This is a genomic window from Pseudoduganella sp. GW821-FHT12E03 (assembly GCF_058807115.1).
Window position 1 is genome coordinate 1 of the sequence record NZ_JBXAQJ010000015.1, and the last position, 113577, is coordinate 113577.

Below are 113577 nucleotides of genomic sequence, written 5' to 3' on the forward strand. Positions count from 1 at the left end.
TGGCGGAGTGGACGGGGCTCGAACCCGCGACCCCCGGCGTGACAGGCCGGTATTCTAACCAACTGAACTACCACTCCTTGCTTGCGCATCTTGTCTTCATTTCCGTGTTAGGCGGTGGTGGGCGCTGAGAGGGTCGAACTCCCGACCTAATGCTTGTAAGGCATCCGCTCTACCAACTGAGCTAAGCGCCCCGCTTCTAACACTCCAACGTTTGTCATCACGTCTGAAGGAGGCCGAATTATAGACGGCCTTTTTTGAGTGTGCAAGTTTTTTTCTATCGCGTTGAAATTTGCGTCAATCGTTGCTGGCTGGAAGGTGGCGCGCGCAGCCGATACGCGCAGTGGGTACGATTACCCGCCACGTAATCGCCAGCGGCGGCACAATCCGTACAATGGATTCCGCCGCCACCTGTTGAGGAGTGCACCTTGAGCGCCGCCCCCGAGCAATATTTCAGCGACTTTTCCGCCGCCCTGCGCTATTGGCGCGGCAAGCGCGGCTACAGCCAGCTGCGGTTGTCGACCGACAGCGGCATTTCACAGCGCCACATCAGTTTCCTGGAAAGCGGCCGTTCGCAACCGAGCCGCGACTTGATTTTGAAACTGGGCGTGGTGCTCGATATCCCGCTGCGCGAGCGCAATGTCATGTTGCTGGCGGCCGGATTTGCGCCCGCCTACCAGGAGCGCAAGATGGATGACCCGGAATTACGCGCCGTGAAACAGGCGCTGGACTTCATGCTGGCGCAGCAGGCGCCTTATCCGGCGCTGGTGGTGGACCGGCTGTGGAACCTGGTGATGCACAATGAACCGGCCGCCGGCTTCATGAAATGGCTGCTCGACATGCCGGCCGAGGCGGCGATCCCGCGCGATGGCAGCGTCAATGTGCTCAAGCTGATGATGGCGCCCGGCGGCCTGCGCCAATACGTGCGCAACGAACACGATGTCGGCGCGGATTTGCTGCACTGGATACAGCGCGAAGCCATGAGCGATGGCCCGGGCAGCGAAGCGACCGCCTTGCTGGGCGAATTGACGGCGCTGGCGGGCCTGGGCGGCATGCCGCCGCCTAACCTGGACCGCCGCGCCTTGCCGTTTTTACCGCTGCAGATCAGCAAGGATGGGGTGGAATTGAATTTGTTCACCACCATCACGACCCTGGGCACGCCGCACGACGTGACGGTGCATGAATTGCGGCTCGAAGCGTTCTTCCCCGCCGATGAGGCGTCGGCCGCGTGGTTCCGTGCGCGGGGCTACCTGGCGGGCAACGAGCTGGCCGCGTAGGGGCGGGCATGGCGGCACAGTTCATCGCAGCGCCAGCGAGCGCCCCGATGCCGACTGATGGCCATGCATCTTGAACACCGCCACCGCCTCGGCCAGTTGCACCGCCTGCTGCTGCATGCTGGAGGCGGCGGCTGCCGCCTGTTCCACCAGCGCGGCATTTTGCTGAGTGGCGGCGTCCATGTCGGTGATGGCGAGATTGACCTGTTCGATGCCGGAACTCTGTTCCGCGCTGGCGCCCGCGATCTCGCTCATGATGTCGGCCACCTGTTTCACGGACGATACGATTTGCTGCATGGTGGCGCCGGCTTCATCGACCAGCTTGCCACCGGTATCGACCTTGGCCACGGAATCATTGATCAATTCCTTGATTTCCTTGGCCGCCGCCGCAGAGCGCTGCGCCAGGGTGCGCACTTCCGACGCGACCACGGCAAAGCCGCGGCCCTGTTCGCCCGCCCGCGCCGCTTCCACCGCCGCATTGAGCGCCAGGATATTGGTCTGGAACGCAATGCCGTCGATGGTGCCGATGATGTCGGCGATCTTGCCCGAGCTTTCCTTGATCGAGCCCATGGTATCGACCACCTGGCTCACCACATTGCCACCCTTGTTGGCGAAGTCCGCCGCAAACACCACCAGCTGGTTGGCCTGGCGCGCATTGTCGGCGTTTTGCTTGACAGTGGACGTCAATTCTTCCATCGATGACGCGGTTTCTTCCAGGCTGGCGGCCTGCTGTTCGGTGCGGGCCGATAGATCGTTGTTGCCGGCGGCGATTTCCGCCGAGGCGGTGGTGATGGTGTCAGTGCCCGCCCGCACGGCGCCGACGGTGCGCGTCAGGCTGGCCACCATGTCTTTCAGCGCATTGAGCAGGCGGCCTGTCTCGTCGCGCCGGTCGGTCTGGATGGCGACCGTCAGGTCGCCCTGCGCCACGGTTTCCGCCAGGTGCACGGCTTCGTTGATCGGTGTGGTGACGGAACGCGTGATGGCATAGCCTCCGCCCAGCGACAGCAAGGTCGCCAGGGCCAGCAGCGACAGCATCAGCGTGGTGGCGAAACTGGCCGCGGCATCGGCTTCCTTGCCATCTTTTTCCATTTGCTCGGTCTGGTATTTCAGCATCGCGTCCAGCTTGCCGAAGTAAGCGTTCTGCACCGGGATCACGTCCTTGAACAGCGCCTGCACGGCGGCTTCGCGGTCGTCTCCGGCCATGGTGCTGAGCGCCGCCGCGCGCGTGGCGGCATAGGCCTTGAAGGCTTCGCCCGACTCGTTGAACATCTGGCGCTCGTCGTCTTTCAGCATGGTTGCGAACTTGGCGGCGCGTTCATCGCCGGCGCGGTCGGCGTCGGCCATTTGCGCCAGGAAGGTTTGCGCCTGCGCCGCGTTGGGCGCCAGCATCGCATTGCGCAGCGCTTGCGCGCCACGGTTGGCGAAGCTGCGGAATTCATTGGTCAGTGCGACCTTGGCATAACGCTGGTGCACGATCTGGTCGGTCAGTGAGGCAGTGTGGCGGATGCGGTTGATGCCGACCAGCGACATGATCAGCATGATGACAATGGTCAGGCCGAAACCCAGTCCGAGGCGTGCACCGATGCGCAAGTTGGACAAGCTCACTGTGATTCCTTTCACGGTGGTTGGTGAGAGACGAAGATGAGAGACGAAACGCGGATAGCGATCCCAGCTTGCCCGTATTTCATCCTTTGCTCAAGTATGTGCTGGACAGCAACCGCCTATAATGCTGTATATAATCCCAGTTATCCGATTGTTTTTTGTTATTGCGCCACACATGCCTGCCGTCCGCCGCATCGCCCATCTCGACATGGATGCGTTTTACGCGTCCGTCGAATTGCTGCGCTATCCGGAATTGCGCGGGCAGCCGGTGGTGATCGGCGGCCGCACGGCGCACCAGCCGGCCATCCTGCCCGATGGCAGCCGGCGCTACTACCGCCTGAAGGAATATGTGGGACGGGGCGTGGTCACCACTTCGACGTATGAAGCGCGGGCGCTGGGCGTGTTTTCCGCGATGGGCATGATGAAGGCCGCCGCGCTGGCGCCGGAAGCGATTTTGCTGCCGACGGACTTTGACTCGTACCGCCGCTATTCGCGCCTGTTCAAGGCGGCGGTGGCGGCCATCGCGCCGCAAATCGAAGACCGGGGCATCGATGAAATTTATATCGACCTGACCGAAGTGGAAGGGGAAACGCGCGAGCTGGCGCAGCGCCTGAAGGACGCGGTCAGGGAGGCGACGGGGCTGACCTGTTCGATCGGTATCGCGCCCAACAAATTGCTGGCGAAAGTGTGCTCCGACCTGGAAAAGCCGAATGGCTTGACGGTGGTGGCGATGGATGACGTGCCGACCCGGATCTGGCCGCTGCCGGTGCGGAAAATTAACGGGATCGGTCCCAAGGCCAATGACAAACTGGCCACGCTGGGCATCTTTACCGTGGGGGAGCTGGCGGCGGCCGAACCCAAGCTGCTGCAGGAATATTTTGGCTTGAATTATGCGCAGTGGCTGGCGCGCGTGTCGCATGGCCAGGACGAACGGTCGATATCGACCAGTTCGGAACCGAAGACCGTGAGCCGCGAAACCACGTTCGAGCGCGATTTACATGCGAAGCATGACAAGGACGTGCTGTCGGAGATTTTCACGCGGCTGTGCCTGCGCCTGGGGGAAGACCTGGTGCGCAAGCGCTGCGTGGGGCGCACGGTGGGCATCAAGCTGCGCTATGCGGATTTTCACACCGTCACGCGCGACGTCACGCTGCCGGCGCCGACCTGCGATGGCGCGGTGATCCGCCGCGCGGCGGGCGAGTGCCTGCGGCGGGTGCCGCTGGACCAGCGCTTGCGGTTATTGGGTGTGCGCGTCAGTGCCCTGTCGGGCATCGATGAACTGGCGCTGCATGATGTTGCAACACAAGGGGAACTTTTTTCCGACCTTTAAGAAGTGGGTGGCGCGGCGTGTAAAATGTCGTTCCCCCGGAATTAGCTGAACAAGGCAAACAAACCGTATGTGGTTCAAAAATCTACAAATTTACCGTCTGCCCGCACCCTGGGCATTTACTCCTGAGCAACTCGAGGCGGCGCTGGCATCGAACGCGTTTTCGCCGGCCAGCAGCAATGAATTGCTGCGCCAGGGCTGGGACAAACCGCGTCCAAACGGCGGCCTGGTGCACGTGGTGAACAAGCAGATGCTGATTCTGCTGGGCACCGAGAAAAAACTGTTGCCAGCCACCGTCATCAACCAGGTGGCCAAGGCCCGTGCCGCGGAAATGGAAGAAGCGCAAGGCTTCGCGCCCGGCAAAAAAGCCATGAAAGAATTGAAAGAACGCGTGGCGGACGAACTGTTGCCGCGCGCCTTCTCGATCCGCGGCAACGTGTGGACCTGGATCGACCCGGTCAACGGCTGGCTGGTGGTCGATGCGGCCAGCCCGGCCAAGGCCGATGAAGTGATCAAGCTGTTGTTGAAAGCCGTCGACCGCATGCCGCTGGAAAGCCTGCGCGTCAACCGCTCGCCGGTGGGCGTGATGACCGAATGGCTGCAGGCCGACGATGCGCCGGCCGGGTTCACGGTCGACATGGACACCGAATTGCGCGCCACCGGCGAAAGCAAGGCGGCCGTGCGCTATGTGCGCCACACGCTGGAAGCCGACGAAGTGCGCCGCCACATCGCCTCCGGCAAGCAGTGCACGCGCCTGGCAATGACGTGGGACAGCAAGATTTCGTTCACCCTGACGGAATCGTTGGCGCTGAAAGGCGTCAAGCCGCTGGACGTGCTGAAGGAAACGGAAAACAGCACGCGCAACGACGACGAACGCTTCGATGGCGACTTCATGCTGATGACGGGTGAATTGTCGAAGCTGATGGCCGACGTGGTGGAAGCCCTGGGCGGCGAAGCCAAGGCATAAAAAAATATGGGGCCTGCGGGCCCCATATTTTTTTACAAGTTCTGGAACACGCCGGCGGCGCGGTTCTTTTGCACGTCATCCCACGGGAACACCTTGCCGTTCATGGCGACGTACACGCCCGGCGTGAGGATTTGCGCGACGCCGCATGCGAAGCCCAGGTTGAACAGGGCGTCCGAATTGGCGATTTCATACGGAATCATCGCGCCGGTCAGCACGATGGTCTGCTCCAGGTTGGCGGCGCCCAGCACGGCGGCGGTCTCTCTCATGGTGTCGGTGCCATGGATGATGACGATGGCATGCTCTTTGGCGGCCTGGCATGACGCCAGGATGCGCTGGCGGTCTTCATCTTGCATATCGAGCGAATCCATCAGCGGCAGCAATTCCAGCGCCGGATTGATGGTCATGCGGGAGCGGGCGATCGCTTGTGGCAGGTGGCTGTCGGCGAAACCCAGGCTGCCGTTCAATTCATTGTAATGTTTATCGAACGTGCCGCCGGATGCGAGGATACGCAGGGTCATGATGTCATTCCATGGGTGAGCAAGGACAGAATGATAACGCGAAGCGCAGCCATATGAAACATTCCGCATTTGCGTGCATGATGGGCTGGAAAGTCCGGTAAGCTATGACTACACTGGACTCTTTGTGTAGCAGGCACCTCGCACGACCATGAAAGCACTTGCCCCCGGCACTGTCATCTTCCACCGATTCCGCGGCTATGGCGTGATCACGGCGGTCAACCTGTTGACCGGCTGGATTTCTGCCCGCTTCGGTGGCGAGTCGCGCACCCTGGATTTGAATTTGTCGACCGATGAAGTGCAGTATGCCGATGGCGAAGCGATTTTGTTCCGGCGCGCCCCGCCGGACCGCATGCCGCACGCGCGCCTGATGGCGATGGTGCGCGCCCTGCACCAGGCGGGTTACCAGAAGCTGTACCTGCATTCGTGGCCGAAGCCGTCCGGCCTGCACTGGCGCTGGCATTTGTTCACTGGCCCGCGCGACTGGATGCAGCGCGCCTGGCGTGAAGGCTGGTATGGCTCGGGCGCCGATTACAACGTGAATCCGGTGATGGGCTGGGGCGATAATCCCGGCGCCGATACCGATGAATTGATCCACGCGCTGGCGAAATTCGATCCGCAGGGACTGGCGCAGGCGCTGGGCCGCGATGAAGACCATACCGCGTGGTTTGCCATGGTGTGCGACGCGCTGCTGCCTGGCTACATGTACAGCCTCGATATGCAGCGCCCTGACGGTGGCCCGCTGACCGACATGCCGGCGGTGCCGGTGGTCCCGGTGCGCGCCGGCTTGCCCGCCTACAGCGGCCCGGATTTACCGTGGCCGCCCGGCTGGGCCGGTTTGTGGAGCCGCGTGCATGTGATGCCGTTGCCGAAGCCGAATTTCTCCGGTATCCCAGAAACCCCATAAAGATGTCACACCCTGGGGTCAGACCCCGAATGTGACAAAAATGGACATCCGGTGCTTCTGAAATGTCCACTTTTGTCATAAATGGGGTCAGACCCCAGGGTGTGACATGGCGTAGTAGGCAAGGAACATGTCGGCGGTGGTTGTTACCAGCGCCTGCTGGCTGGCCGTATCGAGCAACGCCTGGCCCATCGTCACCTGCGGCCAGAACGCGAACGCCTTCAATTGCCCCTGCAGCAAATGTGCGGCAAACACGGGATCGAGCGGCTTGAGCTTGCCGTCGGCCGACGCCGCGCGCAGCCACGCGGTCATGCCGCCTTCCTTGTCGGATAACTTTGCCACCATTTCCCGCGCCCGCTCGGGCCGCAAAATGCCTTCCGCAATGGCCACACGCGCCAGGTCCAGGAAGTACTGGTCTTGCAATAACGCCATTTTCTGACCCAGCAATGTGATCAGCTGCGTGCGCACGTCCACGTCCGGCTGGTAGCGGCATGCCTGTAGCGCCGCGCTGCTGTCCCACAGTTCTTGCAGGATGTGATCGAACAAATCGTCTTTGCTGGGGAAATGGTTGTACACCGTGCGTTTTGACACGCCGGCCGCCAGGGCGATCTTGTCCATGCTGGTGGCGTCGAAGCCGTGGGCGCGGAATTCCGCCAGGGCGGCGTCGACAATGGCTTGCCGCTTGCGGTCGGTCAGGCGTTGGGGGGCGATGGGTTCCATGCAAAGTATTTTACACCGGGTAGTTTACTTTCTCAAAAAACGAAACTACACTGTGCAGTATACTTTTTGAGGCCATCCCCATGAAACGCGCCTTTCTGACCTTGCTCACCGGAGTGTTATTGACCATGACTTATTGCACCTTGTCCGCGAAAGATATTGAGTACGTCTCACCGCAACAGCAGGAGGGGCGTTTCAAAAATCCCCAGCCGATGCACCGCCTGGGCCTGATGGGCACCTTGCGCGTGATGTGGCAAATGGCGTTCCAAAAGCCGGCCGGCACGGTGCCGGACCGTGCGCTGCCGGTACAGGCGCTGACGGCCGCCCAGCTGGAGGCCGCGCCTGACCACAGCGTGTTCCGGCTCGGCCATTCGACCATGCTGCTGAAGCTCGATGGCGGCCTGTGGCTGACCGACCCGGTCTTTTCCGAGCGTGCTTCGCCGGTGCAATGGCTGGGCCCGCAACGCTTCCACGCGCCGCCGATTACGATTGACGACTTGCCGAAGATGAAAGGCGTGATCCTGTCGCACGACCACTATGACCACCTCGACCATGACGCCGTGCTGGCGCTGGCGCCGAAAGTCGAGTGGTTTATCACGCCGCTGGGCGTGGGCGACACCTTGATCCGATGGGGCGTGCCGGCCGCGAAAGTCAAACAGCTGGACTGGTGGCAATCGGCGGTGGTGGAAGGCGTGCGCCTGACCGCGACCCCGGCCCAACACTTTTCCGGCCGCGGCCTGCTCGATGGGAATAAAACACTGTGGGCGTCGTGGGTGATCCAGTCCGCCGGCCAGCGCGTGTTCTTTTCCGGCGATACCGGGTATTTCGACGGTTTTAAAGCCATCGGCGACAAGTTCGGTCCGTTCGACCTGACCATGATTGAAACCGGCGCCTACGATCCGCAATGGCCGGACGTGCACATGCTGCCGGAACAAACCATGCAAGCGCATATCGATTTACGGGGCAAAGTGCTGTTACCGATCCATAACGGCACGTTCGACCTGGCGCTGCACAGCTGGACCGACCCGTTTGAGCGGATCACGGCGCTGGCGGCCGAGCGCGGCCAGGTCGTGGTCACGCCGGAAATCGGTGCACAACTCAATGTGAAACAACCGGGCGCAACGGCCCAGTGGTGGAAGCTGGCTAAACAGTAATATTGATCACGCGCCCCACGGTTTGCCCCTGCGCATTGAGCTGGGGCGCGCGGGGCAGCACATCGTCCGGCACGTCTTTGCTGATGGCGCGGTCCAGCCGCACCGGCGCGGCGGTGGGGGCGGCGGCGCTCTCGGCCTGCCGTTCGGCTTTCTGGTTACTGGACAGTTGCTCTTTGTCGCGGACCAGCTGGCTGCGGCTGTCATCGAGGCGGCGCGCGTCCTGGTCCACGCGTGTCTGGTCCTGCTGTACTTTACGTTCAGCAAGAGCTACCGCGTTGCGCAGCGATTCGACGGACGAGACGGAAACCACGTGGGCACCCCTTGACGGCTGGCGGAAGGTCGGCGAATTCTGGACGTGGCGACACGGAATCACCGGCAGTGTTCACCAGTAAGGGTAGGCCAAAACGACAATTTGTGCCAGTGGGGGCAAGAAAAAAGGGTAAAGCCGGAGGGGGGCTCGGCTTTACCCTAAAGCACTACAGGGAAGTGAAAATCGTAGGGCGGTTTGGTTTCATCAAGCCGCCGTTGCCGGCACGCACGGCGGCTTGAAAAGCCAAGCCGCCCTACAGCACGCCAAGACTGCCTCAGAAGCGGTACAGCAGCGATGCTTCAATGGCGCGGCCGAACAGGGGACGGGCGTTGATCGGGCCGGAGTTGGCGCCGGTCAGGCGTGAATTGCCTTCCGTCAGGCCCAGGGCATTGTTCAAGTTGGTGCCGGCCAGGCGCACTTCGACTTTTTCACCCAGCTGCAGCAGCACACCCAGGTCCAGCGTGTGGTACGACGGCAGGTATTGCGTGTTGGCCTGGTCGGCCCAGCGCGAACCGATCGAGGTGTAGGTGCCATACAGCTTCAGGCTGTTGTCGTCGCCCAGCGGGATGCGGTAGGTCGGCGTGAAGCGGAATTGCAGCTTCGGCTGGCGCTGCACCATCTTGCCGGCCGTGGCCGGGTTGTCCTTGTAGGTCGATTTTTGATAATCGCCGGTCAGCGACAGGGTCAGGTTCTGGATGGGACGCACCGCCACTTCGAATTCCACGCCGGTGCCCTTGGAGCCGCTGACGGAATTCAAGATCGTCCCGTTCGACAGGATTTGCTGGAAGGCGATACCGTCGAATTGCGTGTGGAAGGCATTGATGTACGCGCTGTACAGCTTGTCCACGGTCTTGAACCCCACCTCGAACTGTTTGACGGTCGGCGTCGGGTTCTGGTTGCGGTCATCGACATTGGCTTGCGTGCCCGCGTTGCGCAGGGTGTCGAAGGCAATGAAAGTATGGCCGGAATTGGCGCGCGCAAAGACGCTGGAATCCTTGGTCAGCTTGTAATTGCCGCCAATCGTGAACGAGGTGGCGGTATCCTTGCGGCCCAGCGCGGTGTAGGCGCCGCTTGGCATCGACGTGCCATTGTTGTACACGGTCAGCAAGTTGCTGTCGGTGTCGCCGGACATCAAATTCGACACGGTGCCGCTGATGCTTTGGCGTTCGCGGCGGATGCCGGCATCCGCCTTGATGCGGTCGTTGACCTGCCATTCGTTCGACACATAGAACGCGGTATTGCTGCCGTCATACGAGGCGTTCGGCGCAAAAAACACCGGCCCCTCTTTGCCATTGTTGGACACCACCACGCCATTATTCAGTTTCACGTTGATCAGGCGGGCGTTCGGCGTGGCCGTCATCAAATGGCTGCTGCCCAGGTACCAGGTATCTGCCGCCGTATAGTTGGCGAAGTAAGCGCCCACCGTCACGGTATTGTTCGGCAGCCATTCGCGGCTGATGCGTAATTCATCGGTGAACGATTTGAGTTTTTTCTCGACCGCCCACAGGCCGGCCTGCACCACTTGCGTGCTGTCCGCCACTGGCGCGCCGCCGTTGACGAAGGTCGCGGTGGCCGCCGTGGCGGCGCCGCCCGCCGCCGCCAGCACGCCGGCATTGCCATTGGCGGAGGCCATGGCCTGGGTTTTATAGGCGCCCATCGTCAACGGGTTATTCCCCGTGAACATGGCGATGGTGTTCATGTCGCCATCGAAGCGGTTGAACTTGTTGGAGACATTCCAGCCGGCGAATTTCTGGTCGAATTCCGCGCCGAAGACCGTGGCTTTCAAGCCGCGGCCGTCGCCCAGGTCGTACGTCAGGGTCTTGCCCGGCGCGGCTTCCACCGTGAAGCGGCGCATTTCATTGCTCATCAGGGTGCCCTTGAGCGGATCGAAGCCGGGGAATGGCGAGATGGAGCGGCCTTCGTTGGCGGAGATCAGCGGCACGCCGGTGTAAAACGCATTCTTGTCATTGGTGCTGCGCGCATACAGGGTCAGTTCGCCCTGGTCGAGTTTCTTGGTCAGGGTGCCGGTGATCTGGTGGCCATCGTCGGCCGGGAAGCCGGAATCGCGCACGCCGTGCGTGGTGCGGTAAAAGCCGCCCACGCTGGCATACCAGCCATCGCTGATTTTGCCGCCATAAAACATGTCGACGCGGCGCAATTCGCCGGTGCCAGTGGTGAAACGCACCGAGCCTTCCGGCGTATCACTGCCTTTTTTCAGGATGAAGTTCATGGTGGCGCCAGGCTGGCCATCCGAGAAGATGGTGCTGGGGCCGCCGCGCAACACTTCCACCCGTTCCACCGTGTCGTCGAGGCGGAATGCCGAGGAGCCTTCGAAGAACGACAGGGTCGGCACCGGATAAATCGGGTTGCCGTTCATTTGCACCGAGACGAACGGCGAATCGGAGCCGGACGGGAAGCCGCGCACTTCGATGTTGGCGCCGGACTGGCCTCCGGTGGCTTCCGCATACACGCCCGGCACCAGTTTCAGCACATCGGCCGTGCTGCTGGGCGAGGCGGCTTTCAACTGTTCTTCGGTGGCGGTGGTGATGGAAAACGCGGAATCGAGTTTGCGTACGCCACGCGACCCGGCCACGCCTGTCACCACCACGGTTTGCAGCTCGGCGGCCACGGCGTCTTTTTTGGCGGGCGCCGCAGCGGGCGTGCCGGCCGCCGGCGCGGTGGCCTGGTCAGGGGTGGTTGCGGCGGGGGCGTCGGCGGCTTGCGCCTGGCTAACCAGCGTCAGTACAGCCAGCGTGACTGACGATAACAGGAACTTATTCGGGCTCATTTTATTTGCTTTCTTGTCGGTATGGGTCGTGTCGTCTCCTGGACATTGCGCCACCCCGGGAGAGTTTGCAAGGCGGCTGTCCACACGCTTCCGCTTGTGTCATTTGCGAAAGTTAGGCCATTAAAAACCCAAATGATATCGATGTCAATGAAAATGATATCGATGTCATTTTTCTTGTGCATTCCAAAAAACCTGTCATAATGCGCCGCAAGGACAAGTGAAAATCGATTAAAAAGAACAGCAAATGGCGGCGAACAAGAGTGGTATCCGCAACAGTGACGCGGGCCTGACCATGGAAGACCTGGCCCGCATGGCCGGTGTGTCCAAGATCACGGTATCCCGCGCCTTGCGTGACAGCCCGCTGGTCACACCGGAAACGCGGGAAAAAGTGCGGCAACTGGCCGCCGAGCAGGGCTACCGCCTGAATGTGAGCGCGCGCAATTTGCGCATGCGCCGCAGTTATTCGGTGGCGGTGGTGGTGGAAATGACCCCCGTGAAGGGCCGTCCGATGTCCGACCCGTACCCGCTGGAACTGTTGGGCGGCATCACGCAGGAATTGACCACCGCCGGCTATAGCGTGGTGCTGACGTCGAAGCATTTGCTCGATACCGCGCCGGTGCAGGGCGCGGATGGCATGATCCTGCTGGGACAGGGGTCGCACAGCGAGGCGGCGCATGCGCTGCAAAGCACCACCTTGCCGCTGGTGGTGTGGGGGGCGCCGGAACCGGGCGGGCGCTACATCGTGGTGGGCAGCGACAACCGCGCCGGCGGCGCCAGCGCCGCGCAACGCTTCCTCGAGCAGGGGCGGCGCAAGCTGGTGTTCCTGGGCGACGTGGACCATGCGGAAGTCCAGGAGCGCTGCGCCGGTTTTATCGACGCGATCGGCGGCCAGGGTTCCGTGCATATCCTGCGCCCGAAAGCGTTCACGTTTGAAGCGGGCTTTGAATGCATGTCCGCGCTGTTGAAGAAAAAGGGCACCGTGGTGGACGGCGTGTTTGCCGCCAGCGATACCCTGGCCATGGGCGCGATCCGCGCGCTGGCCGAGAAAGAAATACGGGTGCCGGAAGCGGTCTCCGTGATTGGTTATGACGATACGCCGAGCGCGGCCAGTTTCGTGCCGCCGCTGACCAGCGTGCACCAGTATTTGCGCGACGGCGGCGTGCTGCTGGCGAAGAAAATGCTGGCGCTGATCGAAGGCCAGCAAGTGCATTCGGAAATGCTGCCGACCACGCTGATGGTGCGCCAGACGTAAAACAGATGTAGGGCGGCTTTTACAAAGCCGCCGTGCCGGCAAACCGTCGGCACATCATTTCCACCCCGTTTTTGTAGCAACACCCCACAGCCCGGCTTTTGATCTGAAATCCAAACCGGTTTGAATACCTGCAAAGGACCGCATCGTGCCATCTGACGCCTTCCCTCAACACACCTACCCGCTGGACCCGTGGTGCATCCGCGAAACCGCCTTCGATACGGCTTCGCATTTTCTCGACGAAACCCTGTTCGCGCTGGGCAATGGCTATATCGGCCTGCGCGGCACGCACGAGGAGGGGTATACGGGGCCGAAGGGGACGTCGCTGGACGGCACGTATCTGAACGGTTTTTACGAATCGGAATCGATCCACTATCCGGAAAACGCCCACGGTCTGGCGCGCACCAACCAGTTCATGCTCAATGTGCCGAACGCCAAAGGCATTGCACTGTGGCTGGAAGAGGAACGCTTCGATCCGCTGCAGGGCACCCTGGACAGTTATGAACGGGTGCTTGATTTCCGCACCGGCCAGTTGCGCCGCACGCTGGAATGGACCTCGCCGCAGGGCCGCAAGGTTGCCATCAGCAGCCGGCGCCTGGTGAGTTTCACGGAAAAGCATTTGTTTGCGATCGAGTATGACGTGACGCCGCTGAATTTTTCCGGCGCGATCACCCTGGTGTCCACCATCAATGGCGCGGTGAAAAACCTGGAAGCAGGCGACGATCCGCGCGTGGGCTCGGCGATTTCCGGGCGCTCGCTGGTGCTGGCCGATATTGAACAGGCGCCGCATTTTTCCGCGCTGGCGCAGCGCACCGCCAACAGCGGCTTCCTGCTGGTGACGGCCGCGCACACCGATGTGCGCGGTGTGGCCGAAGTGGCGCTGGCGCGCAACGGCGAATACCTGGAGCAGAGCTACCGCGTGGCGGCGCTGCAAAATGAAACCGTGCGCCTGACGAAATATGGCTGCTACTTCACATCGCGCGATTATCCGGATAATGAATTGATGGCGCGCGCCAAGGCCACCCTGGCGATTGCCGCCGCCGCCGGCTTCCGTGCGCTGGCCAGTGAACAGGAACGCTACCTGGCCGACTTCTGGCGCCACGCCGACGTGGAAATCGCCGGCGACGATGCGCTGCAGCAGGGCATGCACTTCAACCAGTACCACTTGCTGCAATCGGTGGGCCGCGATGGCAAGACCAACATTTCCGCGAAAGGCGTGACGGGCGAGGGCTATGAAGGCCACTATTTCTGGGACACGGAAATTTACATCTTCCCGTTCTTCCTGTATTCGAAACCGGACATCGCGCGCAAGCTGCTGGAATACCGCTACGCCGGCCTGCAGCTGGCGCGGGAACGCGCGCGCCAGATGTCGCACGCCAAAGGCGCCTTATACCCGTGGCGCACCATTGCCGGTGTCGAATGCTCGGCCTACTATCCGGCCGGCACCGCGCAATACCACATCAATGCCGACATCGCGTATTCCATCAAGCTGTATATCGAAGCCACCAATGACGAGGACTACCTGCTGAACTGTGGCGCGGAAATCGTCATGGAAACCGCACGGATCTGGATGGGGCTGGGACACTTCGACCGCCAGGGCCGCTATTGCATCAATGAAGTGACGGGCCCCGATGAATACACGGCGCTGGTGAACAACAATTACTACACCAACGCCATGGCGAAGATGCATCTGGAATTCGCCGCATCGATCGCCGAACGCCTGCAGCGCGAATGGCCGGAACACTTCAAGCGCATCGCCAAAGCCGTGGCGCTGGAAGAGGGCGAGTCCGCGCTGTGGCGCCGCGCCGCCGGCTGCATGCACTTGCCATATGACGAAGCGCTGCGCATCCATCCGCAGGATGACAGTTTCCTCGACAAGAAAGTGTGGGATTTCGCCAACACGCCGAAGGAAAACTACCCGCTGCTGCTGAACTACCATCCGCTGGTGATCTACCGCCACCAGGTGTGCAAGCAGGCCGACGTGGTGCTGGCGCTGCTGCTGCTGTCCGACCAGTTCGCGCTGGATGACAAGCGGCGCGACTTTGATTACTACGAAGCGGTGACCACGCACGATTCGTCGCTGTCGTCCTGCATCTTTTCCATCATTGCTTCCGAAGTGGGTTACCACGACAAGGCATATGCCTACTTCATGGGGACGGCGCGCCTGGATCTCGACAACACGCATGGCAATACCCACTACGGCGTGCACACGGCGGCCATGGCCGGCACCTGGATGGGCGTGGCGTATGGCTTTGCCGGCATGCGCGTGGTCGATGGCGATGTGCGCTTTGCACCGGTGTTACCAAAGCAATGGACGCATTACCAGTTCAATGTGCACTTGCGTGACTGCCTGTTGCAGGTGCGCGTGGAGCAAGGCTGTACCACTTACCGGTTGCTGCAGGGGGCGGCGCTGGCGTTTTCCCACCAGGGCCAGCGCGTGGCGCTGACCGTCAACTCTCCCGTGAAGGAATGCCCATGAACACCCCACACAACCCGGCCAATAAATACGATGCCGTCATTTTCGATCTCGACGGCGTGATCACCGATACGGCGCGCTACCATTACCTGGCCTGGATGCGGCTGGCGGGCACTCAGGGCGTGCACTTTGATGAAGAATTCAATGAACAGTTGAAAGGCATCGACCGGATGGGATCGCTGGAGCGCATTTTGATGGCGGCCACGCGCCAGTATTCGCTGGCGGAAAAGCTGGCGCTGGCCGAAGAAAAAAATGCGCAATATGTGGCGCTGATCGCCAACATGACGCCGGACGACTTGCTGCCGGGCGCGGTGCGGGCGCTTGACAGCTGCCGCGCCGCCGGCATGAAGGTCGGCCTGGCGTCGGTCAGCAAGAACGCGTTCACGGTGCTCGACAAACTTGGCATCACCGCCAAATTCGATTACGTGGTCGATGCCGCCAAACTTGCGCGTGGCAAACCGGATCCGGAAATTTTCCTGAAGGCGGCCAGCGCGCTCGATGTGCCGCCATCGCGCTGCCTCGGCGTGGAAGACGCGGTGGCCGGCGTGGCCTCGATCAAGTCGGCCGGCATGACGGCGGTCGGCATCGGCGACGCCGCCGTGCTGGCGCAGGCCGATTTCGTGATACCGGGCCTGGCCTGCTTTGATTTGAATAACTATTAAAAAACCACCCGAAACCGGGGGAGACACCATGAACAAGCAGCGCATCCTGTTTGCGTTATTCCTGATTTACTTTGTGTTCGCGATCCTGCTCAACAGCGTAGGCACCGTGATCCTGCAGGTGATTAACAACTATGGCGTCAGCAAATCCGCCGCCAGCGTGCTGGAGGGATTCAAGGATTTGCCGATTGCCGTGGTGTCGTTCATGGTGGCGTCGTTTCTGCCCCGTATCGGCTACAAGAAAGCCATGCTGGCGGCGCTGGCGCTGGTCAGTGTGGCGTGCGCACTGATGCCGCTGCTGCCAGCGTTTGCCACCGCCAAGCTGCTGTTCTTTTGCACCGGCGTCGCTTTCGCGCTGGTGAAGGTGTCGGTGTATTCCACCATCGGCCTGGTGGCGCAAGACCGCCGCCAGCATGCCGGCATGATGAATATGCTGGAAGGGTTTTTCATGGTGGGGGTGCTGTCCGCTTACTGGCTGTTCGGGCACTTCATCGATTCGTCCAATCCGGCATCGACCAGCTGGCTGCAGGTGTACTGGGTGCTGTCCGTCCTGTGCGCACTGACCTTCGTGCTGGTGCTGGCCACGCCGTTCGATGAACATGCGGCGGCGCCGCCGCGTGGCAGCACGCTGGCGCAGGATTTCGCCGCCATGCTGAAACTGTTCTTCAAGCCGCTGGTGTGTGTGTTCGTGCTGACGGCGTTCCTGTACGTGCTGATCGAGCAGGCCGTGGGCACCTGGCTGCCGACGTTTAACAATGAAATCCTGATGCTGCCGGCCGCCATGAGTGTGCAGGTGACCAGCATCTTTGCCGGGTGCCTGGCGGTGGGGCGCTTGTCGGCTGGGGTGCTGATGCGCCGCCTGCACTGGTATCCGGTCATGAATGCATGCGTACTGGGCATGGGTGCCATGGTCTTGCTGGCGCTGCCGCTGACCCATGGTGTTGTACAAAACCAACAGGTGACGTGGGCCACCGCGCCCATCGCGGCGTTCCTGTTTCCGCTGATCGGCCTGTTCATGGCGCCGATTTATCCGGGTATCAATTCGGTCATGCTGAGCTCCCTGCCAAAGCATCAACATTCAGCAATGACGGGCTTGCTGGTGATTTTTTCCGCATTGGGCGGCACCACCGGGTCGCTGATCACGGGCTATGTTTTCGGCACCTTTGATGGCCGCTTTGCGTTTTACCTGACCCTGGCCCCGATCTCTATCATCTTGATTATGTTGCATTTTTTCAAGAAATCCGTGGACGCGGGAAGCGGCGATGTTGGCAGCTCGGCTATAATGCCCGGTCAGACCTGAGCAATGCAATGAACCTGAAGAGCCTCGCCAACCTGCTTGGCATGTCCAAAACGACGGTCAGCCGTGCCCTCAACGGCTATCCCGAAGTCAACGCGATGACGCGTGAACGCGTGCTGAAAGCAGCGCGCGAAGCGGGCTATGAAGCCAACCCGATGGCGCGCAGCCTGGCGGTTGGCCGTACCAATGTGTACGGCATTATTTATCCCTTGCTGCCGTCCGACCTGGGCGATCCGATGTTCCTTGACACGGTCGGGGGCATGACGGAAACGCTGGAAGCGCGCAAGATGAATTTCATCATCGGCCCCGTGTCCGCCGGCAATGAGCTGGCCGCCTACGAGCAGATCGTGCGCGGCCGCCGTGTCGATGGCCTGGTGGTGAGCCGCACCCAGCTGCACGACGAGCGCATTGCCTATTTGCTGAAAGTGCGTTTCCCGTTCGTCGCCCATGGCCGCACGAAACTCGACGCGCCTTATGCGTGGTTCGACTATGACAACGAGGCCGGTATCCGTCTCGCGATGCGGCACTTGCTGGCGCACGGCCACCAGCGCATTGCGCTGCTGTCGGCGCCGCTGGCCATGAACTTCGCCTGCCAGCGCAAGGAAGGCTTTATGGCCTGCATGATGGAAGCCGGCCTGACGCCCGATCCGCGCCACATGATCCCAGACACCCTGGACCGCCGCAGCGGTTACCAGGGCATGCAGCAATTGCTGGAATGCTCGCCGCGCCCGACCGCCGTGATTGTCGACAACCACTTGTCCGGCGTGGGCGCCATGCGCGCGCTGCTCGATGCGGGCGTGGAAGTGGGCAAGGATATTTCCATCATCGTGTGGGGCGCCATGGCCGACACGCTGGCCGGCATCAACGTCACCACGGTGGACCAGCCGGACCCGCGCGCGGCGGGCGCCCAAATGATCGACATGCTGCTGGCGCTGGCCGGCGGCGCGGCGCCGGAAACGTTACAGGTGCTGTGGCAGCCGGTGTTGGTGCCGGGGGCGACGGTGGGGCGGCCGGGCTGAGCGGGTTTCGCCAGTCATTTAGAGAATTTTCTGAAAAATCGCCAGGATACTGGCGAAAATTGCGTGCCATGATGCATGGGCACACTTCGCGCAGCGACATCGTGCCCGTCCGTCTACAATGTTTGATCTTGTGGAGGCATGCATGTTTGCAGACTTCGAGCGTGGCTCGGCCGATATCGGCGGAATCCCCATCCATTACGTGAAAGGCGGCAACGGCCCGCCGCTGTTGCTATTGCACGGCCATCCGCAAACCCACGCCATCTGGCACAAGGTGGCGCCAGAACTGGCACGCCACTTCACGGTGATTGCCGCCGACTTGCGCGGCTATGGCGACAGCGGCAAGCCGCCAGGGCTGCCGGACCACGGCAATTACGCCAAGCGCGTGATGGCGCTCGATCAACTGGGCTTGATGCGCCATTTCGGCCATGAACGGTTTGCCGTGTTGGCGCATGACCGGGGCGCCCGTGTCGCGTACCGCATGGCGCTTGACCATCCCGATGTGGTGACGCGGCTGGTGCTGCTTGATATCGCCCCCACGCTGGCGATGTATGAACAGACCACGATGGCCTTCGCCACAGCGTACTTTCACTGGTTTTTTCTGATCCGCCCCGCACCGTTCCCGGAACTGGCCATCAGCGCGAATCCGGATGCCTACCTGAAAGCCACGATGGGCAGCCGCAGCGCGGGCCTCGCGCCGTTCGCGCCGGAGGCGTATGCGGAGTACCTGCGCTGCCTGCAAGACCCGGCCACGGCGCATGGCATTTGCGAAGATTACCGCGCGTCCGCCACCATCGACCTGGATCATGAGCGGGCCGACCTGGCGGCGGGCCGCAGGATCGCGTGTCCCATGCTGGTGCTGTGGGGGGCGCAAGGCACGGTGGCGCAATGCTTCGATCCGCTGGCCGAGTGGCAGCCGCTGGCCGCCGACGTGCGCGGGATGGCGCTGCCTTGCGGCCATTACATCCCGGAAGAAGCGCCGGAACTGTTGCTGGAACAGGCGCTGCCGTTCTTGTCGGCCTGATTACTCGCGTGGCGGCGCCTGGAAGCGCAGGCGGTTGCCGAATGGATCGGTGACCGACACCTGGCGCGCCCATGGCAACTCTTCGATGCCGGGCCGCGCATAGCCATAGCGCTTGCCGATCAGTTCGGCTTGCAGCGCATCGATATCATCCACCGGGATAATCAGCGCGGCGCCCGGCGACGCATCGCCGTGGTGTTCGCTCAGGTGCAGCACCAGGCCGCCCCGTTTGATTTCCATGTACAGCGGCAGGTCGGGCTCGAAGCGGTGTTCCCACTCCACGGTGAAGCCGAGGAATTCCACATAGAACTCGCGGGCCTTGGCTTCGGAAAAACTGCGCAGGATGGGAATGGGGGCGGAAAGAAGCATGAGTGCTTGCCTGTCTGTTAGTGATCCGTCCACATTACCACATGGGGTCAGGCGTGCATTCGTGCATTCTTCCGGTGGGGTCAGGCGTGCATTGATGCATATCCCGCGCTGACACCGCTGGTTTACAGGACCTTCTGGTTGGCACCTGGTTGAGATTGGCTTGTCGTCCCGTTACGATTGGCATGCGCGAACTCTGGAATCGGTCAGAAAGCCCGTAACCACGGGGCTAGTCTGGGACGGCAATGCACGAATGCACGCCTGACCCCACAGGAATTGCGCATGAATGCACGCCTGGCCCCATTGGGGGGCAAAAAAACGGCTTGCAGGGTTGCCCCGGCAAGCCGCTTCAGCAGACCTTGCGGTCAGGGATTACATATTGCGGCGGTACTGCCCGCCCACCTCGAACAGCGCCGCCGTCACCTGGCCCAGCGAGCATACGCGCACGGCGTCCATCAGCTTGGCGAACACGTTTTCATTGTCGATCGCGGCCTTCTGCAAGGCTGCCAGCGCGGCCGGCGCCTTGTCCGCGTTGCGGGCGTGGAAGTCGGCCAGGCGCGTCAGTTGCGACTGCTTTTCATCGTCGGTCGAACGCGCCAGTTCGATTGGCGCCGGCACGTCGGAAGCCTTCGGATTACGGAAGGTGTTGACGCCGATGATTGGCAGGGTGCCGTCGTGCTTCTGGTGTTCGTACAGCAGCGATTCTTCCTGGATCTTGCCGCGCTGGTAGCCGGTTTCCATCGCGCCCAGCACGCCGCCGCGTTCGGCGATGCGTTCGAATTCCTGCAATACCGCTTCTTCCACCAGGTCGGTCAGCTCGTCGATGATGAACGCACCCTGGTTCGGGTTTTCATTTTTCGCCAGGCCCCACTCGCGGTTGATGATCAGCTGGATCGCCAGTGCGCGGCGTACCGATTCGTCGGTCGGCGTGGTGATCGCTTCATCGTACGCGTTGGTGTGCAGCGAGTTGCAGTTGTCGTAGATCGCGATCAGTGCCTGCAAGGTGGTGCGGATATCGTTGAAGTCGATTTCCTGCGCGTGCAGTGAACGGCCCGACGTTTGCACGTGGTACTTGAGCTTTTGCGAACGGTCGTTGGCGCCGTATTTGTCGCGCATCGATACCGCCCAGATGCGGCGCGCCACGCGGCCCAGCACCGTGTATTCCGGGTCCATGCCGTTCGAGAAGAAGAACGACAGGTTGGGCGCGAAATCGTCGATGTGCATGCCGCGCGCCAGGTAGGCTTCGACAAAAGTGAAACCGTTCGACAGCGTGAAGGCCAGTTGCGAAATCGGGTTCGCGCCGGCTTCGGCGATGTGGTAGCCCGAGATCGACACCGAGTAGAAATTGCGCACCTGGTGGTGAACGAAGTATTCCTGGATGTCGCCCATCACCTTCAGCGAGAACTCGGTCGAGAAGATGCACGTGTTCTGGCCCTGGTCTTCCTTCAGGATGTCGGCCTGCACCGTGCCGCGCACGTTTTGCAAGACCCAGTCCTTGATCTTGGCCGCTTCATCGTCGGTCGGCTGGCGCTTGTTTTCTTCCACGAATTTGTCGACTTGCTGGTCGATCGCGGTGTTCATGAACATCGCCAAAATTGTCGGCGCCGGGCCGTTGATGGTCATCGACACCGAGGTGCTCGGGCTGCACAGGTTAAAGCCGTCGTACAGCACTTTCATGTCGTCCAGGGTGGCGATCGACACGCCCGAGTTGCCGATCTTGCCGTAGATGTCAGGACGGATCGCCGGATCCGCGCCGTACAGGGTCACGGAGTCGAACGCGGTCGACAAGCGTTTCGCATCCATGCCGGTCGAGACCAGTTTAAAGCGGCGGTTGGTGCGGAACGCGTCACCTTCACCGGCAAACATGCGGGTCGGGTCTTCGCCTTCGCGCTTGAAGGCAAACACGCCGGCCGCGAACGGGAACGAACCCGGCACGTTTTCCGACATCAGGAAGCGCAGGATTTCGCCGTGGTCCTGGTACTTCGGCAGCGACACCTTGCGGATGCGCGTGCCGGACAGCGTATGCTGCACCAGGCGGGTACGGATTTCCTTGTCGCGGATTTTCACCACGTAATCGTCGCCCGCGTAGGCGGCCTGCATGTCAGGCCACATCGCCAGCAGCTTTTTCGCGCCGCCATCCATCGCGCTGTCGCGTTCCGTGATCAGGCCATCGAGCGTGTTCAGGTCCGCATCCTTGCCGGCGGCGGCCAGCATGCGCTTGGTTTCCTGCAGTTGCTGGCGTTCGCGCGCCAGTTGCACCTGCTTGTTCGTGTTCTTGTGGTAGCCGCGCACCGTGTCGGCAATCTCCGCCAAATAGCGGGTGCGGGCCGGTGGCACGATGACGTGCTTGCCGCTCGAGAAGCGCACGTCGGAGGCATCGAGGATGCCGGGACGGGTCTTCATGCCGAATTGCGCCAGTTCCGGCAGCAAGGCCTGGTACAGCGCCGTGACGCCGTCGTCATTGAAGCGCGACGCCTGGGTGCCGAACACCGGCATTTCTTCCGGACGCTTGGACCACAGTTCGCGGTTGCGCTGGTACTGTTTTGCCACGTCGCGCAGCGCATCCTGTGCGCCTTTGCGGTCGAACTTGTTGATCGCGATGAAGTCCGCGAAGTCCAGCATGTCGATTTTTTCCAGCTGCGAGGCGGCGCCGAATTCCGGCGTCATCACATACATCGACACATCGACGTGCGGCACAATGGCGGCGTCGCCCTGGCCGATGCCGGAGGTTTCCACGATCACCAGGTCAAAGCCCGCGACCTTGCACGCGGCGATCACGTCAGGCAGCGCCTGCGAAATTTCCGAGCCGGCTTCGCGGGTCGCCAGCGAACGCATGAAGATGCGGGTCTGGCCAGCCCACGGGCCGATCGCGTTCATGCGGATACGGTCGCCCAGCAGCGCGCCACCGGATTTGCGGCGCGACGGGTCGATGGAAATCACGGCGATGTTCAACGCATCGCCCTGGTCCAGGCGGATGCGGCGGATCAGTTCATCGGTCAGCGACGATTTACCGGCGCCGCCAGTGCCCGTGATGCCCAGGGTCGGTGCTGGCAGGTTTTCCGCGGCGCCTTGCAGTTCGGCGCGCAGTTCCGGTGTGACCTTGTCGTTTTCCAGCGCGGTAATCAGTTGCGCCAGCGGGCGGTGGCGTTCCGCCATGTCACCCGTTTGCAGCGGCGCCAGCGAGGTTGGCGCATATTGCGACAGGTCGCTGTCGCACTGCTGCACCATCCATTGAATCATGCCCACCAGGCCCATGCGCTGGCCATCTTCCGGGCTGAAAATACGGGTCACGCCATACGCGTGCAAGTCGGCGATTTCTTCCGGCACGATCACGCCGCCGCCGCCACCGAATACCTTGATGTGGGAGCCGCCGCGCTGGCGCAGCAAGTCCAGCATGTACTTGAAGTATTCGACGTGGCCGCCCTGGTAGCTGGAAATGGCGATGCCCTGCACGTCTTCCGTCAGCGCCGCCGTCACCACTTCATCGACCGAACGGTTGTGGCCCAGGTGGATCACTTCCACGCCGTTCGATTGCAGGATGCGGCGCATGATGTTGATCGAAGCGTCATGGCCGTCAAACAGCGAGGCGGCGGTGACAAAACGTACCTTGTTGGCCGGCTTCGCTTCAGCGGCAGCGGCGAGTTTTGGTGCGGAGAGGTCGTTCATGGAAATCCTTTGATCTTGGACTGTTCAGGACGTGGTGTCTGAAATTATATGACGTTTACGTTAACGTCAAGTCAAGCAATTCTTTGGCGTTCGTGGCCAGCATGGCGGCAATGTCATTACCGCCCTACGGAACGTGGTTTGCATAGGCGGAAACCACGGCAATTCGTAGGGCGGCTTTTACAAAGCCGCCAATGCTTGCCATTACGCGGCGTTTTTATGGCCGCTGTTGAAAATGGCCAACAGCCGCTCTTTTTCAGCGCGGAATTCCGCCACGGCCTTTTCCTTCACATGGCCAAAGCCGCGGATTTTTTCCGGCAACTGCGCCAGCGCCACGGCGGTGTCATAGTTGTTGGCATCGACTTTGCTCAACAGCAGGGTCACCAGGTCACGGTACTCGGCAATCAGTGCACGCTCCATCTTGCGCTCTTCAGTGTAGCCAAAGATATCCAGTGCGCCACCACGCAAGCCTTTCATTTTTGCCAGCAGTTTAAAGGCGCTCCACATCCACGAACCGAATTCCGCCTTGACCAGGTGGCCCTTGGCATCCTTTTTCGCAAACAGCGGCGGCGCCAGGTTGAATTTCAGCGAGAAGTTGCCTTCGAACTGCGATTGCAGCTGCTCGACGAAACGGCCGTCCGTGTACAGGCGCGCCACTTCATATTCATCCTTGTACGCCATCAGTTTCGACAGCGATTTCGCGGCCGCCATGGCCAGCTTGTTACCGAGGTTCAGGTTGACATCTTTCGCGCGCACCTGCTGCACCAGTGCTTCGTACTGGCCGGCGTAAGCAGCATTTTGATAGCCGGTCAGGAATTCCACGCGCTTCTTGATGACGGTGTCCAGGCTTTGCGGCATTTGCACGATCACCGCTTGCGCCGGCATCGCGGTTTTTTCCACGCGCTTCAAATCCACGGCGGCGCGGCGGCCCCACAGGAAGCTCTTCTTGTTGGCTTCCACACCGACACCATTCAATTCAATCGCGCGCAGCAGCGAAGCTTCGTTCAACGGGATGCGGCCGCGTTGCCATGCATAACCGAGCATGAACAGGTTGGCGGCGATCGAGTCGCCCATCAGGGCCGTCGCCAGCTTGGTCGCGTCGATGAAGTCGGCGGCGGCGGTGTTGCTGTTGTCCTGCGGCGCGCCGACGGATTCGCGGATCAGCGCCTTGACTTCCTGCACCGGGTATTCCCAGTCGCGTTGCTGGGCAAACGTGCCCGGCGGCTGTTCGTGCAGGTTGACCACGGCCAGGGTGCGGCCCGGGCGCATTTTCGACACGGCGTCCGAAGCGCCGGACGTCAGCATGTCGCAACCCAGGATCAGGTCCGCTTCGCCGGTGGCGATGCGCTGGGCGCGCAGGTGCGCCGGCGAACGGGCGATCTTCACGTGCGACGTGACGGAGCCATTCTTTTGCGACATGCCCGTCATGTCCAGCACGGAAGCGCCTTTGCCTTCCAGGTGCGCGGCCATGCCCATCAGCGCGCCGACGGTGATGACGCCGGTGCCGCCGATGCCGTTGATCAGGATGTTGTACGGATGTTCGCAGTCCGGCAGCACAGGCTGCGGCAGCGCCGCCCAGCCGTCGTCAGTCTTGCTGACACCGGTCTTGGACTTTTTGAGGTTGCCGCCTTCGACCGAGACGAACGACGGGCAGAAGCCCTTCACGCACGAATAATCCTTGTTGCACGACGACTGGTCGATGGTGCGCTTGCGGCCGAAATCGGTTTCCTTCGGCAGGATCGAGACGCAGTTCGACTGGATGCCGCAATCGCCGCAACCTTCGCACACGGCTTCATTGATGACCATGCGCTTGTTCGGGTCGGGGAATTCGCCTTTCTTGCGGCGGCGGCGTTTTTCGGCGGCGCAGGTCTGGTCGTAGATCAGCACCGAGGCGCCCGGCAGTTCACGCAATTCGCGCTGCACCGCATCCATTTCCTTGCGGTCGTGCAGCGACACGATCGAGGGCAGCGCGGAGCGGTCGGTATAGCGCGACAAGTCTTCCGTCACCAGCGCAATGCGCTTGACGCCTTCGGCCGCCATTTGCTGCGCAATCATCGGCACCGACACGATGCCGTCCACTGGCTGGCCGCCGGTCATCGCGACCGCGTCGTTGTACAGGATTTTATACGTGATGTTGACCTTGGCCGCGACCGCGGCGCGGATCGCCAGGTAGCCGGAGTGGAAGTAGGTGCCATCGCCCAGGTTCTGGAACACGTGCGGCACTTTCGAGAACGCCGCCTGGCCGATCCAGGGCGCGCCTTCGCCACCCATGTGCGTGGTCAGCTTGTTGTATTCCGGGTAGATCGACGTGGCCATCACGTGGCAGCCGATGCCGGCCAGCGCGAACGAACCGTCCGGCACCTTGGTCGACGTGTTGTGCGGGCAGCCGGAGCAATAGAACGCGGGACGGAATGGCGTGTCGATGGCCTTTTTCAGCACCGCGTCTTTGGCGTCGAGGAAGGTCAGGCGCGCCTTGATCTCATCCTGGATGTGGGTGTCGGTGATGTACTGCTTCACGCGCGAGGCAATCACGCGCGCCACTTGCGATACCGAGAAGTCCGCCTTCGGCGGCAGCAGCCATTCGCCGCGCGGCGCCACCCATTCGCCCTTGTCGTCGAACTTGCCGATCACGCGTGGACGCACATCGTCGCGCCAGTTGTACAGCTGTTCCTTCAACTGGTATTCAACGAACTGGCGCTTTTCTTCGACCACCAGGATTTCATCGAGGCCTTGCGCGAATTCACGCACGGAATCCGGTTCCAGTGGCCATGGCATGGCGACCTTGAACAGGCGCAGGCCGACCTTGGCGGCCATTTCTTCGTCGATGCCCAGTTCTTCCAGCGCTTCCAGCACGTCCAGGTACGATTTGCCGGAGGCGATGATGCCGAGTTTCGCGTCCTTGGAATCGATGGTGGTGTGGTTCAGCTTGTTTTCACGGGCATAGGCCAGCGCGGCATAGATCTTGTAGTCCTGCATCAGCGCTTCCTGGTTGCGCGCCTGCTGGCCCAGCGGGATCGCGGACAGGCGGGCATTCAGGCCGCCTTCCGGCATATGGAAGTCTTTCGGCAGTTTCACGTCCACGCGGAACGGGTTGGCATCGACCGAGGCCGACGATTCCACCGTGTCGGCCAGCGCCTTGAACGCCACCGCGCAGCCGGAGAAGCGCGACATGGCCCAGCCATGCACGCCCAGGTCCAGGTATTCCTGCACATTGCACGGGTACAGCACCGGGATCATGCAGGCCGAGAAAATGTGGTCGGACTGGTGCGGCAGGGTCGACGAATACGCGCCGTGGTCGTCGCCGGCCACCAGCAGCACGCCGCCGTGCTTGGACGTGCCGGCATGGTTCATGTGCTTGAAGACATCGCCGCAGCGGTCCACGCCGGGACCCTTGCCGTACCACATGGCAAACACGCCATCGTATTTGGCCGGGCCGATCAGATCCACCTGCTGCGAACCCCATACCGCCGTGGCCGCCAGGTCTTCGTTCACGCCCGGCACGAATTGCACATGGTGCGATTCCAGGTGCTTTTTGGCTTTCCACAGCGTTTCATCCAGGCCTCCCAGCGGCGAACCACGGTAGCCGGAAATAAAGCCGCCCGTGTTCAGGCCGGCGGCGTGGTCGCGCACCTGTTGCATCATCGGCAAGCGCACCAGCGCCTGGATGCCGGACAGGAAAATATTGCCGGACGTGGCCGTGTATTTGTCGTCGAGGGTGACGGAAGTCAGGCGGTCGCTGTTCGCGGGCGCCACTGGTGCCGTGGTTTCGGCCATGGTGATGTCTCCAAAAGGGTATTCGGGATCGCCGCCGGTCGTCGCGGTGCGCAGGGTAAGCGCGGGCGGGACAGGCGTAGTGCCGCAGGTGTGCGGCGTACAACTGCTTACGGACAGTTTAGGTCTAAAAAATCCGCTTAGCGTGTCAGCTAACTTGCCATATTAATTGGCAAGTTGACGTATACGGAAATACCGATTCTGGATGGGGGTATAAGAAAAAATTATGGCCCGTGGTTTTGGCTGATTGTCTCAGCGCCGGGCTTGCGCATGGACCTGCGGGGCCGGCTGAAACACCTGGTCGGCAACCAGTTCCGCCCCTTTCAGCGATAAATGGTTGTCATCCATGTAATAAGCGATGCCGTTCCTGGCCGCATAACAATTTTCCGCATCGCAGAAAATCCGGGCCGGATCGACCAGACGCACGCCAGGCGGGATCTCGCCCAGCCGCGCCTTGACCCACGCGCTGCGCGCGTCCCACCATGCCCGGCGCACCGAAACCACGTCGCTGCGGGGATCCTTGGCGCGGAACAGCAATTTATCCATCGGGCGCGCCAGTTCCGGCACCTGCAATACCAGCACCACATTTTTTCCATTGGCAATGAAATACCGGAGCGAGGCAAGCAGGGCGTTCCAGCGCTGCTCCTGCTGTGCCGGACTGAATTCGTGCGGCAAATGCGGATAGGTGAGTTGATGTACGCCGGACAGTTGGGCAACCAGGCGATGGGATACCACCACGTTCCGGATGTCTGGGTGGTGGGCAATATAGTTCACCGTTTCCTGGGTCCATTTGGAACATTGCGGCATTTCCGCCAGGGTGGTGCCGAACGAGGGCGCGCAACCGCTGAACGAGAAATGCTTGAGTTTGATTCCCTGCGCCTGCAGCTTTTCCGCCATCGCATAGGCCAGCGTGATCGTGTGGCTGTCGCCAAACGCTGCCCATTCCAGCTTGCCGTTGAAGTATTCGCACGATGCTTCCGGTTTCAGGTAGTGCGCGCCGCTGGTATGGCACGCATCGCGTTTGGGACTGGGCTGGGCCGTCTGCAATACGGCCACCTGTTCCGGCGTGCTGCGCTGGGTAAGGAAGCCATGCGTCAGATGGCCGCTGAAACCGATCACGGCAAACAAGACACTGCCCGCCAGGCCAAAGCGGAACACTTGCGTGCGGTTGACGACATGGCGGGTACGGAAGGGCGCCTCGACATATTTCCAGCTAATAAAGGCAAGCAGCAAGGTGGCCGCCACCAGCACCGCGAACAATTGCGGCGATGGCTCATCCAGGCTGCGCTGGCGTGCAAAGGCAAACAGTGGCTGGTGCCACAGATACGCGCTGTAGCTGACCAGGCCGATGCCGACAAAGGGTTTCGTGGCCAGCAGGCGACCTACCCACGTGGCCGGGTTGGCGTACAGGATGATCAGGGCCGCGCCCATGGTCGGCGCCAGCGCATACACACTGGGGAAGGGGGTGTGTTTATCGTACGCCAGCAGGGAAAAGGCAATCAGCCCAAAGCCAGCCAGGCTGCCCAGCTGGCGCATCGGGCCGGTGACGCGCGCATTGATGCTGGTCGTGAAATAAATCGCCGTGAAGGCGCCGATCAGCAATTCCCACGCGCGCGTCGGCAATAAATAAAAAGTGAAATCCGGTTTGTCATGCACCAGCATTTGTGCGGCCACCAGGCTGGCCACTCCGATCACGCCCAGCACGGCCAGCAAGACCCGCTTGCCGGCGCGCCACACCAGCATCAGCAACAGGGGGAAGAACACATAATATTGCTCTTCCACCGCCAGGCTCCACGTGTGGAGCAATGGCTTCAATTCGGTGGCGGTATCGAAATAACCGCTGGTCAGCCAGAACAGGATGTTGGAACCGAACAGCGTGACGGACACCATACTTTGGGCAAACCCTTTGGCGTCGGCCGGCAGCAGCCACAGCCACGCGAACGGCAGGCAGGCGGCCAGCACGAAAAACAGCGCGGGCAGGATGCGCCGGGCGCGCCGTTCATAGAAATTCACGATACTGAATTTCCCGGCCATCAATTCCGAATAAATAATGCTCGTAATCAGGTAACCGCTGATGACGAAGAAAATATCGACGCCGACAAAACCGCCGCTGAACACTTGGAAGCCGGCGTGAAACAGGATGACGGGGATGACGGCGACAGTGCGCAAGCCATCGACTTCAGGACGATATTGCATGGTGGGGTAGGCGGCAGCGCAGGCGAATTGCCGGGATCAATTCAAGTTGTTCATTGTATATGATTACCGGGCGCTAAAATCATCGGTCAGCAGGCGCGCCCCGATCCAATAGCCACTCTCGCAGAGGTTGGCGGCCACCTGGCAGATCAGGCGGCTGACGGCGGCCGCGGCATTGGTCAGCGGGATGTTTTTCGACCCGCACAGCACCACCGTGCGGGAAATCGACGGGCTGTGGATCGGCAAGGCGCGCATGGCGCCATGCTCGACTTCCGCCAGCACCGGCGCCACCGGCAAGATGGTGGCGCCCATGCCGGCCAGGATCGCGGATTTCAGGATGGCGATGGAATTGATTTCAATGATGTTGGTGGTGGCCAGCCCGGCGCTGCGCGCCACCGCCTCGATGCGGGGCCGCACGCCGTGCTGCAGGCCGGGCAGGATCAGTTGACTGGACAGCGCTTGCGCCAGCGAAATGCCGTGGCCGTCATCGGCCGGCGCCAGGTCGGTGCGGCACAGGTAGCGCAATTCTTCTTCCGCCAGCGGGGTGCAGACGAATGGCGACAATTGCCCGTCATCGAACAGCACCGCCAGGTTGACCCGGCCTGATTTCAATTGCTCGGCCAGGTTGCCCGTCAATTCTTCCGTCAATTGCAACGTGATTTCCGGGAATTGCGCGCGGGTGGCGGTCAGCAGCGGCAAGGCCAGGGCGCCGGATATGCTGTGCGGCAAGCCAACGGTGACGCTGCCGGAGGGCCGGGTCGCCGATTGCGTCACGGCCGAGCGGGCGTCGGCCACCTGCTTGAGGATGGCCAGCGCATGTTCGTAAAACACCTTGCCGGCGTCCGTGCTGAGCACGCCTTGGGCGGAACGGTGCAGCAATTGCGCCCCCAGTTCCTCTTCCAATTGGCGCAATTGCTGGGTCAGCGCGGGTTGCGCGACATGGAGCGTGGCTGCCGCGCGGGACAGCGAACCATGATCAACAATGGCAACAAAATAGCGGAGCTGGCGTAATTCCATGTCAAGAGTGTTGTGTGCAGGACATAGGAGTGAATCCTGCGGGAAACAATTTGTTATACTGATTCTAACGTGTTTCACACCTGATATTGCCCGCTGCAGAGTCCCTTATGCTCAAGAAAGTCGATTCGTCCCAGCTGAAAGTGGGCATGTTCATCCATGATCTCAGTTGTGACTGGATGTCACATCCGTTCATGCGCAACCGCTTCCTGCTCAGCAGCGAAGATGAAATCCGCAAGATCGTCCAGGCCGGCATTCATGATGTTGTCATCGACAGCGCCAAAGGGCTGGATGTGCAAGACGCGCCTACCCTGCAAGAAGCGCAGGAAGCCACCGAGCGGGAATTGGCGGAGCTGGCGGCCAAGCCGGTGACCGTGATGCGCGTGTCGCTGGGCGAGGAATTGTCGCGTGCGGCGCAAGTGCGCCACCAGGCGTCGTCGCTGGTCCGCACGGTGATGGCCGATGCCCGCCTGGGCAAGGCCATCGAGATCGGTCAGGTGCAGCCGGTGGTGCAAAACATCACGGAATCCATCTTGCGTAATCCGGGCGCGCTGGTCGGGCTGCTGCGCATCAAGACCAAGGATGACTACACGTTCCTGCATTCGGTAAGCGTGTGCGCGCTGCTGGTGGCGTTTTGCAACTCCCGGGGGCTGGCGCCAGAAGTCACGCGCCAGGCGGGCCTGGGCGGTTTGCTGCATGACACGGGCAAGGCGCTGGTGCCGGATACCGTCCTGAACAAGCCGGCGGCGCTGACCGACGAGGAATTTGCCGTGATCCGCAAGCATCCGGAAGACGGCTACAACATCCTCAGGCAATCGCCGGAAATCAACGATATCGCGCTCGACATCACCTTGCACCACCATGAACGGTGCGATGGCAGCGGCTATCCCCACAAATTGACGGGCGGCCAGATCAGCGAGCTGGCGCAAATGGCGGCCATTGTCGACGTCTATGACGCCATCACGGCGGACCGCTGCTATCACAAGGGCATGCCGGCGGCGGCGGCGCTGCGCAAGATTTATGAGTGGAGCAAATTCCACTTCAACCCGCAATATGCGCAGGAATTCATGCGCTGTGTCGGGATTTACCCGGTGGGCACGCTGGTGCTGCTGGAATCGGGCCGGCTGGGCGTGGTGGTGGAACCGCACGAAACCAATTTGCTGGCCCCGAAGGTCAATGTGTTCTTCCACACCAAGCGCAATGCGTATATCAAACCGGAAACCGTGGACCTGGCGCGCGGCATCGGCTTTGGCGGCGCCGACAAGATTGTCGGCCATGAATCGGCCGCCAAGTGGAATGTGGATCCGATGAGGTTTTTGACGTTGGCGTCTTAAAAGAATTCTGCTTCGTCGTTGGACTCGATGGCTTGCAACAAGCCACCGCTGACCAGTTCGTCGTAATGGCAAATCATGTTGCGGCCATGGCTTTTCGCGTAATACAGCGCCTGGTCGGCGTGGCCCAGGATGATCACCGGCGCTTCATAGGCGCTGATGCTGACATAGCCGATCGAGACCGTCACCTTGCCAACCTGCGGGAATTCGTGCGATTCCACATTCATGCGGAAGCGGTCGATGATGCGGCGGGCGTTGTCTTGCGTGGTCGAGCGCAACAGGACCACGAATTCTTCTCCGCCAAAGCGGAATACGCGGTCTTGTGCGCGGAATGACGATTGCAGCAGGTTGGCGATCAGGATCAGCACTTCATCGCCATACAGGTGGCCGAACTTGTCGTTGACATGCTTGAAGTGGTCGACGTCCACCACGGCCAGCCACTGCTTTTCCTGGTCCGAATGGTGGCGGCGTTCCTTGTCGCCGGGCGGCAGCGCCAGCGCATCCTGTTCCGCACTGCTGGCGGCCAGCATCTTGGCCAGCTGGTCATCAAACGTCTTGCGGTTGAGCAAGCCCGTCAGGGAATCCCGTTCGCTGTAATCGAGCAAGTTCTGAAAGTTGCGGTAGACGCTGACGATGCCGCCCACGATGTGGATGGTTTCCGGCGTATACGGCGTGGGGTCGATGATTTCCAGGCAGGTATTGCATTTGTCGCCCAGCCAGATCGGCAGCCACAGCGTGTGGTTGCCTTCCGCATTGACTTGTTCCGCCGACGCGTCATGGTGGGCGATGCAGGCGGCCAGTGCGGGGTAGCTGGCCAGGGGTTCGCCGGCGCTGGCCGGGTCGGTTTGCTCTTCCATGCGCGCGGCTTTGCCGGCGCAAATGATGGCGCGGGAACGCAAGAACGTCTGGCCCTTGACCGTGGTCAGGGTCAGCACGCGCGTTTGCTTGGCATTGGCAAGTTCTTGCACTGCAGAAATTACCGAAATGTCAAGCATGGTGTGATCGCGGTGGCCGGTCATGTCCACCATGTGTTTCAGTAGGGAATCCATCGTCGTTCTCTGATCACACACCCATAGCCTCAAGCATCATACCGAGAGCCCATCATAGCGAGTTTTACCGCAGCTGCAAGGCGCACAGTGCTTGAGAGCATGAGGCCTTTCCGAAAGACAGCTAAGCAGAATAATACCTTTTTGTCTTATAGGCAATTAAAGTCTATGAATATCTGCTAAAACGCCACGATTTTACGCTGCCGGGTTCGACAGGAGCGCCCGGGTGTGGGGAAAACACACCATTCGCTGTGTTGCAACTGTTCGCGCGCAAAGCAAAAACATTCCTCATGGAAAAATTGCGCACCGTCAACGCCGGTTGGATGGCCACGCCTATAGTAATCCCAATGGCGGCGGCATGGCTGCAGACAGGCCCCGCCAGGTTCCGTCAATTCCTCTCTTAAGGAGCACATCATGGACTCACTTGTTGCAGCCGTCCGCAATTTTGCCAATGACGAAGATGGTATTACCGCGATCGAATATGGCTTGATTGCGGCGCTCATCGTGGTGGCGATCGCCACCACGCTGACCAGTATCGGTACCGCCCTGGGCACCAAGTTCACCGCTATCGCTACTGCCTTGGGCGTTGTCGCCGCCCCTTCCGGCTCATAACCGGCGGCGCGCCGGCGCAGTCCGGCCGGCGCGCCTGGGAGCTGAGATGCCAAATGCATTGGAATTCGCATTGCTGTGGCTGGTGTTACAAGCCGCAGTCACGGACCTTGCCGTGCGCAAGATCCCCAACGTGCTGGTGCTCAGCGGGTTATTGCTGGCGCTGGCGCTGCATTGCCGCCTGGGGCCGGACGGCGCCTGGCTGTCGGCCTGGCTGGCCGGCATGCTGACCGGCTTTTGCCTGTTTCTGCCCTTATATGCCGCAGGCGGCATGGCGGCCGGTGACGTCAAATTGATGGCCATGGCGGGGGCGTTTGCCGGGCCATCGCAGGCCTGCGATATCGCCCTGGCCAGCGTTCTGGCTGGCGGTGTGCTGGGACTGGTGCTGTTGGCGGTGGGCGGGCGCTGGCGCCTGGGGCTGGCCAACCTGCGTTTGCTGCTGACGGCATTGACGCTGCGGCAGGCGGGTGTCCGGGCGCCGCTGCCCGTCATCGCCGGCCGCGCTTCGGCCGGCGGCATGCCGTACGGCGTGGCCGTGGCCGCCGGCACCGCCGTGACCTTGTGGTCGGCGCATGGCGTGTAGCGATGCTGCCACGCTTGCCGCTAATCAATGTCCGCTAGGAAAGCCAACGCTAGTATCGCCTTTCTACAGATCAGTTCGCTTGAAGGAGGACCGCCATGCTGGATCTCGACGCCGTGCTACCCGCCACCCGCACCGATGAGGATGAACATAGTCCGATCTTGCCGCCGCAGCCGCGTAATGTGCATGAGACAGGACTGGAATTGCAGCTGATCGTGGAATTGATCGCCAAGGCGATCTTCACGGCGGGACGCACGCATTTGCCGATCCTGGCGACCCGGCTGCGGCTGTCCGTCAATGTGTTGCGCGAAGCACTCGATTTCATGGTGGCGGAACAGTTGGCGGAAGTGGCGTGGCGCGGTGACGCCGATATCGACGTGCAATACCAGTTGACCGGCATGGGCCGCCAGCGCGCCGGCGTGTGGCTGGAGCGGGCGCCCTACCAGGGGCCCGCGCCGGTCACGCTGGAAGCGTACCGCGCCATGGCGTCGCGCCAGGCGGCGCGGCTGGCGCTGGGCAGCGTCACGGCGGACGAGGTCGATGCGGTCTTTGCTGATTGCTGCCTCGATGCCGGTGTGCACCGGCTGGCGGGCGCCGCCATGCACGCCGGCCGCTCGATGCTGTTGTATGGTCCGCCCGGCAGTGGCAAGAGTACGCTGGCGCGCAAGCTGGGCGGCTTGCTGGCGGGCGCCGTGCTGGTGCCGCACGCGGTGGCGGTGGGCCAGGAAATCGTGCAGATTTACGACCCGGCGATCCACCAGCCGCCCGCGCCCATGCCCGGCAGCCGCCTGGCGCCGGAGCGCCGCAGTGGCGATGCGCGCTGGGTGCTGTGCCAGCGGCCCGTGGTGCAGTTGGGGGCGGAACTCGACGCCGCCATGCTGGAGTTGCGCCATGATGCGTTTTCCGGCTGTTACCAGGCGCCGGCGCATTGCAAGGCCAGCCACGGGTTGGTCATCGTCGATGACCTGGGCCGCCAGCGCATCGCCGCGCCGGCGCTGCTGAACCGCTTCATCCAGCCGCTGGACGCGGGGCAGGATCAGTTGGCGCTGGCCGGTGGCTACCAGTTCGCCATGCCATTCCACGCGATGCTGGTGTTCGCCACCAATTTGCCGCCGCAAGTCTTGCTGGACGCGTCCGCACTGCGCCGCCTTGGCTACAAGGTGCACGTGGGCGCGCTGTCCGAAAGCGCGTATTGCGCGCTGTTCCGCAAGCAGTGCCGGGCCGCGAATGTGGCGATGGATGAAGCTGCGCTGCGCCATCTGGTCGATGCATTGCATGGCGGCAGCGGTCAGCCGCTGCTGGCCAGCTATCCGCGCGACATCCTGGCCCGGCTGGCCGACTTTGCCAGCTATGCGGGACAGCCGCCGCAATTGACGGTGGCGGCGCTGGAGCAGGCCTGGTCCAGCATGTTTGCGGCCGGAACCCACACGGGAGGCGCCGCATGAAGAACCAGCGCGCATTGTTGATGCTGGGCCTGGCCGTGCTGTTGGGCCTGGGGGCGGTGCTGCTGGCGTCGCGCTGGCTGCACACGCAGACGCCGGGCGCGGCGGGCCGCATCGTGGTGGCTGCTGCTGACGCCAGTCCGGGCCAGCGGCTGGCGCCGGACATGGTGAAACTGGCGGAGTGGCCGGTCGAAAGCGTGCCGCCCGGCGCGCTGCGCGACTTGCGCAAGCTGGACGGGCGGGTGCTGCGCCACGCGATCCAGCGCGGCGAACCGCTCAGCGAAGGCAAGCTGGCGCCGGCCGGTGCGTCCGGCGGCTTGTCGGCGCTGATCGCGGAGGGCAAACGCGCCATCACGGTGCGCGTCAACGACGTGGTGGGCGTGGCGGGCTTCGCGTTGCCAGGCAATTTCGTCGATGTGCTGGTGTACACGCAAGTCGATGGCAATGGCCACCAGGCGCAGCAGCATGCGATTTCCAAGATCGTGCTGGAACGCATCCTGGTGCTGGCGGTGGCGCAGGAGGTGGGACGCGACGATACCAAGCCACGCGTGGTCAATGCCGTCACCCTGGAAGTCACGCCGGTGCAGGCGGAACAGCTGGACCTGGCGCGCAGCGTCGGTACCTTGTCGCTGGTGTTGCGCAACCAGGTCGATCCACAGCCGGGCGTGACGGAAGGCGCCACCAAGGTATCGCTGCTGGGCATCCAGGACGCAAGCGCCGCCCCGGCGGCCGCGCCGCCAGCAACGCCGCCGGCCCCCAGGCCGCGCGTGGCGCAGGCCGCGGCCGCGCCGGAACCACGTCATTGCGTCGCCGTTATCGACGGCGTCCATCGCGGACAGGAATGCTACTAAGGGAGCGGTCATGAAAACCACGACTAGATGTTTGCCGCCAGCGCCGCCTGCGCCGCTGGTTGTTGACCCGGCGCAGCCGCGCAAGGCGCGGTGGCGCATGGCCATGCGGCGCGCGTTGTTGACGCGGGTGCTGGCTGTGCTGGCGCTGTTGGTCCTGGCGCTGTCGGCGCCGGCGCCGGCAGCGGCCGGGGACATGCCGGTGGCCGGTGCTTCCCCTGCCGTGGCCAAGGGCGAAGGCGGCCCGGCCCGGCCGCGCAGCGGCGGCTTGCGCTGCCGGGGTTCCGCCGGCGCGCCGACGCGCCTGCAGCTGCAACCCGGCAAGTCCGTCATGTTGCCGGTGGCGGGGCCGGTGGCGGGCCGCAGCATCGGCAATCCGGGCGTGGCGCAGGCGGTCCTGGTGGCGCCCGATACGCTGTATGTCGCGGGCGTGGCGATCGGCAGCACCAACATGGTGGTGCAGTTGGCCAATGGTATTTGCCGGTTGGTGGACATCGATGTGGCGCTCGACGGCGCCGGCCTGCAAGCCTCGCTGGCGGCGCTGATGCCGCTGGAAAAAGACGTGCGCGTGACGGCGGCGGCCGATTCGCTGGTGTTGAGCGGCACCGTGTCGGATGGCCCGACCCTGGCGCAAGTGCTGGACCTGGCGCAGGCCTATGTGCGCCGCCCCGTGCCGCAACTGGCCACGCCGGCCACCGCGTCAGCGTCACCGGCGGCGGCGCCATTGGCCGGGGCGGCGGACACCGCGCACGGCCCGCGCGTGGTCAACCTGTTGTCGGTGACGGCGCCGCAGCAAGTGATGCTGGAAGTGAAGATTGCGGAAGTGTCCAAAACCTTGATGGACAAACTGGAACTCGGCGTCATGATGACCACCACGCGCGGCAGCTGGACCGCCAGCCTGCTGAGCAACTTCATTACCGGCGTGGCGCGCGGCAGCGCGGAATTGACCAAGGGCGCCGGCAAGAGCTTGCGGATCGATGCGGAACACCAGGACAACCTGGTGCGCATCCTGGCGGAGCCGACCTTGATTGCCGTCAGCGGGCAGGAAGGCAGTTTCCTGGCGGGCGGCAAGATCCTGATTCCCGTGGCGCAAGACGACCGCCGCATCACACTGGAAGAAAAGGAATTCGGCGTCGGCTTGCGTTTCACGCCGACCGTGCTGGCGGGCGGGCGCATCAACCTGAAAGTCGCGCCGGAAGTGTCGGAATTGTCGCGCGAAGGGGTCGGTATCCGGGCCGCCGGCATTGGCGGTCCGGCCGTGCTGCCGCTGGTGACGACGCGCCGCTCCTCGACCACCGTGCAATTAAACGATGGCCAGAGTTTTGTCATCGGTGGCCTGATCCGCAACAACCAGAACACCGACGTCAAGGGCTTGCCGCTGCTGGGGGAAATCCCGGTGCTGGGGGCGCTGTTCCGCAGCACGGATTTCCTGCATGAGCGCACCGAATTGCTGTTTGTGATTACTGCCCGCCTGGTGCAGCCACAGGCGCCGGGCCAGGCGCTGCCGACCGGGGACATGGCGCCGCCCGGCCGCGCATCGTTATTGCTGGGCGCCCGTCCCGCCGGAGAGCAGCCATGATCCCTGTGTTCAAATTGCTGTGTTGTGTTGTGCCTTGCCTGTTGCTGACGGCTTGCGCCGCGCCCGATCCGCAGTCATCCGCAGTGGCGCCGGCCCCTTTTGGCGCCACCGCGCGCGCCGCGTTTGCGCGCCAGGCCATCGGCCTGCCATCGGCGGCGCCGGTCACGGGAATCGATGGCGCGGCGGCGCTGCAGGCGCAGCAGGGCTACCGCAAGAGTTTCGCGGAACGGGAGCCGGCCGCCCGGCCCCTGGTCATCGGAGCGGGAGCGCAAAAATGAACCCCGGCACGCGGCGTCGCGGCTCGATCTCGGTGGCATTTGCGCTGATGCTGGCCAGCCTGCTGGCGTTTGCCGGGCTGGCGCTGGACCTGGCGCAATTGTTCAACCGCAAGCAGGAATTGCAGCGGCTGGCCGATGCGGTGGCGCTGGCGGCGGCCCAGTCGCTCAATGGCACGGCGAATGGGGTTGCCGATGCGGTGGACCAGGCGAGCGAGATCGCCCCCGGCTATCGGTACAACTACCGGACAAAGGTGGTGTGGGACAACCGGGCGTTGTCATTTGCCGCCCGCCCGGATGCGGGCAGCGGCGACTGGAAAGACGTGGCGGGCGCCACCGCCAGCCCGAATGGCTTGCGCTATGCGCGGGTGGACACCAGCAAGCTGGACGGGATCGGCGTGGTGGCCACGCCGTTTGCCGCTTTGCTGGGCGAGACCTATACCAAGGCCACGGCGGCCGCCGTGGCCGTGGCGGGGCGCAGCGACATTGAAGTGGCGCCGCTGGCGATTTGCGCGATGAGCGCGGTGGCGAATGGTTCGCGCAGCTACGGTGGCGGCAACGCGGAATGGGTGCAATACGGCTTTCGGTTCGGCGTGACGTATAACTTGCTGAACCTGAATCCCGCCATCGGCGCGGCTGTGCCGGAATACTTCCTGGTGGCGCCGCAAGCGGCATCGACCGATGTCACCGATGCCCAGGTGGCGCCGTTCCTGTGCAGCGGCAGCATGCAGCGCGACAGCATCACTGGCGCCACGGTCGCCGTGCGCCGGCCCGGCGCGTTTACCTTCAGCGGGCACTTGAACACCCGCTTTAACCAGTTTTCCGCCGCGGCACCGTGCACTGAACGCGGTACGCCGCCGGACATGAATGTCCTGTCCTATGCGGCGCCGAACTGGATGGTGCTGAAACCGACGGCGCCCCACGCGCAGCCGGGAGCCACCGGCGCCGGGCAGAAACTCGACACGGTGGCGGACCGCGGCACCAACCCGCCCGGCGCCGTCGACTACGGCACGCTGTGGGCGTATGGCGCCGCAAAGCGCGCGGATAACCATGCCGCCATTGCTTTAACCCAATGGCCGCAGTTGTACAAGGTTGGCGGCGGTAATACACCGCAGGTGACTGGCGCCTACCCGGGATCGTCGCCGTATCTGTCGTCGCAGGTGCCCGGCCAGTTCCAGTCTCCCACCAAGCCGGGGCGCAAGGGCCGGCGCCTGTTGCACGTTCCGCTGCTGGCCTGCCCGGTGGAGGCTGGCGCGAGCGCCCAGGCGCAGGTGCTGGCGGTGGCGCGCTTCCTGCTGACGGCGCCGGCCAGCGCCACCGCCGTCAGCGCGGAATATGCCGGTGTGGTCAGCGAACAGGCGCTGGGCGGCGCGGTGGAGTTGTACCGATGAGGCGCCGCATACTGTCCCGGCGTGGCCGGCGCGGTGTGGCATCCATCGAGCTGGCGCTGGTCATGTCCGCATGCGTCTTGCTGGTGCCGGCCGTGCTGTCGATCGGCAGCATCTTCCTGCACTACGCCGCGCTGCACAAGGCGGTGCAGGAAGGCGCGCGCACCATGGCCGCGCTGCCGCCGCAGGCCTTGAGCACCGACGAAGCCGCCACGCAGTCGATGGCCATGGTACGGTCCCTGGTGGTGGAGACGGCACAGCAAGCCGGCCTGCAGGCATCGCTGGCGCCCGGCAAAGTCTACGTCGGCTGCGACGAAGTGATATGCGAAGGCACCGTCCCATCGTCCACCGTGACCGTGACAGCGTCGGTCCGGGTGTCGGTGCCATCCGCCCTGTTTACCACGGCGGCCAGCAATACGATGCTGCTGCAAGCCGCTCACACGATGCGCTATGGCTATCCGAACAATTGACCGCAGGCGCCTGCCGGGATCCGGCGGGCTGACCGTGGAATTCGCGCTGGTGTTCCATCTCTTCCTGCTGTTCGTGTTCCTGCTGCTGGAAGCGGCCCGCGCATTGTGTGTCGTGAACACGGTGCAGGAAGTGACGCGGCGCGCCGCGCGCGGGGCGGCCATCACGGACTTTTCCTGCGCCGCCGCGATGCGGGCGGTGCGCCTCGATGCGATTTTCCGCGACAGCGATGGCGTGCTGCTGCTGAGCGGCGGTGTCACGCAAGACCATGTGGTGATCGATTACCTGTGGCTGGACGACACTGGAAAACTGCAGGCGCTGGGGGCCGGCGCGCTGCCGTCCGGGCCGGCGCAGAACCGCGCCAACTGCATGGCCAATCCCGCCAGCAGCAGCTGTATCCAGTTCGTGCGGGCCCGCATTTGCAGCCCGGGCAGTTGCGAACCCGTGCCTTACCAGCTGATGCTGCCCTGGCTGCCGTTGCCGGCCATGACAGTACCCACGGCGGCCACGGTGGTACGGGCCGAATCACTGGGATACCGCACCGCCACGTCATCGAGTCCGCCGGCCATGCCATGTTCGTGAAGGAGACATCGTGAAAGCATTGATCATCAGCCATGACAGCGAATTGCAGGCGGACATTGCCGCGCAGGGCTCCGCGCGCATGCCGGCCCTGGAAGTGCTGGCGTTGCGGCAAGGGTTGCGTGACGCGGTGGAGCGGCTGCTACCGGAGGCGCCCGGCCTGGTGGTGCTGGACGCCAGCGAACTGGCGCCGGGGGAATCGGAACTGGTGGAGCCGCTGGCGCGCCACTATCCTCGCGCCTCGTTCATGCTGCTGACCCGCGCGCCGCAGCAGGATTTGCTGATCCGCGCCATGCGCGCCGGCATGCGTGAAGTGCTGGCGCTGCCGCTCGACCACCGCGCTTTCCATGACGCGATGGACCGCATCGAAGTGGATGCCGGCATCACGCGCATGCGCGACGGCAAGGCGCTGGCGTTCATTTCCTGCAAGGGCGGCAGCGGCGCCACCTTCCTGTCGACCAACTTCGGTTACGCGCTGGCGGAGCTGGGCGGCTGCAAGGTGCTGCTGATCGATTTGCACGGCCAGTTCGGCGATGCGACCCTGTATGTATCCGACCAGAAGCCGGTGATGACGCTGTCCGACATCTGCGCCCAGATCGGCCGCATGGATGGCGCTTTCCTCGATTCGTGCCTGGTGCACGTGGCGCCCGGCTTCGGCGTGCTGGCGGCGGCCGATGACCCCGGCCAGGCGGTGGAGATGAAGCCGGACCACATGGACATCATCTTGCGCGTGGCGCGTCAGCATTACGACTACATCTTGCTGGACGTGGGGCGCCAGATCGATGCGCTGTCGCTGCGCGCGCTGGACCATGCCGACACCATTTATCCCGTGCTGCAACTGGCGCTGCCCGACATCCGCGACGGCCGCCGCCTGCTGGACATCTTCCGTTCGCTGGGCTATCCGGGCGAGCGCATCCGGCTCATCGTCAACCGTTATGAAAAGGGCGGCAAGCTGCGGCTGGCGGACCTGTCGTCCGCGCTGGGCGCGGAAGTGGCGCATACGGTGCCCAACGATTACCTGGCGGCGACCGATTCCGTCAACCAGGGCGTGCCGTTGCTGCAACTGTCGCGCGGCAGCCCGCTGGCGCGCAGCCTGGGTGAGCTGGTGGAACTGGTGACGGCGCGGCGCATCCCGGAAAACAAGGGCTTGTTTGACCGCCTGTTCGGGCGCGGGGAGGAGATATGAGTCTGCGCGAACGTTTGGCCGGCTTCGATGACGGCCGCCTGTTATCGGGCAGCGGCAGCGCCGGTCCGGTGCTGACCGCCAGCCTGCCCGATGCGGCATACCAGGAATTGCGCAAGTCGATGCACCAGGCGATCCTGGACCGCATCGACCTGGAGCGGCTGAAGAAGCTGACGCCGGAACAGTTTCGCCATGAACTGGCGCTGCTGGTACAGCGGGTGATCGAAGATGAGCGCATCGTGCTGAACCAGCATGAGCGGCACCGGCTGGTGCTCGACATCCAGAATGAAATGCTGGGCTTTGGTCCGCTGGAACCGTTGCTGGCCGATGCCGGCGTGTCCGACATCCTGGTCAATACCGCCAGCAAGGTCTATGTGGAGCGGGGTGGACGGCTGGAATTGACGGCGGTGACGTTCCACGACAATGCCCACCTGATGAAAATCATTGAGAAAATCGTCTCGCGGGTGGGGCGCCGCATAGATGAATCGAGCCCGATGGTCGATGCGCGCCTGCCCGATGGCTCCCGCGTCAATGCCATCATTCCGCCGCTGGCGATCGACGGCCCGATGCTGTCGATTCGCCGCTTTGCCGCGAGCCCGTTGACGATCGCCAACCTGCTGGCCTATAAAAGCCTGACGCCGCCCATGGTGCAGGTACTGGAAGCGCTGGGGCAGGCCAAGGTCAATATCCTGATTTCCGGCGGCACCGGCAGCGGCAAGACCACCTTGCTGAACGTGTTGTCCGGTTTCATTCCAGGCAGCGAGCGCATTGTCACGATCGAAGACGCGGCGGAACTGCAAATGCGCCAGCCGCACGTGGTGCGGCTGGAAACGCGGCAGCCGAATATCGAAGGCAAGGGGGAAGTCACGCAGCGCGCGCTGGTGCGCAATGCGCTGCGGATGCGGCCGGACCGCATCATCCTGGGGGAAGTGCGCGGCGCGGAAGCCATCGACATGCTGCAGGCCATGAATACGGGACACGAAGGATCGCTGGCCACCATCCACGCGAACTCGCCGCGCGATGCGCTGGCGCGGCTGGAAAACATGGTCGGCATGGCCGGTGTGCACCTGACGCCGCGCGCCATGCGGCAGCAGATCTGTTCCGCCATCACGGTGGTGATGCAGGTGTCGCGCCTGACCGACGGCGCGCGCAAGCTGGTCAGCCTGCAGGAAGTGACCGGCATGGAAGGTGAAATGATCGCGATGCATGAAATCTTCCGCTTTGACCAGGATGGCATCGATGGCGCGGGCAAGGTTCTGGGACGGTTCCGCGCCACCGGTGTGCGGCCGCGCTTTGCGGAACGCTTGCGCATGTTTGGCGCACCGGTGCCGGACAGCGCGTTCGATCCCGACAAGATTTACGAGTAATTGACGAATAGGGGGAAGCAATGGACCTGGTGTTTTCCGCATTCACGGTATTGCTGTTTGCCGCCGTGATCCTGGCAATAGAGGGGGCCTGGCTGTGGTGGTCCGGCAACCATGGCGGCGACGCGCGCCGCATTGCACGCCGCCTGCAACTGATGTCGGCGCGTACCGATGGCAGCGAGCAGGTCACGATCCTCAAGCAGCGCCGCTATAGCGCACAACCGCTGCTGGACAGCTGGCTGCGGCGCTTGCCGCAGGTGGCGGCATTCGACCGCCTGTTGCTGCAGGCGGGTGTCACGTGGACGGTGGGACGGTTTGGCGCGCTGCAGGGCGCGCTGCTGCTGGCGGCGGCCAGCATACCGGCCCTGCTGGGGGCGCCGCCGGCAATGCTGACGGCCACCCTGGCCGTGGCGGCGGGACTGCCGGCGCTGGTCCTGCTGAAGGCGCGCGAGCGGCGCATGCGCAAGCTGGAGGAGCAATTGCCGGAAGTGGCGGATTTCCTCGGCCGCGCACTGCGCGCAGGGCATTCGTTTGCCAATGTGCTGCAAATGGTGGGCAATGAAATGCCGGAGCCGACCGGCAGTGAATTCCGCATGGCGTATGAGGAAATCAATTACGGCGTGCCGATGAATGAAGCGCTGCACAACCTGGCGGCGCGGATTCCGCTGACGGACTTGCGGTACATGGTGATCGCGGTGCTGATCCAGCGCGAGTCCGGAGGCAACCTGGCGGAATTGCTGGACAATGTCAGCAATATGGTGCGCGCCCGGTTGAAGCTGATGGCGCAGGTGCGCGTGCTGTCCGCTGAAGGGCGCATGTCGGCCTGGATACTGGGTTTGCTGCCGCTGGGCGTGGTGTCGTTGATGTCGCTGCTCAATCCCGCCTATGTCTCCGTGCTGTGGACCGATCCGGCCGGGGTGCGGCTGCTGTGGTATGCGGCCGGCGCCATGCTGGCCGGTTTTCTGTGGATGCGCAGCGTGATCAGGATCCGCGTATGAACGGCACAACGATAGCGTTCCTGCTGCTGGTGTTCGTGGTGGTGGTGGCCATTGTGCTGCTGGCGCTGTGGCTATTCGCGCCGGATGCGGTGCGCGCACGCCTGAGCGGACAAGTGAGCGGACAACTGGGCGAGGCTGCGCCGGAACAGCGCGAAGGGCAGGGCAACTGGATCGAACGCATGGCGCGCGTGGCGCAGCCGCTGACCCGCCTGTCGTTGCCGGAGCAGGGATGGGAACAGTCTCCGCTGCGCACGCGCTTCATCACGGCGGGCTGGCGCCATCCGTCGGCACCGGCGCTGTACTTCGCCGCCAAGACCGTGCTAGCGTTGCTGATGCCGGTCATTGCCGCGCTGCTGGCCGCGGGCCGGGCGCCGCAGCAGGTATGGATGCTGCTTTTGCTGGGCGCCGCGGCCAGCGGTTACTACCTGCCCAACACGGTCTTGGCGCGCACGGCCTTGCGCCGCCAGCGGGAAATCTTTGAACATTTGCCCGATGCGCTGGATTTGCTGACGGTGTGCGTGGAAGCGGGCCTGAGCCTGGAGCGGGCGCTGGTGCGGGTGGCGGCGGAAATCCACATCAAGAGCGTGGCGCTGGCGCAGGAGTTGCAACTGACGCTGATGGAAATGCGCGCCGGCTTCAGCAAGGAAAAAGCGCTACGCAACCTGGCGTTGCGCAGCGGCGTGGAAGACATGGATACGCTGGTGGCGATGCTGATCCAGTCGCAGCGTTTTGGCACCAGCATGGGCGATTCGTTGCGGATTCATGCCGACAACCTGCGCACCAAGCGCAGGATGGCGGCCGAAGAGGCGGCGGCGAAGATCGGGCTGAAATTGCTGTTCCCGCTGATCTTTTGCATCTTCCCGACGCTGATGCTGGTGCTGCTGGGCCCGGCCGCGCTGCAAGTGGCGCGTGTGCTGATACCGGAGGCGCTGAGGTGACGCCGCGCACCGGTTCAGCTTAATTCAGCTCGGTTCCACTCAATTCCACGACACGCTGCCCATGCCGCGTGCCGTGGAATTGCGGTTTGCCGGTTTGCCGTACACTGTGGCCGAGCCCATGCCGGACAGGCGCAGGTTGGCCGAGGTTTTCGCATACACGGTGGCGCCGCCCAGGCCCGACATGTCGACGTCGACGCTGTCGGCCTTCAAGCCTTGCGCATCGAGGCTGCCGATGCCGCCCAGCTTGGCGCGCAAGTCTTTGCTCTGGCCGCTGATGACGATCTGGCCCGCGCCTTTCAGGTTCAGGTCGACTCGTTCCGCATCACCGGTATTGACGTTCATGCTGCCCACGCCGGTCAGGCGCGCATCCATGTGCTTGTAGCGCGACGCCATGTTGACGGAGCCGGCGCCTTCCAGCGACAGGCGCATATCGTCGCCGCTAAAGCCGGACAGTTCCGCGGAACCCACGCCGGACGAAACGAATTCGCGCAAGTTTGGCAAGGTCAGTTCGGCGCGCAGGTGCGGGTTGCTGACGCTGATGCCGCGCAAGTCGGTGCCGATGCGCAGGGTGTCGCCGGATTGCACCACCGTGATTTTCGGCACGTAGCGCTTGTCGCCGGACACCACCAGCGACGGCGTATTGCCTTGCTTCAGTTGCAGGCTGATGATCCCATCGAGCACCACTTTGACGGCCCGTGCATCGACCGTGCGGATTTCACTGATGATGTCATCCGCCACGGCCAGGCCGTGTGCCGCGTACAGGGAAACTGCCATCATCGTGGCGCTGAAAAATTTGTTCATCGTACTGCTCCTGGATCGGTGACGCCGGTGGCGGCGGGCGGTGATGGCTGAATTAATTGGCGAGCGCTGCTTTTTCAGCGGCGCTCAGCCGTTTGGCGCTGATCACGACCACTTGCATGTTGCCGGCGGTAGCCTGGACAGCTTGCGCGGCAGGGGCGGTGGTGACGATGTTCTTGGCGGCCGGCGTGGCTGCAACAGCCGTGGTAACCAGGGTGGCGCCTGCCAGGGTGGCGGCGGCGAGGAAGATGGCTTCCATGTTTTTAGCGATGTTCATGATCGGCTCCTTATGTGTGTTTGTCGTTTCGTTGAGTGAACTATAGACAAGGGGCGTTTGCAGCTCTATCGGTGTGCGACGAACTGCAAATTGGACGACATGAACTGCATAAAATAGGAACCAAGCGCCGGCGTGCGTATTGAGGCCGGTCAAAGACCGGTCAAGCCGCTTCCTCTTCCTCGTCGACCCGCGCCGCGCGCATCCATTGCACCAGCGGGTAGGCATCCTTCATGCCATTGGCAATCAAGGGCAGCAGCAATTCCGGCTTGTTGAGCTCGAGGTCGATTTCAGTCCACACAAAGAAGCTCTTCAGCTTGATGTATTCAATGTGTTCGTGTTCGGCATCGAAGCCCTTGGGCGGGCGCTGCAGCTTACCTTCATTCTGGATGGTGCCGTAGCGGGCCTTGAGGGCTTTATTTTTCAGCACCTTGCCAAAGCCGGCCGCGTCTTCCACCATGGCGCGCCGCAGTGCTTTGATGCGGTGCGGCGGCGGCATGTATTCGCCGGCGCCGAACAGCAGGCGGCCGTCGCCATCGAGCTGGAAGTAATACGTGGGGCCGCCGGCCTTGGACGGGCGGCGCATGTCGTTGGGCGCGATGGCGGCGGAAAAACGGGTTTTGTACGGGCTTTTGTCGTTGGCGAAGCGCACATCGCGGTTGATGCGGAACATGGCCTTCTTGGGATTGCAAAACTTGACGGCCGGGTCGAACTTGCCCAGTTCGGCGATCAGGCTGGTGACCAGTTGCAGGAATTCTTCGCGCAAGATGTCGTAGCGCGGCTTGTTCATGATGAACCAGGGACGGTTGTTGTTGTCGGCCAGCTCGGTGAGGTAATTTTTCAGGTCGCGCAGGTGCATGGGCTTATCAAGAGTCGGGATGGAGACGGGCCATTATGCCGCCGCCCCGCTTACTTCGCCACCGGCCGCTTGCCGACGGTGACGGCCATGTCGGTTTCCCGGCTCTTGCGCAGCACGCGCATGGTGGCTTTGCCGCCCGGCGGCAGCGCCGCGATCAGATTCAGCATTTCCGTGGTGTCGTGCACGTCCTTGCCTTCCACCGACAGCAGGATATCGCCCGGCTTGATCCCGGCCTTGTCGGCCGGGCCATTGCGCACCACGCCGGCGATAATGGCGCCGCTGGTGCGCTGCAAGCCAAAGCTTTCCGCCAGTTCCGGTGTGATTTCCTGCGATTCCACGCCGATCCAGCCGCGCACCACGTGGCCGGAGCTGATAATCGACTCCATCACGGTTTTGACCGTCGACACGGGAATGGCAAAGCCAATCCCGACCGAACCGCCGGTTTGCGAGTAAATCGCGGAATTAATACCGAGTAAATTACCGTTGGTATCAATCAGGGCGCCGCCGGAATTGCCGAAATTAATGGCAGCGTCGGTCTGGATGAAATTCTCGAAATTATTGATGCGCAGGTTATTGCGGCCCAGCGCGGAAATAATCCCCATGGTGACGGTCTGCCCCACGCCGAACGGATTGCCGATCGCCAGCACCACGTCGCCGACCTTGGCGGTTTCCGCGTGGCCCAGCACGATCACGGGCAGCTTGTCCAGGTCAACCTTGATCACCGCCAGGTCGGTTTCCGGGTCGGTGCCCACGACTTTGGCCGTGCCCTTGCGGCCGTCCGGCAAGACCACCTGGATTTCGTTGGCGGCATCGACCACGTGGTTGTTGGTCAGGATATAACCGTCCGGACTGACGATGACGCCCGAGCCGAGGCTGGACTGGTCGTCGTCGCCTTCTTCGCGCTCACCGCCGCGCTCGCCGCCGCGTTCAAAGAAGCGGCGGAAAAACGGGTCGCGCGACAGCGGGTGTTTGCCTTTGTGCGCCTTGGTGGTCAGGACGTTGACCACCGCCGGCATGGCGCGCGAGGCGGCCAGGCGGTACGAGCCGGGCGACGGCGGGGTGTTGACGGACGCTTCCAGCAAGGTGGCAGGGCGGGCATTGCCGGTGCCAAGCTGGCGCACGGCGGCCGGCAGGCTGGCCGCGTCGGGACGGACCGCGTGGTATACGAAATACAGCGCGAGGACTACGGTTACCGTCTGCGCAAACAACAGCCATAGTCGTCGCATGATCTTTATCCCAATTCCGCCCCGGTGCCGGGACATCGGGGGGCTTACTTGTTCTTCAGCGCGTCGCGGATCTCGCGCAGCAGCAGGATATCTTCCGCCGTTGGCTGCGGCTCGGCTGGCGCTGCCGGCGGTTCATTACGGCGGGCCTTTTGCAGCATGCGCACCATCTGGAAAATGATGAACGCCAGTATGATGAAGTTTAACAGGATGGTCAGGAAGTTACCGTACGCGAGTACCGCGCCCAGTTTTTTTGCTTCGGCCAGCGACAGGTTCATGGCCTGGCCATTCAGCGGCACGTAGTAATTGGCGAAATCCAGGCCGCCGATCAGCTTGCCGATGGGCGGCATGATGATGTCCTGCACCAGCGAATCGACGATCTTGCTGAACGCCGCGCCCACGATCACGCCCACGGCGAGATCGACCACATTGCCCTTCATGGCAAAGTCTTTGAACTCTTGCATCATGCCCATATGCACACTCCTGGTTAACTAAGCAAAACTAAGCAGCCGATCATAGCTGCAATCTGTTGCTTTTCACAACATATTGCGGGACGAGCACGGCATGGACAATTTAGCCATGGACGGCGTTGCAGAATGTGGGGCAGAATTTACACAAATACTACGTTTTCCTTTAATTCAAAAAAAATTTGTCCTACAATTTAAGGTTGCTGCAATCTCAGTAGTCGTATAACAACTATTTGCAATTAGATGATTGGGGTTTGTGTATGAGTATCGAAAAGCAGGTCGATCCCGGCCGACGCGGTTTGCTGGCTGCCACATGTGCAGCGGGCGGCGTAGTAGGCTTGTCTGCCACGGGCGCCTTGGTCAGTACCTTCCAGCCGTCCGAACGGGCGAAAGCAGCCGGTGCGCCGGTTGAAGTCGACATCAGTGCCCTGCAGCCGGGCGAGATGAAGACAGTGGAATGGCGTGGTAAGCCGGTGTGGATTCTGCGCCGCACCCCTGAAATGGTCGCATCGCTGAAAAAGACCGACGGCCAGGTGGCCGATCCGGATTCCAAACGCAACCCCGACGAATTCACTCCGGAATACTGCCTGAACAAAGGCCGTTCCATTAAAGAAGAATACCTGGTCGCGATCGGTATCTGCACCCACCTGGGCTGCTCGCCGTCGACCAAGTTCGTGCCGGGCCCGCAATCGTCGCTGCCGGACGACTGGGTCGGCGGTTTCCTGTGCCCATGCCATGGTTCGACCTTCGACCTGGCTGGCCGCGTGTACAAGAACAAGCCGGCGCCGGATAATCTGCCGGTGCCGCGCCACATGTACCTGAGCGATTCCAAGCTGATCATTGGTAAAGACCAGAAAGGCGAGGCATAACCATGGGCGCATTTAAAGAAACCAAGTTTCCTGCCAACGCGCCAGCCTCGCAAAAGGCCCTGGGCTGGGTCGACGACCGTTTTCCGCTGACCAAGCTGTGGAACGACCAGTGGGGCAAGTACTACGCCCCGAAAAACTTCAACTTCTGGTACATCTTCGGCTCGCTGGCCATGCTGGTGCTGGTGCTGCAGATCGTCACCGGGATCTTCCTGACCATGCACTACAAACCGGACGCCAACCTGGCCTTCGGTTCCGTCGAATACATCATGCGGGAAGTGCCGTGGGGCTGGCTGGTGCGCTACATGCACTCGACCGGCGCGTCCGCGTTCTTCATCATCGTGTACCTGCACATGACGCGCGGCCTGCTGTACGGTTCGTACCGCAAGCCACGTGAACTGATCTGGCTGTTCGGTTTCGCCATTTTCCTGTGCCTGATGGCGGAAGCCTTCTTCGGCTACCTGCTGCCATGGGGCCAGATGTCGTACTGGGGCGCCCAGGTGATCGTCAACCTGTTTGGCGCGATTCCCCTGATCGGCCCTGACCTGTCGCTGTGGATCCGCGGCGACTACGTGGTGTCCGACGCGACCCTGAACCGCTTCTTCGCGTTCCACGTGATCGCGATTCCGCTGGTACTGCTGGGCCTGGTGGCGGCGCACTTGATCGCACTGCACGAAGTGGGCTCGTCCAACCCGGACGGCATCGAAGTCAAGGAAAACCTGGGCCCGGACGGCCATCCGGTCGATTCGATTCCATCGCACCCGTACTACACCGTGCACGACCTGTTCGGCGTGTCGGTCTTCCTGCTGATCTTCTCGACGGTGGTGTTCTTTGCGCCGGAAATGGGTGGATATTTCCTGGAGTACAACAACTTCCTGCCGGGCGACTCGCTGAAGACCCCGCTGCACATCGCGCCAACCTGGTACTTCACGCCGTTCTACTCGGTGCTGCGCGCCACCACCGCCGACTTCATGTGGGTGCTGATGTTTGCCGTGGCCGCCTATGTGGCGTTCCTGTGGCTGAAGTCGCGCCTGTCGGGCATGGTCAAGACGGCCATCGCGGTCGGCGCGCTGGTGGCCATCATCGGCATGCTGCCTTCGGTGCTGGATGCGAAATTCTGGGGTGTGGTGTTCTTCGGTTCGTCGGTGGTGATCCTGGCCTTCCTGCCATGGCTGGACCACTCCAAGGTGAAATCGATCCGCTACCGTCCGGATTGGCATAAATATGTGTACATGCTGTTCGGCATCGCGTTCGTCGCGCTGGGCTACCTGGGTACCCAGGCGCCGAGCCCGGTGGGTACGGTCGTGTCGCAGATCTGCACCCTGTACTACTTTGCCTTCTTCCTGCTGATGCCGTGGTGGAGCGAAATGGGCCAGTTCAAACAGGTCCCATCCCGCGTTACTTACCACGCGCATTGATAGCCGATCATCGCTGAAGAGGACAAGTACATGAATTTTGCTAAAAAGTTAATTGCAATCCTGGCGCTGGTGGTCCCCGGACTGGCGCTGGCAAGTGAAGGCGGCCACCCGCTGGACAAGGCGCCGGATCGTTCGACCAACATGGCCGCCCTGCAAAATGGCGCCAAGTTGTTTGTGAACTACTGCCTGAACTGCCATAATGCGTCTTCGATGCGTTATAACCGGTTGAAGGACCTGGGTCTGACGGAAGAGCAGATCAAGGGTAACCTGTTGTTTACCGGTGAAAAAGTAGGCGAATTGATGACCACGGCGATGCCGGCCAAGGATGCCAAGGCCTGGTTCGGCGCGGTTCCGCCGGATTTGTCGGTGATTTCGCGCGCCAAGGCATCGTCCGCAGGCACAGGGGGCGACTACCTGTATACTTATCTGCGTACTTTCTACAAGGATGACAACCGCCCGAACGGCTGGAACAATCTGGTGCTGCAAAACGCGGCGATGCCGCACGTCCTGTGGGAATTGCAGGGTGTGCAGAACGCCAAGTTTGCAGAGGAAACGGATCCACACGATTCTTCCAAGAAAGTGCACAAATTCGTCGGTTTCGAGCAGGTCAAGCCCGGCACCATGAGCAAACTGGAGTACGACACTGCGGTGGCGGACCTGGTGGGCTACATGGAGTGGATGGCTGAACCTGCCCAGCAGACCCGCAAACGCCTGGGCGTTTGGGTCTTGTTGTTCCTGTCCTGCTTTGTGCTGCTGGCCTGGCGCCTGAACGCATCGTACTGGAAGGAAGTTAAATAAGAGTATGGCGGCCCGGCTTGTCCGGGCCTTCATTATGTTTTGCGCCGCCCGCGAGGCGGGCGCGCTCCTTGGGGTGAGCCGCTTTTGCGGCTACATCCCATTTTGTTTCTAAGGAACTACGAAAAATGATGGTTCTCTACTCGGGTACGACCTGCCCCTTCTCGCAACGCTGCCGCCTGGTCCTGTTTGAAAAAGGCATGGATTTCGAAGTGCGCGATGTGGACTTGTTCAACAAGCCGGAAGACATTTCGACCATGAATCCTTACGGCCAGGTACCGATCCTGGTTGAGCGCGAACTGATCCTGTACGAATCGAACATCATCAATGAATACATCGATGAGCGTTTCCCGCACCCGCAACTGATGCCGGCCGACCCGCTGATGCGCGCCCGCGCCCGCCTGATGCTGTTCAACTTCGAAAAAGAATTGTTCGTGCACGTGCACACGCTGGAATCCGAGCGTGCCAAGGCCAACGACAAGAGCCATGACAAGGCCCGTGCGGAAATCCGCGACCGCCTGACCACCCTGGCGCCGCTGTTCCTGAAGAACAAGTACATGCTGGGCGATGAATTCTCGATGCTGGACGTGGCGGTTGCTCCGCTGCTGTGGCGTCTGGATCACTACGGTATCGAACTGTCGAAAACCGCTGCACCGCTGATGAAATACGCCGAGCGTATCTTCTCGCGTCCAGCGTACATCGAAGCGCTGACCCCGTCTGAAAAGGTCATGCGCCGTTAATACCATGGCAGACATCTCCACCAAGCCCTACATGCTGCGCGCCATCTACGAGTGGTGCACCGACAGCGGCTATACGCCTTACCTGGCCGTGAAAGTCGATGCCGCCACCACGGTACCGATGGAATACGTGAAAAAGGGCGAAATTGTGCTCAACATCAGCTTTGGCGCCACTTCGGGGCTGAAGATGGACAATGACAGCATCCGTTTCCACGCCCGCTTCGGCGGCGTGTCGCGCGAAATTTTCGTGCCGGTGAATAACGTCATGGCCATCTATGCCAACGAAAACGGCCAAGGCATGGCGTTTGAGCCGCAATTGGGCCAGTTCGAGCCGTCCGCCCCGGCGGCGCCAGCACCATCGGCGCCGACCTTGGCGCCGGTACCGAGCCCGGTGCCGATGTCCGAGTCCCGTCTGACTGACACCGTCAGCCCGGACGCACCGGACGACGGCGGCGAACCGCCGAAAAAGGGCGGCCGTCCCACCCTGACCCGCATCAAATAGCGTATAATCCGCGCTGAAAAGTTTACGCCGGCTTAGCTCATTTGGTAGAGCAGTTGATTTGTAATCATCAGGTGGCCAGTTCGAAACCGGCAGCCGGCACCAAGTTACTGATGCAAGTAGTATCAGGCAGTATCGAAAACCCGCCACTCTCATAGGGAGCGCGGGTTTTTTGTTGTCTCCGGTGGTTCCACGGCGTAGCATGAAAGCGCATAGAAGTGGCGGTACTTGTGGCGGTATCTGGTTCGCGGCGTAAAACCGTATACCGCCAGCGGAGGCGACTATGGCACTGACTGATACGTTCGTCCGGCTGGTCAAGCCGGGCAAACCCGGCGGCGAAAAGCACACGGATGGGGCCGGTATGTACCTGCTTGTGAAGGAGACAGGGAAGTACTGGCGGATGAACTACCGTTTCCTTGGCAAGCGAAAGACCTTGGCACTCGGCGTGTATCCGGAGGTCTCGCTGGCCAACGCCCGCAGGCGGCGTGATGAGGCCCGCACATTGCTGGCCGAAGGCATCGATCCGAGCCTGGCAAAGCAGGAGCAGCGCCAGGCCAAGAGTGCCGCCGCCCTGCAAACCTTCGAAGTGGTAGCCAGGCAATGGATGGAGAAAATTGCACCGACCCGCACCGCCAGTACGCAAGAAAAGGTTCAGCGCTGGCTGGACCAGAATCTGATTCCCGTGATCGGGAAAAAGCCGATTGCCGAGATCAAACCGCGTGACGTACTGGCCGCCATGCAAAAAATGGAGGTGCGAGGTGCTGTCGAGTCTGCCCACCGGGTGAAACAGCTCTGCGGACAGATTTTCCGGTTCGCGGTGGCGCTCGATTTGGTGGAGCGCGACATCACCGTCGACTTGCGCGGCGCGCTCGCGCCGACGGTGCGGCGCAATTTCTCAGCCATCACGGAACCGAAGCAGGTGGGGGCGCTGATGCGCGCCATTTACGATTACCACGGCTTTCCTGCGGCCGTGGCGGCGCTCAAACTGGCTCCCTTGGTGTTCGTTCGCCCCGGTGAACTGCGGGCCGCCGAGTGGACGGAATTCGATCTGGACGCGGCAGAGTGGCGGATACCTGCGGCCAAGATGAAAATGAAGATCGAACACCTTGTGCCGCTCAGCAGGCAGGCCGTGGCCATCCTGCGCGATCTGTACCCGATCACCGGCGACGGACGGTATGTCTTCCCCAGCCTGCGCAGCAAGGCCTGCATGAGCGAGAACACCATCAATGCCGCCTTGCGCTACATGGGCTACAGCAAGGAAGTCATGACTGGCCACGGCTTTCGCGCCATGGCGAGAACCATTCTGGATGAAGTGCTGGGGGAACGTCCCGATCTGATCGAGCATCAGCTTGCCCATACGGTGCGAGATCCGCTGGGCCGGGCGTATAACCGCACGTCGCATCTGCCCGCCAGACGGGAAATGATGCAGCGGTGGGCGGATTATCTGGACAAGTTGCGGGTTGGGGCTGAGGTTATTCCGCTTCATGGCGGCAAAGGATAGCCAGAAGGGTAGAGAAGAAGGGGCCGGTCAGATGCACTGACCGGCCCCTTCCGTTTCTGGTTTCTGGAAATGGCGCCGGAAGACTGTCCAAGACGGTCAGCCGACGCCACGGCTGGCGTCAATGCAGCGCTGCTGCCATTGGGCGATTTCCGTCGCGTCCCAGGCTACGGACTTTGGCCCGATGGGAATCGGCGCTGGCAAGATGCCTGCCTTTACTTTTCGCCAGATGGTGGCGCGAGACCAGCTGGTGGCCTCGATCACCGCAGGCAAGCGGAGAAATTTTCTCGTGGTGTTCATGAGCGTTCCTTGAGTTTTGGAATTGCAAATGGAAAGACGAGGGGGTGCCGACTGTGTGTCCAGTCCGTGGCGGATCGATGAGGGGCGGTCCAGTTCACGCGTCAAGGCTTAAAGGCCGGATGGGCAAACGGGATCTACTCGACTTGGAAAGTCTGGTGTGCTGCGTTCCGGCGTTGCTGGTTTAAGCAGTAGCGTCTCGGGGCTTGCAAATCTGGGGGAATACTCATTAGGCTTTCCTACTTCTGCTGGGCCAGCTGCTGCCTTTGTAAGGTGAGGGGAGCGGGAATATATGTCAATCGGTATTCATTGAAATGCGGTGCACAGGCTTGTGAGAAGAGTTGAGGCGGGGAAGTCTTAACTGCGATGAAGTTTCGTTGGCCCTACTTATCATTCTTGCTGGTGGAAATGTACAAACCTTTCCAATTTGCAATCTGATATGCTGTGGTATTGACCTGACCAATCCGCAGCGGTCCTCCGACAATGTGAGGACGCATCGCGAATGGGAATACCGCTAGTTAGAACATGATTACCGAATGGGCGAACGATGACTGATAGTTCGAATAAACTCGATTTAATTTGGAAACATGACGTATTGGGTCGTCGTGGCGATGCCAATTACCTTCAGAAATATCTATCCGCTAGGTATGAGACAAATCCTGCAGAACCAGGTTTCGTATTAGCGGTAAATGCTGAATGGGGCTATGGTAAGTCATTTTTGCTTGAGCGCTGGAAGCAAGACGCAGAATTTCAAGGTCACCCAGCAATCTATTTCGATGCTTGGAAAAATGACTTCACACCAGACCCATTGCTTGCCTTTATTTCTGAACTTGAGGAGGGTTTAACCTCTCACTTTAAGAAAATACCAATTGCAAAGAGGGAAGCAAATAAAGCGTTAAATGTTTTGAAGAAGGTTATAAAGCCTGCAGCAGCTATCATCGCCACTACTGCATTAAAGCACGCTACTGGATTATCAATGGAAGGTATAAAAAATCTCATCGATGATGACGGACAAGCTGATGATGAGGAAGCTTCTGAAGCGAAAGTTTCAGAAGCTGCAAAGGAGGCATCGAAAGAAGCTTCAAAAAAGATAGCTGAGGCAATAAAAAAAGCCCTAGAGCCCCACAAGACCACTAAAGACGCAATCAAGTCATTTAAAGGAAATCTTGGGTTTCTAATAAAGCACTTAGAGACGGTTCAAGAAATTCGTCTTCCTATTCTAATTTTTGTTGACGAATTAGATCGTTGCCGCCCTGATTATGCAATTGAACTGCTGGAGGGAATTAAACATCTATTCGGCGTTCCTGGGGTAACCTTTGTGGTGGCAACCAATCTATCTCAATTAAGTGAGTCGACCAAGGCTGTTTATGGCAATGGTTTTGATGGACAGCGTTATCTCCAACGATTCTTTGATTTGCAGTACACCTTGTCGCTGCCCGACAATAATTCCTTCTCAAAATTGGTTCTTGAAAGAATAGGGAAATCTATTCCGTCAGATATAAACTTTATAGCATATGGCCTTGAGCATGATCCTATAGCGCACCCACCCAAAGAAACCCCATATAATCCTATCGATTATGTAACGTATGTCTTATCGGTACATGCTGACACATTTAACTTATCGCTAAGGGACGTTTCACAAATTGCGACTATGCTTGAAGCCTGTTTTATTACCTTGAAAAATGAGCGGGTACACATATTTTTCTTGGTGTTTTTGGCCGTTGTCTATAAATTGGATCCAATTGTTTTTAAAAGAATTTCTACACAAAAAACGCTGGACTATAAAAATGACTTTGCCTCTCTTTTGGCAAATGGAAAACCGGTCGACGTAGAGTTTAGCATTGTTGATGACTTCGGAAGGAGAAATGGGCCTAGCACCACAAGCATAATGGCGATTGCGGCAAAATATTTCGAATTTCTCGAAGTATCTAACTTCAACGATGCTACGGATCACTACTTCCCATTTTGTAATTTCAATCCTTCTGAGTATAGAAAGAAAAATGGAGATAGAAGATATATTGCCCCCTTTAACAAATATTTCTCAATCATAGAGCGAGCAGGTGGCTTTATATAAAGAAAGAGAGGGTGTATTTTTCTCAATACTGCGCGTGAAAGCGTAGTTTCTGATAAATTTGAAGCTGCTGATATTGGAAAATTTACTCTAAATATATATTTTAGGAGGGAGGTGCTGTTACGCGATGAGGTGGTGCTCGATTGGAATCATAGAATTTTACATGATTCTTCATGGTAGGCAGCAGGCAGCATCTAAGTTTGGAGTTGGTTTCGCCGTAAGGCAATACGCGATCAGCTAGGTAGAGATTTGTTCAACTATTATTTTGATGGAGTGGATAAGATAGAATCTGATGCGCCATCAGATTTTCTCTTTTCATCAAATATCTGTTGGAAATTGATAGGCGGAACGATCACTTGTTGGTATCCAGCATTTACGCAAATTGTTGAAACAAACGAGCGCAAGAAGGGATATGCAATTGCTGGGGCATTCACTTGAATAAATGTGTTTTTCAATGTTTCATCGGAAACTTCGAAATTATCTACATTTGGGTCGTTAATGGAAAATTCAGCAGCATAGTCCACGTCCAGCCAAGTATTATCTTGTACTTTTACCAGCAGTTCCAGTACGATGCAGACTATATTCCTCTCAACCTTCGATGCTACAATTTTTAGCGAAATTCCCTTTAAGTCATCAGGAACACCCAAGCGTTCCGCCGTTCCAAGTTGCAAGGAGTGTGCTTTAAAGGTTAATGGTTTAATCTGCAACATGGGAAGCCTTAAGCTGCAAGAGCATAGCTGTTATCATTGGCTACAATAGGTTCATTGGTTCCCCATAGTGAATCCATCGGGATTGATAATCCATAAGAAAGAGGAACATCCGCATCAACAGAAACTTCTTGGACGTAACTAACAGCTTCAACAGTAACGTCAAAGCTAACGTTTCTGTGTTTGCTGCTTGCAATATTGCGCTCGCATTCGATTCCGAAAGCATTAAGCTGAGCCTGTAATTCATCCACCGATAATTCATCGATAAGAGAATTGGCGAATTCAAAGAAATTTCCGTTCATTTCACTTCCCCAGTATCCACAATGGCAACATTGGCATCAAAGCCATTTTTTCTAACGCACAAGACGGTCGTATTGGGAACATTTAGCACTAACTGCAATTTACGCTCACGGGATGGCTTTATATAAAGGTTGTGCTTTACGGCCTGAACCTTCAATGTGTCCACTATGAAATTAAATAGCATGCAATTGTGTTCTAACTTGTTCTCGCTGATTATCTTAAAGTTAGTAAAGATTTTATCGAGCAACTTCTCTTTTATTAAATTGAAGTTACGCAATCCGTCTATGTTGCTTATATCTAAAATTCTATCTTCCTCTATTTTTATGTCAGCTTTAATAACTGCATAATGAGAGTAATCGAATATTTTTTTATATTTATTCCAAGATTGGGCTTTGGCCCATTCCTTTGCGTTATCAGATGGGTTGGAAATCCCATTTACAAAAAAATAGATCCCGTGCCCTAGCCATTCTGTTGCCTTAACACTTTCATTGAAGCCGTTCGCCACGATTTGTCCCGCTGCTTCGCGCGAGGTGCCATGAAAGGCTTCGATAAGGACTTCTGCCATTGACTATAATGCAACATCTGTTAGGGAGTCTGTCTGATAACCCACATTTCATTGTAGTTCGCACAGCATCGCTCTACATGTGATCTGGGTCACGAAGTGCCAAAAAAGCAACTAACTTGCCTTCTTAAGCAACATACTCTATGCACTTCCCATATGCAAATAATGTTACATAGAGTCAATGGCTTTAACACTCTCTATTGTCGTTGGTGTATTCAAGGCCCCAATAGGCTTTCTAAATCATTGTGTTTACTTGGAAACCTTATCTATGCAACTAGTAACTCATTGATTTCATGAGGTAAATAGCGACTATAGCATGGTTTGCGATTTCGGTTGTTTGCCCCTCAGCTAGCATCAGTGCGGCGCTGCTGCCATTGGGTAATTTCGTTTATGCAACCTAAATGCTGCCCGCTACTGCGCAGACATCCATGGATAGGGATTGGTGATGCGGCCAGCATGTCGGCGTCCAGCATCTTGGCCTTCGAGACATTGGTGACAAACACTCGCTCCGCGATCCCGTATTGACTGTTGGAGCGCGCAATGACGTTCTCCTTGCCGACCTTCTCGGTCCACCAGCGCAAGGCGCTCATGCGGTTTTTAAGCGTCCCGGTGCTAATGCCATCCTGTTTCCATTTGTTGAGCAGCGTCGCCACATGCTTCGGTTTCAGGCTGTCCGCATTCAGGTGCTGGAAGCCACGTTGCGCCAGGTCGTTCGCGCACAGATTTAATAAGCGCTCGCGGTCGGCCTGCGTCGCAAAGCTGCCATCGCGGTTGCGATGACACAGTTGCTTGAGCTGGTGCTTCAAGTTGCGCATGGCAAAGTCCTCCTTCCGATCTATGGGGTTAAACAAAACATCGATGCAGTGTGGTGTAGTCCAGTCAGGTGAGTGTTTCTGGCCACCCGTGCTGCCGCAGCAGGACAGGTTTGTAAAATGGCCCCGGGGCACCACCCCCGTGTATGCGGTTGCTGTTACTGCCTGCCCGCGCCGCATGCGCGTGTGGCACCGCTGCGCGTTCCCGGAGGGAACTGCCGCAGCGGGGACCAATTACCCAGGGTCCATGGAGTGCACCTCGTGCACGGATCAACTTCAACGAATCAGCCCGAAGCGGGCAAAGGACTTCGCATGGCTTGCATGCGAAGTGGGGCGCTTGGCCCCGTCACTGACCACCATCACGCGGAAAAATACCGCTTGCCGCCTGGGTTTAAGCCCCATGCGGCGCGTCGTCACTGGCAGCACGCCGCCAGTAACGACGCACGTGACCGTACCCATGACAACCACCTGAGGTGACGCCGCTATCGCACGGTGTGCGACGGTCGCGGCGGATCGGAAGCGCCTGCGTTGGCGGTGCATGCGCGAAGTGCTGGCGTCCAGCGATAACACTGCCGGAGGTGCTGGCCAGTCGCGCAGAATGCAACGCAGGGCTTTGTGCGGCCCGCAAACCACGAGGAGCGTGCGGGCCAATCGGTGCAAGGAGCTTGTCCTTGCCAAGTCGCGCCGCTAGGGCGCTGATCGGTAAAGCATGCCACCGGATTCCGGTGGCTTTTTCTAGTCGCTGGCCACGTTGCCGTGCAATGCCAGCTTTGTCGACTTACGAAAGCGCGTCTCAGCGCTCAATTATCAGGCAGGTGACGACTGCGACGCCTATGCCGAGAGGCATAGGGACATGCTCGATGCATGCCCTCGTGGGAGCGATTCCCACATGTGAGGGCTTCATTCTATGCCGTGTACCGGCGTTTGCAAGCAGTTCGGTTGGCAGGGTTGTTTTGCGGTGCACGGGATGCGCGCAGGCCACACATGCATGGCGGATTGCAATCCGCCCTACAGCTGGCAATCGTTGCCGGTGACAGCACTTTTTGTTTTGGCGGTATTTTTGGCGGTACTTTTCTTAAAAGGGAGCCAATCTAGCTCTGTAGTGTGGTTCCGGCAGCCCCGGCTTTTTACCCTCGCGACCAGCATCCCTTGAAAGCCGGCAACTTCACGTCATTTGTTGTAGGTAGACACGTACCCCAGCGTCGTCGTCGCTCCTTGTTGACGGTGCCACTTCTACGATTTGCTGTTTGCGGCGCCGTGCATCCTGTTGTCCGGCGGCGAAACCACGGTGACCGTGCGCGGCGGCGCCATCGTGGGCCGAAGCTCACCAACGTGTATGACTTCCGCGCCATTTTAGTGGCGCGGACCTGTTGACGCCATAACGTTCGCTTGGCTTTTATTTGCAGGGTAATGACGGCCTGAGCACCGCCAGCGTATTGAGTTCCGTATCGCCGCTCGTGCCCGTCACTGTGTCGGCGATGCGCAGCGTGTCCGCGTAGATGGTTTGACTCGGGAACAGCGGAACCCTGGCGGTAGGATCGTTGGGTTTGGCGGGATCCTGCTTGTTAGGGAACGTCCCGGGGAAGTAATAGCCCGCCTTCATGTAATTGCGGTGACCCGCATACGTATTGTAAGTATTCTTTCCACGATAAACCAGCTTCCGCTGCACGGGCGTATTCGGTGTTGCTGGATTCCATTTATCAAGCCAAATAGCTAATTCACCGTAGCCGTGTACGCCAAACCAGTTGGCTTTCACATAGAAGCAATACCAAGTGTTGACATCGAACTGGTCCAGGAATATGGTCTCTTCCTTGGCAAGCTCGCGTTTTGTAGTCTCCAGATTCCCGCGCAGAATGACCACCAGTTGTTTATCTCTTAGTCCCAATTGGACCGGCGGAGAATTTGGCGCAGCTTCCGTGTGCACCTGGATCAGGCTTGCAACTTCGGCCGCAATCGGCGTGTAACCGGGAGCAGAAGGCGTGGCGGGAGGGGGCGGTACCAATACGGCGCCGGCATACCATCGGGTTTTCACTGGGTCGCCAACAGTATTAGATGGAGTCAGCTCCCAGCGCGTTGAAATTTCCGCCCGCGTATTTTTAAAATCATCCAAAGGAGCGTAGGCTGTTAATTTGTAGACGTCCCGCCCATATAATGTCTCTTTTACGTACGTGTCTGACGTCGTTCGTGGGTGAAAGCTGTAATAGTCGTTGAAATAATGCTCAGAGCTATTGCGATTAAATTCTTTCGCAACCTGTATCCGTTCCTCAGGATTAGAATAATAAAGAGGATTATCGTATACTGGAGTGGGTGTCCGCAGTTCAAATTTTGTCAGCGGCCCAGCTACCGTTGTATCAATTTGCGCGTGGGAAACTTGGGTTGTTCCGAGTAATGCTATTGCCAATGGAAAATATTTTTGCATCGTCCGCTCCTGTCAAAGCGGCTAAATTTATCACAATAAAATATAAAATTATTAATATCAATTTGTAATGTTGGAATTTAATTAATATAATTTTTTGCATTTCCCGTAGCTAATGTTTGTTACTGTTTCTTCGCATTAACTTTGGGTATCATTGGGCTCCACCTTTTCGAAACTGACCAGCCCAGGCCCTGGAACGGATGCCCCCGGTCTAATCGAACACGTTGCCTGCCTTGCAGGCCCTTTTTCGGCTCTCTTCAGTGAATGCCGGCGTCAGTCTTCCACATATTCGCCAGCACCCCGCGGCGCCCCCTTGGCGACCGCCCGCCGCTCCAGCCATTCCCGCCCACCCGCATCAAGCGCCTTGGCAATGACCGCCGGCGGCAAGCTGTACACCGTGGCCCAGGTGGCGCGGCCATCGGCGGTATTGCCCGGGAAACTGCTGGTTTCAATCGGCCAGAGATACTTGCGCTTCAGGGTCTTGACGATGGCGGCGAGTGTGACGCGCCCGTGCAGCGGTTCGGCGCCGGTCTGATCGGCGTTCGACAGCAGCACGGCCAGCACGGCGCCCCTGGAAGTCAGCGGGCCGGGAAATTTGGGTGGTTTGCTTGGCATGGGCGCATTTTAGCCGGGACTGCGGTGATTCCCTCCTGAAAGCCACCAATCGCGCCACATCCCGCTGAAATACCGCCCAACCGTGCTCGCCTTGACGCTCCTTAAGCCCTCAGTTACCTTTTGTTCAAAACAATCGCATCCCAATCCACCTTCCCTGTGAGATTCCATGCTCCCAGTCTTCTACGCCCCCGTAGACCAAGCCCCGCCCGCGCAGGTGGCCGCCGCTCCTGCCGTTAGTTACGAACAGCAATTCGAACAAGCCCGCAATGCCGCCAATACCGGCCAGCCCGCCATGGCCATCGAGATCTACTCGAAGCTGCTGGCCGGCTCGCCAAACAACGTCGATGTGCTGTATGGCCGTGGCCTGGCGTATAGCCGCCTGCAGCAGTGGGAGCCGGCGGAAAAGGATTTCCTTGCCGCCACCCATGCCGCGCCAGGCTATGCCGATGTGTGGGCGTCGCTGGCGGATATCTATGTATGGACCGAACGCCCGGCGAAAGCGGTCGCGGTCTATGACAGGCTGATTGCGCTGAAACCCGATGATCCCGTGCTGTACGTGGCGCGCGCCAAAGCGTACCGCGACGCCAGCCAGCCCGGCCCGGCGCGGGCCGATCTCGACCGGGCCGCCGCGCTCAATGGCGACCCACAAGCCATTGCCGGCGTGCGTGACGCGATGCAGCCGAAAATCACGGCATTGGCGCTTGCCGCGCCGGGCGCGGTGGCGCCGGCCGGTTTTGACTGGCAAGCCAGCCTGTCCGGGGGCGTCACCGAAGTCGATCCGCGCGACCAGCGCTGGGCCGACCAGACCTTGGCCGTGCGCCGCTACTGGGAGCGCGGCTCGCTCGCATTTGAAACCCTGCGCGTGCACCGCTTCGATGACCACGATCTCGCCTGGGCGCTCGATGGCTACGCCAACCTGTGGAATGGCGCCTATGCCAATGTGCGCTACCAGCAGGCGCCGCAACAGCGGCTGTTCCCGCACCGGTCGTGGCGCGCGGAAGTGTGGCAAAGCGTGGGCGGCGGCTGGGAACTGTCGGCCAGCAATGACACCATGCTGTTCGCTTCGCGCGTCGATATTTATGGCGTCGGCATCGGTAAATACATTGGTAATTTTTACCTGCTGCTGCGCCACACCAATGTGCTGACTTCCTCATCGCACGGCGCCGGCGACCGCTTGCTGGGCCGTTATTACTACCGGGGCGATGGCGACAGCTATGTGGAATTGGCCCGCAGCCGTGGCCGCAGCGACGATACGCTGTCGCTGCTGGGCGGACGCACGCATTCCGGCGCCACCAGCATCAGCTGGGTCCATTACCTCACGCCGCGCTGGGGCGTTAAAGTGGGCGCCAGCTATTCGCGCGAATCCGGCGGCGGTTCAGAGAAGGGCGCATCGGCCGCCCTGTACCGGCGATGGTAGCCGCCGCCGAACCTGCGCCCGCCGGCGCGCCGCCGCAAGGCTTTGGCGCGGCGGCGGGTGCGTTCCTCGGTTATTTGCCCGGCCTGGTGCTGGCCATGGCGTGCCTGCGCCTGGCCGAATTGACGAGGGGTGTGCAGGCCGGTGCGTCATGGGGTGTGCTGGGTTCGGCCATCGTCCATGACGCCAGTGCGCTGCTGCGCTATGGCTTGCCGCTGTTGCTGCTGGCCTGGCCGTTCTTGCGTTCGCCGTCGCGCAAGGTACGGGTACTGGGCCTGGGAATCGGCTGGACCCTGCTGCTGTGGGGCCATGCGGCGCTGATCCACTATCACGCGTCGGCCGGCGTGCCGCTGGGCGCGGATTTGTTTGCCTATTCGTGGCAAGAAGTGCGCACCACGGCGGCGGGCGGTCCGTCACTGGGCGCGCCGTTGCTGGCCGGGTTGGCCGCTGCGCACCTGATGCTGTGGGGCTGGCTGGTGTTTCATGCGCGCAGCGGCAAGCCGCAAAGGCCCGCGCGGGCCGGGCTGGTGTTCGCGGGCTTGGCCGCCGCCAGCCTGTTGCTGATGCCGACCCGGCTCGACAACGTCTTGCCCGCCACCATCGGCGCCGCCACCCTGGCCGCCAACAAAACCGCATGGTTCCTGGACGATAACGTGCACCACAGCCGCACCCATGCCGCGCCCGCCAAGCCGGCGGCAGCGCCGTCCGTGGCGCAGCAGGCGGCCGATCCCGCGCTGCACCCCGATTATCCCTTCCTGCACAGCGAGCGCACGCCGGACACGCTGGGCCCGTATTTCACCGTCAACGCGGGCCACAAGCCCAACCTCGTGTTCATCATTGTCGAAGGCCTGGGCCGCAGTTTTTCCGGCCCGAATGCGCGCCTGGGCAGCTTTACGCCCTTCCTCGATGCACTGGCGCAGCGCAGCCTGTATTGGGAAAATTTCCTGTCGCCGCAGGGCCGCACGTTTGCCGTGTTGCCATCGGTCTTCGGTTCGCTGCCGTTTGGCCCAAACGGTTTTGCCGCATTGCCCGCACTGCCGTCGCACGCGTCGCTGCCCGGCGTGCTGAAGGCGCAGGGCTATCACGTCCGCTTTTATACCGGCTCCAATCTGGACTTCGACAATCAAGGCCAGTACCTGCGCAGCGCCGGTATCGATAAGCTGTTCAGCGAGCGCGATTACGGCGCCGCCTACCAGCGCAGCAATGACTGGGGGTATGCGGACCGGGCCCTGGTCGACTTCACCCTGGCGCGCGAGAAAAATGAAAAGCAGCGGCCATTCATTGCCATCCTGCAGACCAACAGCATGCATACGCCATTTGTCTTTCCCGGCCAGGATGGCTACCGCAAGAAGGCCGACGAGCGGCTGGCGCAACTGAACATCCCCGACGACCAGCGCGGGCCCTACCGCGCGCAGCGCGATATCTACGCCAGCATCCTGTACACCGACGATGCGCTGCGCCATTACTTCGAACAGGCGGCGCAATTGCCTGACCATGCGAACACGATTTACATCGTGACCGGCGACCACCGCTTGCCGGAAATCCCGATGGAAACGCGCATCGAGCGGTATCACGTGCCGCTGCTGGTCTGGTCGCCGCTGCTGAAAGCACCGCGGGCCATCAAGGCGGTGTCGTCGCAATTCGACCTGGCGCCGGCGCTGCTGGCCTTCTTGTCGCACCAGCATGGCATCCGCACCCCGGCCGCCGTCACGTGGCTCGGGGCGGGGCTCGACATGGACACCGCTTTCCGCAACCTGCATGCGCTGCCGCTGAAGCAGACCAAGACGGAATTGAGCGATTATGTGTCCGGCCCGCTGTACCTGGGCCAGGACCAGCTGTACACGCTGGCCGACAATATGCGCCTGGCCCCGATCGACGATGCGCAGGCAAGGGCGCAAGTGCGCGCGCAATTCGACACGTTTATCGCCAATAATGACGCGATGGCCCGCAGCGGCAAGCTGGCGCCGCCGGAATCGATGGCGCCGCAACTGTCGTTCCGCGCCGACGGACGTTCATTGCAAGCGGCGGCGGTGGCGTCCGGGCCGGGCGGTGTGGTGGTCGACAGCACGCACACCCGCCGCGATGGCGCGATGCTGCAAGTCGATGCGCGCTTTGCCAACCATGCGCCGGGCCGCTCCGCGCTCTTCGTGCCGTTGCTGGTGCTGACCGATGCGCAGGGGCGTGAACTCGGCGAAGCCTATGGCAAGGCCAGTACGCTCGACGGCAAACAAGACTTGCCCGTCACCTTGCACCTGAAAACCTCCGCGCTCAAGCCGGGCCAGTATTTCGTGTCGGTGATCCCGTCGCACCCGGATACCGGCAAGCCGGTCGGGACCGGCCAATACCACGTGCCGGTGCTACTGTGAAAGCGCTGGCCGCGGTCTTGCTGGCCTGCTGCCTGCTGCAGGCCGGCGCGGCGGAACCGGCGCCACAGGCGTTACCGGCGTTACCGGCGGCGCCGCGCGCGATCTGGACTTGGGAACCGGAATCGTATGCGATGCTGGAGCGGGAAGGCGAGGCGGAGGCCGCGGTGCGGTTCCTGCGGCAGCAACGGATCCGCACCGTTTACCTGTATGCGGACGCCTGGCAGGGACGCAACCTGATTGCCGACCAGCCGCAGTTATACCGGCGCCTGATCAAGCGCTTCCGGCAGGCCGATATCGCCACCTATGCGCTGCTGGGTTCCGCTTACCTGCACACCGAGCGCTACGTGCTGCCGTCGCACCGCAAGGAAGCGCTGGCGATGGTGCAGCGGGTGTTCGACTACAACGCCAGGGTGGCGCCGGACGAACGCTTTGACGGTATCAACCTCGACATCGAGCCGCACATCCTGCCGCAGTGGAGCAGCCAGCGGCTGGCGCTGCTGGGCGGCTTGCTGGACCTGAGCCGCGACATCATGGCCGCCAGGCGCCAATCCGGTCTGTCGCTGCCGATCGGCCCGGCCATTCCGTTCTGGCTCGATGGCATCGCGCTGGAGTGGCAGGGCAAGCGCAAGCCCGCCAGCGAACATGTGCAAGACTTGTACGATTACGTGGCGCTGATGGATTACCGCGACCACGCGCTGGGGCCGGACGGCATTGTCAGCCATGGCGCCGATGAAATCGCATATGCGAAAGCCATCGGCCGCACCGTGTGGCTGGGCGTGGAAACCTTGCCCAATGCATTGAAAAAAGTGTCGTTTGAACACTTGAATGAAGCGGACATGGAGCGTGAACTGGGCTTGGCCCAGCGCAGTTTCGAAGACAACAAGGCCTTTGGCGGATTTGTCATTCATCACTATGGCCAATACCAGCGCTGGCTGAAGGGCGTAAAATAAGCCGCATGCGCCTGTTCAAACACCTGTTGCTGATCGCCCTGTTCGTGCTGCACGCCGTTGCCGGCGCGGCGGCGTCCGTGCAGACTTGCTGCGGCGGCGGGATGGACGATTGCACCGTGGTGCAGTGCGCGGCCATGGGCTGCATGGCGCACCAGCCGCCGGCCCATGCGGCGGCGGCCATGCCGGCGTTGCCCGTGATGCGGCATCCGGCACCGCTTGGCGTGACCTCGGCAGGGGTGCCCGAACCGGTGCGGGACATCTGGTGTCCGCCCGACTGAAGTGGCGCGTTTTTTCGCCAACTTCATTTATTTACCAAGGACACATCATGAAAAACAAACTGATCAAACTTTCCGCCGCTGCCGCCTTGCTGGCCGTGGCATCCGCCGCCATGGCGTCCAGCATGGATTGCTGCGGCAGTATTGAATGCTGCCTGCGCATGCTGGCGGAATGCTGCGGCTGCTGCTGATAGCACGCTAGCGGACTAAGACAGGCCGGCCGTCCCATCGAGGGCGCCGGCCTGTTGTCATTGTGGGCGCGATAATTGGCGGCCATACGCCGCCAGCGCGCCATACACGGCGGGATCGGCGGCGGCCAGCATGTCGATGCGGGCCAGGTAGTCCGGCGCCGACAGCGGGTAAGCCAGGGTGGCGCGGCGCAACTGCACTTGCGCTTCCGCCAGGCGGCCTTCTTCGGCCAGCAGGGCGGCGTGGCGGAACGCCACTTCCTCGGTCGGGGCAAAGCGCAGCACCCGCTGATTCAGCGCGCGCCGCGCGGCCACCGGCGCATCGGCCGCCACGAACACCTCCGGCCCGATCAGTTCACTGAGTGGCGCCAGCAGCGAATAATGGCGCAAATGGTGCAGGGTGCGGGTGCGCAGCGCGAGGTCCGCCGCCGCCTCGCCTGGTTCGAATTGTTCCCGCAAGGCGGTATGGTCGCGCCCTGTCTTGACTGCGGTGAACAGCAGCGCCAGCAGCAGCACGATGGGGATCGCATTGGCGCGCAGCGGGCGGCCGGATGGGTCGGCGATGCCGGCAAACAGCGCGGCGATGCCCAGGAAATATGTGTAATGCAGTGGCTGCTCCAGCATCGAGTGGATCAGCAGGATGCCCAGCACGCCACAGATCAACAGGCGTTCCATGCTGCGCGGCTGGCGCCACACCCGGGCGCCCCACATCAGCGCGGGCACGGCCAGTGCCAGCACGCCGGGCAGGCCGGCCGCCGCCATCAATTGCAGCGGCAAATTGTGCGCATACTGGTCGATGGCAAAAGGCGCCGGCGCCGTCAGCTGGGTTTCCAGCTGCAATGCAAACCCATCGAATCCAATGCCCAGCCAGGGGTGCGCCATGCACATGCGCAGTGCGTGCTCCCAATAAAACATGCGGGGCCCGAAGGCTCCGTCCTGCGGCGAGACCAGCCGGGTTAATTGCGGCCCCAACCCCGTCGGCGTCACGCGGGCGGCCACCGCCAGCACAATCACGGCGGCCAGCATGACCAGCATGGCAATGCATAGCCAGCGGCGCAGGTGTTGCCAGCGGCCTGCCACCGGCGACAGCATGAAGCCCGCGCCCAGCAGCCACGCCAGGTACAGCAGCATGCTGCGCGACCCCGACAGCGCCAGTGCGGCCAGCAGCAAGGCGCTGGCGGCCAGCGTCCAGCGCAGCGCCAGCCGGCTTGTCAGCGCCAGGTAGGCGCAGGCCGCCAGCGCCAGCGCTTCGTAAGTGGCGAAATGGTTTTGCTGCGACAGGTTGCCAAACACGCCGTATTCGGCAACCGGCTGCGGCGTGCTGACCAGCCCTCCGAAGGCGGGCCACCAGCCGATATATTGCAGCAGGCCGAACACCGCGCTGACCGCGCCGCCAGCCAGCAGGGCCCAGGCCAGGCGCGCCAGCAGTGGCGCCGCGCCCATGCCGGCCGCCAGCGTGCGGCCGGCGATGGCCAGGCCGGCGGCCCACAGCAGGTACAGCGCCTGCAGGACGCCGCTGGCGCCATAGGCGAACGCGCCGCTGGCCAGTTGCAGCAGGGTGAGCGCGATCAGCGCCAGTGGCGCAACGGTGATGGCGGGAACCAGCAGGGGCGAGGCCGCAGGGCGCGGCAGCAGGAACAGCATGCCGAGCAGGCCGCACAGGGCGGCCAGCCATTCAGCATGGAAGGAAGTCAGTGGCAGGTCATGCCAGGGCTGCAGGAATGGCAGGCTGGCCATCAGGCCCAGCATGCCGCACGCCCAGCGTTCGCCGGGACGTGCTTCAGGGACTACGGGCAATGCCGGCGTTTGCATGGTGAAACACCGGCGCGCCGTCTTAGCGGTTGGCCGACTTGCCCAGGTTCAGGTTGCCGATACCGCCCGCGCCCACGGTTTGCACTGGCAGGTTGCTGCCGGACATGGTGTTGTTGCCCAGCTGGCCGGCCGAATTGCGGCCAAACGCATAGACCGCGCCATCACCGCGCAGCACGGCAACGTGGCCGGCGCCAATCGCCATCGACACGGCGTCGCTGATCGCGTTGACTTTTTTCGGCGCGAACGACACGGCCGTGGTGCCATCGCCCAACTGGCCGAAGGTGTTGTTACCCCAAGTCCAGACCGAACCGTTGTAGTGGACGATGCCGCTGTTGTACGCGCCGGCGGCGACCGAACGTACGCCGCTCATGCCGGCCACCGGGACGGGCAATCCTTTGATGGCCACTGGCACGTAATGGGCAGGGGCGGTGCCGCCCAGCTGGCCATAACTGTTGTTACCCCAGCCCCATACCGTGCCATCCTGTTTCAGCACCAGCACGTGCGCCATGCCGGCCGCAATCGATTTGGCATTGGTGATGCCAGGCACGGCGGCAGGATTGCCGGAGCGGCCCGTGGCGCCATTGCCCAGCTGGCCGAACAGGTTGACGCCCCAGGTCCAGACTTTGCCATCGGCCGCCAGCGCGACACTATAGTCCTGGCCCGCGGCAATGGATTTCACATTGCTCAAGCCGGCCACGATGGCCGGCGTCGTGGTGGCGGCGCCGCCACGGCCCCAGCCCCAGACGTTGCCGTTGGTCGCCAGCGCCAGCATGTGACCCTGGCCGGCGGCAATGGCTTTCACATTGCTCAAGCCGGTGACTGCGGTCACGCCGCGCGACGAAACCAGCCACACGGTACCATCCTGTTTCAGCACCAAATGGGTCAGGCCGCCCGACTTGATGGATTTCACATCGCTCAGGCCGCTAATTTTGACTGGCGTCAGCGCCGCCTGGCCCGCATCGTTGCGGCCCCAGACGTACACATCGCCTGTGGCGCCCAGGCCGGCGGTGCTTTCCAGGCCCGCCGACAGGCGGTTTTCATCGGCCAGCACTTCTGGCGTCAATGGCGCGGCGCCCTGTACTTTGCGCTCGGCACTGTCGGCGCCGCCACTGTTCATATTGCCGCCGCAAGCGCTCAGCGCCACCAGTGCCGTAACGCCGGCCGTTACCTCATACCATTTCGCCATGTGCCACCCAAACCGTAATTAAATTGCAATCTTTGTAAGATCGAGAATTGCGTATGTTACTAACGGTATTGTCGATGGTCAATAGAAATGTCCTTCTTATAAGTATATGAATGCGTGCCTGCGCGCTATTTGGCGGCGGCTTCACCGCGCGGGTCGCGCGCCAGCAGGCGCGCCACCATGGCTTGCGGCTGGTCGCCGTCGAACAGGACGCCGGCCACGGCATTGGTGATCGGCATGTCCACGCCGAGGCGCGCGGCGAGGTCGCGGACGGCTTTGGCGCAGGGCACGCCTTCGGCCACGTGGCCCAGTTCCCCGACCACGGTGTCCAGCGATTTGCCCTGGGCCAGGCCAAGGCCGACTTTCCGGTTGCGCGACAGGTCGCCGGTGCAGGTCAGGATCAAATCACCCATGCCGGTCAACCCCATGAAGGTTTCCGCCTGGCCGCCCAATGCCAGGCCCAAGCGCGTGATTTCCGCCAGGCCCCGGGTAATCAGCGCGGCGCGGGCATTGAGTCCCAGGCCCAGGCCGTCGGCCACGCCGGTGGCGATGGCCAGCACGTTTTTCACGGCGCCGCCGACCTCGACACCGGCCAGGTCCGGGGTCGAATACACGCGTAAATTGCCTCCGTGCACGATCGAAACAACTTTATTACGCAGATTTTCCGAGCTGGAAGCGATTGCCAGCGCACACGGCAAGCCGCGCGCGACTTCTTGCGCGAACGATGGGCCGGACAATGCGCCGCCCGCCACCGTGTCGCCGAGGACCGCTTGCACGATCTGGTGCGGCAGCAAGCCGGTTTCATATTCGAAACCTTTGCACAGCCACACGATGTTGGGAATGGCGCGCCCTTTTAATTGTTGCAGCAGGGGCCGCAGGCCTGCCACCGGACAGGCCGCGATCAGCAAGCCATCGTCGCCGGCGAAGGCGACGGCCGCTTCGAAATCCGTGGCAACGGTCAGGCCGGCAGGGAAGGGATGGCCGGATAAATATGCGAGGTTGTCGCGCGCGGCCGCCATTTCCTGCATGGCGGCGGTGTTGCGACCCCACAACATTACGTCATGGCGATGGGCCAGCGCGATGGCAACGGCCGTGCCCCATGCGCCGGCGCCCAGTACGCCGACACGTGTTTTTTTCTTGTCTTGCATGCGTCAAATGCCCCAGATGTCGCTGCTTTTCACATACCCGGTGACGCCGTCGCGATGGCGCACCTTGATCCAGCCGCCGGCGGCGACTTCCAGCAAGTCCAACAATACGCCCTTATCGGCAGTAAAGGACAGCGGGGCGTTGTCATCGGCGGTGGTGCGGACTTTGGTGGCCGCAGTCTTGATCACGACGGTGCGTTTCGGGCTCAGCGCGCGGGCTTCGGCCCAGCACAGATCGCCACCGGCATCGCGGACCTTGACCCATTCGCCATAGCTGAGCACGACTTCGAGCGGCATGCCGCGCGGCGCCACGAACAGTTTGGCGCCTTTGACCGAGGGCGCGTCGTACAGGATGGCTGGCGCCGCACCCACCGATTTGAAGTCCGCCGCATGGCTGGCGCCCGCGGCCAGCAACAGGGCGGCGCCGGCAATCAAACGGAAAAAGGTGGTGGTACGGCGCATACAGTGATCTCGAGGGCTGGTGAAAAAGACGTCCCAAAGCGCTCAAAGGCCGTTGCCGGCCTTTGAGGGGGTACTGCTATATTACTTTAAGTGCAATTAGTGCGCTGCACCATTGGCTTCCGGCGCGGCGGCGGCAGCGGTAGCGGCTTGCTGTTCAGCCAGCGCGGCCAGGCGCTGCTGGTAGAACACTTCGAAATTGATTTCCGCCAGGTGAACTGGTGGGAAGCCGGCGCGGGTGATCAGGTCGGCGATGTTGGCGCGCAGGTATGGATACACGATGTTCGGGCAACCGATGCCCAGCAGTGGATCCAGCTGTTCCGCAGGGATGTTGCGTGCTTCGAAGATACCGGCTTGCTTGCCTTCCACCAGGAAAGCGACTTTGTCTTTGACCTTCGCGGTCACGGTGATCGTCACGGTCGATTCGAAGATGCCGTCTGCCAGCGGCTCAGCGCCTACGTCCAGCGCCACTTCAATGGCCGGCGCTTCCTGTTCCAGGAAGATGGCTGGCGAGTTTGGCTGTTCCAGCGACATGTCTTTCAGGTAGACGCGTTGGATTTGGAATACGGGTTGCTTGATTTCTTCAGACATGGAACGCTTTCGTAGAGTGGAAAAGAGCGGCCTGGCCGCTCACGATGTCATGCGTTGCAGCGGCAGCGGATAGCTGCCGCTCAAATGCGCTGGCAATTGTAGCAAAACCAATATGGGACGGGTCAGCCTTTTAACAAGGGGTCGAGGCCGCCGGCCTGGTCCAGCGCGTACAAGTCATCGAAGCCGCCAACGTGGGTGTCGCCGATATAAATCTGCGGCACGGTGCGGCGGCCGGTCTTTTGCATCATCAGCATGCGCTGTTCCGGATCGAGGTCGACGCGGATCTTTTCAATGGTATCGACGCCTTTGGCGACCAGCAGGCGTTCGGCACGGACGCAATACGGGCACACGGCGGTGCTGTACATGGTGACATGGGCGGTCATAGCAATTCCTTTACTTAGCCGTTATTTAGCCAATGGCAGCCCGGCGGTAGACCAGGCGGCCTGGCCGCCCTCGAGGACGACCACGTTTTCGTATCCAGCCTTTTCCAGGGTCTTGGCGGCGCCGAATGCGCGCGAACCTTGCTGGCAAACGACGACGATGGTGCGGTTCTTGAATTTTTCCAGCTCGCCCGTGCGGTTCGCCAGTTCGCCTGCCGGAATGTTTTTCGCGTCAGGCAAGTGGCCGGCCGTGAAAGCGGCGGCATCCCTGATATCCACAATGATGGCCTTGGCCCGGTTTATCAAGAGCGTGACTTCTTGCGGAGACGCTTTTTTGCCCCGTTGCGTGAGGACTGGCCACAGCAGCGCGCCGCCGGAAAGGACGGCGATGCCGATGAGAAAGATTTGGTCGATAAGGAATTTCACGGTGTTCCAATGGTTTAAGGATATCCGCGCATTATAAAATAGAAGCTTGAACACCACTTCAGCAGCTTTTTTCACACTTGATAGACAGAGCTATGTACAAAATTGTTTTCATGCGTCACGGCGAATCCACCTGGAACCTCGAAAACCGCTTCACCGGTTGGACCGATGTTGATCTGACAGAAAAGGGCGTGGCGGAAGCCAAAGCCGCCGGTAAAGTATTGAAGGACGAGGGCTTTACGTTCGACCTGGCGTACACGTCCGTGCTGAAGCGCGCGATCCGCACGCTGTGGCTGTCCCTGGACGAAATGGACATGATGTACCTGCCGATCAAGCATGACTGGCGCCTGAATGAACGCCACTATGGCAGCCTGCAGGGCCTGGACAAGGCGGAAACCGCCGCGAAATATGGCGACGAGCAAGTATTGGTATGGCGCCGCAGCTATGACACCCCGCCGCCGGCGCTGGCCGACAACGATGACCGCACGTCGTTCAACGATCCTCGCTATGCCGGCTTGCCGAAAGCCGCGATCCCGCTGACTGAATGCCTGAAAGACACCGTGGCCCGCGTGATGCCGGCCTGGGATGAAGAAATCGCTCCGGCCATCCGCGCCGGCAAGAAAATTATCATTTCCGCCCACGGCAACAGCCTGCGCGCACTGATCAAGATGCTCGACGGCATCAGCGACAGCGATATCGTTGGCCTGAACATCCCGAACGGCCAGCCGCTGGTCTATGAACTGGATGCCGACCTGAAACCAATCCGCCATTACTACCTGGGCGACCCGGCAGCGATCGCCGCCGCCCAGGCTGCCGTGGCGAACCAGGGTAAGGCCAAGTAATCCCTGATGTCGTGGTCTTCGAATTTCCGCCGCCTCATGTTGACGCGGCGGACGCGGCGGTTGCCTGTTCCGCACCTGCTGCTCCCCTTGCTGCTGTCCTCGGTGCTGGCCGCCGGGATGGCGCACGCCGCCCCGAAACCCACCGAGCGCAGCAAGCAAAAAGCCGCTGCCGAAGCGGAACGTGCGGAATTACAGCAAAAGCTCAGCAACCTCAAACGCGACATCGGCAAGACCGAAAGCGCGCGCGAAGATGCGGCCGACACCCTGGCCGAATCCGAGGAAGCGATTTCCAAAGCCAACCGCACCTTGCGCGAACTGGGTGATGAACAGGCGCACACCAACGCCAGGCTGGCCGAGCTGGCGGCGGAGCGCGCGCGCCTGCAAGCCACCGTGGATTTGCAAAAACAGCAACTGGCGAAGTTGCTGCGCGAGCATTACGTGGCGGGCAACGAAGACCGCATCAAATTGTTACTGTCCGGGGATAACCCGAACCGCATCAACCGCGATTTGCAACTGATGGCCTATGTGTCGCAGGCGCAGGCGCGGCTGCTGGAATCCTTGCGCGCCAACCTGAAAGCCGTGGAAAGCAACCAGGCCGAAGCGGAAAACGCGCGCAATGAATTGCAGGAAATCGCCCAGGAAGAACGGCAGCAAAAGACCGTGCTGGAGCAGGAAAAAGCCAAGCGCGCCGCCGTGCTGGCCGGCCTGTTGCAGCGCCTGGTGGTGCAGCGCAAGGAAGCCGGCAAGCTGGCACAGGATGAACAGCGCATGGGCGCGCTGGTGGACAACCTGAACAAATTAATCGAAGAACAAGCCAAAGCGGCGGCCGCTGAAAAGCGCCGCCTGGAAGCGCTGGCCGTTGCCAAAGCCAAAGCGGAGGCCAAGGCCCTGGCGGAAGCGAAGGCCAAGGCCAAGGCGGACGCCGACGCGAAAGCGCGCCAACTGGCGCAATTGCGCGCGCAAGCCCAGCAGGCTGAAAAGGAACGCCTGGCGAAGTTGCAGGGCAAACCGGCCCCGGCCAAGCCATCGGCCCCGGTGGCCACGCCGGTCAAGCCGGCGCCGGAAGACACGCGCGTGGCATCCGTGCCCGCCGCCGATCCGGCCCGGGACATCGTGAAGGAGCCGGCGAAGGAGCCGCTGAAGGAACCAGTGAAGGCGGCGCCGGTGAAAGAGCCGGCGCCAGCCATTGCCAAAGAAACCGGCAAGGAAGGCAGCAAGGAAGCGGTTGTCGCCATGCGCGAACCGATCGCCGTGCGCGAGATCCCGAACGATGAACCGCCGGCGCGTCCGGCGCGCGCCGCCGAGGTGGCGCTGGCGCCGGCCGCGGCCGAAGGCGCGTTTGCCGCCATGAAGGGCCAGTTGCGGGCCCCGGTGGCCGGCAAGGTCGGGGCCCGTTTCGGCACCAAACGCGGGGAAGGCCCGAGCTGGAAAGGCATGTTCATCCGCACCGCGGAAGGGGCGCAAATCCATGCGATTGCCGCCGGCCGCGTGGTGTTTGCCCAGTGGCTGCGCGGTTTCGGCAATTTGATCATTGTCGATCACGGTGGCCAGTACATGAGCATCTATGGAAATAACCAGTCGCTGCTGCGGCGCGAAGGGGATGCCGTCAAAAGCGGCGACGTGATTGCCGCCGCCGGAAATACCGGTGGCAACGAGGAATCGGGTTTATACTTTGAACTCCGGCATCGGGGCAAAGAGTTCGATCCGGCTTCCTGGGTTAAGTTTTAAAGGGATCCCAGCGGCACCACCGGCTGCACGGATAAGAAAACGCGGGCAACCAGCCCGCCATAGAGAGACGCAGGCGCATCATGGGCAATAAAATCAAGAGTTTCGGCCTGGTCGGCCTGGGCATGGTGGCCGGCATTGCCGCTTCCATGCAATTTTCCGCGATCGCGCAAAAGCCCATGGGCTCCCCGCTGCCGCTGGAAGAATTGCGCCAGCTGTCGGATGTGTTTGGCCTGATCAAGTCTGATTACGTGGAAGACGTCGATGACAAGAAGCTCGTGACGGATGCGATTTCCGGCATGGTGGCGTCGCTCGATCCCCATTCGGTCTACCTCGATAAAAAAGCCTTCAAGGAAATGCGCGAAACCATGCTCGGCAAGTTTGTCGGCATCGGGATCGAAGTGGGCATGGAAGACGGCTATGTCAAAGTGGTGTCGCCGATTGAAGATTCGCCGGCATTCAAGGCCGGCATCAAGGCCGGCGACCTGATTACCCGCCTCGACAATGAACCGATCCGCGGCCTGTCGCTGGACGACGCGATCAAGAAAATGCGCGGCGAACCCCATTCGAAGATCGTGCTGACCCTGTCGCGCAAGGGCGAAGACAAGCCGGTGGTGGTGCCCATCGTGCGCGAAGAAATCCGCGTGCAAAGCGTGAAAGCGAAGATGATCGAGCCGGGCTTTGCCTGGCTGCGCATCGCGCAATTCCAGGAACCGACCGTCGACGACATGGCGCGCAAGCTGAGCGCGCTGTATGCGCAAAACCCGGGCATCAAGGGCCTGGTGCTGGACTTGCGCAATGATCCGGGCGGCGTGGTGCCGGGCGCGATCGGCGTCTCGGCGGCGTTCCTGCCGAAAGACGCGGTGATCGTCTCGACCAACGGCCAGTTGGCCGATTCCAAGCAAACCTATTATGGCCGCCCCGAGTATTACTCGAGCCGCAGCCACGGCGACCCGCTGGCGAAAATGCCGGCCGCGCTGAAAAACGTGCCGATGGTGGTGCTGGTCAATTCCGGCTCCGCCTCCGCCTCGGAAATCGTGGCCGGCGCCCTGCAAGACCACAAGCGCGCCATCATCATGGGCTCGCAAACCTTTGGCAAAGGCTCGGTGCAAACCCTGCGCCAGCTGACCGCCGACACCGCCGTCAAACTCACGACGGCCCGCTATTACACCCCGCAAGGCCGCTCGATCCAGGCGCGCGGCATCGTGCCCGACATGCTGGTCGATGAAACCGCCGATGGCGAAGGCCTGAACGGCTTGCGCCTGCGCGAAGCCGACCTGGCGCGCCACCTGCACAACAAGGATGGCGATGAGGCGCCGTCGGCCAAGGTCGACGAGCTGGAAGAAGAACTGCGCCTGGCGGCAATGGCGAAAAACCAGAAGCCGGTCGAATTCGGCGGCAAGGACGATTTCCAGCTGGCGCAGGCGATCAATCATTTCAAGGGCTTGCCTGTCAAACTGTCGAAAACCGAAGTGGTGCGCGATTTCGAAGCCGCAGCCAAAACCGACAAAGCTGACGAAAAGCCTGCCGGCGGCAAGCCTGAAAAGTCGAAGAAATAAGCCAAGTTAAAAGATTCAATGGATGACTCCCAGCTGTTGCGCTATTCGCGCCATATCCTGCTTGATGAAATCGGTATCGAAGGCCAGCAAAAGCTGCTCGATGCGCGCGCGCTGATCATCGGCGCCGGCGGCCTCGGTTCGCCCGCCGCCATGTTCCTGGCCTCGGCCGGCGTTGGCCACATCACGCTGGTCGACAATGACACGGTCGATCTCACCAATTTGCAGCGCCAGATCGCGCACGACATGGCGCGCGTGGGCCAGCCCAAAGCGCATTCCGCGAAAGCCACTATGGCGGCCATCAACCCCACCATCGCGATTGAAGCGCTGGTGGAGCGCGTCGACGATGCGCGCCTGGCCGAACTGGTGAGCCAGGCCGGTGTGGTGCTCGACTGCACCGACAATTTCGCCACCCGCCATGCGGTCAACCGCGCCTGTGTCGCCCACAAGGTGCCGCTCGTGTCGGGCGCCGTGATCCGCTTTGACGGCCAGGTCAGCGTATTCGATCCCCGCAACGGCGACCAGCCCTGCTATTCCTGCCTGTTCCCGCAAGACCAGCAATTCGAAGATGTGGCCTGTTCCACCATGGGCGTGTTTGCGCCGCTGGTGGGCGTGGTCGGCGCCATGCAGGCGGCCGAAGCGCTGAAAGTCTTGATGGGCATCGGCGAAACCCTGGCCGGCCGCTTGCTGCTGCTCGATGGCTTGCGCATGGAATGGACCAGCATCGCCATCACCAGCAATGATTCATGCCCCGTCTGCGCCACAAGCGCAGGCTGACAACCTCTGGAGACACAATCCGATGAAACGCATTACCACCGTCATGGCGCTGGCGATTGCCGCCGCATTTCCCGCCGCATTTTCCGCGCCTGCGCAGGCCGCCACCACCACCACCCGCTATGTGATCATTTCGGAAAACGGCAAAAAGGCCGGTGAACAGGTGGTCGAGCGTTCCGATGACGGCAATACCAGTGTGCGTTTCATCTACAAGGACAATGGCCGCGGCCCGGAATTGACGGAAAAAATCCGCTACGCCCCGGATGGCACCATGGCCAGCTATGCGGTCAAGGGCAATTCCACCTATGGCGCCGTGGTCGATGAACAGTTTGAAGTCGTCAATGGCAAGGCCGTGTGGAAGTCGACCACGGAAAAAGGCGAACAAGCCGTGACCAGCCCGGCGCTGTACGTGCCGCTGAACAGTTCCTTTGAAACCGCCTCGGCCGCGATCGCCGCCCTGGCCGCGACACCCGACAACAAGCTGGCGCTGCTGCCATCGGGCACCTTGTCGCACCGCAAGCTGGCCGAAACTGTGGTCACCAAGGGAACTGAAAAGCAGACCGTGCAGTTGCTGGCGCAAACCGGCCTGGGCCTGTCGCCGCAATTCTTCTGGGCCACCACCGGCGCCAACGGCAAGCCGGCGCGCCTGTTCGCCGTGGTGGCGCCGGGCGCATTCGTGGCCGTGGAAGAAGGCTGGGAAGGCAATGACAAGGCGCTGGCCGCACTGCAGAAGGACGCCGAGCAAAAGATGCTGGCCGACCTGGCCGCCACCTTGCAGCGTCCGTTGAATGGCTTGACCGTGGTGAAGAATGCGCGCGTGTTCGACAGCGACAAGGCCGTGCTGGGCGCGCCGTCCGACGTCTACGTGCTGCGCGGCCGCATCACGGCCGTGCTGCCGGCCGGTTCGCCGGTGCGCGGCGCGGTCAATGAAATCGATGCCGCCGGGCGCGTGCTGTTGCCCGGCATGTTTGACATGCACGGCCACGTGGGCCGCTGGGAAGGCGGTTTGAATATCGCGGCCGGCGTCACCACCGTGCGCGACATGGGCAACGATAACGCCCAGGTGCAACACATCATCGACGAAACCGCCGCTGGCCGGCTGCTGTCGCCGCAAGTGGTGCCGGCCGGTTTCCTGGAGGGCGAAAGCCCGTATTCGTCGAACGGCGGCTTCGTCATCAAGACCCTGGCGGAAGCCAAGAATGCGATCGACTGGTATGCGCAGCACGGTTATCCGCAACTGAAGATTTACAACTCGTTCCCGAAAGAGATCCTCAAGGACACCGTGGCCTATGCGCACCTGCGCGGCTTGCGCGTGTCGGGCCACGTCCCGGCCGGCCTGCGCGCGTTTGAAGCGCTGGACGCGGGCTACGATGAAATCCAGCACATCAACCAGGTGATGCTGAACTTCCTGGCCACGCCGCAAACCGAAACCCGCACCCTGGAACGCTTCATCCTCCCGGCCGACAAGACCGCCGGCCTGGATTTCGAGTCCAAGCGCGTAAAAGACTTCATCGCCCGCCTGGCCAAGCAGAAAACCGTGATTGACCCGACCCTGGCGACATTCGCGTTCCTCAAGCAAAAGGATGGCGACCTCAACACCCCGTTTGCACCGATCGCCGGCCACATGCCGCCGGACGTGCAGCGCGGCTTCCACGTCGGCACGATGAAGATCGATGACGAGGCGACCCTGAAGCGCTACGAAAAATCGTACGCGAAGATGGTGGAATTCGTTGGCCGCCTGTACAAGGCTGGCGTGCCGATCGTGGCCGGCACCGATGAACTGGTGGGCTTCACCCTGCAGGCCGAGCTGGAATTGCTGGTGCAGGCGGGCCTGACGCCGTCGCAGGCGATCCAGGTGGCGACCCGCAATGGCGCGCTGTACACCCGCACCGCCCACGAGCGCGGCAGCATCACGCCGGGCAAACTGGCGGACCTGGTGCTGGTGGAAGGCGACCCGACCAAGAACATCAGCGATATCCGCAAGGTGGCGGCGGTGATTACGCGCGGTTACCTGGTCTATCCGCATGAAGTGGACCAGGCGCTGGGCGTGAAGCCGTTTGTGTCCACCGCGCCACAGGTCAAGACGCTGGCCCCGGTGTCGTCGAACATTGCCGGCAGCAATGACGGGGTGCTGGGCCGCGTGGGTTTGAGCGCCCGCGAACGCGACTAAACGGGCCGCGTTGCGCGCCGCCATGCCGGCGCGACTCCGTAGGGCGGTAAGCCAAAGGCTTGCCGCCATGCGTGCTGTACGGGGACGCCGGCATGGTGGCTTCCGCTGCGCGGAAACCACCCTACGGTAAGGCATGTCCATGGCAGACTTCCGGGTGCCGCCTTAACAAGCGTGTCCAAGTGTTACTTTCCATGGCGCAGACGCGCCGATGCCGCTATGCTGTCAGGCGCTTAGCGCTTATACTTCAGGACCCTATTGTTAAATTAGCTATTTTGGACAGGTTTTCATGCAGAAAGTGATTTCCCAACGCCGCGCACGCGGTTTCACCCTGATTGAAATCATGGTGGTGGTCGTCATCATGGGCGTGTTGGCTGCGCTGGTGGTGCCGAAGCTGCTCAACCGCACCGGCGAGGCGAAAGTCGCGGCCGGCAAGGTCGACATCGCCAACATCGTGCAATCGCTGAAGCTGTACAAGCTGGACAATCAGCGCTATCCCACCACGGAACAAGGCTTGAAAGCGCTGATGGAAAAACCCACCACCGGCCCTTCGGCCAATGGCTGGAAAACCGGCGGTTATCTGGAAAAGATGCCGAAAGACCCATGGGGCAATCCTTACCAGTACCTCGCACCAGGCGTGCGCGGTGAAATCGACGTGTTCTCGTTTGGCGCCGATGGCCAGGCCGGCGGCACGGGCGACGACGCCGACATCGGTAACTGGGACAACTAAGCTTCCGGGCCGGGCCGCCATGTTTGCCGCCAGCCGCCAGCGCGGCTTCACGCTGATCGAGCTGCTGGTGGTGTTGGTGATCCTCGGCATCTTGCTGGGGGTCGTCTCGGTCAACATGGCGCCGAGCCGGCGCCAGGGCATGCAGCAGGAGGCGCAGCGCATCGCCATGCTGCTGCAGCTGGCGCGCGACGAAGCCATTGTCCGCAACCGTCCGGTGGCGTTTGAAGCCGATTCGGAAGCCTACCGTTTCCTGGTCCGCAATGAGCAGCGGCTGTGGGAACCGGTAACTCAGGATGACTTGCTGCGCGAACGTCCCTTCAAGAACAGTCCCGTGACGCTGTTGCTGGACCCGGCCTCCACGATCCCCGGCGACAGGCTGCGCATCGTGTTCGGCCGTGAACCGGTCGACCGTCCTTTCAGGCTGACCATGGTCAGCGGCGACCTGTCCGTGGCGATTCTCGCCGATGGCATCGGCCATTTCACGGTGGAATAAACCATGCGCCGCCTTCACTCTTCCCGAACCCTCGGCTTTACCCTGCTTGAAGTGCTGGTGGCGCTGATGATCGTCGGCACCGCGCTGGGCGCGTCGCTGCGCGCGATCGGCAGCCTGACGCAAAACAGCGATGGCTTGCGCGCCACCATGATGGCCACCTGGTCGGCGGAAAACCGCCTGGTGGAAGTGCGGTTGGCCAAGCGCTTCCCGCCGCTGGGCAAGTCCAATTTCGACTGCCCGCAGGGCGATTTGAAGCTGACCTGCATGGAAGACGTGATTGCCACGCCGAACCCGCGCCTGCGCCGGGTCGAAGTCAGCGTGTATGACCACAAGCAGCCGGAGCGGCTGATCATCAAGCTGGTCCAGCTGGTGCTGCAGGAGTGATGATGCGGCCCCAACAGAATCCACAAGCGGGTTTCACCTTGATCGAGCTGCTGGTGGCGATCACCATCCTCGCGTTCATCGCGGTGATGAGCTGGCGCGGACTCGATGGCATCGTCCGTTCGCGCCAGGCGCTGACGGCGCAGATGGACCAGACCCGTGGCGCGCAGCTGGCCTTCGCGCAACTGCAAAGTGATCTCGAACAATTGTCCGACAAGAACCAGATCGGCGACCGTCAGCGCCTGGTGGCCGATGAATACAGCATGGTCTTCGTGCGCAACGTGCTGGCTGAAGGCGAGCCGTCCCGCGTGCAAGCGGTGTCGTACCGCATCCGCGACGGCGTCCTGATCCGCAAGGAATCGGTCGCCACGCGCGACTTGCGCCAGCTCGATATGCTATGGCAGGCGGCGCTGGCCGACACCGGTCCCGCGCCCGCCGTGGCGCTGCAAAGCGGCGTCGAGAAAATGACGTCGCGCATCTGGGATGCGGGCGGCTGGCAGCCGGCGCCTGTGCCGGGCAATGCGGCCGGCGGCGCCGGTAGCGCAGGGCCGCAACCACCGGCGCCGCTGCAACAGACCGCGTTCACCGGCATTGAATGGTCGCTGCAGCTGCAAGGCGCGGCCGCGCCGGGCCAGGAAGCGGCGCCGCTGCAAAACCTGGTCAAATACTTCCTGGTAGGGGCGCAATGACGGCGCGCCGCATCCATCTGGCATCGCGCGCGCGCCAGCGCGGCGTGGCGATTGTCACGGCGCTGTTGCTGACGACCCTGGCCGTCACCATCGTGGCCAGCCTGTTCTGGCAACAGCAAGTGCAGGTGCGCTCGATTGAAAACCAGCGCATGCATTTGCAAACGCGCTGGATCTTGCGCGGTGCGCTGGACTGGGCGAAGCTGATCCTGCAGCAGGATAACAACGACAGCCCGATCACGGCGGAAACCAGCGTCTGGGCCACGGCGCTGGCGGAAACGCGGCTTGACGATTACATCGAGCGCGAGCGCAATGACAACGAAAAATACGACGCCACCCTGTCGGGGCGGATTCACGACGCGCAGTCGCGCTACAATCTTGGCAATTTGGCCAAGAATCGCGATATCAACCAGGATCAGTTGAAGGTGTTCCAGCGCTTGCTGGAAGGCTTGCGTCTCGATGGCGCGCTGGCGAAAAACGCGGCGCAGGAAGTGGCGCGCAGCCAGGTCATGAAAGTCGAGGCGCCGCAGGGAGGGACTCCACAAGGCGTGCAACCGGCGCCGTCCACGGCGTTGCCGATGGATAGCCGCGAACCGCTGCCGCCGCAGCGCCTCGACGATTTGCTGGCGGTGGCGGGGTTCTCGGCGGAAGCGGTGGAAAAACTGCGGCCTTTCGTGATCGTGCTGCCGCCGGAGCAGGACGACACGGCCATCAACGTCAACATGGCGCCGCCGGAATTGCTGGCGGCCATGGTGGAGGGGTTGTCGGTCTCGGAAGCGGCCAACGTGGTGCAGTTCCGCAAGCGTACGCCGTTTTACAAGCCGGAGGATTTCAAGACGCACGTCAACCGCACGGTGAAGGGCAAGATCACCATCAAGAGCGACTATTTCCTGGTGGAGAGCCACATCCGCCTGGGCAGGGCGGCGCTGGATGCGGAAGCGCTGATCCGGCGTAATCCGAAGGCGGCCAGCCTGGTGTGGATCAGGGAAAACTGAATCAGGAAACTGAGAAGAATGAACGAAAGAGAGATGCTTTGACGACGCTATACATCCGGTATCCTGCCCGGGCCGCGGCCGACAGTGGCGCCATCCAGCAATGCCATTTCGCGCTGCTGGGTGACAGCGGCAATGTGATGCAGCAGGGCGCGTCCGCGCTGGGCAACATGGCCGAACTGGTATCGTCCGCGCGCCGCGTGGTGCTGATGCTGGCCGCCGCCGACGTCACCCTGCTGCGGGTGAAAACGCCGCCATTGTCGGCCGCGCGTTTGAAGGCGGCCTTGCCGGCGCTGGTGGAAGACCAGTTGCTGGGCGACCCCGCCGATTGCATCCTGGCGCTGGCGCCGCTGGGCCCCGACGAAAGTGAAGGCGAACGCACGGTGGCCGTGGTGCAGCGCGCATGGCTGGAAGTGCTGGTCAAGGCGCTGGTGGCGCAGGGCGCGCACGCGGTGTCGGCGGTGCCGGCGCAACTGTGCCTGCCGCTGCAGCCGGGCGGCGCATCGGCCGCGATTGCCCTCGACAACGCGGGACTGGAACTGACCCTGCGCACCGGCCACCACGCGGGCCTGGGCCTGACGGTGGCGCCGGAACCGGAAGCTGCGCTGAATACCTTGCGCGCGCTGGCGGGCGAAGCGCCGCTGGCGGTCTACCTGCCGGCCGCGCTGGCGCCGCAATACCAGCCGGTGGCAAGCAACATGGTGGGTGTGTCGCTGGAACATGACAACTGGACGCACTGGGTGGCGGCGGCCCGCGCTGCCGGACCGGACCTGGCGGCCGGCATGGCGTCCGGCACGCAGGCGCGCGCCTGGCGCCGCTGGCGCTGGCCGGCCGCGCTGGCCGTGCTGGCGGTGATGGTCAATGTCGCCGGCCTGAATATCGAATGGCTGCGCATGAAGCGCGAGTCGACCGACGTCCGTAAAGGGATGGAGCAGACCTTCCGTGCCGCGTATCCGCAGGAAGCCATGCTCGATGCGGTGGCGCAGATGCGCCGGAATATCGCCACCGCCAAGGCCAGCAGCGGCGAACAGACGCCCGATGAATTCACCGCGCTGGCCGCCGCACTGGGCGAAGCGCTGGCCACGGCCGGCAAGCGCGAGGTGGTGGCCGGTCTCGGTTACAAGGACCGCACGCTGACCGTCAAACTCAAACCGAGCGGAGCCGACGCCGGGCTGCGCGACCAGGTCAAGGTCTCGCTGGCGCAGCGCCACCTGGCGCTGTCGGAAGGCGACGGCGGGGTTTGGCAAATTCGCATAGCTGGAGGCAAATCGTGAGCGAACTCACTGCAAAAATGCAGAAGCTGCAGGCGTCCGCGCAAGCCTTCTGGCAAGAGCGTACCGAGCAGGAGCGCCGCATGCTGACCATCGGCGGCGTGGTGCTGGGCTTCGGCCTGTTTTATGGCGTGCTGATCGACCCGGCCCTGGAGGGCCGCGCGAAATTGCGCAAGGACTTGCCACTGCAGCGCCAGCAGGCGGCGGAATTGCAGGCGCTGGGCCGCACCGCGATGGAATTGAAGGCGCGTACGCCGATCCAGGCCAACCGCGCCACCAACGATACGCTGAACGCCAGCCTGGCCGCCAACGGGCTGAAGGCAAACACGCTGGCCATCAGCGGTGAACTGGTCAAGCTGGAATTGAAAGGCGCACCGTTTGCCGCAATCGCCACCTGGCTCGATACGGTGCGCCGCACCGACGCCATGACGGTGCAGGACGCCAATATCACGGCAACGCCCACCCCCGGCATGGTCGATGCGAACTTCACGCTGCACCAGCGCGCCACGGGGGCGGCGCAGTGAGACGTTTAGGTTTATGGCTGCTGGCCGCGCTGCTGGGCGTACTGGTCACGGTGTTGCTGTTCTTTCCCGCCAGCTGGATGTCCGGGCTGGTGGAAAAACAAACCGGCGGCCGTTTGACCTTGGGCGATGCGCAAGGTACGCTGTGGCGCGGTTCCGCCTTCATTGGCGGCGCGGCCAGCAGCAATGGCGCGGTAACGCCGTTGCTGCCGGGGCGCTTTGTATGGAAGCTGTCGCCGCTGGTGCTGTTTGGCAGGGTGGACCTGGAACTGGCCAACCCGGAAGCGCTGGCGCAAGCGGTGAATTTCCGGGGCTCATGGCGCGAGTGGCAATTGAGCCCGTCCGCGCTGCTGTTGCCGGCCGATGGCCTGGCCGGCCTGGGCGCGCCATTGAATACGCTGGCGCCATCGGGCGTCATGCGCCTGTCGTGGAGTGCGCTGGAGTTGCAGGCGCAAGGCAGTATGGTGGCAATCAATGGCCGCACCACGCTGGAGATGGCGGACATGTCGTCGAAGCTGTCGCCAATCAAGCCGCTCGGCAGTTACCAGCTGGCGCTGGACTGGCGCGGCCAGCAGGCGCAACTGGATTTGCAATCCATGAAGGGCCCGCTGCTGTTGAGCGGGAAGGGCAGCCTGGATAACGGCCGCCTGCAGTTTTCCGGGCAAGCCCAGGCCGCCGACGGCTACGAGCAGTCGCTGGGCAATCTGTTGAATTTGCTGGGCCAGCGCCGTCCTACCAATGACGGCAAAAACATCATCGCTTTAGAGTTCAGATAATGAAAAATCAGCCTGTGAACAAATTGAATTTCCCAATGCGCCGTATCGGTGCAGCTGCGCTTTTGTGCTGCGCGATGGTGACCAGTCAACCTCCGGCATGGGCGGCGGCCGGCGATGACACCGTGCTCAATTTCGTCGGCGCCGACATCGAAGCCGTGATCAAGGCGGTCGGCCACTACACCAACATCACTTTCCTGATCGACCCGCGCGTCAAAGGCCAGTTGACCCTGGTGTCGGAAGGCCCGCTGACCAAGACCCAGGCCTTTGCCCTGCTGACGTCCGCGCTGCGCCTGCAAGGCTTTGCCATTGTCAGCGGCGACGGCTACGCGAAAGTCGTGCCGGAAGCCGAAGCCAAGCTGCAGGCCACGCCGACCCAGGTTGGCGGAACGGCCCTGAAGGGCGACCAGATCGCCACCCAGGTATTCCAGCTCAATTATGAATCGGCGGCCAACCTGGTGACGGTATTGCGCCCGCTGATCACACCGAACAACACGATCAACGCCAACCCCGGCAACAATACGCTGGTGGTGACGGATTACGCCGACAACCTGAAACGCCTGGGCAAGATCGTGGCGGCGCTCGATGCGCCATCGCACGTGGACCTGGACGTGATCCCGGTGCGCTACGCGATCGCCAGTGACCTGGCGACCATGATGAACAAGCTGCTGGAACCGGGCGCCGGCGGCGGCGGCGATTCGGGCCGCGTTTCCGTGCTGCCCGATCCCCGCACCAATTCGCTGGTAGTGCGCGCGCCATCGGCCGCGCGCGCCAACCTGGCGAAATCGCTGATCGCGAAACTGGACCAGCCGACGCAACAGCTGGGCAATGTGCACGTGGTGTACCTGAAGAACGCGGAAGCCACCAAGCTGGCGCAAACCTTGCGCTCGGTGGTGTCGGGCGACAGCTCGATGACCGGCGCTTCACTGGGCGGATCCGGCTCGAACGCGGGCGGCCTGGGGCAGGGGCAGGGCGGCGGCAGCCTGGCCGGCGGCCAGCAGGGCGGCATGAACAGCAGCACCGGCGGCACCAGCACCGGTTCCACCAACCCGTTGCTCAACGCCGGCAGCAGCGGCAGCCAGCAATTGAACGCGGGCGGCGCGGGCGGCTTTATCCAGGCCGATCCTTCGACCAATACCCTGATCATCACGGCGCCGGAATCGGTGTACCGCAATCTGCGCGCCGTGATCGACCAGCTCGATGTGCGCCGCGCGCAGGTCTACATCGAATCGCTGGTGGTCGAAGTGTCGTCCGACAAGGCGTCCGAATTCGGCGTGCAGTGGGTCGGCGCGACCGGCAATGAAAACAGCACCTACCGCGTGGGCGGCATCCAGTCGCTCAGCAACGGCGCCAACAACCTGTCCACCATTTATACCGGCATGGCGGCGGGCAAACCGGCGGTCGGCAATGGCCTGACCATCGGCGTGTTCAAGCAACTGGCCAGCGGCGCGCTGGGCCTGGGCGCGGTGGCCCATGCGCTGGAAACCGATGGCGGCACCAATATCCTGTCGACGCCGAACCTGGTCACCCTGGACAATGAAGTGGCCACCATCCGCGTCGGCCAGAACGTGCCGATCCTGACCGGTTCGTTCACCACCACCTCCGGCACCAACTCGAACCCGTTCCAGACCGTCGACCGCAAGGACGTGGGCCTGACCCTGAAAGTGCGGCCGCAGATTTCCGAAGGCGGCACCGTGCGCCTGGCGATCTATAACGAAAGTTCCAGCATCGATACCTCGATCAGCTCGGACAGTGGCCTGATCCTGAAAAACCGCGTGATTGAAACCAACGTGATTGCCGATGACGGCCAGGTGATCGTGCTGGGCGGCCTGATTTCCGACGACGCCGGCGACAGCGCCGACAAGGTGCGCGGCCTGGCCGACATTCCGGTGCTGGGCAACCTGTTCAAGTACCAGAAGCGCCAGCGCAAGAAAACCAACCTGATGGTGTTCCTGCGTCCGGTGGTGATGCGCACCCGCGACCAGAGCAATGAACTGGCGACCGACCGCTACGACTACATCCGCGCCACCCAGCAAGCCGTGAAACCGGATGACACCGTGCTGTTGAAAGACCTGGGCCAGCCAATGCTGCCGCAACTGCAAAACGGCCAGCCTGCGCCGGGCGGCATCGGCCAATTGGCGCGTCCCGTGACGCCGGTCGTTCCTGTCCCTGTTCCGGCTGAAAAGTCCAAGCAATGAGCAACCTGCTGCCTTACGCCTTTGCCCGCGATTACGCGGTGCTGGCCAAACAAGCCGACGGCGGCGCCAATGCGGTCGACGTCTTCGTGTCCGGCGCCACCACGCCTGCCGCGATCGCGGAAGTGTCGCGCCGCTTTGGCCGGGTCAATTTAAAACACATGGGCCGGGCCGACCTGGAAGAAGCGATTGCCGCGGCCTATGCGGGCGGCGGCAATGACGCTTCGCAGGTGGCGGACGAATTCGACGCCGACCTCGATCTGACCAAGCTGCTGCAGGATGTGCCGGCGATCGAAGATTTGCTGGAGTCCTCCGACGATGCGCCGGTGATCCGCATGATCAATGCGCTGCTGACGCAGGCGCTGCGCGAAGGCGCGTCCGATATCCACATCGAACCGTTCGAGCAGACCTCGGTGGTGCGTTTCCGCGTCGACGGCGCGCTGCGCGACATCGTGCGTCCCCGCAAGGCGATCCACGGTTCACTGATTTCCCGTATCAAGATCATGGCGCAGCTGGACATCGCGGAAAAGCGCTTGCCGCAGGATGGCCGCATCACCTTGCGGGTGGGCGGCAAGCCGGTCGACGTGCGGGTGTCGACCCTGCCGACCGGCCATGGCGAACGCGCGGTGCTGCGTTTGCTGGACAAGGAAGCGGGCCGCCTCGACTTGAACCACCTGGGCATGAGCGGCGACATGCTGCCGCAGTTCGACAAGCTGATCAACCAGCCGCACGGCATCGTGCTGGTCACGGGCCCGACCGGTTCCGGCAAGACCACCACGCTGTACGCCGCGCTGTCGATGCTGAACGCCACCACCACTAACATCATGACGGTGGAAGACCCGGTCGAGTATGACTTGCATGGCGTGGGCCAGACCCAGGTCAACGCCAAGATCGACATGACGTTCGCCAAAGCCCTGCGCGCGATCCTGCGCCAGGACCCGGACGTCATCATGATCGGTGAGATCCGCGACCTGGAAACCGCGCAAATCGCGGTGCAGGCTTCGCTGACGGGCCACCTGGTGCTGGCGACCCTGCACACCAACGATGCGTCCGCCGCCGTGACCCGTTTGCTCGACATGGGCATCGAACCGTTCCTGCTGTCGTCGTCGCTGCTCGGCGTGCTGGCGCAGCGGCTGGTGCGCAAGCTGTGTGTCGAGTGCAAGCGTGTCGATGAACACGGGGAGTGGCATCCGGTCGGCTGCGAAGCGTGCGGCAACACGGGCTACCATGGCCGCGTCGGCATTTATGAGCTGTTGCAGACCACGCCGCAAATCAATGCGCAAATCCATGAACGCGCTTCCGAGGCGGCGATCCGCGCCGCGGCGCAGGCCGACGGCATGGTGACCATGCGCGAAGATGGCGAGCGCTGGCTGGCTGCCGGTGTAACGACGCGCGCGGAATTGCTGCGCGTGGCCAAGGACTAACTTATGCCAGCGTTCCGCTATGAAGCCGTCGATGCGGGCGGTTCCACCAAAAAAGGTGTGGTCAATGCGGACAGCCCCCGCGCTGCCCGCGCCGACTTGCGCACCCAGGGGCTGACGCCATTAAAGGTCGATGCGATTGCCGCGCAGGTCGACGCAAGCGGCAATGCCACGCGCCGTTCCGGCTTCGGCGAAAAACTGTCGTCCACCGAGCTGGCGCTGTTTACACGCCAGCTGGCCAGTTTGCTGGAAGCCGGGCTGCCACTGGAGCAATCGTTCACGGCGCTGCTGGAACAGGCCGAGCGCCCCTATGTGCGCGACCTGATCGCCTCGATCCGTTCGGAAATCATCGGCGGCGCCGCCTTGTCCGATGTGCTGTCGCGCCATCCGCGCGACTTCCAGGAAATCTACCGCGCGCTGGTGGCGTCCGGTGAACAGATCGGCCACCTGTCGCGCGTGCTGTCGCGGCTGGCCGATTACATCGAGCGCCGCAATGCGCTGATCGACAAGGTCAAGCTGGCGTTTACTTATCCGGCGATCGTCACGGTGGTGGCGTTTTCCATCGTGATTTTCCTGCTGACCTACGTGGTGCCGCAGATCGTGTCGGTGTTTGCCAACACCAAGCAAAAGCTGCCGCTGCTGACCATCATCATGCTGGCGGTGTCGGACTTCGTGCGCGCGTATGGCGTGATTGTCGCCGTGCTGCTGGTGGGGGCGTGGTTTGCCTGGCGCCGCGCGCTGGAAGCCCCCGACCTGAAGCGGCGCTGGCACACCTGGCTGCTGACGGCGCCGCTGTACGGCAAGTTCGAGCGCAGCCTGAACACCGCGCGCTTTGCCAGCACCCTGGCGATCACCACCGGTTCCGGCGTGCCGATCCTGCGCGCGCTGCAGACCAGCCGCGACACGCTCAACAACGTGGCCATGCAAGAGCTGGTGGAAGAAGCGTCGGACGCGGTGCGCGAAGGCGTCAGCCTGGCGCGCGCGCTGTCGGCGCAAAAACACTTCCCGCCGATGCTGATCCACATGATCCGGGCCGGCGAAATCACGGGCGAATTGCCGGCCATGCTGGAACGGGCGGCAAGCGCGCAGGAAGCGGACCTGGAACGCCGTACCCTGCGTATCGCCGGCCTGCTGGAGCCGGCGCTGATCCTGGCCATGGGCGTGGTGGTGCTGCTGATCGTGCTGGCGGTGCTGATGCCTATTATTGAAATTAACCAGCTGGTGCGCTGAGAGTATTTTATGAAACGTTTGCCTGTACCTGTGACTGTCGCCACCTTTGGCGCCATTGCCGCCCTGTCGGCCTCGATGGCTTACTGGGGCATGCAGCTGTTCAAAGAGCAGCAGCGCCCGATTGCCGCGGTGGTGCACCAGGCGCCGCCGGAGCCGCCGATCGACGCGGCCAAGGGCTTGTTTGGCGGCGATATCGCGGTAGCCGTGGCCAGCAATTTCCAGCTGAAAGGCGTGGTGGCCGCGCTCAATGGCCGCCACAGCGTGGCCATCATTGCCGCCGACGGCCAGCCGCCGAAAGCGTATCCGATCGGTTCGGAAGTGGCGCCGGGCGTGAAAGTGCAGGAAGTGGCGCCGCGCCACGTGGTGCTCAGTGAAGGGGGCGTGCCGAAGCGGATCGACTTGCCGGCCGATGCACCGCCGTCGGGCGGTGGATCCGCCGCCATGCTGCCGCCGCTGCCATCGCCAGGCGCCGGCGCCGCGCCCGTGATGCAGCCGGCGCCACCGCAGCCGATGCCGGCGCCGCAAAACATGCCGCCCCCACCATCGCCGATGACCGGCGGCGGCGCGATGCCGCCACCGCCACGCCAATAAGCCGCATGTCACTCCCTGGGGTCTGACCCCAAATGTGACAAAAGTGGACATCCTGGCTTGGGAAATGTCCACTTTTGTCATAAACGGGGTCTGACCCCAAGGGGTGACACTGCGTACTGAGCTGGTTATTCCTCGGGCTTGTGCGGATCAGTTTTTTTCAGCGCCACCTTGGCGGCCTGGCGCTGCGCCGACTGGCTTTTACCATGCGGCCCGGCTGAGCGGTTTTTGGCCAGCGTCGCATAGGGATTGCGGGGTTTGGCGGGCGTGACGCGGAATTGCATTTTTTGCCGCGTCGCCAGTGCTTTATTGGCCATGCCCGCCGCTCCTCCGTTTACAGCACGTAACGCGACAAGTCTTCGTTGACCGCCAGCGCATCGAGGCGGGCGTTGACGTAGGCCGCATCGATGGTCAGCGTCTTGTCGGACGTTTCAGTGGCCGAGTACGAGATTTCTTCCAGCAGCTTTTCCATCACCGTGTACAGACGGCGCGCGCCGATGTTTTCCGTGCGCTCGTTGACCTGGTGCGCGATTTCCGCCAGCCGCGTTATCCCCTCCGGCAGGAATTGCAGGGCAATGTCTTCCGTCGCCAGCAAGGCTTCGTATTGCTTGGTCAGGCAGGCATCGGTGCTGGTCAGGATGCGCTCGAAGTCGGCGATCGACAGCGATTCCAGTTCCACGCGGATCGGGAAGCGGCCTTGCAATTCCGGGATCAGGTCCGACGGCTTGGCCAGGTGGAACGCGCCCGAGGCGATGAACAGGATGTGGTCGGTGCGGATCATGCCGTACTTGGTGTTGACGGTGGTGCCTTCCACCAGCGGCAGCAAGTCGCGCTGCACGCCGGCGCGCGACACGTCGGCGCCGCCCATTTCGGAGCGGGTCGCGATCTTGTCGATCTCGTCCAGGAACACGATGCCGTTTTGCTCGACATTCTGGATCGCCTTTTGCTTCATCTCGTCTTCGTTAACCAGCTTGGCGGCTTCCTCATCCAGCAAGACCTTCATGGCTTCCTTGATCTTGATCTTGCGCGACTTCTTGCGGGCGCCGCCCATACCGGAAAACATCGACTTGATTTGTTCCGTCATTTCTTCCATGCCGGGCGGCGCCATGATCTCCATCTGCGGCATGCTGTCGGCCAGTTCAATCTCGATTTCCTTGTCATCGAGTTCGCCCTGGCGCAGGCGCTTGCGGAACGTCTGGCGCGTGGTGTCGGGCTTTTCTTCCGCCGCGCTTTGCGCGAAACCGAAATCGCGCGGTGGCGGCAGCAGGATGTCCAGCACGCGGTCTTCCGCGGCGTCTTCCGCTCTGGCCCGCACTTTCGCCATTTCCGCCTGGCGCGTCTGCTTGATGCCGATATCGATCAAGTCGCGGATGATGGTGTCGACGTCGCGGCCGACGTAGCCCACTTCGGTGAACTTGGTGGCTTCCACCTTGATGAACGGCGCGTCGGCCAGCTTGGCCAGGCGGCGCGCGATCTCGGTTTTACCGACGCCGGTCGGGCCGATCATCAAGATGTTTTTCGGCGTGATTTCATGGCGCAGGGGCTCGGCCACCTGCTGGCGGCGCCAGCGGTTGCGCAGGGCAATGGCGACCGCGCGCTTGGCCTTGGCTTGGCCAACCACGTGTTTATCGAGTTCGCCGACGATTTCTTGTGGGGTCATGTTCATGCTGCGGCTCCGTCCAGCGTTTCAATGATGTGCGACAGATTGGTATAGATGCACAGTTCGCCGGCGATGGTCAGCGATTTCTTCACGATGTCCGCCGGGCTCAGGTCGGTGTTTTCCTGCAGCGCCTTGGCGGCGGACTGGGCGTAGGTGCCGCCGGAACCGATGGCGCCGATGCCGTCTTCCGGTTCCAGCACGTCGCCATTGCCGGTGATCACCAGCGTCGATTGCGCGTCGGCCACCAGCAGCATGGCTTCCAGGCGGCGCAGCACGCGGTCGGTGCGCCAGTCCTTGGCCAGTTCGACGGAAGCGCGCAGCAGGTTGCCCTGGTGTTTTTCCAGCTTCGCTTCGAAGCGGTCGAGCAGGGTGAAGGCGTCGGCGGTGCCGCCGGCAAAGCCGCACAGGACTTTGCCCTGGTACAGCTTGCGCACTTTGCGCGCGGTACCCTTCATGACGATATTGCCCAGCGTAACCTGGCCGTCACCGCCTAATGCAACCTGGTTGCCGCGGCGCACGCACAGGATGGTGGTGCCGTGAAATTGTTCCATTGTAGACCTCAAAGTAAGGGCGCACGATGTTCGAGTCGAATTGCGCGCCAGCCGACCAAATGGGGTTCAAGCAAGAAATTGCAAGGTACTTAAGGAAGCACAACAACGGGGTTCAATACTTGTGGGCGAAAATGCGTCCCAGTCCAGTGTAGCCCAAGAGCCGCATCAGCGCCGCCACCAGGTGGTTGACTTCGCGGAATTCCACGCGGCGCGGGCCAAGGTGTGGCGCCGCATCTTGCGGCGGGTCGGATGCCTGGCCGGATGCCGGGTCCGGGGTGGTCTCGGGGGCTATCTCCGGCGGCGCCTGCACCATCGCCTGCACATGCGACAGCAACTGGCCGGCGGCCGCGAACTCCATGCGCGCCAGGTGGCTGCAATCGAACACCAGCGCGTGGTATTGCGCGCCATAGGCCGTGATGGCGGCCAGCAGCGGCGCCATATCGCCGTCGATCACCGGCGGCAGCATGAAGCGGTCGGACGGGGCCGCGACCCGCTGGCGCGCCGCCGTCTCCACCTTGTACGGGGCGGTGAAGGAGGGCGGCGACACTTCGAAGGTCACGCAGTAATCCATGCTGGTTTCTTCGAATTCCTTTTCGCGGTTCAGCAATTGCAGCAATTCCAGCAACAGCAGCCAGGTGGCGGCGCCGTCTTCCTTGCGGCCGACACAGGTGCATGCGCGCAGCAGTTTCACCAGTTCGTCCGCCGCCACCACGATCAATTCACGCCGGGCCGCGACCAGCGCCTGCAAGTGTTCCAGCAGCACCGCGCAGCCCGCATCGTCGCAGGCGGCAATGCGGCTGAAATCGAGCCGCAGCAGCGGGGCATCCCCGGCCTGCGTGCGCCATTGCCATAACGGCGCCGCGCTGCGCGCATCGAGCGTGGCGGCAAACACGTGGCTCGGTGTGACGCCGCTGTAGACCGGCGGCGCCTCGGCCTCGGCCGGTCGCATGTCGCGCCAGGGCGGCGGCGAGGTTTCAAAGGTGCTGGCGTAATCGATCGACAGGTTGTCGAACGCGTCTTGCTGTCCGGTGGCCTGGTACAGGTCGAACAGCAGCCACCATGGCGTGCGGTCCTGTTGCGGGCCGGCGCCGTCGGCCATCGTGTCGGCAATCGCGCCGGCCAGCAGGTGGCCGGCCACGTCGGCCTGGCCATTGGCGTACAGGATCGCGCTTTCATCGATGACGGGCGCGGTGGCGGCGCTGGGCGCCGGGGCCGGCATTTCATCGTCGGCCAGCAGCAAGGTGGTGGGAGCGTCCAGCAGCGGCAGGGTGACGGGATTGTCCGCATCGGCCGCCGTCTCGGGCAAGCGCGGGCGGGGTGGCGGCGCCCAGGCCGGTTCCGCATCGTTGAAGATGTCGGCTTCCATCGCCGCTTCAATGGCGTCGATCTTCAGGGCCGTGGCGCGCGCGATATCGCGCTGCAGCTTCGCATGGGCTTGCCTTTGCATTTCACTGTCGGCAGCCAGGCGTGCGGCAGCCTCGTCGGTGCCGGCGGCGTTGTCCTTGCCTTTCTTGAACAATGAAAAGATACCCACAGCACTCCTCACTTAGTGCCTGATAGTGTAGCCCAGGAGCAAGCTGTGCTGTGTCTTGCTGTACGCAGAAATAAAAAAAGCATGCGGTTTGCATGCTTTTTTTGTGAGTATGCCCCTGTCCGGCGCGATGCCGGCAATCGGCGGGGCTGTGGCGGCGTTCAGTCGCCGTACAGCTTTTGCTTCAGTTCGCGGCGCTGCTGCGCTTCCAGCGACAAGGTAGCGGTCGGGCGTGCGATCAGGCGGGGAATGCCAATCGGCTCGCCCGTTTCTTCGCAATAGCCATACTCGTTATTGTCGATGGCCACGATGGACTGTTGCACTTTTTTCAGCAGTTTGCGTTCGCGGTCGCGGGTACGCAGTTCCAGTGCATGCTCTTCCTCGATGGTCGCGCGGTCAGCCGGATCCGGCACCAGCACGGTTTCGCGCAAGTGTTCGGTCGTTTCGCCGGCATTCTTCAGCAACTCTTTCTCCAATGCCTGCAACTTGGCCTTGAAGAACGCCATTTGCGCCGGATTCATATAATCGGCGTCGCTCATCTTCAGAATTTCTTCGTCGGTGAGGATACGTTCTTCGGCGGCAGGGGTTTTATTAGTTTTAGTCATCACTTCGCTTACCTTCGATACGACAAGTTTTCAAATTTCAGTTGATGCGGCCTTGCCAACAACTGTACCGGCACGTTATTTGCTAACCGGCACCCCACAAAACCCGGTTAGTTTATACCAAACATTGTTCCAAACCGCGAACAAATACGTCTTTCGGTAGATTTTTGCCAATAAACACCATTTTGCTGCCACGAGTGTCGTTTGGACCCCATTTTGCGCCCAGGTCGCTGCCCATAATTTGGTGCACACCCTGGAAAACCACCTTACGTTCAGCCCCATCCATGAACAATACGCCTTTGTAGCGCAACATGCGAGGACCGTACACGTTGATCAAGCCACCCAGGAATTCATCGAGCTTGGCGCTATCGAACGGACGTTCGCTCTTGAAGACAAATGCTGCGATCTCGTCAGTATGGTGCGAATGGTGATGGTCGTGCGCATGATTGCAATGTTCGTCATGTTCATGGCCGTGATCGTGGCCGCAGTGCGCGTGGTCATGCTCATGTTCATGTTCATGCTCTTCGGCCGCCAGGAAATCCGGATCGATTTCCAGCTTTTCATTCAGGTTGAAGCCTTTCAGATCCAGCACTTCCTTGATGTCGACCTTGCCGAAGTCGGAGCGCGTGATCGGGGCGCGGGGATTGATGCGCTTGATCCGGGCCACCAGCGCGTCCACCTCGGCTGGCTGCACCAGGTCGGTCTTGGACAGCAGCAGCTTGTCGGCAAAGCCGACCTGGCGCTGGGCTTCTTCATTGTCGTCCAGTTGCTGCATCGCATGGCGGGCATCGACCACGGTCACCACCGCGTCCAGCATATAGGATGCGCCGACTTTTTCATCGACGAAGAAGGTTTGCGCCACCGGACCGGGATTGGCCAGGCCGGTGGTTTCAATCACCACGCGGTCGAAGGCAATTTCACCGGCGGCGCGCTTGGACGCCAGGCTGTCCAGGGCGACGATCAAATCGCCGCGCACCGTGCAGCAAATGCAGCCATTGTTCATTTCAACGATCTGCTCTTTGCTGTCTTGGACCAGGATTTCGTTATCGATGTTTTCCTGGCCGAATTCGTTCTCGATGACGGCGATTTTCATGCCGTGGTTTTCTTGCAGGATACGGTTCAACAGCGTGGTTTTGCCTGCGCCGAGGAAACCCGTGAGGATGGTGGTCGGGATGAGAGTCATGGTCGTCAGCGTGCCGGTAAGGTTAAAAGCCCGCCAGGCGGGCCCGGGAATCGGGGGATTATGCCGGAATTTTCAAAACTATTTCAGTTTGGCCCGTGGATGGGCGGTATCGTAGACCTTGGACAGGTGCTGGAAATCCAGCGCGGTATACACCTGGGTGGACGTGATGCTGGCGTGGCCCAGCATATCCTGCACGGCGCGCAAGTCGCCCGACGATTGCAGCACGTGCGAGGCAAACGAGTGGCGCAGCATGTGCGGGTGCACATTGGCCGGGGTGCCGGCCTTGAGCCCGTGGGCTTTCAGCCGCAATTGCACCACCCGGGGCGAAATCCGCGTGCCCCGCGTGCTGACGAACAGGGCGCTGGAGCCATCGGTCGGCGCGGGGCGCACCGCCAGCCAGGCGGCAATGGCGCCGAGCGCGGCGCGGCCGACCGGCACGCGGCGCTGCTTGTTGCCCTTGCCGGTGACGATGACTTCCGCATTGTCCGCTTCCAGCCAGCCCAGCGAGCCTTTGACGGGCACCGCGTCGAGTCCGGCCAGCTCCGACACCCGCAAGCCGCTGGAATACAGCAATTCAAACATGGCGCGGTTGCAGAGGTCGGCGGCTTCGTCGCCGGCGGCGGCGGTGCGGGCGGGCGCCGAGACCAGATGCACCGCGTCATCGACCGACAGCGCTTTTGGCAGCGGCTTGCCGCGCTTGGGGGCGCGCACCCCGTCGACCGGATTGGCTGCCAGTTCGGTGTGATCGGCCAGCCACGTGTAAAAACCGCGCCAGCCGGACAGTTTGCGGGCAATCGAGCGCGGATCGAGGTCTTTTGAGTGCAATTGCGCGGCGTAACGGCGCACATCGACCTGCGTGAGCGCCGGCCATGGCTTGTCGCCGGACAGGGCCAGCAGTTCGATCAGGTCGCGCCGGTAGGCGTCCAGCGTGTGGGGCGACAGCTGGCGTTGCGTGCGCAGGCTCTCCAGGTAGGCATCCAGCCATCCTTCCTTGCCGGGCACGCCGTCCATGTGGCTTACGCCAGCAGCGGCGCCAGCGCGGTGCCGGCGGTCTCGCCAATGTGCACCAGGAAATCGGTGGCCATCAGTGATGTGAAGCGCTCGGAATCCGGCGAGCCCAGGATCAGCAAGCCAAAGGTTTCCGCCTTGGCGCCGGCCTTGGTCCCCGGCTTGCGCAGCGGGATGATGACGGTGGACTGGATCGCATCGGCGTCGTCGAGCCAGCGCACGGCTTCGAAATCGTTGTTGCTGCCGCAATACGGCGCTTGCAGGCTGTTGGCGAAAATACGGGCATCGTCGGAGACGCCGCTGGTGTACCAGCCATTGGCAAACGCGGGCGCCACATGCCACAGGCGCAGGGTGACTTGCGGCACATGGAAATTCGATTTCAGGCTGTCGACCAGCACGCGCGGCATGACGGCGTCGTCTTGCACTTGCAGCAATGCCTGGGTCCAGCCGTGGAAGCGATTGGCAATGGCGGCGTTTTCATTGGCATGGCGTACCAGTTCAGCCATGCGCAATTCCAGCGCTTTATATTTGTCGCGCATGACTTCCATCTGGCGCTCTTGCAGCGAGACAGCGCGTCCAGTCAGCGGACTGGACAGTTTAAATTCACCCAGCAAACTGGCATGTTCTTCAAAGAAATGCGGATGGTCGGTCAGGTATTGGGCTACTGCGGCGGAATCCAGGGTGGTGATCATCTTCTTACAAGTCGGAAATCTGGGCGAAAGTACATTCTAACCGAGGCGTGCCGGACGAGCGGAGACAAAAAAGGCGCTCCGGCATTTTTGAAGCCGGAGCGCCTGGAGGCAGCGCACCGCGGGTGGCGGCGCGCCGTCGGGAAGTCGGCGGGCCAGGGCGGCCCGCCAGCAGGAAGATTTACCTATGGGTGCCGGGCCTTCAGGCCGGGCATCCACATTTTAAGCAATGGGGGCCGGGCTTTCAGGCCGGGCACCTCATCTTAGAAGCGGTGACGCATGCCGATCTGCACGCCCTTGCTGGACATGCCAGGCTTGGCCGTGAAGCCGCCCGAAGCGCTGGCCGCGCCAATCGCATACTGGCCATCGTTTTCATTCTTGATGTACGCGCCGACCAGGTACACGTCGGTACGCTTGGACATGTTGTAGTCATAGCCGATACCGAACTGGGTCGCGTCGCTGGCGTCGGCGCGCTTGTCATCCTGGCGCACCACGGACGCCATCACGCGGCCTTCGCCCATCTTGTAGTGGAAACCGGCCTGGTAGCTGATCGCATCCAGGTTGAAATTGCGTTTCAGCGCGGCAGTGGTCTGCGCCGACAGGATCGGGCCCAGCACGGTGCCGAAGCTGGCAAAGGTTGGCGCCAGCGTATCCATCGCGAAACGGATGATCACGGAATTCGGGTTTTGTTGCTTGTGGGTGCCCAGGAACAGTTTCCATGGGCCGGTGCTGTACGAACCGGCCAGGGTGGTGGTCACCAGGCCTTTGGCGCCGACCTGGTCGGTGCCGTAGTTGTGGCCCAGGCCCACGTCCCAGCCATTGGCCACGTAGCGCACGTTGGCGCCCCAGTTGCGCTTGTCCATGCCGACGTAGCCGGACTTTTCAAAGCCGTACATCGCCGCGGCCTTGAAGCCGGACGGGGTTTCAATGCGGTACTGGACCGCTTTGTCGGAACGGATCGTGACGCCGGCCGTCAGCAGGCCGCCGGTGCCGCCCACGATGCCGCCCCAGCCGGCTGCCGTGCCCGATTCAAACACGTCGCCCGCCGCCAGTACTTCATAGCCTGGCGTGTACATGCGGCCCAGCAGGACGGCGCCCACCGGGGTGACCAGGCCGACCATCGAGGTGCGGTCGAACAGCGCGTTGTTGATGTTGACGTTCACGGCCGGGTTCAGCGCGGCCTGTACGCCGGCCAGCAGCTTGGCGGCCGTGGCGGCGCCACCCGCGGCGGCCGGGATGGTGTAGTTCAAGCCTTCGGTCAGGGCCACGGTCTGGTTGCTGGACAGGTTACCGGCTTGCTGCTTGCCGTTGTCCAATTCAACCCGGGCTTCCAGGTTGAAGATGGCTTTGAAGCCACCGCCCATGTCTTCCGTGCCACGGAAGCCGAGGCGGGAGCCATCGGCGATACCGCTGACCAGTTTGGTCTTGGAGTCGCCACCGCCGTTATTGACATACATGATGCCGGCGTCGGCAATACCGTAAATGACCACGGACGATTGCGCCATGGCAGGTGCGGCGAAAACGGCGGCAATACCAGCTGCGAGTAACTTGGCCTTCATTAGTGTCTCCGATGAGTAATTTTTTTGTAGGTGAAATAGTACGTGTGTGCTAATTCTTGCTGGCTAGGATGACATTGATCGAGCGCGTTGTACAGGAAGCCATGTGGCTCGAACGGACATGGTTGCAAAAAGGACACAGCAGTCCAAATAAAAAGCCCCGGAACCAGTCCGGGGCTTGCAGGCTGATGGTGTGAAACCGATCAGAAGTTGTGGTGGATACCCGCCGAGTAATGGTTTTGCGTCATGTTGACCGTCGACGCTGCCGTGGTTGGCAGTTTTTTGTTCGACAGGTCCAGATAGACATACGTGCGTGGCGACAGGTTGTATTCATAGCCGATCGACGCCTGCTTGGTTTTTGCCACCAGTTCCGGATCTTTCTGGCCATAGCCCAGCAACAGCTTGCCCGGGCCCATCGTGTAGTTCAAGCCCAGCACCCAGGAATTCATTTCCGAGTTGGGCCGGCCGGCCGCGATGAAATGTTCCAGGTCTTGCTTGTTATACGTCGCCATCAGTTTCAGCGCAGGCAGCGGGCGGACATAAGCGGCAACCTGGTACAGCTTGGCTTCGGTGGCATTGCGTTCGGTGGCCAGCAAGACCGAATACTGTGGTGCGGAACCCGGCGCCGAGTAGGTGGCGCTGACCGAATACGGATACGCCGATCCCATGGCGCCCGCCGCGTATTGTGGCGCCGCCGCGGTGCCACGGCCGACAATGGCGGCGCCTGGGCCACCATTGTTTTCCCGGGTGCCCCAGGTGACGTTCAGCTGGAAGCCGTTGTAGTTCGGCGTGTTGTAGAACACGGCGTTGGAAAAGCGGTTGCCCGAATTGGCCGCCAGGCCCAGCGGATCACTGCCGCTGCCGGCCAGCGATGTGCGGTAGCCGCCGACTTGCAGGTCGGTCTGGTAGCCGGCCACGTTGGGCAAGCCGCTCCATGGTTCAAACGCCACGGTCGATTCCTGCAGCGCGGTCAGGCCACGGCCCAGGCGCACGGTGCCGAAGTCACCCTGCAGGCCAACGCGGCTCTGGCCCTGGAACAGCGGGCGGGTCACGCCTTCAATCGTGCCGGTGTCCGGCTCCAGGCGGATTTCCAGGTGGAACAACGCTTTCAGGCCGTTGCCCAGGTCTTCCGTGCCACGGAAACCGAGTTTGTTGTTGTCACGCTTGCCGATGGTGGTCGGGCTGGAAACGCCGGGCGTGGTATTGGTTGTTTTGGCAAAGCCTGCATCCAGGGTGCCGTAAATAATGACCGACGACTGCGCCTGCGCTCCGGAAAATGCCCCTAACAAGGCCAGGGCCACCAATGATTTTTTCATTTGCTGTTCCTTTTATAAGAATCGTTCGACAATCAAAAGCGTAAAGTGCAGTGAATACGGCGCACAGATGGCCTAAACCTTAATTGCCAGCGACGAATTCACGCGAAAGATTGGTCGATTATGACGGTGAGTATTGGTTGAAAGCCAAAGATGCATGGCTTTCTGTTGTATTTTTGTAACGTCAGCCATTGTCCACGATTGCTGATGTTTTATCCATATGTCCTTTCGGTTTGTAAATACGTAGTAGTACAGAGTAACTGCCGGAAGGTAATGGAATATTTGAGCAATATCAAATACTTACGTGATTCTTACAGCACTGTTGTATGACGCATTAACACCACTTTACGTCACTTGGGAGTAGTGCCGATTAGTTGAAATGTGGCAAGATTAGTAAATGCGCCTGGACGCAGGGATTTTATTTTGCGGCTTAACGCAGCGTTTTCTTGAATGAATCATATTAATAGTGGAACGATGGCAAATCGTGAAGAACTAGGAATGATCCGAGGGGCGCGCGCCGGCGATGCCGAATGCCAGCTGGCATTAGGCAAGCTTTACTTGTTTGGCGGCGTCAGCCTTCCGCAAAGCGCGCCGACCGCGCTGCATTGGCTGCACCGTGCCGCCTTGCAGGGCCGCGACGAGGCCTGGCGCCTGATTGGCCGGCACGTTGGCGTGGAACATGCGCGCCGCAGCCCCGGGGTGTTGCCCTGGTATGAGCGGGCCTGGGATGCGGGCGTGACACAAGCCGGCCTGGTGCTGGCGCAACTGGTCTTGCCGGCGCCGGACGCGGTCAGCGCGCCCCTGCGCAGCAAGGCCATGGCGGCGCTGGAAAGCGCGGCCCGCGCCGGGTTGCCGGACGCGGTACGGTTGCTGGCGCAACAGCGCCACCCTGCGCGCCCGGCCGGTATGGCGCCGCCGCTGCCGTCGCCCGCCGTGGCCGGGAGCGAAGACGACGCCGGCCATACCGCGCTGGCGCAAGCCTGGGACAAGCTGCCGCGTGTGCTGTTCCTGGTGCAGGCATTGCCGCTGGTGCGGCAACTGGTGCAAGATGCGCCGCAAGATGCCGAGGCGGCCCGCGCATGCGGCTGGCAGCCAATGCCGGATCAGGTGCTGTTGCTGGCGCGCTGCGCCCAGGCCATGGCGGAATCCGATGACGCCGGCGACGCGGAACGCCAGGCCGAGCGCCAGCGTTACTGCGAACTGGCCGCGTTTGGCGGCGACCGTGGCGCGCAACTGGCGCTGGGATTGTGGTTTGCGCGCATGACCTGTGATGGCGCCCGCGTGTCCGATGGCATTGCGGCGGCGAATTTCAAGCGCGCCATCCGCTGGCTGACGCAAGCCGGGGAACAGGGGCTGGCTGACGCCTGGTTTGCCCTGTCGCGCATTTATATCAAACCGGAATTTTCACAGCGCAGTGTGGCCGAAGCGCAGGCGTGCCTGGAGCGCGCAGCCGGCATGGGGCACAGCGCCGCTCAGCTCGAGTGTGGCATCCATGCCTGGCGCTCCCGCCGTGGCGATGAACAAAATGACGTGCGCGCCGCGTATTGGCTGCAACAAGCCGCCGCCCAGGGGGCGAAAGAAGCGGAAGCCGCGTTGTTGCGGATTGCGCCGGAAGCGCCGGACGCGGCCGAATGGACCGCCGGCTTGCCGGAACTGCGCGACTGGCAGCATAGCTTGCCGCTGCTGGCGGCCCGCATCGAACTGGCGCAGTTATTCAGCCTGACACGGGCCGAAGCGCTGTTGCTTGATATCGGCGCGGCTGACCAGGGGCACTGTCTGGTGGTCGATATCCGCGCCAGCTATGGCCGCAGCAAGCGCCGCCTGGTGCTGGTGCGGACTGCCCAGCAGCGCCAGGCGCTGGACCGGATGGTGCGGTTGTTCGAGCCCGTCGATTGCAGCATGGACGGACCGGAAGGCAATTACCGCCAGCGCCTGTACCGCCTGAAGACCTTGCAAGCGCTGGACGACGACGGACTGGCGGTGGCCTGAGCGGCGCCGTGGCCGCAAGGCGGGTTGGTTTAAATGTCGATTTCGCCTTCGAACACGGTGACTGCGGGACCTGTCAGCCAGACGGGCTGGCCTTCGCCGTCCCAGGCGATCGACAACTGGCCGCCGCGCGCATCGACGCGCACCGGCGAATCGAGCAAGCCACGGCGGATGCCGGCCACCACGGCCGCGCAGGTGCCGGTGCCGCACGCCAGCGTCTCGCCCACGCCCCGCTCGAATACGCGCAGGCGTACGTGCTGGCGGTCCACGACCTGCATGAAGCCGGCGTTGACGCGGCGCGGGAAGCGCGGGTGGTTTTCAATCAGCGGGCCGTTCAGCTCGACCGGCGCGGTGTCAACGTCCGGCACGATTTGCACCGCATGCGGATTGCCCATCGAAACCACCGACACCAGCACGGTTTCCTTGTTGCCGCCCAGTTCCAGGGTCAGCGGCCACAGCGTGTCGCGGCCTTCCGCGACACCGCTCAAGCCTTCCGCATCGAACGGCACCCGGGCCGGTTCGAGGATCGGGGCGCCCATGTCGACCGTGATGGCGCCATTGTCTTCCAGGCGCGGTGCAATCACGCCCGCCATGGTTTCCACGGTAATGCTCTTTTTGTCCGTTAAGCCTTTTTCCACCACGAATTTCACGAAGGCGCGCGACCCATTGCCGCACTGCTCCACTTCGCCGCCATCGCTGTTAAAGATGCGGTAGCGGAAATCGCAGTCGGGGCGGGTGGATTTTTCCACCACCAGCATCTGGTCGGCGCCCACGCCAAAGCGGCGGTCGCCCAGGTGTTGCCATTGCGCGGGCGTGAAATCGATTTGCTGGTTGATGGCGTCGATCACGACAAAGTCATTGCCGGCGCCGTGCATTTTGGTGAACTTCAGTTTCATTAATTTTTTCCTGTATAAAGCGACGCTTCGCCGTTGGGGCGGGTCTTGAACCGCTTATGCGTCCAGAAATACTCTGCCGGCGCCTCGCGCACGCGGTCCTCGATAAAGGCATTCATGCGGCGCGTGGCTTCCACCATGTCAGGGCCTGGGTAATTCTGCCACGGTGCATAAAATTGTACTTGCCAGCCCTGGTAATCGGGCAGGAAGGTGCTGATGACGGGCATCACTTGCGCACCCGTGGTGGCGGCAATCCGGGCGGTGGCCGTCAGGGTGGCGCACGGGACGCCGAAGAAGGGCACGAATTCCGCATCCTTTTCGCCGAAATCCATGTCCGGCAACATGAAGTAGGGCAGTTTTTCTTTCAGCGCCCGCAGGATGGGCTTGATGCCGTCGTGGCGCGTAAACAGTTTGACGGGCTGGAAGCGCCCGCGGCCATCGCGCAGCACCTGGTCGAAGACCTTGTTCTTTTGCTGCACATACATGGACGACGCCGACATTTCCATCGCGACCGTGGCGCCGGCCACGTCCAGGCACACGAAATGGGGGCACAGCAAGATCGTCGGCTGGGCGGCAATCGCCGCCACCGGGACGCCATTGGTGTCCGGATGCGGGCCGTCAAAGGCCACCACCTTGATCAGGCGCTTCAGGCGCCGCTGCGGCGCCCACCACAAAATGCCGCGCTCGAACACGCTGCGCGCATAGCCTTGGAAATGGCGCCGCGCCAGCGCGATACGCTGCTGCTCCGTCAATTCCGGCATGGTCAGCCGCAAGTTCGTCAGCGTGATGTCGCGGCGCGGTTTCATCACCGCGAACAGCAGCGAACCGACCGCCGTGCCAAAGCGGCCCAGCACGGGCAAGGGCAGCCAGTGCAGCAGCCACATGAATCCCAATAAGATCCTCATGCCGCCTCCTGCTTCGCGGCCGCGCCGGACGGCACCTTATACCGGTTATAGCTCCAGTAATATTGAGCCGGTGCGCGGGCGATCAGTTTTTCCATCGCGGCATTGATGGCGCGCGCCTGTTGCGCCGAATCGCCTTCCAGGGTGCCGTCGAACGGCACGAAGCGGATCACATAGCCACGGCCGAACGGCAAGCGCTCCGCATAGGTGGCGATGACGACCGCATCCCCCAGCTGCGCCAGCTTGGCGGGCAAGGTCATGGTGTAGGCGGTGCGGCCAAAGAAATCGGCAAACACGCCTTCGCCTTCCTGCGGCACCTGGTCCGGCAAGATGCCGACCGGCGCGCCTTTTTTCAGGAACTTGGCCAGCATGCGCACGCCCGACATGGTCGCCGGCGCCAACAGCAGGTTGGCGCGCGCGCGCGCGCCTTCGATCAGCGGCTTCAGTGCTTCCTTGCGGGGCGGGCGGTACATGACCATCAATTCCTGCCGCAGCGCGATTTCCTGCGCGACAATTTCAAAGCAGCCCAGGTGGGGCGTCAGGAAGACAATGCCGCGTCCCGCGTCCAATGTACTTTGTACCAATTGCCAGTTTTCCACTGTGGCGTGGCGCGACACTTTTTCAGGCGAGGCGCACCAGATGAACGGCAGTTCGGCTATGCTTTTTCCTGACTCGGCAATGGCGCTGCCCAAGTGTTGTTCAAAGCCGGCCTGGCGCATGTTCTGTTTCATGCGGCGGCGGTACGATGGCGACAACAGGTAAACCAGCCAGCCCAGGACAGCGCCCAATGCATGCAATACCGGCAAAGGAAAGTGGGAAAAGAAGCGGAAGATGGAAACAAGCATGGATCGTTCGGTGCAGCAAGCGCTTTTGCCCTGCCAAAATTTTCAAAGAAGCGTAAAATACCACGTTCGTAGTATCCGCTGAGTTAACAGACAACTTGCGAGGCGGAATATAAATCTCGCTAAAGCGTCGCAAGCCCGTTTTGGTTGTTGCGACATGTTTATTCAACCATTATCAGGAGCTTGTGATGCCCGTTGATTATTTGTTTACCTCTGAATCCGTTTCCGAAGGCCACCCGGACAAGGTCGCCGACCAGATTTCCGATGCCATCCTGGACGCCATCCTGGCGCAGGACCCGAAAGCCCGCGTCGCCGCTGAAACCCTGTGCAACACCGGTCTGGTGGTGCTGGCCGGTGAAATCACCACCCACGCCAACGTCGATTACATCCAGGTGGCGCGCGAAACCATCAAGCGTATCGGTTACGACAACACGGAATACGGTATCGATTACAAGGGTTGCGCCGTGCTGGTTGCTTATGACAAGCAATCGCCGGACATCGCCCAAGGCGTTGATGAAGGCGCCGGTATCGACCTGGACCAGGGCGCCGGCGACCAGGGCCTGATGTTCGGCTACGCGTGCGATGAAACCCCGGAACTGATGCCGGCCGCGATTTACTACTCGCACCGCCTGGTCGAGCGCCAGTCGCAGCTGCGCAAGGATGGCCGCCTGCCATGGCTGCGTCCGGATGCGAAATCGCAAGTCACCCTGCGTTACGTGGATGGCAAGCCAGTCGCGGTCGATACCGTGGTGCTGTCGACCCAGCACCATCCGGACGTTACCCACAGGCAGATCGAAGAAGCCGTCATCGAAGAAATCATCAAGCCGGTGCTGCCGTCGGCATGGCTGAATGGCACCAAGTTCCTGGTCAACCCGACCGGCCGTTTTGTTATCGGCGGCCCGCAGGGCGATTGCGGCCTGACCGGCCGCAAGATCATTGTGGACACCTACGGCGGCGCGGCGCCGCACGGCGGCGGCGCGTTCTCCGGCAAGGATCCATCGAAAGTGGACCGTTCGGCAGCCTACGCGGCCCGTTATGTGGCGAAAAACATCGTGGCCGCCGGCCTGGCGCGCCAGTGCCAGGTGCAAGTGTCGTACGCGATCGGCGTGGCGCGTCCGATCAACATCACCGTCTACACCGAAGGTACGGGCGTGATCGCTGACGAGAAAATCGCCCAACTGGTGCAGGAACACTTCGACCTGCGCCCGAAAGGCATCGTGCAAATGCTGGACCTGCTGCGTCCGATCTACGCGAAAACCGCGGCATACGGCCACTTCGGCCGTGAAGAGCCGGAATTCACGTGGGAACGCACGGACAAGGCTGCGATCCTGCGCGCCGCTGCCGGCCTGTAATCTGGCGCAGCCGGCTGGGCCGGAATCCAGGTTGAGGAATTTACGGACAAGGCCGCGATCCTGCGCGCCGCTGCGGGACTGTAAGATCTGATGTTGTAACGCTGCGCCGGACTGCTCCGGCGCAGCGAGTTTTCTGCTAAAATTATCCGTTCCGAGGAGCGCTGCGACCAGTCACCTGGCCAGGCTCGGACATCAACACCGCGCTCACGTTACTTTTTTCAACTAACTGAAAGGAGGGCGTGATGAACGCCGCATTGAAATCCTCGCAAGACTACATCATCGCTGACATCGGCCTGGCGGCCTGGGGCGAAAAAGAAATCAAGATTGCTGAAACGGAAATGCCTGGCCTGATGGCCATCCGTGAAGAATTCGCCGCTGCCCAGTCGCTGAAAGGCGCGCGCATCACCGGTTCGCTGCACATGACCATCCAGACCGCCGTGCTGATCCGCACGCTGGAAGCGCTGGGCGCGCAAGTGCGCTGGGCCTCGTGTAACATTTACTCCACACAAGACCACGCCGCCGCCGCGATCGCCGCCGTCGGCACGCCGGTGTTCGCCGTCAAGGGCGAAAACCTGGACGAATACTGGGAATACACGCACCGCATCTTCGAGTGGCCGAACGACGCCGCCGGCAATGCCGTGTATTCGAACATGATCCTGGACGATGGCGGCGACGCCACCCTGCTGCTGCACCTGGGCGTGCGCGCTGAAAAAGACATTTCGGTGCTGAACAACCCGGGTTCGGAAGAAGAAATCTGCCTGTTCAACTCGATCAAGGCCCACCTGGCCAAGGACGCCACCTGGTACTCCAAGCGCCTGCCGGAAATCATGGGCGTGACGGAAGAAACCACCACCGGCGTGCACCGCCTGTACCAGATGCACAAGGACGGCAAGCTGGCCTTCCCGGCCATCAACGTCAACGATTCCGTCACCAAGTCGAAGTTCGACAACCTGTACGGCTGCCGCGAATCGCTGGTGGACGGCATCAAGCGCGCCACCGACGTGATGATCGCAGGCAAGATCGCCGTGATCGCCGGCTACGGTGACGTGGGCAAGGGTTCGGCCCAGGCCATGCGCGCGCTGTCGGCGCAAGTGTGGGTCACCGAGATCGACCCGATCTGCGCCCTGCAGGCGGCCATGGAAGGCTACCGCGTGGTGACGATGGATGAAGCCGCATCGCAGGGCGACATCTTCGTGACCTGCACCGGCAACTACCACATCCTGACCGAACAGCACATGCTGGCCATGAAAGACCAGGCCATCGTCTGCAACATCGGTCACTTCGACAATGAAATCGATGTGGCGTCGCTGAAGAAATACGAGTGGGAAAACATCAAGCCGCAAGTCGACCACGTGATCTTCCCTGATGGCAAACGTATTATCTTGCTGGCCGAAGGCCGCCTGGTGAACCTGGGTTGCGGCACCGGCCACCCGTCGTACGTGATGTCGTCGTCGTTCGCGAACCAGACCATCGCGCAGATCGAACTGTTCAGCAACATCAAGGCGTATCCGGTCGGCGTGTACACGCTGCCGAAACACCTGGACGAGAAAGTCGCCCGCCTGCAGCTGAAAAAGCTCAACGCGAAGCTGACCACCCTGACCGAAGAACAGGCTGCGTACATCAACGTGCAAGTCCAAGGCCCTTACAAGCCTGACCACTACCGTTACTAATATGTGGATGCCCGGCCTGAAGGCCCGGCACCCATGTTGTCCAAGCCGTTGCAAGGACCGCGCACGCGGTCTTTGCAACGTGCGGTTGCGAGGCTCTTTATGCGTTTGGTCCTTACCTGGTTAATCAATGCGGCCGCCCTGCTTGCCGTGCCCTACCTGATGCATTCCGTCGATGTCACAAGCATTGGCGCCGCCCTGGTTGCAGCCCTTGTGCTGGGCCTGGTCAACACCCTGATACGTCCCGTTTTGCTGCTGCTTACTTTGCCTGTGACGTTGCTGTCGCTGGGCTTGTTCATCCTCGTCATCAATGGCTTCATGTTCTGGCTGGTGGCGCAATGGGTGGACGGCTTCCACGTCGATAGCTTCTGGTCCGCAATGGGCGGCGCAATCTTGTACAGCGTGATTTCCTGGGCTCTGTCTACCTTACTTTTGAAGAATGCAGATGGAAACTCCTAATTTCAGTATTGAATTCTTTCCGCCCAAGACGGCGGAAGGCGCGGAAAAGCTGCGCGTGACGCGCGCCAAGCTGTCCGAATTGCACCCCAAGTATTTTTCCGTGACGTTTGGCGCCGGCGGCACCACGCAAAACGGCACGCTCGACACCGTGCGTGAAATCATGGCTGCCGGCGAAGATGCCGCGCCACACCTGTCGTGCATCGGCGGCACCCGTGAATCGATCCGCGCCATCCTGAACGAATACAAATCGCACGCTATCCGCCGCCTGGTGGCGCTGCGCGGCGACTTGCCGAGCGGCTATGGCGCTTCCGGCGAATTCCGTTATGCCAATGAACTGGTGGAATTCATCCGCGCGGAAACCGGCGACTGGTTCCACATCGAAGTGGCCGCGTATCCGGAAGTGCACCCGCAAGCCCGTTCGCCGCAGCACGACCTGGAAGCGTTTGTGCGCAAGGTGAATGCCGGTGCCAATGCCGCCATCACCCAGTATTTCTACAACGCGGATGCGTACTTCCATTTTGTCGACCAGGCCACCAAGGCCGGCGTCACGGTGCCGATCGTGCCGGGCATCATGCCGATCACGAATTACACGCAGCTGATGCGTTTTTCCGACATGTGCGGCGCGGAAATTCCACGCTGGGTGCGCCTGAAACTGGCCAGTTTTGGCGACGACACGGCATCGATCAAGGCCTTCGGCCTCGACGTGGTGACGGACCTGGCCCAGCGCCTGCTCAAGGGCGGCGCCCCGGGCATCCACTTCTACAGCATGAACCAGGCGGCGCCGACCACGGCGCTGTGGCAGCGCCTGGTGTAAAGGGCAGGGGCGCCCCGTGCGCCTGTGCCGGTTTGGCGCGGCCCGTCGGCCGCGTCCGGATGGATGGAATCTTATGAAATATATTCTGTGCCCAGTTTTATTTGTCGGCATGATTGCCGCACTGGTATCGGGGATCACCAACGGCAGCGGCGCCGACTTGCTGAAAAGCGTCGGCTACCTGGCCGTGTTTTTGACCTGTCTGCCCCCCGTCACGGCGCCGGCGCCCAGCCACCGGGCCGCCATCCTGATCAAGCAATATGCAATGCAGCTCGGCATGCTGGGTTTTACTTGCCTGCTGTTGTCGGTGGCTTGGAAAAGCGGCTGGATCTGACCTGCCGCCTGCGGGCGCTTACGCTTCGGTCAGCATGACATCGAGTGCGACGTCATGCGGATCGTCCGGAAAATCCGCCTGCAGGCAACGGTAGGCGATCCCCGCCGTGGCCGGCCGTGGCGCGTGTTCCAGGGTACGGTCATAAAAGCCGCCGCCATAACCGAGGCGGAAGCGGTGCGGGTTGTAACCTAAACACGGCACCAGCAAGGCCGGCGGATACGCCGTCATGCGCAAATCCGCCGGCACCGCCACCCCCATGGTGTCCTTGACCATGGCTTCGCCGATGGTCCATTCGGCAAACTCCAGCGCCGCATCCCTGGCCACCACCACCGGCAGCAGCAGCCGTACGCCGCGCCGGGCCAGTTCGTCATAGGCGGGCCGTAAATCCGGTTCGTCGCGCAGCGGCCAGTACACGCCCAATTCCCGCACCTGGTTTGCGTCCTGCCACGCCAGCACGTTGGCGCACAGCGCCAGGTCCCACGCGGCCCGTGTTTCCGGGGCTAGGGCGCGGCGCAATGCCAGCAATTGTTTCCTTAATTCAGCTTTTCCGGCGGGCAGTTTGTCTGGTGGCGTGGCTGGGTTGCGTGGTATTCTTGGATCGCTGGTCATGTCTGGTTTTTTTGTGAGAGTCGTACCTTGATTTCCCCTTCGAAATGGATAGCCGGCATTGCGATTGCCTGTGCTTTCGCATCCGCAACATCCCAAGTCCACGCTGACGACCTCGACTCCCGCAAGGAAGACGATGCCTTCCTGTTGCTGCGCGAAGCCGTGCGCAAGGACGAACCGGCCAAAGTGGATTTTTACGGCGCGCGGCTGGGCAATTATTCCATTCCGTCGTACGTTGATTATTATCGGCTGAAATCCCGTTTGCGGGATGCCGCCACCTACGATATCCGTGAATTCCTCAAGCGCCACGAAGGCAGCGCGATAGCCGACCGCTTGCGCAATGACTGGCTGCTGGAGCTGGGCCGCAAGAAAGACTGGCCGAACTTCGATGACCAGTTCCCGCTATTCGTGCTGAACGACGATACGCAAGTCAAATGCTATGCGCTGCAATCGAAAGCCCTCAAAGGCATCAAGGTGGCGGACGATGCGCGCGCCCTGCTGACGCAGCCCAATGGTTATGGCGAAGCCTGCGCGGGCCTGATCGCCACCTTGTTCCAGGCCGGCCAGTTTTCCGCCGACGATGTGTGGGCGCAGGTGCGGCTGGCGGGCGAATTCAATGCCACCGGCCAGGCACGCCGCGCGATCCTGTTGCTGGGCGGCGTCGACAAAAAAATTTCCCAGGCGGTGGATGTGCCGCTGGTGGCCCTGGCCAAAGGCGCCGGCGTGTCCAAGGCCGACCATGAAACCTTCCTGGTGGCGGTCGGCCGCGCGTCGAAGACAAGCATGAAACTCGCGGTGCTGGCGCTGAACAAGGCGGCGCCGAAACTCACCGCGCAGGAACAGGCGATCGGCTGGGCCAATATCGCGCTGCAATCGTCGTATTCGCTGGCGCCGGAAACCGCCGACTACTGGCACAAGTCGAACGGTGCGCCGCTGTCGCTGGACCAGCACCAGTGGAAGACCCGCTTCGCGCTGCGCAACGGCGACTGGAAGCAGGTGAAAAAGAATATCGCCGCCATGCCGGAAGCGCTGCGCAGCGATCCGGCGTGGGTGTACTGGAAGGCCCGGGCGCTGATGGCGGAACATCCGGGCGCCCAGCCGTCCGGCGAAGCCGCGCAACTGCTGCGCACGATTGCCGACCAGCCGCATTTCTACGGCCAGCTGGCGCAGGAAGAATTGGGCAAACTGGTGACGATCCCGCCGCCCGGCGCGCCGTTGACGGACAGCGAAGTGGCCGCGATCGCCGCCCGTCCGGGCTTCCAGCGCGCGCTGAAATTCTTTGGCATGCGCCTGCGCTTCGAAGGAACGCGGGAATGGAACTGGGAATTGCGCAGCCTGAACGAACGTGAGCACCTGGCGGCGGCGGAATTCGCGCGGCAACACCATATCCTGGACCGCATGGTCAACACCTCGGACCGCACCCGCGTGCAAGTCGATTACACCCAGCGCTTCCCCGTGCCGCATGACGACATCATGCATCCGGCCACGCAGACGCTGGGGCTGGATAAAGCATGGGTGTATGGCCTGATCCGGCAAGAGTCGCGCTTCATCATGGATGCGCAATCGCATGCCGGCGCGTCCGGCCTGATGCAGGTGATGCCGTCCACCGCGCGCTGGGTCGCCAAGAAAATCGGGCTGAGCGATTATGTGTCGGACGCCATCACGGACGTGCGCACCAATATCCTGCTGGGCACCAATTACATGAACATGGTGCTGGGGAACATGGATGGCTCGCAAGTGCTGGCCTCGGCCGCATACAACGCGGGCCCGGGCCGCCTGCGCTCGTGGCGCGCCACCCTCGACAAGCCGATGGAATCGGCGGTGTTCATTGAATCGATTCCGTTTTTCGAGACCCGCACCTACGTGAAAAACGTGATGTCCAACGCCACCTATTACGCCGCCCTGTTCGAGGGTAAGCCGCAATCGCTGAAAGCGCGCATCGGCAGCGTGGCGCCCAAGGGCTATACCGAACAGCAATT

General features: G+C 61.8%; 105 protein-coding genes, 3 tRNA genes and 1 riboswitch (1 of these 109 only partly in view). Of the genes, 62 read left to right on the forward strand and 46 right to left on the reverse strand.

The window, feature by feature from the left end; genetic code table 11:
- Both AC1RRC_RS29275 and AC1RRC_RS29280 read right to left on the reverse strand, forming a co-directional pair.
- Nucleotides 1-77, reverse strand: a tRNA-Asp gene (locus tag AC1RRC_RS29275).
- Nucleotides 78-115: 38 nt separating this feature from the next.
- Nucleotides 116-191: transfer RNA gene (locus AC1RRC_RS29280), tRNA-Val, on the reverse strand.
- 234 nt (nt 192-425) lie between these two features.
- Between AC1RRC_RS29280 and AC1RRC_RS29285 the strand changes: the two genes are divergently transcribed.
- Nucleotides 426-1274, forward strand: coding sequence for a helix-turn-helix domain-containing protein (locus tag AC1RRC_RS29285; protein WP_493059221.1), 849 nt, complete (start codon nt 426-428; stop codon nt 1272-1274).
- Nucleotides 1275-1295: 21 nt separating this feature from the next.
- Here AC1RRC_RS29285 and AC1RRC_RS29290 read toward each other — a convergent pair whose 3' ends face one another.
- A complete protein-coding gene (locus tag AC1RRC_RS29290) occupies nt 1296-2876 on the reverse strand; it encodes a methyl-accepting chemotaxis protein (RefSeq protein WP_493059222.1) in 1581 nt (526 codons plus the stop codon).
- Nucleotides 2877-3048: 172 nt separating this feature from the next.
- On the opposite strand from AC1RRC_RS29290, the gene dinB reads away from it, so the two are divergent.
- The gene (gene dinB, locus AC1RRC_RS29295; protein ID WP_493059223.1) at nt 3049-4203 is read left to right on the forward strand and encodes a DNA polymerase IV; all 1155 of its coding nucleotides are present in this window, start codon (nt 3049-3051) and stop codon (nt 4201-4203) included.
- Nucleotides 4204-4270: 67 nt separating this feature from the next.
- Nucleotides 4271-5167: a recombination-associated protein RdgC gene (locus tag AC1RRC_RS29300; RefSeq protein WP_493059224.1), complete on the forward strand. Its 897-nt coding sequence runs from the start codon at nt 4271-4273 to the stop codon at nt 5165-5167.
- 32 nt (nt 5168-5199) lie between these two features.
- On the opposite strand, the gene AC1RRC_RS29305 is transcribed toward AC1RRC_RS29300, so the two are convergent.
- On the reverse strand, nt 5200-5685 hold the full coding sequence (locus AC1RRC_RS29305; protein ID WP_493059225.1) for an asparaginase domain-containing protein: 486 nt from the start codon (nt 5683-5685) through the stop codon (nt 5200-5202).
- Nucleotides 5686-5833: 148 nt separating this feature from the next.
- On the opposite strand from AC1RRC_RS29305, the gene AC1RRC_RS29310 reads away from it, so the two are divergent.
- Nucleotides 5834-6589: an L-asparaginase gene (locus AC1RRC_RS29310; RefSeq protein WP_493059226.1), complete on the forward strand. Its 756-nt coding sequence runs from the start codon at nt 5834-5836 to the stop codon at nt 6587-6589.
- A gap of 87 nt (nt 6590-6676) precedes the next feature.
- Here AC1RRC_RS29310 and AC1RRC_RS29315 read toward each other — a convergent pair whose 3' ends face one another.
- Entirely contained in the window at nt 6677-7306 is a 630-nt protein-coding gene (locus AC1RRC_RS29315) for a TetR/AcrR family transcriptional regulator (RefSeq protein WP_493059227.1), read from the reverse strand.
- Between the two features lie 80 nt (nt 7307-7386).
- Here AC1RRC_RS29315 and AC1RRC_RS29320 point away from each other — a divergent pair, with 80 nt between their 5' ends.
- Nucleotides 7387-8457, forward strand: coding sequence for an MBL fold metallo-hydrolase (locus AC1RRC_RS29320; protein WP_493059228.1), 1071 nt, complete (start codon nt 7387-7389; stop codon nt 8455-8457).
- On the opposite strand, the gene AC1RRC_RS29325 is transcribed toward AC1RRC_RS29320, so the two are convergent.
- Nucleotides 8447-8767, reverse strand: a complete 321-nt coding sequence (locus tag AC1RRC_RS29325) for a hypothetical protein (RefSeq protein ID WP_493059230.1) — start codon at nt 8765-8767, stop codon at nt 8447-8449. The two genes, AC1RRC_RS29320 and AC1RRC_RS29325, sit on opposite strands and share 11 nt — an antisense overlap.
- A gap of 274 nt (nt 8768-9041) precedes the next feature.
- Nucleotides 9042-11555: a TonB-dependent receptor gene (locus AC1RRC_RS29330; RefSeq protein WP_493059232.1), complete on the reverse strand. Its 2514-nt coding sequence runs from the start codon at nt 11553-11555 to the stop codon at nt 9042-9044.
- A gap of 244 nt (nt 11556-11799) precedes the next feature.
- Between AC1RRC_RS29330 and AC1RRC_RS29335 the strand changes: the two genes are divergently transcribed.
- The 6 genes from AC1RRC_RS29335 (at nt 11800) to AC1RRC_RS29360 (ending at nt 19276) form a co-directional block, all read left to right on the forward strand.
- Entirely contained in the window at nt 11800-12807 is a 1008-nt protein-coding gene (locus AC1RRC_RS29335; RefSeq protein WP_493059233.1) for a LacI family DNA-binding transcriptional regulator, read from the forward strand.
- 145 nt (nt 12808-12952) lie between these two features.
- Complete coding sequence (locus tag AC1RRC_RS29340) at nt 12953-15283, forward strand: glycoside hydrolase family 65 protein (protein WP_493059235.1); 2331 nt, start codon at nt 12953-12955, stop codon at nt 15281-15283.
- Nucleotides 15280-15942: a beta-phosphoglucomutase gene (gene pgmB / locus AC1RRC_RS29345; RefSeq protein ID WP_493059237.1), complete on the forward strand. Its 663-nt coding sequence runs from the start codon at nt 15280-15282 to the stop codon at nt 15940-15942. Before AC1RRC_RS29340 ends, pgmB begins: the two co-directional genes overlap by 4 nt.
- Before the next feature lie 28 nt (nt 15943-15970).
- A complete protein-coding gene (locus tag AC1RRC_RS29350) occupies nt 15971-17239 on the forward strand; it encodes an MFS transporter (protein WP_493059238.1) in 1269 nt (422 codons plus the stop codon).
- A gap of 8 nt (nt 17240-17247) precedes the next feature.
- The gene (locus AC1RRC_RS29355) at nt 17248-18255 is read left to right on the forward strand and encodes a substrate-binding domain-containing protein (RefSeq protein ID WP_493059240.1); all 1008 of its coding nucleotides are present in this window, start codon (nt 17248-17250) and stop codon (nt 18253-18255) included.
- Between the two features lie 142 nt (nt 18256-18397).
- Nucleotides 18398-19276 carry an alpha/beta fold hydrolase gene (locus AC1RRC_RS29360; protein WP_493059242.1) on the forward strand — a complete coding sequence of 293 codons (879 nt, stop codon included), beginning with the start codon at nt 18398-18400 and terminating at the stop codon, nt 19274-19276.
- On the opposite strand, the gene AC1RRC_RS29365 is transcribed toward AC1RRC_RS29360, so the two are convergent.
- The 5 genes from AC1RRC_RS29365 to AC1RRC_RS29385 form a co-directional block, all read right to left on the reverse strand.
- Nucleotides 19277-19642: a glyoxalase superfamily protein gene (locus tag AC1RRC_RS29365; RefSeq protein ID WP_493059243.1), complete on the reverse strand. Its 366-nt coding sequence runs from the start codon at nt 19640-19642 to the stop codon at nt 19277-19279. It lies immediately after the preceding gene.
- Nucleotides 19643-20011: 369 nt separating this feature from the next.
- Complete coding sequence (gene icmF, locus AC1RRC_RS29370) at nt 20012-23305, reverse strand: fused isobutyryl-CoA mutase/GTPase IcmF (RefSeq protein ID WP_493059244.1); 3294 nt, start codon at nt 23303-23305, stop codon at nt 20012-20014.
- A 201-nt stretch (nt 23306-23506) separates the two neighbouring features.
- Nucleotides 23507-27076, reverse strand: a complete 3570-nt coding sequence (locus AC1RRC_RS29375; RefSeq protein WP_493059245.1) for an indolepyruvate ferredoxin oxidoreductase family protein — start codon at nt 27074-27076, stop codon at nt 23507-23509.
- A 249-nt stretch (nt 27077-27325) separates the two neighbouring features.
- Nucleotides 27326-29269 carry an acyltransferase family protein gene (locus AC1RRC_RS29380; RefSeq protein WP_493059246.1) on the reverse strand — a complete coding sequence of 648 codons (1944 nt, stop codon included), beginning with the start codon at nt 29267-29269 and terminating at the stop codon, nt 27326-27328.
- 63 nt (nt 29270-29332) lie between these two features.
- Nucleotides 29333-30283 (reverse strand): LysR substrate-binding domain-containing protein, encoded by a 951-nt coding sequence (locus tag AC1RRC_RS29385; RefSeq protein ID WP_493059247.1) that lies wholly within the window; start codon nt 30281-30283, stop codon nt 29333-29335.
- Nucleotides 30284-30390: 107 nt separating this feature from the next.
- Here AC1RRC_RS29385 and AC1RRC_RS29390 point away from each other — a divergent pair, with 107 nt between their 5' ends.
- Nucleotides 30391-31614 (forward strand): HD-GYP domain-containing protein, encoded by a 1224-nt coding sequence (locus AC1RRC_RS29390; protein WP_493059248.1) that lies wholly within the window; start codon nt 30391-30393, stop codon nt 31612-31614.
- Here AC1RRC_RS29390 and AC1RRC_RS29395 read toward each other — a convergent pair.
- Nucleotides 31611-32660, reverse strand: coding sequence for a GGDEF domain-containing protein (locus tag AC1RRC_RS29395; protein WP_493059249.1), 1050 nt, complete (start codon nt 32658-32660; stop codon nt 31611-31613). The genes AC1RRC_RS29390 and AC1RRC_RS29395 overlap by 4 nt on opposite strands.
- Before the next feature lie 411 nt (nt 32661-33071).
- Here AC1RRC_RS29395 and AC1RRC_RS29400 point away from each other — a divergent pair, with 411 nt between their 5' ends.
- The 13 genes from AC1RRC_RS29400 to AC1RRC_RS29460 all read left to right on the forward strand — a co-directional run bounded on the left by AC1RRC_RS29400 (nt 33072) and on the right by AC1RRC_RS29460 (nt 44908).
- Nucleotides 33072-33269, forward strand: a complete 198-nt coding sequence (locus AC1RRC_RS29400; protein ID WP_493059250.1) for a Flp family type IVb pilin — start codon at nt 33072-33074, stop codon at nt 33267-33269.
- A gap of 46 nt (nt 33270-33315) precedes the next feature.
- Nucleotides 33316-33849, forward strand: a complete 534-nt coding sequence (locus AC1RRC_RS29405) for an A24 family peptidase (protein WP_493059251.1) — start codon at nt 33316-33318, stop codon at nt 33847-33849.
- Nucleotides 33850-33944: 95 nt separating this feature from the next.
- On the forward strand, nt 33945-35291 hold the full coding sequence (locus AC1RRC_RS29410; protein WP_493059252.1) for a DUF8689 domain-containing protein: 1347 nt from the start codon (nt 33945-33947) through the stop codon (nt 35289-35291).
- A complete protein-coding gene (cpaB, locus tag AC1RRC_RS29415) occupies nt 35288-36139 on the forward strand; it encodes a Flp pilus assembly protein CpaB (protein WP_493059254.1) in 852 nt (283 codons plus the stop codon). Before AC1RRC_RS29410 ends, cpaB begins: the two co-directional genes overlap by 4 nt.
- Before the next feature lie 10 nt (nt 36140-36149).
- The gene (locus AC1RRC_RS29420) at nt 36150-37715 is read left to right on the forward strand and encodes a type II and III secretion system protein family protein (RefSeq protein WP_493059256.1); all 1566 of its coding nucleotides are present in this window, start codon (nt 36150-36152) and stop codon (nt 37713-37715) included.
- Complete coding sequence (locus AC1RRC_RS29425; RefSeq protein ID WP_493059257.1) at nt 37712-37993, forward strand: hypothetical protein; 282 nt, start codon at nt 37712-37714, stop codon at nt 37991-37993. The genes AC1RRC_RS29420 and AC1RRC_RS29425 overlap by 4 nt, the downstream gene beginning before the upstream one ends.
- Entirely contained in the window at nt 37990-39381 is a 1392-nt protein-coding gene (locus AC1RRC_RS29430; protein WP_493059258.1) for a pilus assembly protein TadG-related protein, read from the forward strand. Before AC1RRC_RS29425 ends, AC1RRC_RS29430 begins: the two co-directional genes overlap by 4 nt.
- A complete protein-coding gene (locus AC1RRC_RS29435) occupies nt 39378-39848 on the forward strand; it encodes a TadE/TadG family type IV pilus assembly protein (protein WP_493059259.1) in 471 nt (156 codons plus the stop codon). The genes AC1RRC_RS29430 and AC1RRC_RS29435 overlap by 4 nt, the downstream gene beginning before the upstream one ends.
- Nucleotides 39829-40428, forward strand: a complete 600-nt coding sequence (locus AC1RRC_RS29440) for a TadE/TadG family type IV pilus assembly protein (protein WP_493059260.1) — start codon at nt 39829-39831, stop codon at nt 40426-40428. Before AC1RRC_RS29435 ends, AC1RRC_RS29440 begins: the two co-directional genes overlap by 20 nt.
- 10 nt (nt 40429-40438) lie before the next feature.
- Complete coding sequence (locus AC1RRC_RS29445; RefSeq protein WP_493059261.1) at nt 40439-41611, forward strand: CpaE/TadZ family protein; 1173 nt, start codon at nt 40439-40441, stop codon at nt 41609-41611.
- Nucleotides 41608-42975: a TadA family conjugal transfer-associated ATPase gene (locus tag AC1RRC_RS29450; protein ID WP_493059262.1), complete on the forward strand. Its 1368-nt coding sequence runs from the start codon at nt 41608-41610 to the stop codon at nt 42973-42975. The genes AC1RRC_RS29445 and AC1RRC_RS29450 overlap by 4 nt, the downstream gene beginning before the upstream one ends.
- A 20-nt stretch (nt 42976-42995) precedes the next feature.
- Complete coding sequence (locus tag AC1RRC_RS29455) at nt 42996-43970, forward strand: type II secretion system F family protein (protein WP_493059263.1); 975 nt, start codon at nt 42996-42998, stop codon at nt 43968-43970.
- Nucleotides 43967-44908, forward strand: a complete 942-nt coding sequence (locus AC1RRC_RS29460; RefSeq protein WP_493059265.1) for a type II secretion system F family protein — start codon at nt 43967-43969, stop codon at nt 44906-44908. The genes AC1RRC_RS29455 and AC1RRC_RS29460 overlap by 4 nt, the downstream gene beginning before the upstream one ends.
- Before the next feature lie 39 nt (nt 44909-44947).
- Here AC1RRC_RS29460 and AC1RRC_RS29465 read toward each other — a convergent pair whose 3' ends face one another.
- From AC1RRC_RS29465 to mscL, 5 genes are all read right to left on the reverse strand, one after another.
- A complete protein-coding gene (locus AC1RRC_RS29465; protein ID WP_493059266.1) occupies nt 44948-45709 on the reverse strand; it encodes a head GIN domain-containing protein in 762 nt (253 codons plus the stop codon).
- A gap of 52 nt (nt 45710-45761) precedes the next feature.
- Entirely contained in the window at nt 45762-45983 is a 222-nt protein-coding gene (locus AC1RRC_RS29470) for a hypothetical protein (protein ID WP_493059268.1), read from the reverse strand.
- A 160-nt stretch (nt 45984-46143) separates the two neighbouring features.
- A complete protein-coding gene (locus tag AC1RRC_RS29475; protein ID WP_493059269.1) occupies nt 46144-46839 on the reverse strand; it encodes a DUF2461 domain-containing protein in 696 nt (231 codons plus the stop codon).
- 50 nt (nt 46840-46889) lie between these two features.
- Nucleotides 46890-48065, reverse strand: a complete 1176-nt coding sequence (locus tag AC1RRC_RS29480; protein WP_493059270.1) for a S1C family serine protease — start codon at nt 48063-48065, stop codon at nt 46890-46892.
- Nucleotides 48066-48109: 44 nt separating this feature from the next.
- Complete coding sequence (gene mscL / locus AC1RRC_RS29485; protein WP_493059271.1) at nt 48110-48535, reverse strand: large conductance mechanosensitive channel protein MscL; 426 nt, start codon at nt 48533-48535, stop codon at nt 48110-48112.
- A 254-nt stretch (nt 48536-48789) separates the two neighbouring features.
- Here mscL and petA point away from each other — a divergent pair, with 254 nt between their 5' ends.
- The 7 genes from petA to AC1RRC_RS29520 all read left to right on the forward strand — a co-directional run bounded on the left by petA (nt 48790) and on the right by AC1RRC_RS29520 (nt 54345).
- Nucleotides 48790-49398 (forward strand): ubiquinol-cytochrome c reductase iron-sulfur subunit, encoded by a 609-nt coding sequence (gene petA / locus AC1RRC_RS29490; protein WP_493059272.1) that lies wholly within the window; start codon nt 48790-48792, stop codon nt 49396-49398.
- A gap of 2 nt (nt 49399-49400) precedes the next feature.
- Nucleotides 49401-50813, forward strand: coding sequence for a cytochrome b (locus tag AC1RRC_RS29495; protein WP_493059274.1), 1413 nt, complete (start codon nt 49401-49403; stop codon nt 50811-50813).
- 30 nt (nt 50814-50843) lie between these two features.
- Nucleotides 50844-51611, forward strand: coding sequence for a cytochrome c1 (locus tag AC1RRC_RS29500; RefSeq protein WP_493059275.1), 768 nt, complete (start codon nt 50844-50846; stop codon nt 51609-51611).
- Between the two features lie 125 nt (nt 51612-51736).
- Nucleotides 51737-52348: a glutathione S-transferase N-terminal domain-containing protein gene (locus AC1RRC_RS29505; protein WP_050409980.1), complete on the forward strand. Its 612-nt coding sequence runs from the start codon at nt 51737-51739 to the stop codon at nt 52346-52348.
- A 4-nt stretch (nt 52349-52352) separates the two neighbouring features.
- Nucleotides 52353-52847 carry a ClpXP protease specificity-enhancing factor gene (locus AC1RRC_RS29510; RefSeq protein ID WP_493059276.1) on the forward strand — a complete coding sequence of 165 codons (495 nt, stop codon included), beginning with the start codon at nt 52353-52355 and terminating at the stop codon, nt 52845-52847.
- A gap of 26 nt (nt 52848-52873) precedes the next feature.
- Nucleotides 52874-52949 (forward strand) — tRNA-Thr (locus tag AC1RRC_RS29515).
- Nucleotides 52950-53127: 178 nt separating this feature from the next.
- On the forward strand, nt 53128-54345 hold the full coding sequence (locus AC1RRC_RS29520; RefSeq protein ID WP_493059277.1) for a tyrosine-type recombinase/integrase: 1218 nt from the start codon (nt 53128-53130) through the stop codon (nt 54343-54345).
- A 96-nt stretch (nt 54346-54441) separates the two neighbouring features.
- Here the strand turns inward: AC1RRC_RS29520 and AC1RRC_RS29525 are convergent, their stop codons facing one another.
- Nucleotides 54442-54642, reverse strand: a complete 201-nt coding sequence (locus AC1RRC_RS29525; RefSeq protein WP_493059278.1) for a helix-turn-helix transcriptional regulator — start codon at nt 54640-54642, stop codon at nt 54442-54444.
- Nucleotides 54643-55186: 544 nt separating this feature from the next.
- On the opposite strand from AC1RRC_RS29525, the gene AC1RRC_RS29530 reads away from it, so the two are divergent.
- Nucleotides 55187-56713: a KAP family P-loop NTPase fold protein gene (locus AC1RRC_RS29530; RefSeq protein WP_493059279.1), complete on the forward strand. Its 1527-nt coding sequence runs from the start codon at nt 55187-55189 to the stop codon at nt 56711-56713.
- A gap of 257 nt (nt 56714-56970) precedes the next feature.
- Here AC1RRC_RS29530 and AC1RRC_RS29535 read toward each other — a convergent pair whose 3' ends face one another.
- The 6 genes from AC1RRC_RS29535 to AC1RRC_RS29560 form a co-directional block, all read right to left on the reverse strand.
- Nucleotides 56971-57420 (reverse strand): protein-export chaperone SecB, encoded by a 450-nt coding sequence (locus AC1RRC_RS29535; RefSeq protein WP_493059280.1) that lies wholly within the window; start codon nt 57418-57420, stop codon nt 56971-56973.
- Nucleotides 57421-57428: 8 nt separating this feature from the next.
- On the reverse strand, nt 57429-57719 hold the full coding sequence (locus AC1RRC_RS29540) for a hypothetical protein (RefSeq protein WP_493059281.1): 291 nt from the start codon (nt 57717-57719) through the stop codon (nt 57429-57431).
- Nucleotides 57716-58282 carry a poly(ADP-ribose) polymerase family protein gene (locus AC1RRC_RS29545; RefSeq protein WP_493059282.1) on the reverse strand — a complete coding sequence of 189 codons (567 nt, stop codon included), beginning with the start codon at nt 58280-58282 and terminating at the stop codon, nt 57716-57718. Before AC1RRC_RS29545 ends, AC1RRC_RS29540 begins: the two co-directional genes overlap by 4 nt.
- Before the next feature lie 341 nt (nt 58283-58623).
- Entirely contained in the window at nt 58624-59094 is a 471-nt protein-coding gene (locus AC1RRC_RS29550) for a phage integrase N-terminal domain-containing protein (RefSeq protein ID WP_493059283.1), read from the reverse strand.
- 1393 nt (nt 59095-60487) lie between these two features.
- On the reverse strand, nt 60488-61510 hold the full coding sequence (locus tag AC1RRC_RS29555) for a heparin lyase I family protein (protein WP_493059284.1): 1023 nt from the start codon (nt 61508-61510) through the stop codon (nt 60488-60490).
- A 270-nt stretch (nt 61511-61780) separates the two neighbouring features.
- Nucleotides 61781-62122, reverse strand: a complete 342-nt coding sequence (locus tag AC1RRC_RS29560; protein ID WP_493059285.1) for a hypothetical protein — start codon at nt 62120-62122, stop codon at nt 61781-61783.
- Between the two features lie 166 nt (nt 62123-62288).
- Between AC1RRC_RS29560 and AC1RRC_RS29565 the strand changes: the two genes are divergently transcribed.
- Genes AC1RRC_RS29565 through AC1RRC_RS29585 form a run of 5 tightly spaced genes read left to right on the forward strand, consistent with a single transcriptional unit; the run spans nt 62289 to nt 67318 of the window.
- Nucleotides 62289-63539: a YaiO family outer membrane beta-barrel protein gene (locus AC1RRC_RS29565; protein WP_493059286.1), complete on the forward strand. Its 1251-nt coding sequence runs from the start codon at nt 62289-62291 to the stop codon at nt 63537-63539.
- Nucleotides 63533-65902 (forward strand): LTA synthase family protein, encoded by a 2370-nt coding sequence (locus AC1RRC_RS29570; RefSeq protein WP_493059287.1) that lies wholly within the window; start codon nt 63533-63535, stop codon nt 65900-65902. The genes AC1RRC_RS29565 and AC1RRC_RS29570 overlap by 7 nt, the downstream gene beginning before the upstream one ends.
- The gene (locus tag AC1RRC_RS29575; protein ID WP_493059288.1) at nt 65899-66852 is read left to right on the forward strand and encodes a hypothetical protein; all 954 of its coding nucleotides are present in this window, start codon (nt 65899-65901) and stop codon (nt 66850-66852) included. Before AC1RRC_RS29570 ends, AC1RRC_RS29575 begins: the two co-directional genes overlap by 4 nt.
- Nucleotides 66853-66857: 5 nt before the next feature.
- Nucleotides 66858-67130 (forward strand): hypothetical protein, encoded by a 273-nt coding sequence (locus AC1RRC_RS29580; RefSeq protein WP_493059289.1) that lies wholly within the window; start codon nt 66858-66860, stop codon nt 67128-67130.
- A 47-nt stretch (nt 67131-67177) separates the two neighbouring features.
- Nucleotides 67178-67318: a hypothetical protein gene (locus tag AC1RRC_RS29585; protein WP_493059290.1), complete on the forward strand. Its 141-nt coding sequence runs from the start codon at nt 67178-67180 to the stop codon at nt 67316-67318.
- Nucleotides 67319-67375: 57 nt separating this feature from the next.
- Here AC1RRC_RS29585 and AC1RRC_RS29590 read toward each other — a convergent pair whose 3' ends face one another.
- From AC1RRC_RS29590 to AC1RRC_RS29620, 7 genes are all read right to left on the reverse strand, one after another.
- A complete protein-coding gene (locus AC1RRC_RS29590) occupies nt 67376-69127 on the reverse strand; it encodes a PglL family O-oligosaccharyltransferase (RefSeq protein ID WP_493059291.1) in 1752 nt (583 codons plus the stop codon).
- 22 nt (nt 69128-69149) lie between these two features.
- The gene (locus AC1RRC_RS29595) at nt 69150-70313 is read right to left on the reverse strand and encodes an RCC1 domain-containing protein (protein ID WP_493059292.1); all 1164 of its coding nucleotides are present in this window, start codon (nt 70311-70313) and stop codon (nt 69150-69152) included.
- A 125-nt stretch (nt 70314-70438) separates the two neighbouring features.
- Nucleotides 70439-71458, reverse strand: coding sequence for an NAD(P)H-dependent glycerol-3-phosphate dehydrogenase (locus AC1RRC_RS29600; protein WP_493059293.1), 1020 nt, complete (start codon nt 71456-71458; stop codon nt 70439-70441).
- Between the two features lie 3 nt (nt 71459-71461).
- Complete coding sequence (locus tag AC1RRC_RS29605; protein ID WP_493059294.1) at nt 71462-71917, reverse strand: SH3 domain-containing protein; 456 nt, start codon at nt 71915-71917, stop codon at nt 71462-71464.
- 96 nt (nt 71918-72013) lie between these two features.
- The gene (secB, locus tag AC1RRC_RS29610) at nt 72014-72505 is read right to left on the reverse strand and encodes a protein-export chaperone SecB (protein ID WP_154380544.1); all 492 of its coding nucleotides are present in this window, start codon (nt 72503-72505) and stop codon (nt 72014-72016) included.
- A gap of 122 nt (nt 72506-72627) precedes the next feature.
- The gene (grxC, locus tag AC1RRC_RS29615; RefSeq protein ID WP_493059295.1) at nt 72628-72888 is read right to left on the reverse strand and encodes a glutaredoxin 3; all 261 of its coding nucleotides are present in this window, start codon (nt 72886-72888) and stop codon (nt 72628-72630) included.
- Nucleotides 72889-72909: 21 nt separating this feature from the next.
- Entirely contained in the window at nt 72910-73311 is a 402-nt protein-coding gene (locus tag AC1RRC_RS29620; RefSeq protein WP_493059386.1) for a rhodanese-like domain-containing protein, read from the reverse strand.
- Nucleotides 73312-73403: 92 nt separating this feature from the next.
- Here AC1RRC_RS29620 and gpmA point away from each other — a divergent pair, with 92 nt between their 5' ends.
- The 17 genes from gpmA to AC1RRC_RS29705 all read left to right on the forward strand — a co-directional run bounded on the left by gpmA (nt 73404) and on the right by AC1RRC_RS29705 (nt 91656).
- Nucleotides 73404-74150 (forward strand): 2,3-diphosphoglycerate-dependent phosphoglycerate mutase, encoded by a 747-nt coding sequence (gene gpmA / locus AC1RRC_RS29625; RefSeq protein ID WP_493059296.1) that lies wholly within the window; start codon nt 73404-73406, stop codon nt 74148-74150.
- A 117-nt stretch (nt 74151-74267) separates the two neighbouring features.
- Complete coding sequence (locus AC1RRC_RS29630) at nt 74268-75878, forward strand: murein hydrolase activator EnvC family protein (protein WP_493059387.1); 1611 nt, start codon at nt 74268-74270, stop codon at nt 75876-75878.
- 80 nt (nt 75879-75958) lie between these two features.
- Nucleotides 75959-77434, forward strand: a complete 1476-nt coding sequence (locus AC1RRC_RS29635) for a S41 family peptidase (RefSeq protein ID WP_493059297.1) — start codon at nt 75959-75961, stop codon at nt 77432-77434.
- A gap of 18 nt (nt 77435-77452) precedes the next feature.
- Nucleotides 77453-78208, forward strand: coding sequence for a HesA/MoeB/ThiF family protein (locus AC1RRC_RS29640; protein WP_493059298.1), 756 nt, complete (start codon nt 77453-77455; stop codon nt 78206-78208).
- Nucleotides 78209-78230: 22 nt separating this feature from the next.
- Entirely contained in the window at nt 78231-80375 is a 2145-nt protein-coding gene (locus tag AC1RRC_RS29645; RefSeq protein WP_493059299.1) for an amidohydrolase family protein, read from the forward strand.
- A 286-nt stretch (nt 80376-80661) separates the two neighbouring features.
- Complete coding sequence (gspG, locus tag AC1RRC_RS29650; protein ID WP_493059301.1) at nt 80662-81102, forward strand: type II secretion system major pseudopilin GspG; 441 nt, start codon at nt 80662-80664, stop codon at nt 81100-81102.
- A 19-nt stretch (nt 81103-81121) separates the two neighbouring features.
- Nucleotides 81122-81595: a type II secretion system minor pseudopilin GspH gene (gspH, locus tag AC1RRC_RS29655; protein WP_493059303.1), complete on the forward strand. Its 474-nt coding sequence runs from the start codon at nt 81122-81124 to the stop codon at nt 81593-81595.
- Nucleotides 81596-81598: 3 nt separating this feature from the next.
- On the forward strand, nt 81599-81979 hold the full coding sequence (gene gspI, locus AC1RRC_RS29660; RefSeq protein WP_493059304.1) for a type II secretion system minor pseudopilin GspI: 381 nt from the start codon (nt 81599-81601) through the stop codon (nt 81977-81979).
- Nucleotides 81979-82665 (forward strand): PulJ/GspJ family protein, encoded by a 687-nt coding sequence (locus AC1RRC_RS29665; protein ID WP_493059305.1) that lies wholly within the window; start codon nt 81979-81981, stop codon nt 82663-82665. The genes gspI and AC1RRC_RS29665 overlap by 1 nt, the downstream gene beginning before the upstream one ends.
- The gene (gspK, locus tag AC1RRC_RS29670) at nt 82662-83657 is read left to right on the forward strand and encodes a type II secretion system minor pseudopilin GspK (protein WP_493059306.1); all 996 of its coding nucleotides are present in this window, start codon (nt 82662-82664) and stop codon (nt 83655-83657) included. Before AC1RRC_RS29665 ends, gspK begins: the two co-directional genes overlap by 4 nt.
- Nucleotides 83658-83695: 38 nt before the next feature.
- Complete coding sequence (gene gspL, locus AC1RRC_RS29675; RefSeq protein WP_493059307.1) at nt 83696-84928, forward strand: type II secretion system protein GspL; 1233 nt, start codon at nt 83696-83698, stop codon at nt 84926-84928.
- The gene (locus AC1RRC_RS29680; RefSeq protein WP_493059308.1) at nt 84925-85449 is read left to right on the forward strand and encodes a type II secretion system protein M; all 525 of its coding nucleotides are present in this window, start codon (nt 84925-84927) and stop codon (nt 85447-85449) included. The genes gspL and AC1RRC_RS29680 overlap by 4 nt, the downstream gene beginning before the upstream one ends.
- Nucleotides 85446-86222 (forward strand): type II secretion system protein N, encoded by a 777-nt coding sequence (gspN, locus tag AC1RRC_RS29685; protein WP_493059309.1) that lies wholly within the window; start codon nt 85446-85448, stop codon nt 86220-86222. The genes AC1RRC_RS29680 and gspN overlap by 4 nt, the downstream gene beginning before the upstream one ends.
- Nucleotides 86222-88417 carry a type II secretion system secretin GspD gene (gspD, locus tag AC1RRC_RS29690; RefSeq protein ID WP_493059310.1) on the forward strand — a complete coding sequence of 732 codons (2196 nt, stop codon included), beginning with the start codon at nt 86222-86224 and terminating at the stop codon, nt 88415-88417. The genes gspN and gspD overlap by 1 nt, the downstream gene beginning before the upstream one ends.
- A complete protein-coding gene (gspE, locus tag AC1RRC_RS29695) occupies nt 88414-89838 on the forward strand; it encodes a type II secretion system ATPase GspE (protein WP_493059311.1) in 1425 nt (474 codons plus the stop codon). The genes gspD and gspE overlap by 4 nt, the downstream gene beginning before the upstream one ends.
- Before the next feature lie 3 nt (nt 89839-89841).
- Nucleotides 89842-91065, forward strand: coding sequence for a type II secretion system inner membrane protein GspF (gspF, locus tag AC1RRC_RS29700; protein ID WP_493059312.1), 1224 nt, complete (start codon nt 89842-89844; stop codon nt 91063-91065).
- Nucleotides 91066-91074: 9 nt separating this feature from the next.
- A complete protein-coding gene (locus AC1RRC_RS29705; RefSeq protein WP_493059313.1) occupies nt 91075-91656 on the forward strand; it encodes a type II secretion system protein N in 582 nt (193 codons plus the stop codon).
- A gap of 125 nt (nt 91657-91781) precedes the next feature.
- Here the strand turns inward: AC1RRC_RS29705 and AC1RRC_RS29710 are convergent, their stop codons facing one another.
- From AC1RRC_RS29710 to AC1RRC_RS29755, 10 genes are all read right to left on the reverse strand, one after another.
- Complete coding sequence (locus AC1RRC_RS29710; protein WP_493059315.1) at nt 91782-91970, reverse strand: hypothetical protein; 189 nt, start codon at nt 91968-91970, stop codon at nt 91782-91784.
- Between the two features lie 17 nt (nt 91971-91987).
- Entirely contained in the window at nt 91988-93319 is a 1332-nt protein-coding gene (gene hslU / locus AC1RRC_RS29715; RefSeq protein WP_493059317.1) for an ATP-dependent protease ATPase subunit HslU, read from the reverse strand.
- Nucleotides 93316-93864 (reverse strand): ATP-dependent protease subunit HslV, encoded by a 549-nt coding sequence (gene hslV / locus AC1RRC_RS29720; protein ID WP_493059319.1) that lies wholly within the window; start codon nt 93862-93864, stop codon nt 93316-93318. The genes hslU and hslV overlap by 4 nt, the downstream gene beginning before the upstream one ends.
- 112 nt (nt 93865-93976) lie before the next feature.
- The gene (locus tag AC1RRC_RS29725) at nt 93977-95398 is read right to left on the reverse strand and encodes an STAS domain-containing protein (RefSeq protein ID WP_493059321.1); all 1422 of its coding nucleotides are present in this window, start codon (nt 95396-95398) and stop codon (nt 93977-93979) included.
- A 158-nt stretch (nt 95399-95556) separates the two neighbouring features.
- A complete protein-coding gene (gene dksA / locus AC1RRC_RS29730) occupies nt 95557-96000 on the reverse strand; it encodes an RNA polymerase-binding protein DksA (protein WP_493059323.1) in 444 nt (147 codons plus the stop codon).
- A gap of 112 nt (nt 96001-96112) precedes the next feature.
- Entirely contained in the window at nt 96113-97180 is a 1068-nt protein-coding gene (locus AC1RRC_RS29735) for a CobW family GTP-binding protein (protein ID WP_493059325.1), read from the reverse strand.
- 78 nt (nt 97181-97258) lie between these two features.
- The gene (locus AC1RRC_RS29740; RefSeq protein WP_493059326.1) at nt 97259-98191 is read right to left on the reverse strand and encodes a tyrosine recombinase XerC; all 933 of its coding nucleotides are present in this window, start codon (nt 98189-98191) and stop codon (nt 97259-97261) included.
- 5 nt (nt 98192-98196) lie between these two features.
- Nucleotides 98197-98880 carry a DUF484 family protein gene (locus AC1RRC_RS29745; RefSeq protein WP_493059328.1) on the reverse strand — a complete coding sequence of 228 codons (684 nt, stop codon included), beginning with the start codon at nt 98878-98880 and terminating at the stop codon, nt 98197-98199.
- 260 nt (nt 98881-99140) lie between these two features.
- Nucleotides 99141-100436 (reverse strand): porin, encoded by a 1296-nt coding sequence (locus tag AC1RRC_RS29750; RefSeq protein ID WP_493059330.1) that lies wholly within the window; start codon nt 100434-100436, stop codon nt 99141-99143.
- Between the two features lie 200 nt (nt 100437-100636).
- Entirely contained in the window at nt 100637-101749 is a 1113-nt protein-coding gene (locus AC1RRC_RS29755) for a porin (RefSeq protein WP_493059331.1), read from the reverse strand.
- 495 nt (nt 101750-102244) lie between these two features.
- Between AC1RRC_RS29755 and AC1RRC_RS29760 the strand changes: the two genes are divergently transcribed.
- Nucleotides 102245-103735: a tetratricopeptide repeat protein gene (locus AC1RRC_RS29760; RefSeq protein ID WP_493059332.1), complete on the forward strand. Its 1491-nt coding sequence runs from the start codon at nt 102245-102247 to the stop codon at nt 103733-103735.
- Between the two features lie 29 nt (nt 103736-103764).
- Here the strand turns inward: AC1RRC_RS29760 and dapF are convergent, their stop codons facing one another.
- Genes dapF through AC1RRC_RS29775 form a run of 3 tightly spaced genes read right to left on the reverse strand, consistent with a single transcriptional unit; the run spans nt 103765 to nt 106372 of the window.
- The gene (gene dapF, locus AC1RRC_RS29765; protein WP_493059333.1) at nt 103765-104628 is read right to left on the reverse strand and encodes a diaminopimelate epimerase; all 864 of its coding nucleotides are present in this window, start codon (nt 104626-104628) and stop codon (nt 103765-103767) included.
- A complete protein-coding gene (locus AC1RRC_RS29770) occupies nt 104628-105530 on the reverse strand; it encodes an LpxL/LpxP family acyltransferase (RefSeq protein ID WP_493059334.1) in 903 nt (300 codons plus the stop codon). Before AC1RRC_RS29770 ends, dapF begins: the two co-directional genes overlap by 1 nt.
- Nucleotides 105527-106372 (reverse strand): lysophospholipid acyltransferase family protein, encoded by an 846-nt coding sequence (locus tag AC1RRC_RS29775; RefSeq protein WP_493059335.1) that lies wholly within the window; start codon nt 106370-106372, stop codon nt 105527-105529. The genes AC1RRC_RS29770 and AC1RRC_RS29775 overlap by 4 nt, the downstream gene beginning before the upstream one ends.
- Before the next feature lie 185 nt (nt 106373-106557).
- On the opposite strand from AC1RRC_RS29775, the gene metK reads away from it, so the two are divergent.
- The 5 genes from metK to AC1RRC_RS29800 all read left to right on the forward strand — a co-directional run bounded on the left by metK (nt 106558) and on the right by AC1RRC_RS29800 (nt 110992).
- Complete coding sequence (gene metK, locus AC1RRC_RS29780; protein ID WP_493059336.1) at nt 106558-107721, forward strand: methionine adenosyltransferase; 1164 nt, start codon at nt 106558-106560, stop codon at nt 107719-107721.
- Between the two features lie 147 nt (nt 107722-107868).
- Nucleotides 107869-107934: riboswitch (S-adenosyl-L-homocysteine riboswitch) on the forward strand.
- Between the two features lie 29 nt (nt 107935-107963).
- On the forward strand, nt 107964-109391 hold the full coding sequence (gene ahcY / locus AC1RRC_RS29785) for an adenosylhomocysteinase (RefSeq protein ID WP_493059337.1): 1428 nt from the start codon (nt 107964-107966) through the stop codon (nt 109389-109391).
- A 99-nt stretch (nt 109392-109490) separates the two neighbouring features.
- Complete coding sequence (locus AC1RRC_RS29790; protein ID WP_493059338.1) at nt 109491-109847, forward strand: phage holin family protein; 357 nt, start codon at nt 109491-109493, stop codon at nt 109845-109847.
- Nucleotides 109834-110661 carry a methylenetetrahydrofolate reductase [NAD(P)H] gene (gene metF, locus AC1RRC_RS29795; RefSeq protein ID WP_493059340.1) on the forward strand — a complete coding sequence of 276 codons (828 nt, stop codon included), beginning with the start codon at nt 109834-109836 and terminating at the stop codon, nt 110659-110661. The genes AC1RRC_RS29790 and metF overlap by 14 nt, the downstream gene beginning before the upstream one ends.
- A 73-nt stretch (nt 110662-110734) precedes the next feature.
- Nucleotides 110735-110992 carry a hypothetical protein gene (locus AC1RRC_RS29800; protein ID WP_493059341.1) on the forward strand — a complete coding sequence of 86 codons (258 nt, stop codon included), beginning with the start codon at nt 110735-110737 and terminating at the stop codon, nt 110990-110992.
- An 18-nt stretch (nt 110993-111010) separates the two neighbouring features.
- Here AC1RRC_RS29800 and AC1RRC_RS29805 read toward each other — a convergent pair whose 3' ends face one another.
- A complete protein-coding gene (locus AC1RRC_RS29805; RefSeq protein WP_493059342.1) occupies nt 111011-111601 on the reverse strand; it encodes a 5-formyltetrahydrofolate cyclo-ligase in 591 nt (196 codons plus the stop codon).
- Nucleotides 111602-111628: 27 nt separating this feature from the next.
- On the opposite strand from AC1RRC_RS29805, the gene AC1RRC_RS29810 reads away from it, so the two are divergent.
- Nucleotides 111629-113577: the 5' portion of a lytic transglycosylase domain-containing protein gene (locus AC1RRC_RS29810; protein ID WP_493059343.1), read on the forward strand. Its footprint extends 28 nt past the window's final position; only the first 1949 of its 1977 coding nucleotides appear in the window; the start codon lies at nt 111629-111631; the stop codon falls past the right edge of the window.

Coding starts and splice junctions, on each gene's coding strand:
- pgmB (WP_493059237.1), top strand. CDS start 15,280: ATGAACACCCCACACAACCCGGCCAATAAATACGATGCCGTCATTTTC.
- secB (WP_154380544.1), bottom strand. CDS start 72,505: ATGTCTGAAGAAATCAAGCAACCCGTATTCCAAATCCAACGCGTCTAC.
- petA (WP_493059272.1), top strand. CDS start 48,790: ATGAGTATCGAAAAGCAGGTCGATCCCGGCCGACGCGGTTTGCTGGCT.
- AC1RRC_RS29360 (WP_493059242.1), top strand. CDS start 18,398: ATGTTTGCAGACTTCGAGCGTGGCTCGGCCGATATCGGCGGAATCCCC.
- AC1RRC_RS29420 (WP_493059256.1), top strand. CDS start 36,150: ATGAAAACCACGACTAGATGTTTGCCGCCAGCGCCGCCTGCGCCGCTG.
- dapF (WP_493059333.1), bottom strand. CDS start 104,628: ATGAAACTGAAGTTCACCAAAATGCACGGCGCCGGCAATGACTTTGTC.
- metF (WP_493059340.1), top strand. CDS start 109,834: ATGGAAACTCCTAATTTCAGTATTGAATTCTTTCCGCCCAAGACGGCG.
- AC1RRC_RS29760 (WP_493059332.1), top strand. CDS start 102,245: ATGATCCGAGGGGCGCGCGCCGGCGATGCCGAATGCCAGCTGGCATTA.
- AC1RRC_RS29705 (WP_493059313.1), top strand. CDS start 91,075: ATGAAACGTTTGCCTGTACCTGTGACTGTCGCCACCTTTGGCGCCATT.
- AC1RRC_RS29595 (WP_493059292.1), bottom strand. CDS start 70,313: ATGGCGAAATGGTATGAGGTAACGGCCGGCGTTACGGCACTGGTGGCG.
- gspE (WP_493059311.1), top strand. CDS start 88,414: ATGAGCAACCTGCTGCCTTACGCCTTTGCCCGCGATTACGCGGTGCTG.
- gspF (WP_493059312.1), top strand. CDS start 89,842: ATGCCAGCGTTCCGCTATGAAGCCGTCGATGCGGGCGGTTCCACCAAA.
- AC1RRC_RS29425 (WP_493059257.1), top strand. CDS start 37,712: ATGATCCCTGTGTTCAAATTGCTGTGTTGTGTTGTGCCTTGCCTGTTG.
- AC1RRC_RS29440 (WP_493059260.1), top strand. CDS start 39,829: ATGGCTATCCGAACAATTGACCGCAGGCGCCTGCCGGGATCCGGCGGG.
- AC1RRC_RS29735 (WP_493059325.1), bottom strand. CDS start 97,180: ATGACTCTCATCCCGACCACCATCCTCACGGGTTTCCTCGGCGCAGGC.
- AC1RRC_RS29665 (WP_493059305.1), top strand. CDS start 81,979: ATGATGCGGCCCCAACAGAATCCACAAGCGGGTTTCACCTTGATCGAG.
- gpmA (WP_493059296.1), top strand. CDS start 73,404: ATGTACAAAATTGTTTTCATGCGTCACGGCGAATCCACCTGGAACCTC.
- AC1RRC_RS29585 (WP_493059290.1), top strand. CDS start 67,178: ATGAAAAACAAACTGATCAAACTTTCCGCCGCTGCCGCCTTGCTGGCC.
- AC1RRC_RS29310 (WP_493059226.1), top strand. CDS start 5,834: ATGAAAGCACTTGCCCCCGGCACTGTCATCTTCCACCGATTCCGCGGC.
- AC1RRC_RS29380 (WP_493059246.1), bottom strand. CDS start 29,269: ATGCAATATCGTCCTGAAGTCGATGGCTTGCGCACTGTCGCCGTCATC.
- AC1RRC_RS29805 (WP_493059342.1), bottom strand. CDS start 111,601: ATGACCAGCGATCCAAGAATACCACGCAACCCAGCCACGCCACCAGAC.
- AC1RRC_RS29300 (WP_493059224.1), top strand. CDS start 4,271: ATGTGGTTCAAAAATCTACAAATTTACCGTCTGCCCGCACCCTGGGCA.
- AC1RRC_RS29710 (WP_493059315.1), bottom strand. CDS start 91,970: ATGGCCAATAAAGCACTGGCGACGCGGCAAAAAATGCAATTCCGCGTC.
- AC1RRC_RS29510 (WP_493059276.1), top strand. CDS start 52,353: ATGGCAGACATCTCCACCAAGCCCTACATGCTGCGCGCCATCTACGAG.
- hslU (WP_493059317.1), bottom strand. CDS start 93,319: ATGAACATGACCCCACAAGAAATCGTCGGCGAACTCGATAAACACGTG.
- AC1RRC_RS29600 (WP_493059293.1), bottom strand. CDS start 71,458: ATGCAAGACAAGAAAAAAACACGTGTCGGCGTACTGGGCGCCGGCGCA.
- AC1RRC_RS29525 (WP_493059278.1), bottom strand. CDS start 54,642: ATGAACACCACGAGAAAATTTCTCCGCTTGCCTGCGGTGATCGAGGCC.
- AC1RRC_RS29375 (WP_493059245.1), bottom strand. CDS start 27,076: ATGGCCGAAACCACGGCACCAGTGGCGCCCGCGAACAGCGACCGCCTG.
- icmF (WP_493059244.1), bottom strand. CDS start 23,305: ATGAACGACCTCTCCGCACCAAAACTCGCCGCTGCCGCTGAAGCGAAG.
- AC1RRC_RS29430 (WP_493059258.1), top strand. CDS start 37,990: ATGAACCCCGGCACGCGGCGTCGCGGCTCGATCTCGGTGGCATTTGCG.
- AC1RRC_RS29400 (WP_493059250.1), top strand. CDS start 33,072: ATGGACTCACTTGTTGCAGCCGTCCGCAATTTTGCCAATGACGAAGAT.
- AC1RRC_RS29480 (WP_493059270.1), bottom strand. CDS start 48,065: ATGCGACGACTATGGCTGTTGTTTGCGCAGACGGTAACCGTAGTCCTC.
- mscL (WP_493059271.1), bottom strand. CDS start 48,535: ATGGGCATGATGCAAGAGTTCAAAGACTTTGCCATGAAGGGCAATGTG.
- AC1RRC_RS29330 (WP_493059232.1), bottom strand. CDS start 11,555: ATGAGCCCGAATAAGTTCCTGTTATCGTCAGTCACGCTGGCTGTACTG.
- AC1RRC_RS29495 (WP_493059274.1), top strand. CDS start 49,401: ATGGGCGCATTTAAAGAAACCAAGTTTCCTGCCAACGCGCCAGCCTCG.
- cpaB (WP_493059254.1), top strand. CDS start 35,288: ATGAAGAACCAGCGCGCATTGTTGATGCTGGGCCTGGCCGTGCTGTTG.
- AC1RRC_RS29555 (WP_493059284.1), bottom strand. CDS start 61,510: ATGCAAAAATATTTTCCATTGGCAATAGCATTACTCGGAACAACCCAA.
- gspK (WP_493059306.1), top strand. CDS start 82,662: ATGACGGCGCGCCGCATCCATCTGGCATCGCGCGCGCGCCAGCGCGGC.
- AC1RRC_RS29560 (WP_493059285.1), bottom strand. CDS start 62,122: ATGCCAAGCAAACCACCCAAATTTCCCGGCCCGCTGACTTCCAGGGGC.
- AC1RRC_RS29630 (WP_493059387.1), top strand. CDS start 74,268: ATGGCGCACGCCGCCCCGAAACCCACCGAGCGCAGCAAGCAAAAAGCC.
- AC1RRC_RS29520 (WP_493059277.1), top strand. CDS start 53,128: ATGGCACTGACTGATACGTTCGTCCGGCTGGTCAAGCCGGGCAAACCC.
- AC1RRC_RS29385 (WP_493059247.1), bottom strand. CDS start 30,283: ATGGAATTACGCCAGCTCCGCTATTTTGTTGCCATTGTTGATCATGGT.
- AC1RRC_RS29790 (WP_493059338.1), top strand. CDS start 109,491: ATGCGTTTGGTCCTTACCTGGTTAATCAATGCGGCCGCCCTGCTTGCC.
- AC1RRC_RS29355 (WP_493059240.1), top strand. CDS start 17,248: ATGAACCTGAAGAGCCTCGCCAACCTGCTTGGCATGTCCAAAACGACG.
- AC1RRC_RS29320 (WP_493059228.1), top strand. CDS start 7,387: ATGAAACGCGCCTTTCTGACCTTGCTCACCGGAGTGTTATTGACCATG.
- AC1RRC_RS29475 (WP_493059269.1), bottom strand. CDS start 46,839: ATGCACCTGCGCGACCTGAAAAATTACCTCACCGAGCTGGCCGACAAC.
- AC1RRC_RS29500 (WP_493059275.1), top strand. CDS start 50,844: ATGAATTTTGCTAAAAAGTTAATTGCAATCCTGGCGCTGGTGGTCCCC.
- metK (WP_493059336.1), top strand. CDS start 106,558: ATGCCCGTTGATTATTTGTTTACCTCTGAATCCGTTTCCGAAGGCCAC.
- AC1RRC_RS29390 (WP_493059248.1), top strand. CDS start 30,391: ATGCTCAAGAAAGTCGATTCGTCCCAGCTGAAAGTGGGCATGTTCATC.
- AC1RRC_RS29640 (WP_493059298.1), top strand. CDS start 77,453: ATGGATGACTCCCAGCTGTTGCGCTATTCGCGCCATATCCTGCTTGAT.
- AC1RRC_RS29755 (WP_493059331.1), bottom strand. CDS start 101,749: ATGAAAAAATCATTGGTGGCCCTGGCCTTGTTAGGGGCATTTTCCGGA.
- gspD (WP_493059310.1), top strand. CDS start 86,222: ATGAAAAATCAGCCTGTGAACAAATTGAATTTCCCAATGCGCCGTATC.
- AC1RRC_RS29465 (WP_493059266.1), bottom strand. CDS start 45,709: ATGAACAAATTTTTCAGCGCCACGATGATGGCAGTTTCCCTGTACGCG.
- AC1RRC_RS29540 (WP_493059281.1), bottom strand. CDS start 57,719: ATGAACGGAAATTTCTTTGAATTCGCCAATTCTCTTATCGATGAATTA.
- AC1RRC_RS29635 (WP_493059297.1), top strand. CDS start 75,959: ATGGGCAATAAAATCAAGAGTTTCGGCCTGGTCGGCCTGGGCATGGTG.
- AC1RRC_RS29395 (WP_493059249.1), bottom strand. CDS start 32,660: ATGGATTCCCTACTGAAACACATGGTGGACATGACCGGCCACCGCGAT.
- AC1RRC_RS29750 (WP_493059330.1), bottom strand. CDS start 100,436: ATGAAGGCCAAGTTACTCGCAGCTGGTATTGCCGCCGTTTTCGCCGCA.
- AC1RRC_RS29505 (WP_050409980.1), top strand. CDS start 51,737: ATGATGGTTCTCTACTCGGGTACGACCTGCCCCTTCTCGCAACGCTGC.
- AC1RRC_RS29535 (WP_493059280.1), bottom strand. CDS start 57,420: ATGTTGCAGATTAAACCATTAACCTTTAAAGCACACTCCTTGCAACTT.
- AC1RRC_RS29530 (WP_493059279.1), top strand. CDS start 55,187: ATGACTGATAGTTCGAATAAACTCGATTTAATTTGGAAACATGACGTA.
- AC1RRC_RS29775 (WP_493059335.1), bottom strand. CDS start 106,372: ATGCTTGTTTCCATCTTCCGCTTCTTTTCCCACTTTCCTTTGCCGGTA.
- gspH (WP_493059303.1), top strand. CDS start 81,122: ATGTTTGCCGCCAGCCGCCAGCGCGGCTTCACGCTGATCGAGCTGCTG.
- AC1RRC_RS29435 (WP_493059259.1), top strand. CDS start 39,378: ATGAGGCGCCGCATACTGTCCCGGCGTGGCCGGCGCGGTGTGGCATCC.
- AC1RRC_RS29450 (WP_493059262.1), top strand. CDS start 41,608: ATGAGTCTGCGCGAACGTTTGGCCGGCTTCGATGACGGCCGCCTGTTA.
- AC1RRC_RS29335 (WP_493059233.1), top strand. CDS start 11,800: ATGGCGGCGAACAAGAGTGGTATCCGCAACAGTGACGCGGGCCTGACC.
- AC1RRC_RS29645 (WP_493059299.1), top strand. CDS start 78,231: ATGAAACGCATTACCACCGTCATGGCGCTGGCGATTGCCGCCGCATTT.
- AC1RRC_RS29305 (WP_493059225.1), bottom strand. CDS start 5,685: ATGACCCTGCGTATCCTCGCATCCGGCGGCACGTTCGATAAACATTAC.
- AC1RRC_RS29405 (WP_493059251.1), top strand. CDS start 33,316: ATGCCAAATGCATTGGAATTCGCATTGCTGTGGCTGGTGTTACAAGCC.
- AC1RRC_RS29455 (WP_493059263.1), top strand. CDS start 42,996: ATGGACCTGGTGTTTTCCGCATTCACGGTATTGCTGTTTGCCGCCGTG.
- AC1RRC_RS29350 (WP_493059238.1), top strand. CDS start 15,971: ATGAACAAGCAGCGCATCCTGTTTGCGTTATTCCTGATTTACTTTGTG.
- ahcY (WP_493059337.1), top strand. CDS start 107,964: ATGAACGCCGCATTGAAATCCTCGCAAGACTACATCATCGCTGACATC.
- AC1RRC_RS29770 (WP_493059334.1), bottom strand. CDS start 105,530: ATGAGGATCTTATTGGGATTCATGTGGCTGCTGCACTGGCTGCCCTTG.
- grxC (WP_493059295.1), bottom strand. CDS start 72,888: ATGACCGCCCATGTCACCATGTACAGCACCGCCGTGTGCCCGTATTGC.
- AC1RRC_RS29410 (WP_493059252.1), top strand. CDS start 33,945: ATGCTGGATCTCGACGCCGTGCTACCCGCCACCCGCACCGATGAGGAT.
- AC1RRC_RS29460 (WP_493059265.1), top strand. CDS start 43,967: ATGAACGGCACAACGATAGCGTTCCTGCTGCTGGTGTTCGTGGTGGTG.
- AC1RRC_RS29590 (WP_493059291.1), bottom strand. CDS start 69,127: ATGCAAACGCCGGCATTGCCCGTAGTCCCTGAAGCACGTCCCGGCGAA.
- AC1RRC_RS29745 (WP_493059328.1), bottom strand. CDS start 98,880: ATGATCACCACCCTGGATTCCGCCGCAGTAGCCCAATACCTGACCGAC.
- AC1RRC_RS29315 (WP_493059227.1), bottom strand. CDS start 7,306: ATGGAACCCATCGCCCCCCAACGCCTGACCGACCGCAAGCGGCAAGCC.
- gspI (WP_493059304.1), top strand. CDS start 81,599: ATGCGCCGCCTTCACTCTTCCCGAACCCTCGGCTTTACCCTGCTTGAA.
- hslV (WP_493059319.1), bottom strand. CDS start 93,864: ATGGAACAATTTCACGGCACCACCATCCTGTGCGTGCGCCGCGGCAAC.
- AC1RRC_RS29365 (WP_493059243.1), bottom strand. CDS start 19,642: ATGCTTCTTTCCGCCCCCATTCCCATCCTGCGCAGTTTTTCCGAAGCC.
- AC1RRC_RS29470 (WP_493059268.1), bottom strand. CDS start 45,983: ATGAACATCGCTAAAAACATGGAAGCCATCTTCCTCGCCGCCGCCACC.
- gspG (WP_493059301.1), top strand. CDS start 80,662: ATGCAGAAAGTGATTTCCCAACGCCGCGCACGCGGTTTCACCCTGATT.
- AC1RRC_RS29545 (WP_493059282.1), bottom strand. CDS start 58,282: ATGGCAGAAGTCCTTATCGAAGCCTTTCATGGCACCTCGCGCGAAGCA.
- AC1RRC_RS29565 (WP_493059286.1), top strand. CDS start 62,289: ATGCTCCCAGTCTTCTACGCCCCCGTAGACCAAGCCCCGCCCGCGCAG.
- AC1RRC_RS29740 (WP_493059326.1), bottom strand. CDS start 98,191: ATGGACGGCGTGCCCGGCAAGGAAGGATGGCTGGATGCCTACCTGGAG.
- dinB (WP_493059223.1), top strand. CDS start 3,049: ATGCCTGCCGTCCGCCGCATCGCCCATCTCGACATGGATGCGTTTTAC.
- dksA (WP_493059323.1), bottom strand. CDS start 96,000: ATGACTAAAACTAATAAAACCCCTGCCGCCGAAGAACGTATCCTCACC.
- AC1RRC_RS29800 (WP_493059341.1), top strand. CDS start 110,735: ATGAAATATATTCTGTGCCCAGTTTTATTTGTCGGCATGATTGCCGCA.
- AC1RRC_RS29570 (WP_493059287.1), top strand. CDS start 63,533: ATGGTAGCCGCCGCCGAACCTGCGCCCGCCGGCGCGCCGCCGCAAGGC.
- AC1RRC_RS29605 (WP_493059294.1), bottom strand. CDS start 71,917: ATGCGCCGTACCACCACCTTTTTCCGTTTGATTGCCGGCGCCGCCCTG.
- AC1RRC_RS29550 (WP_493059283.1), bottom strand. CDS start 59,094: ATGCGCAACTTGAAGCACCAGCTCAAGCAACTGTGTCATCGCAACCGC.
- AC1RRC_RS29580 (WP_493059289.1), top strand. CDS start 66,858: ATGCGCCTGTTCAAACACCTGTTGCTGATCGCCCTGTTCGTGCTGCAC.